The organism is Ruminococcus flavefaciens (assembly GCF_900143025.1).
GTDB classification, from domain to species: domain Bacteria; phylum Bacillota; class Clostridia; order Oscillospirales; family Ruminococcaceae; genus Ruminococcus; species Ruminococcus flavefaciens_I.
The window spans coordinates 173,015-288,357 of sequence record NZ_FRCT01000003.1 but is presented as its reverse complement, the minus strand read 5'-3'; the positions used below and the strand labels follow the sequence as shown (position 1 = coordinate 288,357).

At 44.2% G+C, this 115,343-nt stretch carries 103 protein-coding genes and 2 tRNA genes (2 of these 105 running past the window's edge); 57 read left to right on the top strand and 48 right to left on the bottom strand.

Annotation, left to right across the window (positions count from 1 at the left end; genetic code table 11):
* From BUB28_RS05110 to BUB28_RS05095, 4 genes are all read left to right on the top strand, one after another.
* Positions 1-98, top strand: partial view of a hypothetical protein gene (locus tag BUB28_RS05110; protein ID WP_072949492.1) — the final stretch only. Its footprint begins 157 nt before the window's first position; the window shows 98 of its 255 coding nt (coding positions 158-255); its start codon lies beyond the left edge, outside the window; the stop codon is at positions 96-98.
* A gap of 3 nt (positions 99-101) precedes the next feature.
* Complete coding sequence (locus tag BUB28_RS05105; protein ID WP_072949490.1) at positions 102-884, top strand: hypothetical protein; 783 nt, start codon at positions 102-104, stop codon at positions 882-884.
* Between the two features lie 115 nt (positions 885-999).
* Entirely contained in the window at positions 1,000-1,929 is a 930-nt protein-coding gene (cysK, locus tag BUB28_RS05100; protein ID WP_072949488.1) for a cysteine synthase A, read from the top strand.
* Between the two features lie 41 nt (positions 1,930-1,970).
* A complete protein-coding gene (locus tag BUB28_RS05095) occupies positions 1,971-2,366 on the top strand; it encodes a pyridoxamine 5'-phosphate oxidase family protein (RefSeq protein WP_072949486.1) in 396 nt (131 codons plus the stop codon).
* A 94-nt stretch (positions 2,367-2,460) separates the two neighbouring features.
* Here BUB28_RS05095 and BUB28_RS05090 read toward each other — a convergent pair whose 3' ends face one another.
* The 4 genes from BUB28_RS05090 to rpmB form a co-directional block, all read right to left on the bottom strand.
* On the bottom strand, positions 2,461-3,807 hold the full coding sequence (locus BUB28_RS05090; protein WP_072949484.1) for an MATE family efflux transporter: 1,347 nt from the start codon (positions 3,805-3,807) through the stop codon (positions 2,461-2,463).
* A 225-nt stretch (positions 3,808-4,032) separates the two neighbouring features.
* Positions 4,033-4,794: an amino acid ABC transporter ATP-binding protein gene (locus BUB28_RS05085; RefSeq protein ID WP_072949483.1), complete on the bottom strand. Its 762-nt coding sequence runs from the start codon at positions 4,792-4,794 to the stop codon at positions 4,033-4,035.
* Positions 4,795-4,806: 12 nt separating this feature from the next.
* The gene (locus BUB28_RS05080) at positions 4,807-5,511 is read right to left on the bottom strand and encodes an amino acid ABC transporter permease (RefSeq protein ID WP_072949481.1); all 705 of its coding nucleotides are present in this window, start codon (positions 5,509-5,511) and stop codon (positions 4,807-4,809) included.
* Positions 5,512-5,597: 86 nt separating this feature from the next.
* The gene (gene rpmB / locus BUB28_RS05075; RefSeq protein WP_019678047.1) at positions 5,598-5,783 is read right to left on the bottom strand and encodes a 50S ribosomal protein L28; all 186 of its coding nucleotides are present in this window, start codon (positions 5,781-5,783) and stop codon (positions 5,598-5,600) included.
* Between the two features lie 196 nt (positions 5,784-5,979).
* Here rpmB and BUB28_RS05070 point away from each other — a divergent pair, with 196 nt between their 5' ends.
* The 11 genes from BUB28_RS05070 to BUB28_RS05020 all read left to right on the top strand — a co-directional run bounded on the left by BUB28_RS05070 (position 5,980) and on the right by BUB28_RS05020 (position 14,324).
* Positions 5,980-6,720, top strand: a complete 741-nt coding sequence (locus BUB28_RS05070; protein WP_139277510.1) for a site-2 protease family protein — start codon at positions 5,980-5,982, stop codon at positions 6,718-6,720.
* A 28-nt stretch (positions 6,721-6,748) separates the two neighbouring features.
* Positions 6,749-7,477 (top strand): zinc metalloprotease, encoded by a 729-nt coding sequence (locus BUB28_RS05065; protein ID WP_072949478.1) that lies wholly within the window; start codon positions 6,749-6,751, stop codon positions 7,475-7,477.
* Positions 7,478-7,492: 15 nt separating this feature from the next.
* Complete coding sequence (locus BUB28_RS05060; protein ID WP_072949476.1) at positions 7,493-8,248, top strand: segregation and condensation protein A; 756 nt, start codon at positions 7,493-7,495, stop codon at positions 8,246-8,248.
* Positions 8,218-8,805 (top strand): SMC-Scp complex subunit ScpB, encoded by a 588-nt coding sequence (gene scpB / locus BUB28_RS05055; protein WP_072949474.1) that lies wholly within the window; start codon positions 8,218-8,220, stop codon positions 8,803-8,805. Before BUB28_RS05060 ends, scpB begins: the two co-directional genes overlap by 31 nt.
* Before the next feature lie 17 nt (positions 8,806-8,822).
* Positions 8,823-9,773: a hypothetical protein gene (locus BUB28_RS05050; protein ID WP_072949473.1), complete on the top strand. Its 951-nt coding sequence runs from the start codon at positions 8,823-8,825 to the stop codon at positions 9,771-9,773.
* A 10-nt stretch (positions 9,774-9,783) separates the two neighbouring features.
* The gene (locus BUB28_RS05045) at positions 9,784-10,218 is read left to right on the top strand and encodes a GerW family sporulation protein (RefSeq protein WP_072949471.1); all 435 of its coding nucleotides are present in this window, start codon (positions 9,784-9,786) and stop codon (positions 10,216-10,218) included.
* 62 nt (positions 10,219-10,280) lie between these two features.
* Entirely contained in the window at positions 10,281-11,429 is a 1,149-nt protein-coding gene (locus tag BUB28_RS05040) for a D-alanyl-D-alanine carboxypeptidase family protein (RefSeq protein WP_072949470.1), read from the top strand.
* A 14-nt stretch (positions 11,430-11,443) separates the two neighbouring features.
* Positions 11,444-12,175, top strand: coding sequence for a pseudouridine synthase (locus BUB28_RS05035; RefSeq protein WP_072949468.1), 732 nt, complete (start codon positions 11,444-11,446; stop codon positions 12,173-12,175).
* A 1-nt stretch (position 12,176) separates the two neighbouring features.
* Entirely contained in the window at positions 12,177-12,557 is a 381-nt protein-coding gene (locus tag BUB28_RS05030) for a hypothetical protein (RefSeq protein WP_072949466.1), read from the top strand.
* Positions 12,558-12,578: 21 nt separating this feature from the next.
* Positions 12,579-13,526, top strand: a complete 948-nt coding sequence (metA, locus tag BUB28_RS05025) for a homoserine O-acetyltransferase MetA (RefSeq protein ID WP_072949464.1) — start codon at positions 12,579-12,581, stop codon at positions 13,524-13,526.
* Between the two features lie 15 nt (positions 13,527-13,541).
* The gene (locus BUB28_RS05020; RefSeq protein ID WP_072949462.1) at positions 13,542-14,324 is read left to right on the top strand and encodes a DUF4190 domain-containing protein; all 783 of its coding nucleotides are present in this window, start codon (positions 13,542-13,544) and stop codon (positions 14,322-14,324) included.
* Positions 14,325-14,338: 14 nt separating this feature from the next.
* On the opposite strand, the gene BUB28_RS05015 is transcribed toward BUB28_RS05020, so the two are convergent.
* A complete protein-coding gene (locus BUB28_RS05015) occupies positions 14,339-15,232 on the bottom strand; it encodes a polysaccharide deacetylase family protein (protein ID WP_072949460.1) in 894 nt (297 codons plus the stop codon).
* A 130-nt stretch (positions 15,233-15,362) separates the two neighbouring features.
* Here BUB28_RS05015 and spoIIP point away from each other — a divergent pair, with 130 nt between their 5' ends.
* On the top strand, positions 15,363-16,517 hold the full coding sequence (spoIIP, locus tag BUB28_RS05010; RefSeq protein ID WP_072949449.1) for a stage II sporulation protein P: 1,155 nt from the start codon (positions 15,363-15,365) through the stop codon (positions 16,515-16,517).
* A gap of 4 nt (positions 16,518-16,521) precedes the next feature.
* A complete protein-coding gene (locus BUB28_RS05005) occupies positions 16,522-16,827 on the top strand; it encodes a hypothetical protein (protein ID WP_072949447.1) in 306 nt (101 codons plus the stop codon).
* Here the strand turns inward: BUB28_RS05005 and BUB28_RS05000 are convergent.
* Positions 16,810-17,361, bottom strand: a complete 552-nt coding sequence (locus BUB28_RS05000; RefSeq protein WP_072949445.1) for a hypothetical protein — start codon at positions 17,359-17,361, stop codon at positions 16,810-16,812. The two genes, BUB28_RS05005 and BUB28_RS05000, sit on opposite strands and share 18 nt — an antisense overlap.
* A gap of 96 nt (positions 17,362-17,457) precedes the next feature.
* Between BUB28_RS05000 and BUB28_RS04995 the strand changes: the two genes are divergently transcribed.
* From BUB28_RS04995 to BUB28_RS04965, 7 genes are all read left to right on the top strand, one after another.
* Positions 17,458-17,529, top strand: a tRNA-Arg gene (locus BUB28_RS04995).
* Between the two features lie 294 nt (positions 17,530-17,823).
* Complete coding sequence (locus BUB28_RS04990) at positions 17,824-18,282, top strand: hypothetical protein (protein WP_072949443.1); 459 nt, start codon at positions 17,824-17,826, stop codon at positions 18,280-18,282.
* A 4-nt stretch (positions 18,283-18,286) separates the two neighbouring features.
* Positions 18,287-20,215, top strand: coding sequence for a M13 family metallopeptidase (locus tag BUB28_RS04985; RefSeq protein WP_072949441.1), 1,929 nt, complete (start codon positions 18,287-18,289; stop codon positions 20,213-20,215).
* 22 nt (positions 20,216-20,237) lie between these two features.
* Entirely contained in the window at positions 20,238-22,628 is a 2,391-nt protein-coding gene (locus BUB28_RS04980) for an ABC transporter permease (protein ID WP_207647076.1), read from the top strand.
* A gap of 8 nt (positions 22,629-22,636) precedes the next feature.
* Positions 22,637-23,311, top strand: a complete 675-nt coding sequence (locus tag BUB28_RS04975) for an ABC transporter ATP-binding protein (protein WP_072949436.1) — start codon at positions 22,637-22,639, stop codon at positions 23,309-23,311.
* Between the two features lie 42 nt (positions 23,312-23,353).
* Positions 23,354-24,064 (top strand): LytR/AlgR family response regulator transcription factor, encoded by a 711-nt coding sequence (locus BUB28_RS04970; RefSeq protein WP_072949433.1) that lies wholly within the window; start codon positions 23,354-23,356, stop codon positions 24,062-24,064.
* A 9-nt stretch (positions 24,065-24,073) separates the two neighbouring features.
* Positions 24,074-25,378, top strand: coding sequence for a sensor histidine kinase (locus BUB28_RS04965; RefSeq protein ID WP_072949431.1), 1,305 nt, complete (start codon positions 24,074-24,076; stop codon positions 25,376-25,378).
* A gap of 113 nt (positions 25,379-25,491) precedes the next feature.
* On the opposite strand, the gene BUB28_RS04960 is transcribed toward BUB28_RS04965, so the two are convergent.
* The 10 genes from BUB28_RS04960 to recJ form a co-directional block, all read right to left on the bottom strand.
* Positions 25,492-26,559 carry a diguanylate cyclase domain-containing protein gene (locus tag BUB28_RS04960; protein WP_072949429.1) on the bottom strand — a complete coding sequence of 356 codons (1,068 nt, stop codon included), beginning with the start codon at positions 26,557-26,559 and terminating at the stop codon, positions 25,492-25,494.
* A 132-nt stretch (positions 26,560-26,691) separates the two neighbouring features.
* On the bottom strand, positions 26,692-27,327 hold the full coding sequence (locus BUB28_RS04955) for a CpXC domain-containing protein (protein ID WP_207647075.1): 636 nt from the start codon (positions 27,325-27,327) through the stop codon (positions 26,692-26,694).
* A 220-nt stretch (positions 27,328-27,547) separates the two neighbouring features.
* Positions 27,548-28,309 (bottom strand): GNAT family N-acetyltransferase, encoded by a 762-nt coding sequence (locus tag BUB28_RS17350; protein WP_072949425.1) that lies wholly within the window; start codon positions 28,307-28,309, stop codon positions 27,548-27,550.
* 28 nt (positions 28,310-28,337) lie between these two features.
* On the bottom strand, positions 28,338-29,294 hold the full coding sequence (locus BUB28_RS04945) for a hypothetical protein (RefSeq protein ID WP_072949423.1): 957 nt from the start codon (positions 29,292-29,294) through the stop codon (positions 28,338-28,340).
* Position 29,295: 1 nt separating this feature from the next.
* Complete coding sequence (locus BUB28_RS04940; protein WP_072949419.1) at positions 29,296-30,441, bottom strand: acyltransferase family protein; 1,146 nt, start codon at positions 30,439-30,441, stop codon at positions 29,296-29,298.
* Between the two features lie 47 nt (positions 30,442-30,488).
* Positions 30,489-31,844 carry a 23S rRNA (uracil(1939)-C(5))-methyltransferase RlmD gene (gene rlmD / locus BUB28_RS04935; RefSeq protein WP_072949417.1) on the bottom strand — a complete coding sequence of 452 codons (1,356 nt, stop codon included), beginning with the start codon at positions 31,842-31,844 and terminating at the stop codon, positions 30,489-30,491.
* Positions 31,808-33,265 carry a coproporphyrinogen dehydrogenase HemZ gene (gene hemZ / locus BUB28_RS04930; RefSeq protein WP_072949541.1) on the bottom strand — a complete coding sequence of 486 codons (1,458 nt, stop codon included), beginning with the start codon at positions 33,263-33,265 and terminating at the stop codon, positions 31,808-31,810. The genes rlmD and hemZ overlap by 37 nt, the downstream gene beginning before the upstream one ends.
* Positions 33,266-33,287: 22 nt before the next feature.
* The gene (locus BUB28_RS04925; protein ID WP_072949415.1) at positions 33,288-33,917 is read right to left on the bottom strand and encodes an MBL fold metallo-hydrolase; all 630 of its coding nucleotides are present in this window, start codon (positions 33,915-33,917) and stop codon (positions 33,288-33,290) included.
* An 11-nt stretch (positions 33,918-33,928) separates the two neighbouring features.
* On the bottom strand, positions 33,929-36,226 hold the full coding sequence (locus BUB28_RS04920) for a RelA/SpoT family protein (protein WP_139277508.1): 2,298 nt from the start codon (positions 36,224-36,226) through the stop codon (positions 33,929-33,931).
* 15 nt (positions 36,227-36,241) lie between these two features.
* Positions 36,242-38,275: a single-stranded-DNA-specific exonuclease RecJ gene (recJ, locus tag BUB28_RS04915; RefSeq protein WP_072949413.1), complete on the bottom strand. Its 2,034-nt coding sequence runs from the start codon at positions 38,273-38,275 to the stop codon at positions 36,242-36,244.
* 275 nt (positions 38,276-38,550) lie between these two features.
* Between recJ and BUB28_RS04910 the strand changes: the two genes are divergently transcribed.
* A complete protein-coding gene (locus BUB28_RS04910; RefSeq protein WP_072949411.1) occupies positions 38,551-40,275 on the top strand; it encodes a DEAD/DEAH box helicase in 1,725 nt (574 codons plus the stop codon).
* A gap of 222 nt (positions 40,276-40,497) precedes the next feature.
* Here the strand turns inward: BUB28_RS04910 and BUB28_RS04905 are convergent.
* Both BUB28_RS04905 and BUB28_RS04900 read right to left on the bottom strand, forming a co-directional pair.
* Positions 40,498-40,569, bottom strand: a tRNA-Gln gene (locus tag BUB28_RS04905).
* A gap of 85 nt (positions 40,570-40,654) precedes the next feature.
* On the bottom strand, positions 40,655-42,184 hold the full coding sequence (locus BUB28_RS04900) for an MATE family efflux transporter (RefSeq protein WP_081373379.1): 1,530 nt from the start codon (positions 42,182-42,184) through the stop codon (positions 40,655-40,657).
* 212 nt (positions 42,185-42,396) lie between these two features.
* On the opposite strand from BUB28_RS04900, the gene BUB28_RS04895 reads away from it, so the two are divergent.
* The 8 genes from BUB28_RS04895 (at position 42,397) to BUB28_RS04855 (ending at position 47,770) form a co-directional block, all read left to right on the top strand.
* A complete protein-coding gene (locus BUB28_RS04895) occupies positions 42,397-42,738 on the top strand; it encodes a dockerin type I domain-containing protein (RefSeq protein WP_081373378.1) in 342 nt (113 codons plus the stop codon).
* A gap of 362 nt (positions 42,739-43,100) precedes the next feature.
* Entirely contained in the window at positions 43,101-43,337 is a 237-nt protein-coding gene (locus BUB28_RS04890; RefSeq protein WP_072949409.1) for a hypothetical protein, read from the top strand.
* A gap of 17 nt (positions 43,338-43,354) precedes the next feature.
* Entirely contained in the window at positions 43,355-43,756 is a 402-nt protein-coding gene (locus BUB28_RS04885; RefSeq protein ID WP_072949407.1) for a hypothetical protein, read from the top strand.
* 12 nt (positions 43,757-43,768) lie between these two features.
* The gene (locus BUB28_RS04880; protein ID WP_072949405.1) at positions 43,769-44,329 is read left to right on the top strand and encodes a Maf family protein; all 561 of its coding nucleotides are present in this window, start codon (positions 43,769-43,771) and stop codon (positions 44,327-44,329) included.
* 197 nt (positions 44,330-44,526) lie between these two features.
* Complete coding sequence (locus tag BUB28_RS04875) at positions 44,527-45,795, top strand: DUF1015 domain-containing protein (protein ID WP_072949402.1); 1,269 nt, start codon at positions 44,527-44,529, stop codon at positions 45,793-45,795.
* Positions 45,795-46,040 carry a DUF3781 domain-containing protein gene (locus tag BUB28_RS04870; RefSeq protein WP_072949400.1) on the top strand — a complete coding sequence of 82 codons (246 nt, stop codon included), beginning with the start codon at positions 45,795-45,797 and terminating at the stop codon, positions 46,038-46,040. Before BUB28_RS04875 ends, BUB28_RS04870 begins: the two co-directional genes overlap by 1 nt.
* A gap of 1 nt (position 46,041) precedes the next feature.
* Entirely contained in the window at positions 46,042-47,007 is a 966-nt protein-coding gene (locus BUB28_RS17345; protein ID WP_242939934.1) for a GNAT family N-acetyltransferase, read from the top strand.
* A 13-nt stretch (positions 47,008-47,020) separates the two neighbouring features.
* Positions 47,021-47,770, top strand: coding sequence for a tRNA threonylcarbamoyladenosine dehydratase (locus BUB28_RS04855; RefSeq protein ID WP_072949397.1), 750 nt, complete (start codon positions 47,021-47,023; stop codon positions 47,768-47,770).
* A 138-nt stretch (positions 47,771-47,908) separates the two neighbouring features.
* Here BUB28_RS04855 and BUB28_RS04850 read toward each other — a convergent pair whose 3' ends face one another.
* Together BUB28_RS04850 and nudC are read right to left on the bottom strand one after the other, a co-directional pair.
* On the bottom strand, positions 47,909-49,192 hold the full coding sequence (locus BUB28_RS04850) for an O-acetylhomoserine aminocarboxypropyltransferase/cysteine synthase family protein (protein ID WP_072949395.1): 1,284 nt from the start codon (positions 49,190-49,192) through the stop codon (positions 47,909-47,911).
* A gap of 436 nt (positions 49,193-49,628) precedes the next feature.
* The gene (gene nudC / locus BUB28_RS04845; RefSeq protein WP_072949393.1) at positions 49,629-50,447 is read right to left on the bottom strand and encodes an NAD(+) diphosphatase; all 819 of its coding nucleotides are present in this window, start codon (positions 50,445-50,447) and stop codon (positions 49,629-49,631) included.
* Positions 50,448-50,592: 145 nt separating this feature from the next.
* Between nudC and BUB28_RS04840 the strand changes: the two genes are divergently transcribed.
* The gene (locus tag BUB28_RS04840) at positions 50,593-51,405 is read left to right on the top strand and encodes a sigma-E processing peptidase SpoIIGA (protein ID WP_072949391.1); all 813 of its coding nucleotides are present in this window, start codon (positions 50,593-50,595) and stop codon (positions 51,403-51,405) included.
* A gap of 16 nt (positions 51,406-51,421) precedes the next feature.
* Entirely contained in the window at positions 51,422-52,120 is a 699-nt protein-coding gene (sigE, locus tag BUB28_RS04835; RefSeq protein ID WP_072949388.1) for an RNA polymerase sporulation sigma factor SigE, read from the top strand.
* A gap of 131 nt (positions 52,121-52,251) precedes the next feature.
* On the opposite strand, the gene BUB28_RS16945 is transcribed toward sigE, so the two are convergent.
* The 4 genes from BUB28_RS16945 to BUB28_RS04815 form a co-directional block, all read right to left on the bottom strand.
* Positions 52,252-52,989, bottom strand: a complete 738-nt coding sequence (locus BUB28_RS16945; protein ID WP_072949385.1) for a ComEA family DNA-binding protein — start codon at positions 52,987-52,989, stop codon at positions 52,252-52,254.
* Positions 52,990-53,102: 113 nt separating this feature from the next.
* Entirely contained in the window at positions 53,103-54,734 is a 1,632-nt protein-coding gene (locus BUB28_RS04825; protein ID WP_072949383.1) for a glycoside hydrolase family 36 protein, read from the bottom strand.
* On the bottom strand, positions 54,727-56,115 hold the full coding sequence (locus BUB28_RS04820; RefSeq protein WP_072949381.1) for an MFS transporter: 1,389 nt from the start codon (positions 56,113-56,115) through the stop codon (positions 54,727-54,729). The genes BUB28_RS04825 and BUB28_RS04820 overlap by 8 nt, the downstream gene beginning before the upstream one ends.
* A gap of 6 nt (positions 56,116-56,121) precedes the next feature.
* On the bottom strand, positions 56,122-56,769 hold the full coding sequence (locus tag BUB28_RS04815) for a TetR/AcrR family transcriptional regulator (RefSeq protein ID WP_072949379.1): 648 nt from the start codon (positions 56,767-56,769) through the stop codon (positions 56,122-56,124).
* A 115-nt stretch (positions 56,770-56,884) separates the two neighbouring features.
* On the opposite strand from BUB28_RS04815, the gene BUB28_RS04810 reads away from it, so the two are divergent.
* From BUB28_RS04810 to BUB28_RS04790, 5 genes are all read left to right on the top strand, one after another.
* Positions 56,885-58,339 carry a DUF6937 domain-containing protein gene (locus BUB28_RS04810; protein ID WP_072949377.1) on the top strand — a complete coding sequence of 485 codons (1,455 nt, stop codon included), beginning with the start codon at positions 56,885-56,887 and terminating at the stop codon, positions 58,337-58,339.
* A gap of 371 nt (positions 58,340-58,710) precedes the next feature.
* Positions 58,711-61,827 carry a carbohydrate binding domain-containing protein gene (locus BUB28_RS04805; RefSeq protein ID WP_072949375.1) on the top strand — a complete coding sequence of 1,039 codons (3,117 nt, stop codon included), beginning with the start codon at positions 58,711-58,713 and terminating at the stop codon, positions 61,825-61,827.
* A 484-nt stretch (positions 61,828-62,311) separates the two neighbouring features.
* Positions 62,312-62,626, top strand: coding sequence for a TfoX/Sxy family protein (locus tag BUB28_RS04800; protein WP_072949373.1), 315 nt, complete (start codon positions 62,312-62,314; stop codon positions 62,624-62,626).
* A gap of 32 nt (positions 62,627-62,658) precedes the next feature.
* Positions 62,659-63,330, top strand: coding sequence for a methyltransferase family protein (locus tag BUB28_RS04795; protein WP_072949371.1), 672 nt, complete (start codon positions 62,659-62,661; stop codon positions 63,328-63,330).
* Positions 63,331-63,367: 37 nt separating this feature from the next.
* Entirely contained in the window at positions 63,368-66,259 is a 2,892-nt protein-coding gene (locus BUB28_RS04790) for a family 43 glycosylhydrolase (protein ID WP_072949369.1), read from the top strand.
* 201 nt (positions 66,260-66,460) lie between these two features.
* On the opposite strand, the gene BUB28_RS04785 is transcribed toward BUB28_RS04790, so the two are convergent.
* Positions 66,461-68,530 carry an Eco57I restriction-modification methylase domain-containing protein gene (locus BUB28_RS04785; protein ID WP_072949367.1) on the bottom strand — a complete coding sequence of 690 codons (2,070 nt, stop codon included), beginning with the start codon at positions 68,528-68,530 and terminating at the stop codon, positions 66,461-66,463.
* A 298-nt stretch (positions 68,531-68,828) separates the two neighbouring features.
* Here BUB28_RS04785 and BUB28_RS04780 point away from each other — a divergent pair, with 298 nt between their 5' ends.
* The gene (locus BUB28_RS04780; RefSeq protein ID WP_072949365.1) at positions 68,829-70,793 is read left to right on the top strand and encodes a GGDEF domain-containing phosphodiesterase; all 1,965 of its coding nucleotides are present in this window, start codon (positions 68,829-68,831) and stop codon (positions 70,791-70,793) included.
* A 228-nt stretch (positions 70,794-71,021) separates the two neighbouring features.
* A complete protein-coding gene (locus BUB28_RS04775; protein ID WP_072949363.1) occupies positions 71,022-72,641 on the top strand; it encodes a cellulase family glycosylhydrolase in 1,620 nt (539 codons plus the stop codon).
* A gap of 61 nt (positions 72,642-72,702) precedes the next feature.
* On the opposite strand, the gene BUB28_RS04770 is transcribed toward BUB28_RS04775, so the two are convergent.
* Together BUB28_RS04770 and BUB28_RS16940 are read right to left on the bottom strand one after the other, a co-directional pair.
* Positions 72,703-73,569 (bottom strand): aromatic acid exporter family protein, encoded by an 867-nt coding sequence (locus BUB28_RS04770; protein WP_139277507.1) that lies wholly within the window; start codon positions 73,567-73,569, stop codon positions 72,703-72,705.
* Positions 73,570-73,776: 207 nt separating this feature from the next.
* Entirely contained in the window at positions 73,777-75,345 is a 1,569-nt protein-coding gene (locus BUB28_RS16940; protein WP_081373376.1) for a dockerin type I repeat-containing protein, read from the bottom strand.
* Positions 75,346-75,674: 329 nt separating this feature from the next.
* Between BUB28_RS16940 and BUB28_RS04755 the strand changes: the two genes are divergently transcribed.
* Positions 75,675-76,946 (top strand): aspartate aminotransferase type Ic, encoded by a 1,272-nt coding sequence (locus BUB28_RS04755; protein ID WP_072949359.1) that lies wholly within the window; start codon positions 75,675-75,677, stop codon positions 76,944-76,946.
* A 335-nt stretch (positions 76,947-77,281) separates the two neighbouring features.
* Here the strand turns inward: BUB28_RS04755 and BUB28_RS04750 are convergent, their stop codons facing one another.
* From BUB28_RS04750 to BUB28_RS04655, 20 genes are all read right to left on the bottom strand, one after another.
* Positions 77,282-78,706: an LCP family protein gene (locus BUB28_RS04750; RefSeq protein ID WP_072949357.1), complete on the bottom strand. Its 1,425-nt coding sequence runs from the start codon at positions 78,704-78,706 to the stop codon at positions 77,282-77,284.
* Positions 78,707-78,764: 58 nt separating this feature from the next.
* Positions 78,765-81,296, bottom strand: coding sequence for a hypothetical protein (locus tag BUB28_RS04745; protein ID WP_072949354.1), 2,532 nt, complete (start codon positions 81,294-81,296; stop codon positions 78,765-78,767).
* Between the two features lie 10 nt (positions 81,297-81,306).
* A complete protein-coding gene (rlmB, locus tag BUB28_RS04740) occupies positions 81,307-82,068 on the bottom strand; it encodes a 23S rRNA (guanosine(2251)-2'-O)-methyltransferase RlmB (protein ID WP_072949351.1) in 762 nt (253 codons plus the stop codon).
* Positions 82,069-82,212: 144 nt separating this feature from the next.
* Positions 82,213-83,076, bottom strand: coding sequence for a metallophosphoesterase (locus BUB28_RS04735; protein ID WP_081373375.1), 864 nt, complete (start codon positions 83,074-83,076; stop codon positions 82,213-82,215).
* The gene (locus BUB28_RS04730; RefSeq protein ID WP_072949349.1) at positions 83,076-83,318 is read right to left on the bottom strand and encodes an acyl carrier protein; all 243 of its coding nucleotides are present in this window, start codon (positions 83,316-83,318) and stop codon (positions 83,076-83,078) included. The genes BUB28_RS04735 and BUB28_RS04730 overlap by 1 nt, the downstream gene beginning before the upstream one ends.
* The gene (locus tag BUB28_RS04725) at positions 83,315-85,111 is read right to left on the bottom strand and encodes an HAD-IIIC family phosphatase (RefSeq protein WP_072949347.1); all 1,797 of its coding nucleotides are present in this window, start codon (positions 85,109-85,111) and stop codon (positions 83,315-83,317) included. The genes BUB28_RS04730 and BUB28_RS04725 overlap by 4 nt, the downstream gene beginning before the upstream one ends.
* A 9-nt stretch (positions 85,112-85,120) precedes the next feature.
* Positions 85,121-86,602, bottom strand: a complete 1,482-nt coding sequence (locus tag BUB28_RS04720; protein WP_081373374.1) for a DHHW family protein — start codon at positions 86,600-86,602, stop codon at positions 85,121-85,123.
* Positions 86,603-86,617: 15 nt separating this feature from the next.
* Entirely contained in the window at positions 86,618-88,018 is a 1,401-nt protein-coding gene (locus tag BUB28_RS04715) for an MBOAT family O-acyltransferase (protein WP_072949345.1), read from the bottom strand.
* Positions 88,019-88,349: 331 nt separating this feature from the next.
* Positions 88,350-89,543 (bottom strand): hypothetical protein, encoded by a 1,194-nt coding sequence (locus BUB28_RS04710; RefSeq protein WP_072949343.1) that lies wholly within the window; start codon positions 89,541-89,543, stop codon positions 88,350-88,352.
* Between the two features lie 163 nt (positions 89,544-89,706).
* On the bottom strand, positions 89,707-90,711 hold the full coding sequence (locus tag BUB28_RS04705; protein ID WP_072949340.1) for an SPFH domain-containing protein: 1,005 nt from the start codon (positions 90,709-90,711) through the stop codon (positions 89,707-89,709).
* Between the two features lie 39 nt (positions 90,712-90,750).
* A complete protein-coding gene (locus tag BUB28_RS04700; RefSeq protein ID WP_072949337.1) occupies positions 90,751-91,188 on the bottom strand; it encodes an NfeD family protein in 438 nt (145 codons plus the stop codon).
* Positions 91,189-91,318: 130 nt separating this feature from the next.
* Positions 91,319-92,434, bottom strand: a complete 1,116-nt coding sequence (locus BUB28_RS04695) for a glycoside hydrolase family 88/105 protein (protein ID WP_072949335.1) — start codon at positions 92,432-92,434, stop codon at positions 91,319-91,321.
* Complete coding sequence (locus tag BUB28_RS04690; RefSeq protein ID WP_072949333.1) at positions 92,431-93,258, bottom strand: carbohydrate ABC transporter permease; 828 nt, start codon at positions 93,256-93,258, stop codon at positions 92,431-92,433. Before BUB28_RS04690 ends, BUB28_RS04695 begins: the two co-directional genes overlap by 4 nt.
* A gap of 2 nt (positions 93,259-93,260) precedes the next feature.
* Positions 93,261-94,133 carry a carbohydrate ABC transporter permease gene (locus tag BUB28_RS04685; RefSeq protein ID WP_072949331.1) on the bottom strand — a complete coding sequence of 291 codons (873 nt, stop codon included), beginning with the start codon at positions 94,131-94,133 and terminating at the stop codon, positions 93,261-93,263.
* A complete protein-coding gene (locus tag BUB28_RS04680) occupies positions 94,130-95,440 on the bottom strand; it encodes an ABC transporter substrate-binding protein (RefSeq protein WP_072949328.1) in 1,311 nt (436 codons plus the stop codon). The genes BUB28_RS04685 and BUB28_RS04680 overlap by 4 nt, the downstream gene beginning before the upstream one ends.
* Before the next feature lie 129 nt (positions 95,441-95,569).
* The gene (locus tag BUB28_RS04675) at positions 95,570-96,343 is read right to left on the bottom strand and encodes a SigB/SigF/SigG family RNA polymerase sigma factor (RefSeq protein ID WP_072949326.1); all 774 of its coding nucleotides are present in this window, start codon (positions 96,341-96,343) and stop codon (positions 95,570-95,572) included.
* A gap of 215 nt (positions 96,344-96,558) precedes the next feature.
* On the bottom strand, positions 96,559-96,954 hold the full coding sequence (locus BUB28_RS04670; RefSeq protein ID WP_072949324.1) for a hypothetical protein: 396 nt from the start codon (positions 96,952-96,954) through the stop codon (positions 96,559-96,561).
* A 2-nt stretch (positions 96,955-96,956) separates the two neighbouring features.
* The gene (locus tag BUB28_RS04665; RefSeq protein WP_081373373.1) at positions 96,957-97,796 is read right to left on the bottom strand and encodes a pyridoxamine kinase; all 840 of its coding nucleotides are present in this window, start codon (positions 97,794-97,796) and stop codon (positions 96,957-96,959) included.
* Positions 97,797-97,909: 113 nt separating this feature from the next.
* Complete coding sequence (locus tag BUB28_RS04660; protein ID WP_072949320.1) at positions 97,910-99,580, bottom strand: hypothetical protein; 1,671 nt, start codon at positions 99,578-99,580, stop codon at positions 97,910-97,912.
* 13 nt (positions 99,581-99,593) lie between these two features.
* Complete coding sequence (locus tag BUB28_RS04655) at positions 99,594-100,154, bottom strand: RNA polymerase sigma factor (RefSeq protein ID WP_072949317.1); 561 nt, start codon at positions 100,152-100,154, stop codon at positions 99,594-99,596.
* 233 nt (positions 100,155-100,387) lie between these two features.
* On the opposite strand from BUB28_RS04655, the gene BUB28_RS04650 reads away from it, so the two are divergent.
* Entirely contained in the window at positions 100,388-101,248 is an 861-nt protein-coding gene (locus BUB28_RS04650; RefSeq protein ID WP_072949315.1) for a DUF3737 family protein, read from the top strand.
* A gap of 143 nt (positions 101,249-101,391) precedes the next feature.
* Here BUB28_RS04650 and BUB28_RS04645 read toward each other — a convergent pair whose 3' ends face one another.
* Positions 101,392-102,591: an acetate/propionate family kinase gene (locus BUB28_RS04645; protein WP_072949313.1), complete on the bottom strand. Its 1,200-nt coding sequence runs from the start codon at positions 102,589-102,591 to the stop codon at positions 101,392-101,394.
* 230 nt (positions 102,592-102,821) lie between these two features.
* Here BUB28_RS04645 and BUB28_RS04640 point away from each other — a divergent pair, with 230 nt between their 5' ends.
* The 13 genes from BUB28_RS04640 to BUB28_RS04580 form a co-directional block, all read left to right on the top strand.
* The gene (locus BUB28_RS04640; RefSeq protein ID WP_072949311.1) at positions 102,822-104,015 is read left to right on the top strand and encodes a nucleotidyltransferase; all 1,194 of its coding nucleotides are present in this window, start codon (positions 102,822-102,824) and stop codon (positions 104,013-104,015) included.
* A 4-nt stretch (positions 104,016-104,019) separates the two neighbouring features.
* Positions 104,020-105,081: a C39 family peptidase gene (locus BUB28_RS04635; protein ID WP_072949308.1), complete on the top strand. Its 1,062-nt coding sequence runs from the start codon at positions 104,020-104,022 to the stop codon at positions 105,079-105,081.
* A gap of 1 nt (position 105,082) precedes the next feature.
* On the top strand, positions 105,083-105,730 hold the full coding sequence (locus BUB28_RS04630) for an HAD family hydrolase (RefSeq protein ID WP_242939933.1): 648 nt from the start codon (positions 105,083-105,085) through the stop codon (positions 105,728-105,730).
* A 38-nt stretch (positions 105,731-105,768) separates the two neighbouring features.
* Positions 105,769-106,851: a tRNA 2-thiouridine(34) synthase MnmA gene (gene mnmA, locus BUB28_RS04625; protein WP_207647077.1), complete on the top strand. Its 1,083-nt coding sequence runs from the start codon at positions 105,769-105,771 to the stop codon at positions 106,849-106,851.
* Entirely contained in the window at positions 106,848-107,405 is a 558-nt protein-coding gene (locus tag BUB28_RS04620) for a cysteine hydrolase family protein (RefSeq protein ID WP_072949302.1), read from the top strand. The genes mnmA and BUB28_RS04620 overlap by 4 nt, the downstream gene beginning before the upstream one ends.
* Positions 107,386-107,862 carry a GNAT family N-acetyltransferase gene (locus tag BUB28_RS04615; protein ID WP_072949531.1) on the top strand — a complete coding sequence of 159 codons (477 nt, stop codon included), beginning with the start codon at positions 107,386-107,388 and terminating at the stop codon, positions 107,860-107,862. The genes BUB28_RS04620 and BUB28_RS04615 overlap by 20 nt, the downstream gene beginning before the upstream one ends.
* Positions 107,863-107,888: 26 nt before the next feature.
* Entirely contained in the window at positions 107,889-108,611 is a 723-nt protein-coding gene (locus BUB28_RS04610; protein WP_072949300.1) for a tRNA1(Val) (adenine(37)-N6)-methyltransferase, read from the top strand.
* On the top strand, positions 108,608-109,429 hold the full coding sequence (gene rsmI / locus BUB28_RS04605; RefSeq protein ID WP_072949298.1) for a 16S rRNA (cytidine(1402)-2'-O)-methyltransferase: 822 nt from the start codon (positions 108,608-108,610) through the stop codon (positions 109,427-109,429). The genes BUB28_RS04610 and rsmI overlap by 4 nt, the downstream gene beginning before the upstream one ends.
* 208 nt (positions 109,430-109,637) lie before the next feature.
* On the top strand, positions 109,638-110,474 hold the full coding sequence (locus tag BUB28_RS04600; protein WP_072949296.1) for a PHP domain-containing protein: 837 nt from the start codon (positions 109,638-109,640) through the stop codon (positions 110,472-110,474).
* Between the two features lie 25 nt (positions 110,475-110,499).
* A complete protein-coding gene (locus BUB28_RS04595) occupies positions 110,500-111,261 on the top strand; it encodes a YdcF family protein (protein WP_072949294.1) in 762 nt (253 codons plus the stop codon).
* A 14-nt stretch (positions 111,262-111,275) separates the two neighbouring features.
* Positions 111,276-111,473 carry a hypothetical protein gene (locus BUB28_RS04590; protein ID WP_072949292.1) on the top strand — a complete coding sequence of 66 codons (198 nt, stop codon included), beginning with the start codon at positions 111,276-111,278 and terminating at the stop codon, positions 111,471-111,473.
* A 32-nt stretch (positions 111,474-111,505) separates the two neighbouring features.
* Entirely contained in the window at positions 111,506-114,034 is a 2,529-nt protein-coding gene (locus BUB28_RS04585; protein WP_072949290.1) for an AMP-binding protein, read from the top strand.
* Between the two features lie 104 nt (positions 114,035-114,138).
* Positions 114,139-115,343, top strand: the 5' portion of a protein-coding gene (locus BUB28_RS04580; RefSeq protein ID WP_072949288.1) for a lectin like domain-containing protein. The gene runs 2,050 nt beyond the window's last position; the window shows 1,205 of its 3,255 coding nt (coding positions 1-1,205); it begins with the start codon at positions 114,139-114,141; the stop codon falls past the right edge of the window.

Here is a 115,343-nt window from a genome sequence, read left to right as displayed (position 1 = left end):
CGGAGAATACATATGAAAAAACTTCCGTTTTCTGGTATCCCGATAATTTCAAGTCCTATGAGGAATTGTGGGATAAGGAAAAAGAGGGTGGCTTATAATATATGAACAGACGAGAAAGAGACCGACACAGAAAAGAAGCTGCCGAACGTGCAGCAAAAAAGGCGAGAAAAGACAAAATATCTACGTGTATGGCGATCGCTGCTTTTCTTGTTTCGATACTTCATCGTATTTTTTTCAAGCCCGATGTTATGACAGGTGAGGAAGGGCTGAGGGCAGTCTTTGTTTTTTCGCTTCTTCGCGTTATATTCGGATTTGCAGCTGATGTGGCTTTGGGTATCATTGTCTGGAAAGTAATGCGTATCTTTTTCAATGATGAACACGAAAAAGGTGCGTACAAGGATTGCCACAAGAATGAAACAGTCAAAAATGATGTGAAAAAACACAGTAAAGCAGGCAGGTATGCGGCTTTTGTTGTGACCTATGTGCTGGCATTGCTTATTTATCTGTCAATGGGTGTACGTGCATCGGCTTTCCATACACAGAGAGAGATAAACCGTCTTTCTTCGATCGATAATATATCCTATATCGGCTTTGTTGGCGATACATTCATGGATATGAAACAGGGTGAGACCATTACGGTACGTGTGAAAGGCTGTAGGATAGATACTGATATATTGTCGTACAGACGCGTAAAAAGAGGCTGGCGGAGAAGTAAAGGTATAGTCTATAGGTTCAGTGTGCTTGAGGACAGCAGTTTCAGATATATTGCTCAGGTATCCGACATCGAAGGTGAAGAACTGAAATATCGTCTTGATCCCGAAAAAGAATATATCATTAAGCTCTATAAGAATTCAAGGCTTATCGCTTCAATAGATCAGGCGTAGTATTTCCGTGTGCAAATTTGTTGCTGTAGAATAACTTGAAAAAAGCCCTTGCCTTTTACTCGGAATTATAGTATAATTATATTGCTATGTAAATTTGACGTAAGGAGATCATGAGATGATTTATAATAATGTTCTGGAAGCTATCGGACACACTCCGATGATAAAGCTTAACCGAATGAACAAAAAAGGAAGCGCAGATGTTCTTGTAAAGTTCGAGGGACTTAATGTAGGAGGTTCTATAAAGACCCGTACAGCATACAATATGGTTCGCCATGCCGAAAGAGAAGGCAAGATACATGAGGGAACGATAATAGTTGAGCCTACCAGCGGAAATCAGGGAATAGGTCTCGCTCTTGTGGGAGCAGTAAAGGGCTACAAAACAATTATTATCATGCCCGACTCTGTAAGTGAGGAGCGCAGAAAGCTTGTTAATCACTACGGTGCAGAGGTAATTCTTATTCACGATGACGGAGATATCGGAAAATGCATACAGACCTGTCTTGATACTGCACTGAAAATGGCAGAGGAGGACGAGAATGTGTTCGTTCCTCAGCAGTTCTGCAATGTTAATAATATCGGAGCTCATAAGTATCATACAGCTTTGGAGATACTGGAGCAGACCGCAGTTAAAATAGACGGCTTCTGTTCGGGAATTGGTACAGGCGGTACTATCACAGGTATCGGTGAGGCTCTGAAAGCTCAGTACCCGGATATGGTCATATGGGCTGTGGAGCCTGAGAATGCAGCTATCCTTGCGGGCGGTAACATCGGAACTCATCTGCAAATGGGCATAGGCGACGGCATTATCCCTGATATACTCAACCAGAAGATCTATGATGACATATATATAGTTACTGACGAGGAGGCTATACAGACAGCAAAGGACTTAGCCGCAAAGGAAGGCATAATGTGCGGCATTTCAAGCGGAACCAATGTTGCGGCAGCTCTGAAGCTTGCCGAAAAGCTGGGTGAGGGAAAGACCGTAGTTACTATTCTCCCCGACACAGCCGAGAGATACTTCTCAACTCCGCTTTTTGAGGACTGATAATAACGTCTCAGGGCGTAATATAAGGAGGTTTATTTAACATGAGCAAGCTTTACGATTTTTTAACAGAAGCAGGAATGTTCTTTATTGCTACAACTGACGGAGCACAGCCAAAGCTGAGACCTTTCGGTTCACATATCGAAATGGACGGCAAGGTAATGTTCGCAGTAGGTGACTTCAAGGCAGTTTACAGACAGATGCTGGCAAATCCTCTCTGCGAGATAGTTGCCTGCAAGCCTGACGGTGTATGGCTTAGATATACCGGCAAGATAGTTTTCGATGACGATCCTAAGTACACAGAGGCAATGTACGCAACAAGTCCGCTCCTGAAGCAGATATACAACGAGCAGACAGGCTTCAAGATGAAGATATTCCACCTTGAGGACGCAACTGCTTTCATTATGCCTCCTGTTGGCGAACCTGAGCAGATACTTTGATCCATAATTGAAAACGGGCGCACACTGTGCGCCCTGTATTTTTGCATAAAGAAATCCCGAAAGAAGCCGTTTGCCGACCTCCTTCGGGAGCTTTTTATATCTTGTTGTATGCGAGCCACAGCTTTTCTATGCGCTTTTTTCTTCTTCTAAGGTGGAATATTCCAACTGCTGTGACCATTGTGAGCATTTCCGATATAGGCACAGCAAGCCATACAAGCCCTATACTCTGCATGAAATAGGCGATGAAAGCCGCAGGTATCACAAGAAATGTACCTCGCAGAAGGGATATTATCTGTGCGCTGTGAGGCTTTTCGTCGGACATAAAGTACACCGACATAATAGTGTTTGCACCCATGAACGGCATGAACAGGAAGTATATCTTGAGACCGTTTTCGGCTATTGACTGCATTTTGCTGTCGTTGCTGCTGTTGAACAGGCTTACGATGTTCGAGGTCTGAGTATATATCAGCAGATAGGAAACAGCTGCAAGGACAAGAGCTGTTCTTATTGAAAGACACAGGATATAGTTTATTGCTTTTTCATCATTTTTGCCGTGGTATCGGCACATAAGCGGCTGTGCACCGCTGGAAAGTCCCACAAATACAGCTGTAAAGACTATACCGATATTGGCTATGACGCCGTAGGCTGCAATACCTGTGTTGCCCATAAGGCGATGTATCACGAAATTGAATACCATGAGCACTAAGCCGCCTGATATTTCCGTGAAAAAAGAATGAAGTCCCAGAGACATTATCTCCTTAATAACGCTCCATGAGGGACGCATTATCCTAAGACTGAAAGCATTCCAGCCTGTGATTATGTGGATACTCATTATGCTCATGCTTACAAACGGCGATATACACGTTGCAAGTGCAGCACCTCTCATGCCCATTCCGAGCTTGAAGATGAAAACATAATCGAGTATTATATTGGCAAGGCTACCACTCAGCATTCCCAGCATAGCAAGCTTTGGCGCACTATCGTTGCGCATGAAGCAAGCCATGATATTATTCATCAGGAAAGCAGGAGAGAATAGTAATATGGTTTTTAAATAATCGTGTGAAAGTCTGAAAACGTTTGTGTCTGCTCCGAGTAAATGTGTAAACTGTTTGGAAAAGAAGATGCCGATTATCTCAAAAACTGCGCTGACAGCAAGCATGGATATAAACGCATTTGTAAATATCCTGTCTGTCTCGATGCGTTCAGTTCTGCAATAAAGCATAGAGAACTTGCTTCCGCCGCCCATACCGAGCATAAGTCCGAAGCCGTTAAGAAAGTTAAAGACCGGCAAAGCAAGATTAAGTGCGGCAAGTCCTTGTGCCCCCATCCCCTTGGAAATAAAAAACGTATCAATAAGAATATATATTGATACACCGATAGAGCTGATAACATTAGCCAATATGTACATGAAAAAATCATTACGTATTGGTTTTATGTTCATTAAAATTGTTTACCCCCCATGTAAACCTATATTCAATAGCGTATGTATTACATCACGCTTTTTTTATTATATCACAAAATGTATGAAAATAATAGCCTTTTGCGTGAATTTTGTATAAATAATGAATTTAATATGCACCTATATGCTTCTCATATTATAATTTCACCAATTTGATGAACGGTAAAACGTATGGGCGAACAAAGTTCGCCCATTTGTAAGGATATTTCAGGTGTTAAATCTCTGTAAAAACTGCTTTACTCTTTCGGAAGCATTTTCGCCGAATAGCTGCTCGGGAGCACCCATTTCAACGATATAGCCGTTTTCCATGAATATGACCTTGTCCGCAACATCTCGTGCAAAAGCCATTTCGTGGGTTACGATTACCATTGTCATGCCGTCCTTTGCAAGCTCCTTGATTACCTTGAGTATCTCGCCTGTAAGTTCGGGGTCGAGTGCAGAGGTAGGCTCGTCAAAGAACAGGATATCGGGATTGAGTGCAAGGGCACGGGCAATGGATACACGCTGCTGCTGACCGCCCGAAAGCTCACATGGATAAGCCTTATCCTTGCTTTCAAGTCCCATTTTCTTCAGCAGAGCCATTGCCTTTTCACGAGCCTTGGCTTTGTCCTCTTTAAGCACGCAAACGGGAGCTTCCGTAATATTGCGCAGAACTGTCATATGCGGAAAAAGATTGAAATTCTGGAACACAAGCCCGGTTTTGAGTCTTATATCGCGGAGAGTCTTTGTATCGGCATAGACAGTCTTTCCTTTGGCGTTCTTTACGAGCATATCGGTTCCGCATACGTTTATGATGCCGCCGTCAGCACGTTCCAGCTGATTGATGCAGCGCAGAAGAGTGGATTTTCCGCTTCCCGAAGGACCTATTATTGCTACGACCTCGCCCTTTTCAACATTGAAGGAGATGTCCTTCAGCACTTCAAGGCTGCCGAAGCTTTTTGAAAGATTTTTTACATCAAGCATAGCCATTGTGGTATCTCCTTATTTATAGTAGTTGAGCTTCTTCTCGATATATCCGAAAATAAGCGTCAGAACGGTTGCGAATACAAAATAGAAGAGTCCTGCCATGAACAGAGGCATAAGTGAAGCATAGGTAGGTACCTGCTTCTTTGCGATGTACATTATCTCCATGTAGGGTATTGCAGACGCAAGAGATGTGTCCTTTACAAGAGTTATTATCTCGTTGGAGCTTGCAGGTACTACGCGCTTTATGACCTGTGGGAGAATGATGCGGAAGAATGTCTGTGAGCGGCTGAAACCGAGAGCGCCTGCTGCTTCGTACTGTCCCTTTGGGATAGCCTCTATGCCGCCGCGGAATATTTCAGCGAAGTATGCGGCATAATTAAGGGCGAATGCAAGGAGTATCATATTGAAAGTATAGCTTGAGCTTCTTATATCTATGCCGTCGAGAAGGTTATGGAGAAAGGCAGGACAGCTTTTCCACTGCAAAATATACGGCACAGAGTAGTGTGCTACGAAAAGCTGCAAGAGCAGGGGAGTTCCTCGCATAATGAGTATGTAAATGTTTGTCAGCCATGATATTGGCTTGAATTTGCACATTTTGAGCAGTGCAACTATCATTCCTAATGGGATAGCCCACAGTAAAGTAAAGCCGAATATCTTCAGCGTGGGAGGGATATAATCAAGCATGAGCTTGAAAAGAGTGCCGATCTGTTCCTTTGTCATATAAAAACCACCTTTTTTAGCCTTTAGCCTGTTTAACGAAAAAAGAGCGTCCCGAACCGGAACGCCCTTTATTTACTTTTTCATGATCAAGCTCTCTCGACCTTACCAGAACGTAAGCATCTTGAGCAAGCGTAGATATGACAAGGAGTACCCTTGACGATAGCCTTAACACGCTTTACGTTAGGCTTCCATGTTCTGTTTGAACGTCTGTGTGAGTGGGATACCTTGATACCAAAGGTTACGCCCTTTCCGCAGATATCACATTTTGCCATTAGGTTGCACCTCCTTAACTAACCTGTAAAAATACAACATGATTATTCTATCACATTATGAGAAAAAAAGCAAGTGTTTTTTGAAAAAAAAACAAAAAAATTTTTTAGAACCTGTAAAATCTCTTTTTTTACTTGAAAAATATGCCGTTATGTTGTATAATATATATTGTATAACTATTGGCGGAGCATTTCTGCTTTGCAAAAGAAAGGATTAATAATGTTCTCAGGTGGATTATCCGGCGATAAAATGGTTATTTACGCCATAAGACTATTAGTTTTTCTTCTTATAATACCAATACACGAATCTGCACACGGTCTTATGGCTAAGTGGCTCGGAGATGATACGGCAAAGAAAGAGGGAAGGATTTCACTTAATCCGTTCGTTCATCTTGATTTGGCAGGATTGGTGCTGATGCTTCTGATGGGCTTCGGCTGGGCTAAGCCTGTGCCTGTCAATATCTCGAATATAAAGCATCGCCGTGCAGGTTACGCCCTTGTATCCGCAGCAGGTCCGCTTTCAAACATTCTTGCGGCTTTTGTGGGGGCGGCGATTTTCAACACACTTTATTACACAAAGACAGGTCAGATGGCAGTTCTTGACAGCATTTCAGGTGCTATGAATACAGAGCATAATATATTAAGTGCTGTGCTGATGCTGCTTTTGATGTTCGTGAATATAAATGTGACCCTTGCACTGTTCAATCTGATACCTCTGCCGCCTCTGGACGGCTTTAATCTTGTAAGAGCGTTTCTGCCTGTAGAGGCTGACCGCTGGATATATGCGCATCAGCGTCAGATAAGTACCGCATTTATACTGCTTCTGCTTCTTGCGGCAAATATACCCGAGGTGAGTGAGCCGTTAATAGTGCTCATAGAAAAGGTAGAGGGGCTTATCTGGAGCTCTGTTGAATGGATAATACCGCTGGTAAGGAAATAATAGCATTACATTGGAGATATAGCGATATATGGAAAAATTTTACAGATTTATTCTTATACTTATAAGCAGAGGTATACTTCTTACTGCGCTGATGCCTGCGGCTTGTTTTGCAAAAGCATGGGTAGCGAAGATGTTGGGAGATAATATGCCTGAAAGTGACGGCAGACTGAGTCTTGATTTCAGAAGACATACCGACAGAGCCGGCATGATGTCAACTATAATCCTTGGCTTTGGCTTTGGTATGGAAATGAAGCATGATATTTCAAATCTGAAGCATATGAAGCGTGATATAACACTTATTTCCCTTGCAGCTCCTGTGGCATACTTCATTATGTATATACTTCTGAAAAATCTTGCAGTGCTTATTTACAGTATTTCGTTTTCATCTTTTTTGCTGGCAAGTATATATTTTATATTGTCAGAGGCGGCTTATGCCTGCCTTTGCTTTGGAGTAATAGCACTTCTGCCATTGCCTCCTCTTGACGGCTTCCAGATATTCTATCAGTTCTCATGGCCAAAGTTCAGACGTTGGTATTTCAGTCACTATCAGAAGATAATGTACTGGTCAAGGATAATACTTTACGGTATATTCCTCCTTGCTATCATTACCGACGGTGAGCTTTCACTCATAGGCTTCCTTGCAGACCTTTGGGCAAAGCTGTTATTAGATAAGCTAATCTTCTTCCATGTGGATTTTTCAAAGGTTACTTTGAAGATATTGAAGTATATTTTCAGGTATGACCATATAATTGATTAATGTTGCGGAGAGAATATGGAAAGTATTTCATTCAAGCTTGAGGTATTTGAAGGACCTCTTGACCTGCTTCTCAGCCTTATCGCAAAGCATAAGCTCAATATCTGCGATATCGAGATATCAAAGCTTTTGGAGCAGTATCTTATATATATAGATCAGGCACATGAGCAGAATTTAGAGCTTGCAGGCGAATTCCTTGAAATGGCTGCAAGGCTGATATATATAAAGACTGCTTCACTTCTCCCTCAGCCGGAGGAGGCTGAGCAGATGAAGCGTGAGCTGGAGGGTGCTCTTATAGAGTATTCGCTTTGCAAGATAGCCGCACAGAAGCTTGCAGAGGCGTATGTGGGCGGAGATATCTTTGTCCGTACACCTATGAAGATAAAGGCGGACATGACCTATACGCTTGTACATGAGCCTGAGAGACTTGCGATCGCATACAGCGCCATATCGCTGAAAAATATAAAGTCCGAGCACGCTAAGCTACACGTTGAGAACAAGATCAATTCCGTGGTAAAGCGCCGCATCGTTTCGGTAATGACCAAGGTAGTACATATCCTGAGACAGCTCTATGAATCGGGAGAGGTCTATATGGACAGTCTGTATGTTGGAGTTACCGACCGCTCGGCGAGAGTTGCTACCTTCCTTGCTGTCCTCGAACTCACAAGACACGGACGCATTACTATAAGCGACGACAATATGAAAATATTCTTCAAAGAAAAACAGAACGGAGTGAGAAAAACTTGGAGATCAAGGAAAAGCTCGGAGCAATAGAAGCTATCCTGTTCGCAAGCGGCGAACCAATCGAAATATACCGCCTTTCCGAGGCAAGCGGCGTTGACGCAGGTACACTCCCGTCCATGATAAGGCTTCTCAATGAGAGATATGAGGATTACGGCAGCGGTATCTGTATAAAGAAATTCGACAGCAGCTACCAGATGTGTACCCGTGAGGATTTTTCCGAGCAGGTACGTGCCGCCCTTGAAACAAAAAGATCTGCACCGCTTTCAAATGCCGCTATGGAGGCACTTACAATAATCGCATACAACCAGCCTGTTTCAAAGGGCTTCGTGGAAAATGTCCGCGGAATCGACAGTTCATCCGTTATCAACAATCTTGTTGAAAAAGGGCTTGTTGAGGAAGCAGGAAGACTTGACGTTCCCGGAAAGCCTATTGTCTACAGGACTACTTCTGTTTTCCTGAGAAGCTTCGGACTTAGCTCCACTGCCGATCTTCCGCCTTTACCGGGTCAGAGCGACCTTGTACTGGAAACGGAGGACGAATTCATCGCAAGAGAAACAGCTGAGACACAGCAAAATACTGAAAACTGACGAAAGGAGCGGCAGGAATGATCGTACTAAAAATTCTGCTGTATATACTTCTTGCCGTTTTGGGCATTATCCTCATAGTTCTTATTACTCCCGCAGGAGGAGAGTTCAGCTATATCGACGGAAAGTTCACCTATAAAGTAAAGCTTTGGATATTCGATATAATGAATTCCGAGGGCGGCGGTCTTTTGGGCTGGTGGAAAAAGCGCAAAGCAAAGAAAAAGGACAAACCTAAGAAGCCGAAAAAGCCCAAGCCTGTAAAAGCTAAAAAGCCCAAAAAGAAAAAGGAACGGGAAAAGTACGAATGGGAAAAGGAACTTGAAAATATCCCAGTAAATGATCCCGAGGCTGAAAGTATTGCAGAGGGGCTCGTTTCCTCCGAGACTGTAAGCGAAAGCACTGTCTCCGATGTGGCAGATGTTTCGGAGTCTGTTTCGGAAGCAGCGGGCAAAGATGAAAAAAAGAAGAAAAAGAAGCCGAAGCACAAAAAGGACGATGACCTTGATGATGATATATTCGGCGATGATGATGAAGATGATAAGGCTGAGGACGAGGAAAAGAAGTCTCTCAGCGATAAGATAGAAAAGCTCATAAGCATATGGGAAAGCGCACAGCGTCCTATGCTGAAGATATTCAAGGGCTTCAAGCTCCGCGATCTTTATATCGACTTTGAGATAGCCGACGAGGACGCCTGCGATTGTGCCCTTAAATACGGAAAGTTTTCGGCTCTTATCTACAATGGCATAGCATTTTTCAGCCAGCTATTCACGGTAAGACTCAAAACCGTAGATGTCAGACCTGCTTTCGGTGTCTCCAAGGGACGCTGGGACGCAGCAGGAAAGCTTTATTTCCGACTTGGAACAGCGGTTATTGCAGGAGCATGGTTCCTGATAACATATATTTTCAGAACAGTATTACCTGAAAAACTCAGAAAACGTAAAATGAAAAAATCCGCCGCAAGGCAGAAGTGAGGTATAAAACATGAGTGCAAACAAAACACCGGTAAGTGATCTTTTAGGTATTTCAATTGAGAAAATAAAGGAAATGGCAGATGTTAATGCCATTATCGGCGAGCCTATAAAGCTTCCAGACGGAACTACCATAATCCCAGTATCAAAGGTAAGCTACGGATTCGCTTCAGGCGGTTCGGATCTTCCTTCCAAGTATGATAAGGATCTGTTCGGCGGCGGAGCAGGTGCAGGCGTTTCCATAAAGCCTGAGGGATTTCTCGTTATCTCTCCTGACGGCGCAGCTAAAATGGTAAATATGGAAGGTTCTAATGACCTGATAAGCAATGCCATCGAGAAAGCTCCTATGGTAATTGAAAAGATCAGCGGTTTTATCAACAAGAAGAAAAACGGCGGCAATGAAGTTAAAGCAGACGGTATAACAGACGAGTCTGTAGAGCTCAACTGAGAATAATCACAGATATTCAGGCATATCCTTTAGCATGAAGTATATTATGCGGAGGTATGCCTATGAAAAGGATATTTGCTGTATTAGCGGCATTTATCATAACAGATGTAAGTGTAAGATGCCATACTGTCTGTGCAGTCGCACAGCCTGAGGTATCTGCTAAGGCAGCAGTACTCATCTCAGCCGATACAGGCGAGGTGGTATATGCAAAAAACTGCAATGAAAAGCTGCCTATGGCAAGTACTACAAAGATAATGACCACTCTCCTTTGCCTTGAAAGCGGCGGACTTTACGACAAATTCGTTGTTGACAGCGAAGCAATAAAGGTCGAAGGCTCGTCAATGGGCTTGCAGGAGGGAGATATCGTCACAAAATATGATTTGTGCTGCGGTATGCTGCTGCCCTCAGGCAATGACGCTGCCAATGCAGCGGCTGTAAGGATATCAGGCAACATAGGGAAATTTGCTGAGCTGATGAACGATCGTGCCCGAAAGCTGGGGCTTTCTAAGACCTATTTTGTTACACCCTCGGGACTTGAGGGGGAAGGACACGGCTCGTCAGCATATGATATGGCAATGCTTGCCCGTGAAGCTCTCAGGAACGAGCTTTTCCGCAGTATCTGCTCTCAGGACAGTATAAAGCTTGAATTCGGTGATCCGCCATATGTAAGGTGGCTGAAAAATACAAATAAGCTTCTTAATATGTATGACGGAGTTTACGGTGTAAAAACAGGTTTTACCGATGAAGCGGGAAGATGTCTTGTTTCTGCCTGTGAAAGGGACGGAAAAGACCTTATCTGCGTTACCCTTAATGATCGCAGCGACTGGAACGATCATATCGCTATGTATGATTACGGCTTTGATACTGTACGCGTAATTGATGCGGCTATTCCTGCCGGTATGACTGTGAATACTGTGGGCGGCGAAGTTGATAAGCTCAGGCTCGTGCCAAAGGAAAGTTCTGTAAGGGTATGTACAATGGCAGGAAATGAGGAGGATATACAGTTTACTCTGCTCACTGCACCGTTTGTATATGCGCCCATAAATTACGGCAATGAGGCTGCAATGCTGCGTATAAGCTTTATGGGGCGTGAGGTGGAAACAGTTCCGCTTTATGCTGCGGAAAGCATAACAGCTGCGGCTGAGCGCCCTGAGAAAAAGGGAATATTTACGAAATTCAAAGAAATGCTCGGGAGCTTTTTCTCCCGCTAAGGATAGGATAAAAAGTGGAAAAAATAAGAATTCAGAAAATGATAGCCGATTGCGGCGTGTGCTCCCGCAGAAAAGCAGAGGAGCTTATAACACAGGGCAGAGTCAAGCTCAACGGTCACCCCGTAAAGCTTGGGGATAAGTGCGGCTTCAAGGATATCATCACCGTTGACGGCGAGCGTATCTATATGCCGAAAAAGCGCAGCTTCACATACCTTATGATGAACAAGCCGAGAGGATACGTAACTACCGTTTCCGATGAGCTCGACAGACGCTGTGTTATGGACCTCCTTGAAGATGTTGAGGAGCGTGTATATCCAGTAGGTCGTCTTGACCGTAATTCCGAGGGACTTCTCCTCTTTACAAATGACGGCGAATTTGCAAACAGTATCATGCACCCAAGCCGCCATATCTCAAAGACATACCGTGTTACCGTGCGTCCTGATATAACAGATGAACAGCTTGTTCAGCTTTCCGAGGGCGTTGAGATAGACGGTAAAAAGACCCTTCCTGCTTCCGTAGTCGTAAAGACAAAGGAAGAGGGCAGAGTCGTTCTGCTTATGACCATAAAAGAGGGCAGAAACCGTCAGATACGTAAAATGTGCGAGGCTGTTGGACTTGAGGTCGCAAGACTTCGCCGTATAAGCATAGGTCCGCTGAAGCTTGGTATGCTGAAGCCCGGCGGATACAGAGAGCTTACTCCCGATGAGCTTCGTGCAATAAGAAACGCTATCGGCAAGGAGAAGTAAAATGCTGGAGATACAGGAAAGATTTGACGCAGAAGGCTATGATGAGCTTAAAAGAGCGGCAGGAAATGCTGAGCTCCATATCACAGAGGCTCTCGACAAGGGCAGTGTCATTGGTTTTATAGCCTATTCCTACGGCACGGACAAAACCGTGGTCTATGATTATGACGACGGCGGAGATATGATGCTCTGTGACGGTCTTGTGCGCTCGGTAATGCTCAAAAGTGTGCTGAAGGGGATAAATCATATGCTCTTTGAGCTTCCTGACAGCAGTAAATTTGATGTATTAAAAAAGCTCCGTTTTGTGGTCGGAGACAGCAGACAGTGTACAGACCTTGAGCATTTTATGAACGGCTGTGAACACTGCAAGGGTAAGAAAGAATAAATATGAAAGGAGCGATTTGGATTGCCAATCAGGATATCTTCAGAGCTTCCGGCATTCAAAACGCTTGGAGAAGAAAATATCTTCATCATGTCGAAGGAAAGGGCAGAGCATCAGGATATCAGACCCCTTAAAGTAGTTATCCTCAATATCATGCCCAAAAAGATAGAGACAGAGTGTCAGCTTCTGAGGCTTCTCAGTAATACTCCGCTTCAGGTGGATATTGACCTGCTTCAGATGTCATCTCATGTTTCAAAGAATACATCCAAACATCATCTTGAGTCTTTCTACAAGACCTTTGATGAGATACGTGACGACCGCTATGACGGTATGATAATTACAGGTGCGCCTGTAGAGCTTCTTGATTATGAGCAGGTGGACTACTGGGACGAGATATGCAGTATAATGGAATGGTCAAAGACCCACATCTTTTCCACTCTTTATATTTGCTGGGCAGCTCAGGCAGGTCTTTACTACCACTATGGCATACCTAAGTATAACCTTGACCATAAAATGTTCGGTATCTTTCCGCACAGGGCTGAGGTCAGCAATTGTCAGCTGCTCAGAGGCTTCGATGATGTATTCTATGTTCCTCATTCGAGAAATACTGAGGTGCGCCGTGAGGATATCGAGCGTATCCCTCAGCTTGAGATACTTACTGTCTCGGATATAGCGGGAGTGCATATAGTTGCCAATAAGAATGGCAGACAGTATTTCATTACAGGACATTCGGAGTATGACAGAGATACATTAGCCAACGAGTACAGGCGTGATGTATCAAAGGGAATTGATATACAGCTCCCTTATAATTATTTCCCGGGGGACAACCCTGATAATGTTCCTGTTTTTTCATGGAGATGTACAGCTAATCTCATGTTTTCAAACTGGCTCAACTACTGTGTTTACCAGAAAACACCGTATAACCTCGACGAACTTGAGGTGCGGAATTGGAACTGGCAGACAAGTCTATAAAAGGAGAATTTAAAAATGGACGATCTGAATAATTACAATAACAGCGACAATAATAGTCAGTCTGATAACAGTACTGATAATAATGGCTATAATAATGGCTATGGAAATCCAAATCCGTTCAATAACGGTAATCAGTATAACGGTCAGAATAACGGTTATATCAACGGAAATCAGTACAATAATCAGAATAACGGCTATAATAACGGAAATCCCTACAATAACGGATATAACGGAAATAATCCTTTCACAGGAAATTATAACGGATATCCACAAAATATGTATAACAACAATGACGGTATGCCCGAGCAGAAGGGCGCAGGCTTTGCAATAGCATCATTTGTTATTTCACTTGTGAATTTTGTTTTATGCTGTACTGTCCTCAGTGTAGTAACTGTCCCGATTTGTCTTATCTTCTCGATAGTTTCACTTGTCGGAAAGAGAAAGGGCAAGGGCTTTGCTATTGCAGGTATCATTATTTCTGTTATTTCGGGTATTTTCTTTGCTTACTACGGATATATCTTCTATAAGGTAGGTCCTGATTTTATTTACTTCTCAGAAAACAGTACACAGATAATCGAAGAATACGATAGGGACGGCACTATCCCTGAAAGATTTGAGAAATACAGAGATCCTAAGTACGATAAGTATTGGGATAGAATGGGTTATGACAGCTTCGATGAGTTCTTTGACAGGTTTATCAAAGATCAGAAGAGAAAGAATGAATCAGGCGTAACATATGATTATGAACGAAAAAACGGCACACTTTATGTAAGTGAAGGCTTGTTGACTACAGCTTAAACAGACTCCCCGAATTATTGCGATTCGGGGAGTTCTTTTGTAAGCTCGCTCATATATTCCTCGGTGGATACGAGACCGCTTCGGTTGTTTCTGAAAATACCGTAGAGACAGTCGGGAGAACGAGTGATATAATTCATGCCCTCGCGGCAGGTCAGGGAGATTTTTATGCCATTGTCACGGAGAACAGGCAGACTTTCGCGGCAAAGTGCGCCGAATGGATAGGCAAATACTACAGGTGATATGCCGCAGCTGTCATGGAGCTCTGTATTCAGAAGTCCGATATCCATATTCAGCGTATAAGAGTATTGCTCAGGTGTTTCATCAGGATTTATGGCACAGCCCTGTCTGCGGCTGTCACGGGAATGCATATCATAGGTGTGGCTGCCTATTTCTATGCGATTCGAAGCAATAAGCTGAGAGATATCCTCCCATGTGAGATATGAATATGCGTCGGCATGAGGGTCGGCAGGTGCATAATCGTCGGTGTATCTGCCCACAATAGATACAATGGCACACATATCATATTTCTCCAGCAGGGGCAGTGCAATTGAAAGATTGTTGTAAAAGCCGTCATCAAAGGTTATGAGAACAGGCTTTTGCGGCAGCTCGCCGTTTTTGTTTGTGTAGTCTATGAGCTGTTGTGCGCTTACACTTGTGTAGCCGTGATCTTTCAGCCATATAAGGTCGTTTTCAAGCTGTAAAGGAGAAACTATATAGTCAGCAGGAGCTTTTTCGCATACGCTGTGATACATTATTACAGGCAGCGGAACAGGTCTTTCCGCAGAAGCTTCAGCAGCAGATGAAATTCCGTAGCGAAGGGGGAAAAGCGCTCCGCAGCATATTGCTGCCAGAAGAATGAGAACAGCAGCTCTGCTGAAAATCCTCTTTAGTCCGAAACATTTGTACATCGTCATCACCTCTCAATATCTTATGACAGAAAATGCCGAAAAATGACGGTGGATAAGCTTCAGCGGATATCATATACCTGATGTTGTGAGAATATACTTATTTCAGAGGAATTACTTGTGAGGTGAGTATATGACACGCCATAAACGCAGAAAAATAAAAGGACTGGCTAAGTGTATCACAGCAGTTATGCTGCCTGCTGCCATAGCTTCGGGAGTTAGCGGAGTCAGGGCAGCTCTTTCCGATACAAGAGCATACACTCTTGATACTACAGGAAATGCGGCTGCAAAGCACATCGAACTGACTTCCGAAAGCATAAGCAAAATAAAAAAGCAGGACGAACTGCTTTCAGGCAGCATGATACTCTCGGAGGGCTACGGCATAGATGATGAAAGCGAAAATGATACGGAGCTTGTAAGACTGCCGGATCCGCTTGATATGAAGCCAGAAAGTGCAGGTGAAAAGCCGTATCCGAAAGAATGGCATACTGACGGAGAAATAGTCAGACTTTCTTATGACAGCTACAGCGGTAATTCATTCTTTGACCTTGAAAAAGGGGGACAGGTAAATAACAAGACCGATATACCCAATGAAGTCCTTATGAAGGAGAGCAGCTATCTGCCTAATTTTACTGTTTCTGATACAGACGAGCCCCTTGTGCTCATCTATCATACCCACACTACAGAAAGTTTTGAGCCCTATGTCCGTGAGCGGTATGACAGCTCATTCAACTATCGTACTACGGATAATACGAAAAACGTTGTCATGGTAGGCGACGCAATACAGGCAGAGCTTGAAGCGCAGGGGATAGGAGTTATCCACGCCACAACTGTACATGACTATCCCTCGTATAACGGCTCTTACGGGCGCAGCCGTGAGACTATCCTGCCTATTCTTGAAAAATATCCAAGCATAAAGGTAGTCCTTGACATACACAGGGACGCTATATCTGCCGATGGAGTCGCATATCAGCCTTTTGTTGACATAAACGGCAGAGAGGCTTCGCAGATAATGATAATCTCGGGCTGTGATGACGGAACGCTTGGTATGCCGAATTATATGGAAAATTTCCACTTTGCCTGCACACTTCAGCAGAAGCTTGAATCTGATTATAATGGCTTGACCCGTCCGATATTATTTGATTACAGGCACTATAATCAGGACCTTACTAACGGCAGCCTGCTTATAGAAGTGGGCTCACACGGAAATACGCTTCAGCAGTCGCAGTATGCAGGACAATTGTTCGGTCATTCACTGGGACAGCTTCTCAATTCAATGAAAAGGTGATACAATGCGAAAATGCAAAAAAAAGACCGCCTTAACAGCAGCATTTCTTTACCTGCTGTTAAGCGGCGGTTCGTGGATGTTTATTAATTCTTATGCCAATTCCCATAATCAGATGAGCGAGGAAAAGATGATACCTGTTGGAGTGACAGTAGGCAGTGATACAGCTTCAGTGGAGATACTGGATCATTGCAGTAAATTCAGCCTTTCGGGAATAGCTCCCGACAGCAGGAACTACTGTGCGGCATATCTTGTCTCTCCGGACGAGATACGGTTCACGGCATATATCATTTCATTATGTATAAAGATTTGACTGCATAGTCTCATAGAAGGTGTTGAGTTCACCTGTATAGATAAGGTCAGCACCTGGAAAAGACCTGAAATCATCGGGTGTATACAGACAGAAGGCTTTTTCAAGCGGAATGCCTATCTTATCCATAGTGTAAGCGACGAACTGTGAACAGACGAAGCTTCTTTCACGTTTCCATTCAATATTGAAGTAAACAGCCAGAAGTCCCAGCAGATTATAGGAGTATACCTTCCTATGCTCCTCAAAGTGATTTATTATAATATTGAAGGCTTCTTTTTGTTCGTGAGAAACCTTTATACGGTATATTTCGCATGGAATATTATGATACTGACCAAGTGTACCCTGTCCGACTATTTCCTTGTTGAATGTAGCAGGAAGCGGAAATGGACGGTAAGTACGGCAGAAGCTGTACATTTCGGTAAGGTCAACATCACCTGACAGAGAAACGTGATTGTAAGGTTTTTTTGTGAAAAATTTGAAGAACCGTGCGGGTCGTGTACCTGTTTGCGCAACTATAAGATAAATATAGTCCCCCAAAACGTTCCCTCCTAATTTATTTTTTATAATTATAGCATAAAAGCTTGCAAATTTCAAGAGTTTTTGATATAATAATAAAAGTGTACTGTTATATGTGCGCCTGTAGCTCAGTGGATAGAGCATTGGCCTCCGACGCCATGTGCGCTGGTTCGATCCCAGTCAGGCGTATACTGAAATGGCGAAGTACAGCCATAAAACTGAAAAGAGCAGGTATCCGATATGCATTTGCTGCTGTCGGATATCTGCTCTTTTTTTTTATGTGTAATAAATATGCAATAAAATTTTGTGGATTTTGACGTTGTTTTTTTATGATGTATAAAAATCGGAGTGGATTATTGGTGAAAAGGTAAAAAGTCATAGCTATGAGCATTTCACCACAAAAAAAGCATATTTCACCACATATCAGACCATTCGTACTTTTTACGTGTTATAATCAAGAAAAACGCGAAAGGACTGGTATCCATGAAAAAATTGCTGATCGCATTGATAGTGCTCGTAGTAGGCGGAGGTGCAGCCTGGTTTGTTCTGCTTCGTCCAGAGGCAGTTTCGCAAGAAAAACTTACACAGGATTTTGAAACACACCGTCAGGCGTATGAAGATATTGCGCTTTATCTGAAAAGTCATAAAATATCCACAGAGATCACCGATATACCGTTGGCAGGCAAAAGCTATGACGGCGTTGTATACGAGGATTCTGCGGAGTACACAGCCTTCATGGATGGTATATATGAAATAATGAAAGAAGATCATGATGCGATTATTTCGGACGGAAAAACGGTAGAGTTCATATATCACAGTACCGGCGGCAAGCTGCGTAAGCTTTATGGCTCGGTGATATACAACGGCGAGAAAAAGGTCGATGGGAAAGTTACCGTTCCGCTGACAACAGACGGCTGGCATTTATATATTGCACAGGGGTGATATCATGCGCCGAAATATTGCTATATTTCTTGCAGCATTCATGTTTACGGGGTGTGGGGCAAAGATTGTTCAGAATGAGCCAAAGCCTGTTGACGACACTGTTTATACCCGTGAAAGCGCGGGTATCCGTCTGGAAGATGATTTTTACGGCTATTTGAATTTTGATTTTCTTTACGGCACAGATATTCCTGCGGATATGATGGAAATGGGAACGCTGCGGGGCGCACAGAAAAATATTGACGATATCATTTCACGGGAGATAATAAAACTCGGAAACTGCGATAAGACATATCCGAAGGGCAGCAGTGAACAGCTTATACGTGACATTTACGAGCAGTGTCTTGATACGGATACAAGAGATAAGATAGGGCTTGCTCCTCTTGAAAAAGGCTTGAATTCGTTAAAAGGCGCACGGACGGCAAAGGAACTTGTTAATGTATGCGGTATGCTTTACACGGAGTATGGTGTTTCGGTTCTGCCTGCGGTCGGTGTTATTCAGGACTTTTGCGACAGCAGCAGAAATATGCCGTATGTCGGGCAGATGCAGCTTTACTATTCTGCCGATGAGCTTCTTAACGGCAAGGACACTGCCGAAAACTTGCAGCAGCAGTTGACCGAACTATTGAACGCGTTCGGTCACGAAGATGCCGACAGCCTTGCTTATGCTATTGTTACCATGCTTCTTGATATAGCCGAATGCACCGCCGATTTGGATAAAATGTCGGTGGAAGATATGTACAATATCCGCAAACCTGAGGAGTTCGCCCCGCTTTTGGCGGAGTATTTTGAAATGATCGGAATGGGCGGCAGAGATATTATGGTTATTGATACCGTACAGCTCGAAAAGATATGCTCTCTGCTGACAGATGAAAATACAGAAATATGGAAAAACCTTGCCGAGTGTATGCTTATTTACGCGTATAAAGACTATCTTCCGTCAGACTATGCTAAGGCTTTTGAGCAGAATGAGCATAAGACTGCCGAGGAGAGAGCGGTTCAGACCGCAGAAAGTCTGCTCATGGGCGATGTAGAGAATATATATGTTCAAAAATACCGCGATGATAAGACCTTTGCGGCTGTTCGTGAAATGACCGTGGATATCATCTCGGCGTACAGAAAATGTATAAAGGGCTCGGAGTCTCTTACCGAAAACGACCGTAAAGAATGTCTTGCGAAGATCGACAACATCACTGTAAATATAGGCTGTTCGGATAAAGAGATGCAGAGGGAAATTCAAATATCGGACAATTTGCTTGAAAGTGCCGTAAGTATAAAAAGAGGAGCTGTTCAGGAGATGCTGACCTCTGTGGATAAAGCTCCGAAAGTTGATGAATGGAATATGCCTGCGTATGCGGTCAATGCATACTACGACTCGCAGAAAAACAGTATCACCGTTCCTATGGGTACGTTCATCGTTCCGATTTTTGATGTTAAGGCTGACTATTATACGAATTTGGGCGGACTTGGTTCGATCATCGCCCATGAGATAGGTCACGCTTTTGATGCTGACGGTATCCTTTATGACGAAAAGGGCAATTACCGCCCCGACAGGATAAGTACAGAGCGCACAGAATTACTTTGCGGTAAAGTTGCAGAGTACTTCGGCAGTATGCAGATCATGGGGACATTCTATATAAACGGCGAAAACACAAAAGGCGAGAATGCGGCAGACCTCGGCGGTATGCAGGTGATATCTTCCATGACAGATGATAAGGACGAACTTAGGCGCATATTCGAGAGCTATACAAAGCTGTGGGCAACGCTTTCATATGATACGAATGTGTCTGGGCAGATAACTGATGATGTACACAGTCCCTCAGAGATAAGGGTGAATGGTGTGCTTTCGAGCTTGGATCAATTCTACAGGGCATATGATATTTCGGAGAACGACGGTATGTATGTGCCTTATGACAAAAGAGTAAGGGTGTGGTAAGATGCGGATCTTTATAAAATTAATGCTTCGCAATATCACGATAAAGCCGTTTCGTACTATGGTTATCGTTCTGTGTCTTTCGGCGGTTTCGCTGACTTTTTCTCTATGTCTGACGATAAGCACTGCATCTGAGACAGCAGTGGAAGATATGATAAGAAGCTCAATGGGAAAAACAGACATAGTAATGCAGTCTGCAAAAGGTATAAGCGAGCTTCCGAAACTGCCTGCCGATACCGAGAGCCTGCCTGTTATCCTTGCTCATTCGTATTTTCAGATGCATGATATCAGTAATTTCAAATATGTGCAGAAGAAAAACATTTATATTCTCGGTGTTGATACAGAACGGGCAGCAGTATTCGGATTTCTTCCCAAGTGTACAGCACCGAATAACGACGAAGCTGTTATCAGCTATGGGGTTGCACGGCGTTTCGGATATGAAGTCGGGGATAAGATGATGCTCCCATGTGCAGACGGTTCAGAGATCACGCTGACGGTAAGCGAAATAGTTCTGAATAAAAACGATCTTTCTGTCATGCCATTGACAGTTATCGTCACCTTTGAAAATGCGAAAAAAGTTCTTTCATCACCTGATATATCCGCAACGACAATATACATTGACGCTCCCGACGGAAAGGAATACGAAACAGCAGAAAAACTTAGAGAAAAATATCCCGAGCTTGATATCAGTCAGGTCACAGGCACACAGGAGATCGAGGACAGCGTCCGCAGTCTGACGAGAACTTTTTTCGTTATTTTTGCAGTAACACTGTTGATGATACTGTTTATCATATCGGCATTTTCAAAGAATATCGCTGCCGAAAGGCTTGCTGTCGTCGGTACGCTTCGCAGTATCGGAGCGGAAAAAAGAAGGGCTTCTCTGACACTTTTGATCGAATGTACATTGTACGGACTGATAGGCGGTATTATCGGGACAGCACTTTTCTATGCGCTGAAGGATATGCTCCTCGGGAATATGATACCCGGTATTGACGGAGCGGGCGGAAGTGTTGATGTGCCGTTTTATGTGCCTGTTATCGGACTGGTGATTTCTGCGTTGATGAGCTGTGCTGTTTCACTGATGTCTGTCATATGCACATCTGAAATGTCCATAAGGGATATAATTTTCGGCGGCAGGGACAGTGTTTATCGACCATCTGTTTTTGCAACAGCAGTGGGAATTATTTGTGTTTTCAGTGCGTTTGTTCTGTTTTTCGGCAGTTTTGCTTTTATTTTCTCGCTTATGGGACTTGCAGGTTTTGTGATCGGCATATGCCTTATCCTGCCAAAGATATTATCCGCAAATTCCGCATTTACGGCAAGGCATACCAACGGCAGCGCACTTCCTGTTGTAAGGCTCGCTCTGATACAGTCAGGAACCAAAAAGACCGCAGTCACGGGAACGGTCATATGTACGGCTGTTGTTATTATGACTGCTTCGCTGTATGTACTTTCACGCTCGGCAGAAAAGCTGTATTCGGTCAGAAATTATAACTGTGACGCTGTTATAACAGGTCTTTCGGAACGTTCGGAGTATTATGGCATAATTAGTGCTGACAGCAAAGAATTTATCTACAATACTTCCGAAACTACAGAGCTAAACGGTAAGCGGACAAATATAAACATATTTGGCTATGACAGCTTTGAGATGTTCGGCGGACTGCAAGATCTGCCCGAAAAACTCAGTGATGATGAGATAGCCCTTGACAGGCAGATGATGAAAAGGCTCGGTATAAATAACGGTGACAGAGTGACGATAACGCTGAAAAATAATACTGTCCGTCCCGTAAAACTGGCATTTACAGCGGTCTCGGGTATAGACAGCGTATACTTCGACCAGAAGTGCAATGCAGCGGTCATAAGTCTGGATACATACAAAAGCGTGTACCATGATTATCCGTCAATGCTGCTTGTAAACGGGGATACCAAGCTAATGCAGCGACAGCTCATCGACAAAAGTGCTGAATTTGAGACAACAGGGGAATATTATGCACGTATGGACGAGGAATCTCATAGCATAACAGGTCTGCTTGACGCTCTTGCCGTTATAGGAGTCCTGCTTGCCGTCATCTCAGTATCGGGGCAGCAGACTATTGGCTTTGAACAGCGCAGACACGAGCTTGCTGTGCTTCGTTCACAGGGAATGAGTATAAGTCAGATCTCAAAAATGCTGATTTGCGAAACTATGCTGACGGCTTTCTTACCTGTTATTATATACTTGTGTATCGGGCATTTCGTGATAATGATGATAGTGCGGATCCTCTCTGAGCTTGACATGAAAATTCCCATCAGCTTTGATTATTTCGGAATAGCTGTATTTTTAGCGGTAATGTTCTCCTCAGTGATAATGACAGTGCTGATACCAATATTATCGTTGAAACGAATGAATACAGCAGAACAGCTCAAATGCGAATAGGAGGCATTATGGACAATATCATCGAGATAAAAGCTCTCTGCAAAAGCTTCGGAGTTAAAGGCAATCGCACACAGGTGCTGGATAATGTGTCACTTGCTGTTGGAAAGGGCGAATTCATATCACTTATGGGAGCTTCGGGAAGCGGCAAGTCAACACTTTTGTATCTTCTTGGCGGACTTGATACGCCTGACAGCGGTGAGATATTCATAAACGGTCAGGATATCTCAAGAATGCGTGATAAGGAGCTTTCAAAGCTGCGGCGTGAGGGAATGGGATTTGTGTTCCAGTTTTTCAATCTTGTTCAGAATCTGACTGTTGAGGATAACATTCTTCTGCCCCTTGTCATGGACGGGAAAAAATTAAAGGATAATAGTGAAAGGCTGAATGATATACTTGATAAAGTCGGACTTTCAGACAAGCGAAAATGCTATCCCAACCAGCTTTCAGGCGGTCAGCAGCAGAGATGTGCTATAGCAAGAGCAGTCATTTATGAGCCGCAGATACTCCTTGCAGATGAACCAACGGGAAACCTTGACAGCAAGAGCGGCACTGAGATCATGGAGCTTTTCAAGCGTATCAACGACGAAAAAGGCATTACGATACTTATGGTCACTCATTCGGGAGAGTGTGCGGCTTATTCTGACAAAGTGATTACGCTATGTGACGGCAGGATACTGTCTTGAAAAAGGAAAGATAATGTGATATACTGAAACAGGGTGATAATTATGAGGATAGCTGTCTGTGATGATGAAAAATACTTCCGTAATGCGATATGCGAAGCGATAACCTCTTTTTACAAGAGCCTCGATGTTATATGCACCGCCTTTGAGAGCGGTCGGGCACTGATTTCCGCATTTGAAAAGGGAAAGCGTTTTGACGCGGTATTTCTTGATATTGAGATGCCTGAGCCTGACGGTATGGAAACGGCAAAGAGGCTTCATGAGTTTTCTGCCGATCTGCCTGTGATCTTCCTGACAAGCCATACCGAGCTTGCCATGGACGGTTATGAGGTAGGGGCTTTCAGATTCCTGCAAAAGCCTGTTATAACCGCAAAGCTGACACAGGCACTTAAAGACATTAGACAGCTGACTGCTGATAATAAGAACCTCTGCATAAGATCAGACGGCGAGGAATATTATATCTCACCCGACAGCATTATTTATGCCGAAGCCGATAACAATACCGTTCGTTTCATAACATCGGAAAAAGAATATAAAATGCGTCTGAAGATGACTGAAGCGATGACCATGCTCGAAGGTGTTTCCGACCATTTTTGCAGGGTACATCGTTCGGTGATAGTAAATCTTTCACATATCGTCAGCCGCAATGAAAAAGAGGTAAAGCTTGACAGCGGCGTCATACTCCCTGTCAGCAAAAGCTATGTTGATGAAATGAAAAAACGGCTGGTTGAATATATTCGCCTTAACGCAAGGTAGGTGAGGCTTATGATAAAACTATATCAGCTAACACCGTTTCTGATACAGCTCATGTACGGTACGGCTTTCAGTCTGTGTACGTTTATCACGATGAATGATCTGTTCTATAAGAAAATAAGATCCATACCGCTGTTTTACGTATTATCGGGCGTGATATTCGGTATCATATCATTTATACAAAACCGGTACTTTGGCGGTATCGATTCAACACAGTTGTATATTCTGCATACGTTTGCTATGTTTTTTATTCTGACCAATAAAAGCATAAATCATCTGCTTTCGCTGATATTTGCGGAGATGTTTTCCGTTAGTCTTATTAGCAGTGTGCAGACAGCGGTATTTTCCGTATCAAATAGAACGGAAAGAAGCTTTACAGCTGAGACGTTGCTTTATTTTGCAGCATATATCATTTCGGCAGGAGCAGTTTTTCTGCTGAAACAGCTGGTTTGCAGCGATGACAGAGAACCGCTTGGCAGGCTGCAAATGCTATTGCTGACGAGTATCACTTTTTCGGGAACTGCTATTATTGACAGGAGCTTTTCGATGTCGAATTATATCCCAGATGTTTCGCCCGAAGCAGCTATACCTTCGGTACTCATGCTGATGTCGGTAACGGTGCTGCTTTTGCTTTCGGTAAAACAGCAGCAGGCAAAACGCTTCCGTGAGATGAATGAACTGAGTGAAAAATACATGACGGCTCAGGCAAAGCATTTCGAGCAGGCAAGAACTGCCGATACCGCAATGCGGATGCTCAGACACGATATGAAGAATCATATCGCGGTGATGAACGGACTTTACGAAACGGGTAAAACAACAGAGCTGGGAAAATACCTGAAAGGACTTTCGGAAAGCTTTGCAGACACGCAGGCTGTCAATATTACTGGCAATGAGATCGCTGATGCTATCATAACCGAAAAAAGAGCCGCTGCCGAAAAAGAGGGTACAGAGCTTGTATGTGAAGGTATTCTGAAAGGACTTGACATAAATGCTGTGACACTTTGCACGGTGCTTTCCAATCTTCTTGACAATGCGATCGAAGCCGCTAAACAGGTTGAACCAGACCGAATCATTACTCTGACTGCTAAAAGAACAGGGAGCTTTTATTACATCAGCATCAGCAATCCGTGTGCAGAATATGTTGATGTGTCGCCGAATATGGTATCGAGCAAATCCGACAGAGAGTATCACGGACTTGGTTTGAAAAGTGTCCGCAGTGCATTGGAGAAATGCGGAGGAACTATAGAGCTTTCCTGTAAAGAAGCAGGAAACAGATATATTTTTACTGCTGAAGTCATACTGCCGGCAGGTCAGTAACTGATTTTACCTGTTCTGCTATGACAGAGCTGGGAATGATATTTCACATTTACAATAGAGTATAAAAAGAGCGAGCTGCCGCATTTCCGACAACTCGCTTTTTTAATTATCCATCAAAGTCCCTGAAGGGCTTTCATTCTTGCCTTATCCTCATACATCATAGCATCGATCTCCTTGATAAGCTCGTCAAGATCCATGCCTTTTTTATATTCGCCGCAGCCCATAGCTATACTGTAGCCTCTGCTGTGAACAGCTTCTTTTATTTTCTGCATCATTATCTCGGTATCCGAACGTGAAGCAGAAGGGAAGAGTATCTCAAATTCATCTCCGCCCATTCTGTAAAATCTGCATCTTGAGGGAATAATTTCAAAAGTGCTCTCTGATACAGCAAGAATAGCTTTATCGCCTTCATCATGACCGAGATTGTCGTTTATCTGTTTAAGACCGTTAAGATCCATAGATATAATGAACATCTGGTGCTTTTTCATTGTAAGAACATCTCTGTAGAAGCAGTGTCTGTTAAGTGCATTTGTCATAGCGTCGCGCGTAAGTGTCTGAGTAGTAAAGAAAAGGTAATAGAACACACAGCTCAGAACAGCCATTCCACTTATAAGATACTTGAAATGGAGGAATGTATTGAGGAAAGTTGCTGAAAAAATAGCGATACTGAGAACCATAAGGAATATACTTTCCAATCTCAGTCCAAGTCTGAACTTTATAAATGACGCCGATATCAGCACACAAAGGTACATTAAGCTGAAAATGAAAGGTATAGCGGCAAATGTTTTCAATGATTGGTTGCCCATTTCATCAAAGCTGAAAACGCAGCCGTTGAAAATACTTATAATACAAACAATGCAGTTTATCAAAGCAAGCACCTGTAAGGTAGCTTTTATTTTTTTTGCTATAACACCGGAAATAAAAATAAACGGAAGGATAACAGGACCGCTGATAGAATAGCTCACAGCATTGTTTACTTTAAGAAGCAGGATGTTAGTACCCGTTCCCTGATAGGTATACGAAATAATATTGCATATCAGCATAATCAGAGAAATAGCAGTACCTGCCATAAAGCAGTGTTTTATTTTATTGCTTACAGTCGAATTGAATAATAGGAACAGAAAGAGAGTTATATTTGCAACAATAATAAGGTAACTCATCTGTATAACCTCTCTGATCATACGACTTCTCCCCCCTGTTGAATAGATGTTATAATTATTATAACATATCTTTTAAATAAAATCAAGAGCTTTCACAAAAATGTCGGAATGATATTGCGAAAAATGTGCAAATTTACCAAAGAGAAAAAGGGCTTATATTTCTTTTTCTATTACTGATATAGCCCATTCTGTATCAATGATAAACTCATTATTGATAGAAAGAGGTATTTTGAATGACTCGGCAACATGATCGTAGGACTTTTTGTCAATATTTGTTCTGCCCCATTCATTGTTGTCGAACTTTACAGCAAAGCAGTGTGAGCCGTCATCTTCCTTGTTGAAATAAATCTCCATAACGTTAAGGTCAGGGAAGCTCTTCTGCAATTCAGCTATTGCGAACACCTTCAGTATCTCAAGGACACGGTCATCAAGTCCTTCATCGAGTATGAGAAGCTTTTCGCGGAGCTGGTTGATATCGGAAACAACACGCTTGGTATAGCTGTCATCAAAATTATAGCCGCTGTCATTGTTCTCATTGATCGTATCCATAAGCTCAACAGCAGATGAGGGATTACCTGGGACATAGCAGAGCAGATACTTGTCGCTTACCTGATGATAGAGAGTAGGATAGAAAATAAGGGACTTGTTATCGCAGTGCGGACAGTGCCATGCAAAAGCCTCACCGTTTCTGATCATAGCTTTTATCTGAGGGTCGGTTTTAGTGTCCATAGTTTCCCAGACCATCATTTCTGACTCATGATTGCACTTAGGGCATTTTATTTTTTCCATATGATTTTTGGACATAAGTAATTCCTCTTTTCTTTTATCGTTATAAAAACAATACTTTTTAATTATACCATAAAAGCAAAGCATTATGGCAATTGCCCGATGGCGTATCTGCATGGGCATCAGATCATGTATAATGAATGTTTCGCATACATTATACCATATCAGAGATATGATTTCAAGGGTTGAGCCTCAAATGTTTGGCATTATACTAAGCAGATGCCTATATATCGTACTCTTCCAGCAGATTATAGATACCGTCCTCAGACAGAACTCCACGTTTCAGTTCCTTCGGGAAAAGACCTGCTTCGTCGGAGGTGAAGTCACGTTTCCACGCATCGCTTACGTAGTAAGCCCGCAGCTCTATAAGCAGCTTGCGGAGTTCGGGAGATCCTTCGTTCAGTTTCAGAGCTGTCTGCATGATATCCTCGTAGTGAGTGACGCGCTTTATCTGTTCCTGTAAAGCTTCGTGAGAAACAGGCAGCCTTTTTTCAAAGCGGAACATATCAGAGTGTTTGCCGTCTTCTTCGTTCGGGAAGCTGTGCTGTTCGCAGAAGTATTCAACAATGTGGAAACCGCAGCGGTTTACGTAGAAGTGGATATTTCGTGTCTCAAAGTATGGCGTAATTGTCTCCCACACAGCTACTTCGGGGTGCATATCCTCGATCTCGCACCATGCAGCGTAGCCGATACCGTTGTTGTGTACGGAAGGGGAAACAAAAAGCAGTTCGAGCTCACCGTGGTCGTATTCGGTCTTTATAACTGCACCGCCGACCTTTTTGCCGTCCTGAAATATACGGAAAGCAGAGCCCTCGTTAATAGACTCCTCTATAGTCCTGCGTGAGATTATCTCACCGTCCTCCTCAAAATTGTCGTCACGCAGTCCGAATTCTTCGAGAGCACCGTAATTAAATGCTTCCTGATTATCTTTAATGAATTGCTCCCTGTCGGACTCTTCAAGGGGGAGAAGCTTTATTTCTGTCATATTATCGCTCCTTTATGATGATAAGATCTTATTCCAGTATCTTTATAACGTCGTTAGCCTCCAGCCAGTTCAGGAACTCAAAGCGAGCCTTATCCTTACATTCGGGTTTTATCATGTAATACATATAGTGTTCCAGCAGATTAAGTGTTTCAAAGGTACGTCCTTCTATCTTGAACTGCTCAAAGCCCATAGGGATATATTTTTCCCATATCTCATCGGGAGAGATATGATTTTTCAGCTTTACAACATCGAAAAGTGAACGCTGTGAGCAGGGACATTCTGCAAACTTCTGTATCTCGGGGTGTTCTGCCACAAGCTTTTTTGTATCGAATGGGACATTCGGGTACTTTCTAACATGATTAGAGTAGGCTATCTGCTGTAAGCCTATAGCCCTGTAATGCTCAGAACGGGAAGGACAGTTCGGGTTGCAGCAGGCATTTACCAGCAGCTCACATTTTTTCTTGTCGGGGATTTTTTTCAGAGTTTCAAAGTCATGGTTCAGGTCATAGTCGATAACAACGATGTGGTAGTCCTTTTCCACCTCGCTGCATAGCTTTTCTGCGTCTGTAATACGCTTGCAGGTGGAACTGGTTATCTTGTAATTCGGGTATTCCCTGCGGATATACTCCTCCAGAATAGGAGACATTACGATGACCTCATTGAGACCGTTATCGGCAAGGTGCATGACCATGTTGCAGAAATCGTCGTTGAGGTGCTTTTTTTCAAGCATTGGATTTGTAAAGGTAAAGCGGAGCGGTATTCCTCTGTTATTGAATGTGTTGATAACTGCCTTTATAAAGTTTTTTTCGCAGACACCGCCCTGTGTACGTCCGCCGTTCCAGATAGAAGGGGGGAACACACCGTAAACGGAAGCGATCTCAACGCCCTCACGGAAATATTCGGGGCGTTTTTCGAGGAGCTCCGCGAATACAACATTGAATTTGAAATGCCCTGCAAAATCGGGCAGATGAAAACGTGCTTTCATATCAGGTCTTATCCTTTCCTGTTTTTGCCTTATTGCCTTTTATAAGTTTTAATGCGGGCTTTTTTATGAAGCGGTCGTACAGCATAATAAGTCCCACAGGACCCAGTACTCCGAATAAGAAGTAAAGATAGCGGAACTGCTGAACGTATTCCCAGCGGTACCAGTTTGACTCCTGAAATGTTTCTATATCGAAATACGGGAGAGCCTTGAATTTGTTTATAGTAAAGAGTATGCAGTTAAGGATATTGAAGAAAACAATGTGCAAGCTCATAATATAGAAGGTATTTTCGGAAATAGCGTTAACTACCTTGCTGTTATAGAAAGGCTTGCCTATGAGGTCAACGACCTCTATCCAGAAGAGCATACCCACAATTGCGGAGATAAGGGGAGTTACGGCATATGGACTTGTAAAGCCTGTAAGTGTTCCCAGACTGTCGAATGCAACATCATACTCATTAGGCATTATCATAATTCTTATCATATTTATCATAAGAAGTATGGACAGCAGTAAAAGGTGATTTGCCTTTTTGAGCTTTTCCTCCAGTACATCGCGGTAAAGGATACCCATTTCAATGAAAACAAGGAAGAACAGAACTTTCAGCGGCAGAAGCAGCTTTTCATTGAGATCATGTCCCTTTGCGTACCATACGACCCAGATGTGGCAGGCGGCAAAAAGAACAATGATTATTTTGCTGTTCCATATCTTGTACAGGAATTTTTTCATTATTGCGTAGACTACCTGAACTGCAAACAGCATGGGTGCGAACCACATTGGCAGAGCAATAGTGGTTATCTCGCCGCTGGTGAAAGTGTTAAGAAAGGCTTTTGCCCTGTAATCGAACAAAAACGGCTGTATAGCCTCTGTTTTATAGCACAGCATGAGCCATTCCAGGAGAATAGCCAGAGCCGAAACTACCCAGTAGGGAATCAGCAGAGTTTTTACTTTTTTTAATGTGTATTTCCAGAGATTCGTTTTGTTGTCTACTCTGTTGAAGTAGCCTGAGATCAAAACAAACATGGGCATAAAGAACGAGTTGAAGGGAAAGAAATTGGCGAATAAATTAAATGTGCCCCATGTGTGAGAGTCAACGACCATGATAATGCCGATAGCCGACAGTATCATAAACTTTTTATTTTCCTTTGCCAAATATATCACTCCTATTTATAAAGGATATGCCTGATAAAGGCATGAAATTATTTAACGCGTGACATTAAAACCACGCACTCAACGTGCCCTGTTCTCGGGAATAGGTCAACACCGCAGACCTTCTCCACGCTATAGCCTTTTTCACTGAGGAGCTTTGCATCTCTTGCGGCAGTTGCCGGATTGCAGGATATCATAACTATCTTTTGGGGAGCAGCATCAGCGATAACGTCGATAGTCTCGGCAGAACAGCCCTTCCGCGGCGGGTCGACAACTATTATATCGGGAGCACAGCCCCTTTTTCGGAGCTTACCGAATACCTCACCTGCATCGCCGCAGTAGAATTCCGCAGTATCAATACTGTTGCGCTGAGCATTTTTCTTTGCATTTTCAACAGCCTGAGGGATTATCTCCACACCAACAATCTTCTTAGCCTGTTTAGCCATAGAAAGACCTATAGTACCCGCACCGCAGTAAAGGTCTGCAATTACCTCACTGCCATTTGGTGAAGCATATTCCAGAGCCTTTGCATAGAGTCTTTCAGCCTGTACAGTATTGACCTGATAGAAGGAAAGGGGAGATATCTCAATATTATTTCCGCACATTACGTCAGATATAGTGTCATTTCCCCACAGAGTCACACATTTATCACCGAGAATAACATTGGTCTTTCTGTCGTTTATGTTCATTATAATGCTCTTGATATCCTCGAATTTCTCGCTTAGTTTGCGGCAGAGCGCGGAAAGCTGACGCGAAATATCCTTGCGCACCACTATGCATACCATAATCTCGCCTGAATGAGCTCCGCGGCGGATATAGATATGTCTTACTATACCCGTATTTGAAGTTTCATCGTAGGCAGAGAGCTTCTTCTCGTTTATGTAATCCATTATAGTATCAAGGATATGGCGGAATATCTGCGGCTGTAAAGCGCAGTCCGTAACGGGGACGAGCCTGTGGCTTCGCGGCGCGAAAAATCCGCACACAGCCTTGCCGTCTATATTTGCAACAGGGTACTGAGCCTTATTGCGGTAATGTTCTGTTTCAAGAGCGCCGAGGAAGGCGTCGAATTCGGGTGAAAGACCGCCTATACGCTCGAAGGCATCACGGACTATGTTATTCTTTGTGTGACATTCAGCCTCATATGTGATATGCCTCAGCAGACAGCCTCCGCACTTCTTATATACAGGACAGTCGTTTTCGATACGGTCAGCCGAAGGAGTTACTATCTTTTCAACGATACCGTATGCGTAGCTTTTCAGCACCTTTACTATCTTTATCTCGCACAGGTCGCCCACAGCGGTCTCAGGCACGAATACAGCCATTCCGTCAACGCGGCAAACACCGCTGCCCTCGGAGGTAAGTGCAGTTATTTCGGCTGTACAGACTTGATTTTTCTCAGGCATTCCGTAACCTCCTCCTTTTTATCCATGAGCCTGTCGAAGCTTCTGATGTACTCATAAGGGAATTTATAATTATGGATACGCTCTATCTTGCCGTCAGGGTAGACAAGCTTTGTGGAAGCCGCACAGCCTGCACCGAGAATGGTCTGAGTTTCGTCCATAATGAAGATATTGTAATAGCTTTCAAAGCCTTTTTTAGCATAACCAACGTTTTCGAGGTTGTCCACCGTGTTCTTCTGACGGTACATATAGTAGGGCAGATAGCCCTGTGACATTAGGGCAGGGATACTGTAGTCTACCATTTCAGCGGCAGGATTTTTAATATTTTCGCTGCCCTTCTCGAAGAGATTAGCCGAACGCTTTATAGTAAGTGTATGTACGGTTATACTTTCGGGATCAAGTTCTATCATACGGTCAAGGGTATTGCGGAAGCTCTCTGCGGACTCTGTGGGCAGACCTGCGATAAGGTCGGTATTGATATTGGTGAAGCCGACTTTTCTTGCAAGCTCAAAGGCTTTTATAGCGTCCTTTCCCGAGTGCTGTCTGCCGATGACTTTCAGCACATCATCGTTGAGAGTCTGAGGATTTACCGAGATGCGTCCTGCACCAAGCTCCTTTATAACGCGGAGCTTCTCCTCGGTAATGGTATCGGGTCTGCCTGCTTCAACGCTGTATTCGCGGACTTTGTCAAGGTCGAAGTTCTTCTCCACAGTCCCCATGATAGTGCGCAGCTCCTGAGCTGAAACAGAAGTGGGAGTACCGCCGCCGAAGTAGATAGTGTCTATCTTTGTGTCGGTATCCTTTACTATCCTGCCGATTATTTCAAGTTCGCGGCATAGTGCGGAGATATACTCGGGCATGAGCTTTATGGCTGAGTCCATAGAGTGAGACACAAACGAGCAGTAGCTGCACCTTGTAGGACAGAAGGGGATAGAAACGTACAGGCTTACAGCCGAGCTGTCTATCCTGTCAAGTATGGGCATCTGATTTACAGCCGTATCATAGGCAAGTCTGAGTTTTTTATCCGAGACCTCGTATTTATCCCTGAGTCTTGTAAAGATCTCCTCCTCGGGTAGCTGCTGACGCATGAGCTCGATGACCTTCTTTACGGGACGGATACCCGTCATAAGTCCCCACGGCGGAGTTATTCCCGTCTTTTCGGAGAGTATGTGATAGATAAGGCGGCATATCTCATGCTCCTTGTCCTCGGAGTCGGAGACAGTCAGTTCTCTCCTTACGGCAGTCTCGCCTTTGAGCTTTACCACCGCGGAAAGGGTATTGCCATTTACTTCGGCGATAACATAAGCATCGCCCGAAGCCTCTGCGCGTTCACTTCCAAAGGAGTAACGTGCGGTATTGAAGAACAGCTTCAATGTGGCTTCAATTTCATATTTAAAAGAATTGCCGATTAATATAATCGGCATTTTTGAATTATCAGTCGTCATTTTATCCTCTGAATTGACCCATATACGGGTTTGACTCACGTTCATAGTCAAGGGTGGTAGATTCGTTATGACCCGGGTATACCTTATAATCGCCTTCAAGGTGATACAGCTTGTTCAGCGAATAGGTCATAGCAGAAGCACTGCTGCCAGGGAAGTCAGTTCTTCCGACAGAGCAGCAGAAAAGAGTATCTCCCGAGAAAATAGCGTCCTTGCAGATATAGCATACGCTTCCCTGAGAGTGTCCCGGAGTATGGAGTACGCGGAATTCACATTCTCCGTCGTTTATATAGCAGTCGCCGTAAACGCAGGTCCAGTCGGTAACTGGCGTGAATGTCATAAATGACATATTTGTTGCCAGCGAATGAGCAGCACTTTCCAGCATATGTGCATCGAGCTCGTGGATATATACCTCAGCTCCCGTAGCCTTGCGTACCTCCTCAACTCCGCCGATGTGGTCGAAGTGACCGTGTGTAAGGAGTATCTTTGTAAGGCGGAGCTTTCTCATTTTGAGAAATTCCAGGAACAGTCTGCTGTCGCCGCCGATATCAACAGCCACGCAGCGACCCGGTGAGGTCTCGACTATATAGCAGTTAGCACGGAGAGGACCGAGCTGTAAATGATGTATCTTCATTTTATTTCTCCTTAAATAGCAGCTCTTTCAACGGATATAACGCCCTTTATTTTTCTGAGCTTCTCGAAAAGGTTTTTGAGCTGTTCTGTGCTTGAAATTACGATAGTGCCCTCGAATAGAGCATTGCCGTTTTTCAGGACTCTTGATGCTGAGTGTACGATAGGTACTCTTGCTTCGAGAAGAACTGCGGAAATATCGTATACAAGTCCTACTCTGTCGGTAGCTGTTACCTCAAAGCTTGTCTGGAGCTGAGTATCGCTGCTGTCAGTCCACTGTATATCCACCCAGCGGTCAAGCTCCTCGGGATTGTTTCTTGCAAGGGCAGCCTTATAGTTGGTACAGCTTGTTGTATGAACTGAAACGCCGTATCCTCGTGTGATAAAGCCGATGATATCATCTCCGGGGAGAGGATTGCAGCACTGTGCGAACTTTATGAGCATATCGTCTATCTGGTCAAGGACTATGCTGCTGCGTCCGTTGGGCTTTGGTTTGATAAGCGGCACTACAGACGTTTCTCCGTCCTTTTCGTATAGCTTTTCGTACTTATCTTTAAGTCGTGGGATTATCTTTGAAAGCAGTATACCGCCGTAGCCTATGGAAGCATAGAAATCCTCAAGAGTATCGCAGTTATGGCGTTTGAAGTCGTCCTGCAAAAACTCGGTATACTGTTCCTCTTTAAGGTTTATCCTGTGACGCTTGAATTCGCGTTCAAGCTGAGTTTTACCCTCGACAATATTTTCCTCACGGCGTTCCTTTTTGAACCATGAGCGTATCTTCGAGCGAGCTTCATTAGTCTGAACTATATTGAGCCATGCACGGTTAGGACCTTTATCGGGATCCTTGCTGGTGATTATTTCGCATATCTGACCTGTCTGGAGCTTATAATCCAGCGGAACTATTCTTCCGTCCACCTTTGCACCTGTGGTCTTGTGACCAATTTCGGTATGGATACGGTAAGCGAAGTCGATAACAGTAGAGTTTACGGGCAGACTTACTGACATACCCTTAGGAGTCATAACGACTATATCCTCTGGGTCAAGGTCTGTCTTGATGATGCGGACTATTTCCTCAACATCGTCTGAGGTCTGCTGAGCCTCTATGACCTGACGTACCCATGCAAGACGCTGCTCCATTTTGTCCTTGCCCTGTATGCCTTCCTTGTACTTCCAGTGAGCGGCGATACCGTATTCAGCGGTCTCGTGCATATCCCATGTACGTATCTGCACCTCAAAGGGGATACACTCCTTGCCGAGAACGGTGGTGTGCAGAGACTGGTACATATTGTTCTTAGGCGTGGAGATATAGTCCTTGAAGCGGTTTGGCAGGGGCTTGAACATATCGTGTATAAGTCCCAGAACGTTATAGCACTCCGCAATAGTGGTAACTATGATGCGGACAGCGTACTTATCGTATATCTCGTCGATGTTCTTGTGGTTTATGAATATTTTTCGGTAAATGCTGTATATGCTTTTTACTCGTCCGTCTATCTGCGGTGGCTGAGAAAAATCCTCAGTCTTGAAACGCTGAGCTATACGGCTCTTGATTATCTCGATGAAGGCTTCGCGCTCTTCCTTTTTGTTTTCGAGGATATTTTCTATCTCGGAGTATGCATAGGGGTCAAGGAAGTGGAAAGCTAAGTCCTGAAGCTCCTCCTTTATAGCTCTGATACCGAGACGGTGAGCGATAGGAGCGTAGATGTTCATAGTCTCAAGGGCAGTATTACGCTGTTTTTCAAGCGGACGGTATTTTAGTGTGCGCATATTGTGCAGACGGTCGCTGAGCTTGATTATCATAACTCTGATATCCTGTGACATTGCAAGGAGGATCTTTCGGATATTTTCTGCTTGTTGTTCCTCTTTTGTTGAGGTAGGTATTTTGCTCAGTTTTGTTACACCGTCAACGAGAAGTGCAACGTCCTGACCAAATCGTTTTTTCAGGTCATCAAGGGTTGCGTCAGTATCCTCGACAACATCGTGCAGAAGGGCTGCACAAATGGTATCTGTATCCATACCCAGTTCAAGCAGGGTGTAAGCGACGGCAAGCGGGTGAGTTATATAGGGCTGCCCCGATGAACGTTTCTGTCCCTCATGAGCCTTTGCAGCGAATTCGTATGCCGAGATTATCTTGCTCAGGTCATACTGTTTGTCATCGGTAAGTATCTTCTGGATTATTTTTTCGATAGTGAAATCGTCCTTGAAATCAGGTATATCCTTGAGAAAATCCTCAGGATTGCTTGGAACAGCCGATTCGGGTATTGGAACCTCCAGTTCGTGATGTATGAGATTTGATACATTCATGTCTTCTGTCATATCTATTCTCCTTTATCAGTAACTTTTTGCCAGCTTGTTCCTCAGTGAGACAAGCACAGCTGCGGAGTCCAGATCGGCTTTCTGCGAGACCCTGACTCTTTTTATTTTATTATCCGTGCATGAGATCGTGACAAGTCCCAGCTGCCGCAGTGCTTCTGTTGAAATGCAGAACTTGCAGTAATTGATATTCCTGTCATTGAGCTTTATGTACAGCGTATCCGAGCATATGCCCTCATCGGGTATAGCCTTGTATATTTTTACAACGTCATCTCGTGACGGATTCATGCTTGGGTAATAGTTTCCGGGAAGCTCCTCGCCGCGGAGGAAGGCTTCAAAGGCTGAGCTTGCCGCGAAGTATTTGCTCTGCTCGAACATATGGGGACGTATATCGTTTACCACAATGCTAACAGAGGTCTTTCCGCGGAACTCGTTTATTCCGAGATTGACGATCATATCGCAGATATCGCCTTTTGAGAAACCAAGCTCCCGAGGTGATCTTCTGAACACAAGTGCATCAGCCTGAGCTGTTCCAAGCTTTATATGCAGCTTAGTGTGAGCGCCGTCGGAAAGAGGCGTTATATCAAGAATCTGCGCATTTTCTATATAGAATAGGGGTTTTTCATTGTCAGTGCCGAAGGGTTCGAGAACGTCAAGTCCCTTTACATTTTCAACAGTAAGCTCGGTTGGAGTCAGCGGTATATCCGCTTTGAGCTCTGCCACGGGCATGACCTTATGGTTTTCGAGAGCGTATTTTTCAATGAGCTGACCGAAAAGCTCAGCTTTTCCGTTTTTTATGGTGAAGCCGCCGGCACCGAGATGACCGCCGAACTTTTCAAGCACATCGGAGCAGGCTGTGAGTGCGTCAAATACGGAGAATTCACCGAAGGAACGTGCCGAACCACGTATCTCTCCGTCAGTGTCGGAAGCGATGAAGCAGGGCTTGCCGAATTTTTCAACAACTCTTGAAGCAACGATGCCGATAACACCATGATGCCAGTTCTTACCGCAGAGGAAGATAACTCTTCCGCGGAGGAGCTGAGGATCCTTGTCTATCATAGACTCTATATCGGAAACAATGGCGTTTTCAGCGTCTTTTCGCAGATTATTGAGTCTGTCCAGCTCTCGTGCCGAGGCAAGGGCTTCATCGTAGTCCTCACACAGGAAAAGCTCCGCGGCTGTTTTAGGAGAGCCGAAGCGCCCTGCGGCGTTTATTCTTGGCGCAAGTCCGAAGCCGATAGACTGGGAGTTTATTGGCTTGTCCGCAAGTCCGCAGACTTCCTTCAGAGCCATTATCGAAGGACGGTCGGAGTTGCTTATAAGCTCCATGCCGTAGGATACAAGGAAGCGGTTTTCACCTGTAAGGCTGACTATATCGGCAACTGTAGCAATTGCGGCAAGGTCGCCGAACTGTTCAAGAGCCATAGTGTAGTCACCGCCGTCGAGGGCAGCTACAAGCTTTAGCGCAATACCTGCACCGCACATATATTTGAAAGGCGAGAAGCAGTCGTGCCTGTGAGGGTCAACAACAGCCTCCGCTCGCGGCAGCTGCTCACCCTGCTGATGGTGGTCGGTGACCACAAGCTTCATGCCCAGCGAGTAGATGTATTCAGCCTCGGAAATCGCGGAAATACCGTTATCCACAGTTACGATGAGTTTAACGTCATCGGCGGCGATACTATCTATAGCCTTCATATTGAGTCCGTAACCCTCGGAGCGTTCGGGAATATAGTATATAACGTCGGCACCTGCTTCATTAAGGTAAGAATAGAGTATGACCGCAGACATAACGCCGTCGCAGTCATAATCGCCGTATATGCATATTCTTTCGCCATTATCAATGGCAGTATTAATGATATCAGCGGCTTTCTGCATATCCTTTATGAGAAAAGGGTCTGAAAGCTCAGATACATTGAGGGATTCCGCCACTGACTCAGGCGAGGAATATCCCTTTGCAGCAAGTGCGGCAGCAGCGAGCGAGGTCACGCCGCAGTTAAGCATAAGAGAAGATACTGTTTTTCTGTCGGGCATACCGACTGTCCATTTTTTCATACAACTACTCCCGAAAACCTATAATATACACATAGATTTATTATACCATGTTTTTAGCAGAAAAGCAACTGCTGCGGCAATAAAATTTGTAACTGAGCCATCGGTGTTCCGTATATATTACAGCAGATATTTTGCAGATACGGAGCCATACAGACCGTTATATTGGTAACGTGATCTGCTCAAAAGCAGCTAAAGGCTTAAAACCCTTGACCTTTTCGGTTTTTTGTGCTATTATAAAGAGTATTGGAATTAAATGGAGACAAGAAAGGATACATATGCATTTTAATGAACTGAATTTATCACAGGAGCTTCTTCGTGCTGTAGATGAGCTGGGATATACGGAGATGACGGAAATACAGCAGGAAAGTATCCCCCTGCTGCTTGAGGGAAGGGACGTTGTGGGACGTTCAAACACAGGTACGGGAAAGACCGCAGCCTTTGGTATCCCTGCTGTTGAAAGCATCACCGAAGCTGACAGGAAGTCTGCGGTTGTTCTTATACTGTGCCCGACCCGTGAGCTTGCTATGCAGGCTAATGAGGAGATACGAAAATTCGCCAAGTACAAGGAAGGCGTGAAGTCATCAGCTGTTTACGGCGGAGCAAGCATGGAGAAACAGATACATGAGCTGAAACGCGGAGCTAATATTATAATAGGTACTCCGGGTCGTGTTATGGATCATATCCGCAGAAGGACTCTCAAGCTTGACAATATCCGCACAGTCATTCTCGATGAAGCCGACGAAATGCTGAATATGGGCTTCCGTGAGGACATAGAGACTATCCTTGCAGATATGCCCGAGGACAGACAGACCGTTCTTTTCTCTGCAACTATGCCCAAGGAGATAATGGCTATAACGGAAAAATACCAGACTGATCCCGTTCATATCAAAATAAAGTCTGCCCAGAAAACAGTTGAGCTTATCGAGCAGTTCTATTTTGAAGTGGCTATGGGCAGAAAGACTGACGCTTTAAGACTTCTGCTTGCAGCCTATAAGCCTTCATCGGCTATGGTTTTCTGCAATACAAAGGCTATGGTGGATCAGCTCACTGAGGAACTTGTAAAGAACGGTTTCCGCGCAGCAGGTCTCCACGGTGATATGAAGCAGATTCAGCGTACTCAGGTGATGAACAGCTTTAAAAACAAGTCCACTGAGATACTTGTGGCTACAGATGTTGCTGCAAGAGGAATAGATGTAAGCGGAGTTGACGCTGTTTTCAACTATGATCTGCCGCAGGACAACGAGTACTATATCCACCGTATCGGCAGAACGGGCAGAGCAGGCAGAACAGGTACTGCATATACTCTCATAAGCGGCAGAAGGCAGCTTTTTGACCTTCGTGCAATTGAAAAATATACCCACGCCGAAATACGTGAAATGCCGCTTCCCGACAAATACGATATAATCGCCATGAAGAAAGAGTCGGTGATAAAGGATATATCAGAAGCCGCAGCAGGTCACGACGCATACGATATACTTGACAGACTTGCGGCTATGGGTATCGACTATCGTGAGGCAGCCGCAAGGGTAATAGCTCAGCAGCTGCGTGCAGAGACAGATGCACTCCCTGATTTTGAGAAGTCGAAGCCTCTGAAAAAAGGCAGGAACAGCGGTGCAAAGACAGTAAAGATAGTTATGAATATCGGGCGCAATCGAAGAATAGCTCCGAATTTCATACTTGGCGCACTTGTTGACGCTACAGGCATGACGGGCAAGGACTTTGGAAAGATAGACATTTTCAACGAGCATACTACTGTTGAAGTTCCCGAAGCTGAGTCCGAATACATAATCGAATGTACGGATTCTATCAGGATAAACGGCAATAAAGTTGAGGTCAAGCTCTACAAGGGCGACGGCGATCATGTTCGCAGAAGCGGCAGACGTCCCGATGACAAGCCTCATTTTGACCGCAAAAAGGCTGCTTACGGCGGCAAGAAAAAGTCCGATATATACTCGGATTACATACCAAATCGCAAAAAACGCATGAAGAAAAGACACTGAGAGGTGATATGAATGAGCACTAAACATACTCCCGAAAAGAAAACATGGATGCGTATCGTAGTCCTTGCTCTTGCAGGACTTATGATACTTGCAGCAATAATTCTCCCGTTCATTTAATATGCGGCAGGGCTGCGGACTCCTTTGGATTCCGCAGCTTTTTTGCAGAATGTCATAGAAACAAAAAAACTCCCGACAGCCTGACTGTCGGGAGTTTTTTAGGGATTGGGGCAGCGGGATTTGAACCCACGAATGCAGGAGTCAAAGTCCTGTGCCTTACCGCTTGGCTATACCCCAAAAAATCACTATAATATTATAACAAAAATCCTGCAATAAATCAATACCGCAGGATTTTTATTTTTATTTTAACAATATTATCTTATCAATACCATTCACGTTCGTGCATATCCTTGAACTCATACCTTGCCATGATTATTGCAACGATAGCGGCAAGACCGTCAGCTATAGGACCTGTATACAGTATTCCGTTTATCTTGAAGAACAGCGGAAGTACCAGCATAAGCGGTATGAAGAACAGTATCTGTCTTGTAAGCGAAAGGAAAACGCCCTTTATAGATTTTCCTATTGAAGTAAAGAACGTAGAGGTTATAGGCTGAAGACAGTTTATCCATGTGAAGAAGAAGGATATCCTGAAGAACTTCGCACCAAACTCGTAATAGCCTTCGCTTGCTTCCTTGTTTGCAAATGCGCTGAGTATCTGTCTTGGGAAGAGCTGGAAGATAACAAATGCTACCAATGAGATAGCGGCTCCTGCTTTCACAGCCATCCAGAAGGCACTCTTTACTCTGTCGTAATTCTTTGCGCCGTAGTTGAAGCTTTCGATAGGCTGTGTACCCTGAGCAAGTCCTATGACTATGGAGAATACTATCATATTGACCTTCATTACGATGCCTGCAACTGCGATAGGGTCATCTGCACCGTACTTTGAAAGCGCACCGTAGTGTCTCAGAGAATTGTTGAGCACTATCTGAACTATGGCAATAGCCACCTGATTAAAGCAGGAAGCCATACCTATTGAGCAGACTCTGCCGATAATATTACCTTTAGGGAGAAGATGTTTTCCGAAAAGATATACGGTTTTGAAGTTGAAGCAGTAGAAGATAACGAGCACAGCAGAAACGACCTGTCCGATGACTGTTGCAATGGCTGCTCCTTTCATACCCCAGTCGAGACCGAGGACGAATACCGCGTCAAGGGCGGTATTTACGATAGCTCCTGTTATGTTGCATATCATGGTCATTTTAGGACTTCCGTCCGCACGTATGATATGTCCGCCGCCTGCTGTAAGGATAAGGAACGGGAAGCCGAAAGCCGTATATCTCACGTAATCCTTTGCATAGGGTAATACAGCGTCCGTAGCTCCGAAACGTTTCAGCAGGGGAGTAAGGAAAGTCAATGTGATAACAGACATTACAATACCGCTTATCACCAGCATTGAAAGCGCATTACCCGCAAAATAAGGGGCTCGCTTCTTGTCGCCCATGCCAAGGGTAAGATTAAAGCACGAAGCACCGCCTATACCGAAGAGGAGTGCGAGTGCCATACAGCCTGTAGTAAACGGGAAAGCGATAGAAGTTGCTGTATTTCCGAGAGTACCAACTGCTTTTCCGATAAACAGCTGGTCTACCATGTTATAAAGGGCACTTACCAGCATACCGACGATACTCGGGATAGCAAACTTCATCATCAGTGAGCGTACAGGCGCAAATCCGAGAGGATTGCCGCCCATTCCTTTTGGCGGACCTCCCATGCCCGGCGGTGGACCACCAACACCCGGCGGAGGACCTCCGGTTCCTGCAGGCGGTTTTCCAGCACCATTTGGAGGCCCGCCAATCCCCGAAGGTGGTCCTCCTGCGCTCATGGAATTTTCTCCAATTTCATTTTCTCTCATGTTTTTTAACCTTCTTTTCTAATTTCCAAATACTTTCTAATTATACAACTTTTATAGTGAAAAAACAATAGCGTTATTAAAATTTAATATTGAAAAAATAATCAATACGAAAGGTTAATTATAATGCAATTTCAACAAAGAGGAATATATTTTGTCTTGACAGTGACTCTTTTGTGTGATAAAATTATTAATAGTATTAATAGGGGGATAATATGAGGTTCAAAGGAATTTTTTCATTTGCAGCAACCTGCGCGATTATAACAGGAACATATGCTACTGCAAATCTATGCTCTGCGGAAAGTAAAAAGCTTCTCCTGGGAGATGTTGACGGAAACAGTCAAGTAAATTCCGTTGACGCTTCGGCTGTACCGGCTGACTATGCTGCTGTTTCGGGCGGCAAGACGTCTAAATTTACAAACAAACAGAAAATTGCCGCAGATGTAAACAAGGACAGAAAGATCGACTCTGTTGATGCTTCACGTATACTCGCATATTATGCCTACCTTTCAACGGGCGGCAAACTAAGCTTTGAGGAGTATCTTGACAGCCTGTAAACACCAACAGAAGTGGATTACAGTTTTGAAAATATCGCGCATGACTCTGAAGTTTTTGCACATTATTCACGAGAACTGAGTATATAATTATATCTGAATAATTATGTAAATAAAGCATCAGGAAATACATCAGTATTGATACCAGTAACAGAAAATGAATCAAAATTATTATTAGCTTTATTAAATTACGGACAAATAAATGAAAGCGTATTACAAAACATATTAGGAAGTTATTCGGCTGAGGAACTGAAACAATATAAATATTTCTTATATAATATCGCCCAAATGAAAAAAGACTATGGTGCAAATTTAGACTTTACGAAATATACATTAAATAAAAAGTCGGAAAATATATTAACTCATTGTCAGAAGCGGCTGATAACGGAAAAATTCCCGGAATAATCAAAGATTTCGTTAAAAACAAGAGTATTCCAAGTGAAGTAGCTGATAATCCCGCAGTATATATCGCTTTGGCAAGCTATGACAGAAGTTACGGAACAAATGAAATGTTCACATTAAATGACGCCAACGAGTATATTGTTGATGAAAAAATAGCGGAATTAATAGAAATAGTCAGGGGCAAAAAAGCCTCACAATAACCAAAGGTAGTGAACACATGAAGATAATAAGATACCCCTCTGAGGAAGCTGTAAGCAGGGCTATGGCAGCAGACGAGCCTATGCTGGTTCTCATATCCTTTGACGGCGAGACCGTTATCATGAGTCAGATAGACGATGCTGCCGAGCACCATATCCTGCTTATGAATACAGGCTATAAGGACACCGATATCGAAAAATTTTTTCGCATAGTCCTTGACCGCAGCGGTGCTGACTGGACATTCGGGTGTCCGCCTGACTACAAGGATATCCCTTTCAAGGACAAACGCATAGAAGCATTCTACAAGGACGGATTTGTAGTTATCTCAAACTTCCTGCACTCCATAGGCTATCTTGTAGGCATAAATATCCCCAAGCGATACAGACGTCATCTTGATGTTCTCAGCAACGGCACATATTAAGGAGTTGTATAAATGAAGATAATACTTGCATCTGCTTCGCCGAGAAGGCGCGAGCTGATGAGATACATAACCGAGGATTTCGAGGCGGTCTCAACGGACTGCGACGAAACTCTCCCCGAAGATATCGACCCTATGGCAGCTTCCGAGTACCTTGCGGTGCTTAAAGCAAAGGCTGCTGCGGAGAAATACTCCGACTGCACCGTTATTGGCTGTGATACCACGGTCATCTGCGGCGGCGAGATACTGGGCAAGCCAAAGGACAAAGCTCAGTGTATAGCGGATATTTCAAAGCTTTCGGGGCGTACACATCAGGTCGTCACAGGCTGCTGCATAATAAGCGGCGGCAAGGTCAATTCCTTTTCGGAAGTTACCGATGTGACCTTTAAAAAGCTTACGGCTGCCGAAATAGAGGCTTATTCCGACACCGATGAGCCCTACGACAAGGCAGGCGGCTACGGTATACAGGGGCTTGGTTCCACGCTTATCTCCCACATAGACGGAGACTTTTTCAACGTTGTGGGACTGCCCGTAGGAAGGCTTTTCAACGAGTTGAAAAGAGCTGTTAGCCGTTAGCCATTAGCCTGTAGCGACGCTCTTTTGGCGTCCGCAGGTCACGATAAAATATCACGAACGACAGAACGCCGAGGACGGCGTTGTCTATGTATTATTTACTGCAAATTACGGGCGGCGGAACGCCGCTCCTACAATCTTAGCTCTTAGCTCTTAGTTCTTAGATCTAAGTTCTAAATAATAATAAAGGAGTATTTACCATGAACTCAACTGCATTTCATTCTGCTGACATTCTTATCCCAAAGGACTGCGATATGCACAAGTGGTCCGTTATCGCCTGCGACCAGTACACCAGCGAGCCTGAATACTGGGACGAGGTGAGCAAGACAGTCGGAGACGCTCCGTCTACTCTCAATCTCATTCTCCCCGAGCTTTATCTCGAACAGGACGGAGTTGCACAGCGTATCGACAATATCCACAAGGCTATGGACAAGTACCTTGCCGACGGTATTTTTACCGAGTACAAGGACGCTATGGTATATGTTGAGCGTATGCAAAGCAATGGCATACTCCGTCAGGGCATAGTTGGTGCTATTGACCTTGAAAAGTACGATTTCTCAAAGGGAAGCAGCTCTGAGGTAAGAGCTACAGAGGCTACAGTCATCGAGCGTATCCCTCCTCGTATCAAGGTAAGACAGGGCGCGCCACTTGAACTCCCTCATATTATGATACTCATTGACGATCCTGATAATACAGTTATCGAGCCCCTTGCAAAGACAGTTTCCGACGACTGCAAGCTCTATGATTTCGAGATGATGCAGAACGGAGGCAGCATAAAGGGCTGGCTGGTTGACAAGACTGCACAGGAGAATATAGACAAGGCTCTCTGCGCCCTTGCCGATCCCGATACATTCTGCAAGAAATACGGTCTCAGCAATACTCCCGTACTCCTTTACGCTATGGGTGACGGAAACCATTCACTTGCTACTGCTAAGGAGTTCTACGAGCAGCTCAAAAAGGCAAATCCGGGCAAGGAGCTTTCAAATCACCCTGCTCGCTATGCTCTGGCTGAGATAGTAAATCTTCACAGCGACGCACTTAAATTTGAGGCTATCCACCGCCTGGTATACGATGTAGACTGCGATAAGCTCATAAACGAGCTTACAGCTGCACTTGAGCTTTCAGAGTCGAAGGAGTCAGACCAGTATGTTATCTGCTCCTGCAATGGCGTTGAAAAGAAGCTCTATATCAATAAAAAATCGTCAAATCTGTCAGTCGGTTCTCTCCAGAACTTCCTTGACGGCTATATAAAGGCAAACGGCGGTAAGATCGACTATATCCACGGTGCTGATACCGTTAAGTCACTCGCCGAGAAGCACAGCGGTATTGCGTTTATTCTCCCTGATATGGACAAATCCCAGCTCTTCCCAACAGTTATAAAGGACGGAGCACTCCCTAGAAAGACCTTCTCTATGGGTCATGCCGAGGACAAGAGATTTTACATCGAAGCCCGCAAGATCACAGAATAATGGAATTACTTGAAAACCTCGCCAAGCTTCACACAACGGAGCTTGGCGCAGTTCGTATAAGGCGGAATGTCGGACTTGACTGTGATGATACGATAGCATGGTGCAGGGAAATGATATGCTCTCCTGAGGCTGTTATCGAGAGAAAAGGCAAGAACTGGTATATCACCGTTGACGGCTGTATCATTACCGTAAATGCTTACAGCTATACCGTAATAACTGCCCATAAACTCAGAAAGGAGAAATAAAATGAACATAAGAAGATTTGAAACTTCGGACGCAGAAGCTGTTTCTGCTCTTGTTATAAAAACTATAAGAATATCCAATACAAAGGACTATCCTCACGATCTTATGGAAGAGTTGGTGAAGTCACAGCAGCCGCAGAATATTCTTGAACGTGCAAGCTGGACACACTTCTATGTAGTCGAGGATAACGGACAGATAATAGGTTGCGGTTCAATAGGTCCATTCTGGGGCAGGGAAGACGAGAGTGGTCTGTTCACTATCTTCGTTCTGCCGGAATATCAGGGCAGGGGAGTCGGAAGGCTTATAATCGAAACTCTCGAAAAGGACGAATATTTCCTGAGAGCAAAGCGTATAGAGATACCTTCTTCCATTACAGGCTGTCAGTTCTACAGAAAGTTCGGCTACGACTACAAAGACGGAAAAGCCGAGCTTGACGAGGAACGGCTTTATCGTCTGGAAAAGTTCAGAGTACCCACGATACTTATGATAAAAGCTATAGAAAGAAATGATATCCCCGAATGTGTAAGGGTAATAAAGACAAGTTTCATGACCGTTGCAGACGAGTTCGGTTTTACAGCAGAAAACGCTCCAAGATTTGTGGCATTTGCAACTACCTATGAAAAGCTGTTTACGCAGTACGATGAAGAGCATCGTCCGATGTTTGGCTATTTTTCAGAGAAAGGCAGCATTATCGGCTATTATTCCCTGCTTCTGCTTGAAAATAATGAATGTGAGCTGAATAATCTATGCGTTCTTCCCGAATACAGGCATAATAATATCGGCGGAAAGCTCTTTGCCGATGCCTGTGCAAAAGCAAAGGATATGGGCTGCGAAAAGCTGGTGTTCAGTATAGTCGAGGAAAACGTGAAGCTCCGCAAGTGGTACGAAAAACACGGAGCTGTACACACTGACACAAAAAAGTTTGATTTCTTCCCGTTTACCTGCGGCTATATGGAAAAAGTTCTGTGATAAGGAGTTAAAAATGTCCGATATTTTTTCAAGAACCGAGCTTCTCCTCGGCGAGGAGGCTATGGATATACTGGCTAAAAGCCGTGTTGCAGTTTTCGGCGTAGGCGGTGTAGGCGGCTTTACCGTTGAAGCTCTCGCAAGGTCGGGAGTTGGCGCACTTGACCTGATAGACGATGACAAGGTTTGTATCACCAATATAAACCGTCAGATAATCGCCCTCGGCAGCACCGTAGGTATGTACAAGGTGGATGCAGCTGCTCAGCGCATACATGACATCAATCCCGATTGCAAGGTCACTTGCCATAAGATGTTCTATATGCCCGAAACTGCTGATAAGCTGGATTTTTCTCAGTACGACTACATAGTTGACGCTATCGACACCGTAACGGGCAAGATAGAGATAATAATGCAGGCGCAGAAGGCAGGAGTTCCCGTAATAAGCTCAATGGGGGCAGGAAACAAGCTTGACCCCACTGCGTTTGAGGTCACGGATATCTACAAGACCTCTGTTTGTCCCCTTGCAAGAGCAATGCGCTATCAGTTAAAACGCCGCGGCGTTAAGAAGTTAAAGGTGGTATACTCAAAGGAACAGCCCATAGTGCCGCAGGGAGAAGCAGCCGATGACGGCTCCGGAAATACGGATATGAGAACAGGAACAGCAAGACGTTCAACTCCTGGTTCTACGGCTTTTGTACCCTCGGTTGCAGGACTTATAATCGGCGGCGAGGTCATAAAAGATCTTGTAAAGCTGAAAAAATCATAAGATCATTGCATTTTATGGACTGATGACCGTATCAGCCCGTTAAATATTCAAAAAGTCAATATCAAGAAAAAGGACCTTTCATACGAAAGGTCCTTTCTCTTAAATGGCATATATCTTTATGTGTGAAACTAATTTGCTTTACTTAACAGCGTCGAAACCGTGCTGGAGGTCAGCGATGATATCGTCGATGTGCTCTGTACCGATAGAGAGTCTTACTGTAGTTGGCTTGATTCCTGCGGAAAGAAGCTCTTCCTCGCTCATCTGTGAGTGAGTTGTTGATGCAGGGTGTATTACAAGTGACTTAACATCGGCAACATTTGCAAGGAGTGAGAAGAGTTCAAGGCTTTCTGTGAACTTCTTAGCGTCCTCGGCTGTACCCTTTATCTCAAATGTAAAGATAGAAGCTGCACCGTTAGGGAAGTAGCTGTCGTAGATCTCCTTTGCTCTGCCTGTGCGGAGTGAAGGGTGGTTTACCTTAGCAACCTGTGGGTGGTTGTTAAGGAATTCAACAACCTTCAGAGCATTCTCGGTATGACGCTCAAGACGGAGGGAAAGTGTTTCAAGACCCTGTAAGAGCAGGAATGAGTTGAAAGGCGAAATAGTTGCGCCCTGATCTCTCATGAGAGTTGTACGGAGCTTGATAATGTATGCAAGATTTCCGCAAGCCTGTGTGAATACAACACCGTGATATGAGGGATTTGGCTTTGAAAGACCCGGGAACTTGTCATTCTGTGCCCAGTCGAACTTGCCTGAGTCGATAACGACACCGCCCATTACTGTTCCGTGACCGCCGATGAACTTTGTTGCGGAATGAACTACAATGTCAGCACCGTGCTCGATAGGTCTGAGGAGGTAAGGTGTAGCAAAGGTATTGTCCACGACAAGAGGTATACCGTGCTTATGTGCGATAGCTGAGATAGCCTCGATATCAATTACATCAGAATTCGGATTTCCGAGAGTCTCAGCGTAGAGAAGCTTTGTATTTGGCTTTATAGCCTTCTCGAAGTTTGCAGGGTCGGAAGGATCAACGAAAGTAGTTGTAAGACCCTGCTCGCGGAGAGTATTGTTAAGGAGATTGTATGAGCCGCCGTAGAGGTCTATGGAAGCTACGATGTGATCGCCTGCTGTTGCGATATTCTGGATAGCATAGCTGATAGCTGCCGAGCCCGATGCTGTTGCAAGTGCGCCTGCACCGCCTTCAAGAGCTGCTATTCTCTGCTCGAACACATCAGAAGTCGGGTTCATAAGTCTTGTATAGATGTTGCCGCCTTCTGTGAGTCCGAAACGTCCTGCTGCCTGTGCAGAGTCCTTGAAAACATATGAAGTAGTTGCATATATCGGTACTGCTCTCGCATCTGTTGCAGGATCCGGCTTCTCCTGACCTGCGTGGATCTGTATTGTTTCAAATTTATAATTGCTCATTATTGAACACCCTTTCAAAAAATTTATTATTGTTTAATTCTTATTCGTTATTATCCTTCAAATTCTATCCCGACACATTCGCTCGGAATTTATAAACTCGCGTATATCTTTCATTTTAAGCACCTCTGTGTTTTTTATTACTCATATCATACCACGACAATAGGCATTTGTCCAATACATATGAATTATACTCAGCTATAGGTAAAACCTATAACAGTAAATTAAATAATTCCCGAAGAATTATCCTCGGGAATTTAATATAGTTGATTATTCTTTATTTCAGGACATTTTCTACAGCGCGTTGTTTTCATCTTTCCATACGGTTGATTGGAACTCGACCTGCGTTGTAATTATTTCGGGCTGATGTGGGCATCAGCCCCCTACAACGGCGGGCTGATATTATCCGCCTCTACAACTTGCTAAGCACTAATAACTGCTATATTTTTCCTTCCTTGAATATTTTCATCATTTCGTTTGTAAGGCTGTGGCTGTAAGGCTGTAATTCAATATCCTCACGCTTTACCCATTCAGCGTATTTAAGTTCGTTTTCGTCCATATGTATACCGCCGTCACCGTCTGCATCGCAGTAAAATCCCACAAGAATATCCTGAGCCATGCCCCAGGGCTGAGACTTATAGTACCTGATATTCTTGACCTTAACGCCTGTTTCTTCCATTACCTCACGTCTCACGGTCTCCTCCAGAGTCTCGCCTATCTCCGTAAAGCCTGCAACAAGCGCATTGTGGGCAAAGCCGCGGCGGTATCTTGTTATAAGGATAGAGTCGTCCTTTATTACTCCGACTATTACAGCGGGATTAATTCTCGGATAGACAGTATTTCCGCATTTTTCACATTTCATGGCACGTTCTGACTCATGTAAGCCAAGCTCTGCACCGCACTTTCCGCAGAAACGGTTGTCGCTGTACCATTTCCACAGGTGATAGGCTGTAAAAGCCGCAAAAAGTTCTTTGCCGCTGAATTTATCCCTGAGCTGACGGATAGTAAGGTACTCATATGACGGATCTGTGCTTGAAGTCTCCCCAAGTGCAATGAAATAGCGTTTGTCGTCTACCGAGAAGGCATAAACCTTTTTATTGACTGCATTATTATCATTTTTGGGAAATACTATTTTTCCGCTATGTGTATCAACAAGTATCCTGCCTTCGCTGTCAAAGCAGAGAAGATCATCATTTTCGCATATATCGCATTTCCTGAAGCTGTTGTCCAGCCTGCTTGGAAAAATGTCCTGAATCATTTTATCGCTCCTTTGTTTGCTGCACGTTTATACTTATTATATGTCATTTACCTGTATTTGTCAATGTTGACCGCCAATTCTGACATATTTCTTGGACGCGCTGCATTATAATATTAGTACAGGGAAGCAAGTCAGGAGGTGTCCGATGGAGACGATCTACGTTGATGTACTTCTTGTACTCAATATATATGTAAATTACTTCCTGCTGCGGATTACGGCGGGACTTACTCATTCGCCGCTGAGAACAGGCAGATGCATTGCAGCGTCATTGTACGGGAGCATCTTTTCACTTACTATTTTGCTGCCCGATCTTGGGAGTATTGCTGCTTTACTTATAAAGACAGCTGCGGCGGTAAGTATAGTTGCACTTTCATTCGGACTGCATGGCAGGAAACGTCTGGTCATCAATACCCTTGCATTTTTTGCTGCAAATTTCGTGCTTGCAGGCACAGTTTACGGAGTTTATTCAGTTTTTGAGCCTCGGTTCATGCATTTTTGCAACGGCTGTTTCTATATAGACTTCTCACTGCTCATTCTTATCCTGACAACTGCTGCACTATATGTAGCAGTGCGTTTTTTGAGGATATGGCTGGACAGGACTCCCGATGGAAGCTATCGAGTGCTTATACGTGAGGGCGGCAAGGTCATAGCAGTGAATGGTCTTGCTGACACGGGAAACGGACTGGTAGATTTTTTCAGCGGTACGCCTGTTATAATATGTGCGGCTGAGTATTTCACTGAGCTGACAGGCAGAGAACTTAATATAGACAGGCTGCCGCGAGGCTTTAGGCTGCTGCCCTGTACGGCTGTATCAGGGAACGGGCTTATACCTGTTTTTCGTCCCGACGAGGTCATCATAAGCTGTACAGACGGCGAGAGAAAGCCCGTAGACGCTGTTATCGGCTTCGGAGAATGCGGCGGAAAAGCTGTATTCAATCCTAAGCTGCTGAAAATATAGGAAAGAAGGAGAAAATATGAACATCATCGAAAAAGTCAGGATATTCCTGAAAAAGCATTTCAGAGGCGAGATATTTTACGTAAATGGCTCGGATACACTTCCGCCGCCTCTGACAAGGCAGGAGGAGGAAGAGGTATTCTCAAAGCTTATGCTGCACGATACCGAGGCAAGGAACTGCCTTATCGTCCACAACCTGAGACTTGTGGTGTACATTGCCAAGAAGTTCGAGTCAACGGGAATAGGCATAGAGGATCTTGTTTCTATCGGTACTATCGGGCTTATAAAGGCTGTAAATACATTCTGTCCCACAAAGAACATAAAGCTTGCTACCTATGCTTCAAGGTGCATCGAAAATGAGATACTCATGTTTCTGAGGAAGTCCTCACAGTACCGCAATGATCTTTCTATTGACGAGCCGCTGAATATCGACTATGACGGCAACGAACTGCTGCTGTCGGATATTCTTGGTACAGATGATGATATCGTTAATAAGGGTATCGAGACCGAAGCTGAACGGGAAATGCTCCGAAATGCCGTATCGGAGCTTGGCAAGCGTGAGCGTGAGATAATGGAAATGCGTTTCGGACTCATCGACGGCAAGGAAAAGACACAGAAGGAGGTCGCCGACTGTATCGGCATCTCACAGTCATACATATCACGGCTCGAAAAGAAAATAATCAAAAAGCTCCGCGTAAAGATAGAAAGTCTTTCCTGAGAGACGGGATTGATTAGTAATTATGGGCATAAAAACAAATTGTAAGGGGCGATTTTAACATCGCCCCTTAGATTTGATATAACAATAGATCACCCATGCACGGACTGCTCTGCGAATAATACAGATAACGGTCATGTTACGATATACGGAAGGATATCAGCCGCATCGTTTTGCGAGAGCCCGTCAATAAGGATAAGCTCATAACCGCTGCTGAACCTTGTATGCTCACGGAAGTCGATTATCCTGAGTGCGATATCTTCATCAACATGAGGCAGCAGCATAAGTTTTTCCATACCTGCTGTGTTGATATTGATAGGAGCAGCTTCTTCAAGCGTCGGGACATACTCTGTTGGTTCATACTCGTCATTAGTGAAGGGAGCCTCGGGCTCTTGATTTTCCTCATCGTAAACAGGGGAGATAACATAGATATAGTCGCGGATATCGGCAAATATCCCTTCACCGATGCCGTTTACATTCATTATCTCCTCAATATTTCGGAAACCGCCGTTATTTTCGCGGTAGTTTATTATCTCTTTTGCAAGTACCTCTCCTATGCCTTTAAGTTCGGCAAGTTCATCTGCGTTTGCTGAATTGATGTCGATATACAGCATTTCAGTAACGGCTTCGGTGACAGATTCAGGAATAGTTTTTGCTGTGGTCGTTTTACTTTTTGCAGTTGCAGAAGTTTTTATACTTGTAACAGCCTTGCTGGTTTGCGAAGTCTGTTTGTCTGTATTACTGTTAAAAATAATAGTCGAGGTGTTTTTATTTGTATCGGAAGTATTGAAATAAAATGCTGATGCTGCTGTTATCACAGCTGCGCAGAGCAGAAAGAGAAGGTACGTTTTGAAAGCTTTGACACCTTTCAAGAACATCACCTCTTCAAACAAATGATATCACAAATTACGACAAAAAGCAACAAAAAACGACATAATATTTTTTGAAGAAGGCTGACTTCCGTTTGAAAGTCAGCCTTTAGGGTTTATATGCTGTAGGTTTTTATATATTTTCTATCGCCGATCCTGAATCTCAGCGTAAGCTCACCGTCGTTCAGGTCGGCTGCTATGATTTCCGCGTCGCGTATCTTCATTATTTTTGAAAGCTCTTTCAGCTCCGCCTCACCGTAATCGAAGAAATTATCCGATGTAAAGAGCACACTTCCCATTAGAGCGTTAATTTCCGCGAGACATTTTCTTTTCTCCTCCGACATGGAAATATTGCAGGGACGGAGCAGGAATACATCAGGGTCGCTGAGAAAAGCTCTTTTATCAAGCTGGCGGCGGAAAACGGAATTCAGTATAGATTTTTTCGTGCTGACGCGCTCACGATGCATAAGACGCATATGGGGCTTGTCATTCCAGTCAAGGCTTACATCACAGCCTATACGGCAGTAATCCACTATACCGAATGCGGAAGCAAGAGGAACACCGCAGCCCAGTATAAGGGCGTCTCCTGCGCACTTGCGAAGAAAGTCCATAGCCTCAGCCATTACCTGACCGCGTGTCTTGTCTTTTCTATGAATAAGACAGGCAGCGTAAAGAAAATCAAGCTTTAAAAGTCCATAGCCCCAGTCGTTTATGACAGTGCTGAGGACATTTTTGATATAAGCCCTTACCTCGTAATTATAGATATCGAGGGCATAAAAGCCGCTCCAGTTTGAGCCGCCCTTTACGTAATCACCCTTTTCGTCAACCAGCAGCCAGCTCTTGTTATTTCTGAATATTTCGGAATTTTCCTCACAGACGAAGGGAGCCAGCCATATTCCGGCGGTCATGCCTGCTTTTTTGATATCGTCGGCAGCTTTTTTCATACCGTCGGGGAATTTTTCGCTGTCTACAGAAAGCCAGTCGCCAACGGCAGTCTGCCAGCCGTCATCTATCTGAAAAACGTCAGCCTTTGCAGTCAGGGAGTCAAGGCTTGAAAGGTCGTCGAGAATAGTTTTTTCGTTGATATCCTGATAGTGGTTATACCAGCTCGTATAGCCGAAAACAGGCTTTGCGCACTTACGTGGAGCAACTCCGAGAAGGTCGAAGTAAACATCGAAGACCTCTTTTTCCGCCCCCTCTTCAATGTACAGCTTCAACGCACACCATTCTCCGTTGATATCAACGCCTGAGCAGTCCTTGCGGAAAGCAATGATATTCTTGTCGGTCTGAGTGATTATCTGCGTGAAGCCGCTTTCCTCGCACAGCGAACCCATAAAGCTGTAATTATCGCCATTCCGTATATAGCCGTAGGTCCAGCCGTGCATATATTCGCCGTAATCCGCAAAATTATAGTCGCCGTACTGTGAAAAAGCGTACTTTTCCCGTATAGCACAGGGGATATGGCTTATACCGCGCATCTTATCACCGATATTATGCTCGACAGAGTCCGTCCACGACTGATATCCGTTGAGGAATATCTTTTCGTCATCGCTGTAGAAGTATTCAAATTCAGCGTACATTTTCTGGATAGTGATAGTTTCGTTTGTTTTTACGGTAACGGAGAAAACATTGTCCTGAGTATTTATTTCAAGCACCATTCTGTCATTGCGCAGAGAGCTTGATGTAATAGCCATGAAGTCGTGTTCACCGTCTTTGTACAAGAATTGCAGCGATTTGAATTTAAGCATCTTTCTGACCCTCCCCGATTCGCTTGAGGACTTTCTTTTCGTTATATTTCAGGAATACCAGACCGCCCAGCAGGCATAAGACAGCTGCAACTACAGCGGTAAGTCTATAGCCGAGACCGTAGCCCGACTGTCCTTTTTTTACATCAGAGTTTACAAGTGCGATACTTGTGAAAAGCAGCATTGCAAGGGACTGTCCCATTTTGAAGGCAAATGTTCTTGCAGCGTAGAACATACCCTGACGGCTCTCGCCTGTTTCAAGCTTGTCCTCTTCCGAGATATCGGCAACTACAGCCTGCGGAAGAATACCGAGTATAGCCATAGGCAGAGCTGCAAGAACGGCGATGATAACTCCGTAAGCCATAGCAGGGATATCGAATAAACCTGCGCCTGCTGTTACTATAAAAGCTACCGAGAAGAAAAGGAAAGCGAAGGAGATGAGCTTCTTCTTGCCCAGCTTCTTTGAAAAGATATTTACGGCAGGGTAGAAGGCAAGGGATGATACAGTCATTATTATAAAGAGAGTGGATGTCTTTTGCGTATCAAGACCAAGGAGGACTGTAACATAGAATGACAGACCTGTCTGGAAAAGGGTCAGTCCTATCCAGTAGAGTATATCCGAACACACGAAGATACGGAAATCCTTGTTCCTGAATGTGGAGAGGAGAGAACTGAAAGCCGAGCTTTTGCTTGGAGTAGTGTCCACATAAACATTCTCGTCAATGAGAAATGCAGGAATGAGCATACATATTATTGCAATAGCAGCGAGAATAGCTATACTTACGCGGTAGCTGTTTGCGTAACCAAGACTGTCCGTGAAAATCCCTGCGACACTTGGCAGGAAGAAAGCTATTCCCGTACCGAAGAAATAAGTAACGGAAATATATGTGGAAAGGTTTATTCGCGCGTTCTGAGTGCTGCCGAGCTCGGGGATAAGAGCATTATATGGAGTACAATAGCAGGTCATGCAGAAATAGAAGAGCATAGCGAATATGAAAAGACAAGCCACATTGCCCTTGCTGCCTGCTTCAAATGGAGAAATGAACATCAGAACCGTAACGATACCGAAGGGGATAGCGGCAAAACGCATAAAAGGTATACGTCTGCCCAATCTGTGTTTGAGTGAGTCGGACTTGCCTGCTATGAATGGGTCTGTAACTGCATCGAAGATACGTCCCACAGCAGTGATAACGCCGATTACGGTGAGACCGATAAATGTGCCCTGAGGTATCAGCGCAGTCTGACCCTTTGCAAGTTCTTCCTGACTTGGCTGATAGAAAAAAACAAGCCAGTTAGAAATAATTCCTGCAAGTATTGACCAGCCGAGCTGACCGACAGCGAAGATCCATAGTATCTTATTGGAAGCGGTTTTCTTGTTCTCCATAAAACGTCACTCCTTCCTCAGAAAGTATACGGCGGTGTCGATTATGGTGCCCAGCTCCTGTTCAGCATGAGAGAAGTCATCACCGGGCAGAAGCTCTCCCTGAATGAGCTTTTTGCTGAGCTCCATGAGCGTATGTGCATATGACAGATAAAAAAGTCTGACATCGGGTATCTCGCGGACTGTGCCGTCGGATATCCCTGCCATATATGACCTCTCAAATACGGGATAAAAATTGATTATGGACTTTTCGTATTCCTTCAGATCCTTTTTTGGGATATCACCGGACGAGAGCAGGAGGTCGAATTCGGCAAGGAGCCGCATAAATCCGGGGTGCGCCTGATAGAGGACAGCGAACATTCTCATAAGATCGTTGATCTGTTTGATACCTGACTGTTCAAGAAAGACCTTTGACTCGAAAATACCGCTGAACATCTTGTTGAGCTCGTTCCACATATAGGTCATAGCTGCGATAGTTATGCCGTTTTTAGTGCCGAAATATCTGTAGAGCGTTGCAACACCGATGCCGCATTCATCAGCAATATCGGTCATTTTAACAGCCTCGATGCCATTTTTCAGAAACAGCTGAGCACTGACCTCGACAGCCTTCTCAAAGCGTTTATTTTTTAAAGTTTCCTGAGAAAATTCATTTACCACTTGACAAACCTCCTTTTTTGTGATAGACTATATATCAGATGATAGACTGTCTATCATTCCTTAGAAATATTTTAACATATTTTAACGCCTTTGTCAATACCTCGGAGGGATTTTTATGGACAGATCAAAATATATTTTTGGAAATGAAATTTCCCGCAAAGCCTATAAAAAGGCAGTAAAGACCAAGGGAAAATATATGAGCAAATACGGTGACGATACCCAGACAGAATATCACCTTTCAGCAGTGCCTGCACCTGCTATTGCAGAGCCGTTAGGTGTGAAGCAGATAGTGCTGAGCAAGGAGAGCGGCTGCAAATTCGATGATAAGAGCATTATAATCGGCAATATCAGAATGGGCTTCGGACACTACAGGATATCAATGGCAATAGCCTCGGCAGCCCATGCAATGGGCTATGAGCCATATTGGTTCGACCTTCACTCATTCAAGCAGGCTTCCTGCGGAAAGATAATCGCCGAGCAGAATGAACTGTATTCTCTTGGTTCGAGACTGTCACAGAAATTCAGTCTGTTCAATAAGCTTGTATGGGAGCCGCTGAACAGCGAGGGCTTCCGAAAGCTTACCTATAACAGTGCCGACCAGAAGACAACAGAGCTGATGACGGCGGTATTCCGTGACCTGCCAAAGGATATACCATATGTAGCTACTCATGTGTGGCCGTCACAGGCGGCGATACACGCAGGACTTACCCACGTTGTGAACGCTATTCCCGATAACTGGCCTATGGGACTTCATCTTTCCGAGGGCGCGATACATACAGTTCAGACACCTTCCTCATATCTTGGCTACAGGGCTCTGAGAGGAATGGACAAAAAGCGTCAGCTGAAGCCTATGCCGAAGGAGGCGATAGTATACACAGGTCATTATATCGACCATGAGCTTGTAAGCAATATTGAGAAGGACTGTGAAAAGCGCATCAAGCGTGTGCATGACGGCAAAGCCAAACGCTGGCTGATGTCGGTAGGCGGAGCAGGTGCGCAAAAGGAGATATTCATTGCAGTTATCAGGAAGCTGCTGCCTGCAATAAAGGCTGGCAAGGCGACACTGTTCATAAATGTTGGCGACCATGATAAGGTATGGCACGAGCTCATTACAACAGTTCCTCAGATGAAGCCTTTCCTGCATGAGCACTTCGATGACTTCAATGAGACCTCAAGGTTTTGCAAAGCGGCATATGACGGCGATGTAAAGGGCATACACGCATTTTGTCACAAGGACATATTTGCGGCAGTGTATTCCACAAATCTGCTTATGAGATGCAGCGATGTTCTCATAACAAAACCAAGCGAGCTTGCGTTTTATCCTATCCCAAAGCTTATGATAAAGCGTGTAGGCGGACACGAGGCATGGGGAGCTATCCGTGCTGCGGAAATAGGCGACGGTACATATGAATGTGCCACACCTGCCGAAACTGCGGCAATGATCGACATGATACAGCATGGCGGAGATATTATCGAAAAGATGTGCGGATATATCCTCACAGCAAAAAAAGCAGGCGTATACGATGGAGCGTACCGCGCCGTAGAACTGGCTTTCAGGGGCAGAAAGTAAATTGTATTCAGTGCCAAAGGCTGCACATTTGGAGTGTAGAGCTCATTATTGGCACATGGTTTATGTTTGTTTGTAATTATTGAAATTCGGAACGTATAGTAGGTATAGAAGAAGCATTTTCTGATAATGGTATTGATTCACGGCATTTTGCAATTTCGGCAAAAGCCGTGAATTTTTTACATTACTATATCAATTCGTTTTTGAATGTGATACCTGCACAATTAATTTATTGATATGATGTACAAAACGCTGAAAATTACGCTCAGCCATCAAAAAATCCACCTTAATATGTGAAAAATAGGTTGTTTAAAAACATAGGGTAAAGTATAATTAAATAGGTAAAAATTGTTTTTTATAAAAGGAGTGATAGCATGAAACATTCAACCATTATGGGGAAGGTCCTGTCTGTTGTAACAGCTTCGGCATTACTGTTCGCAGGCGTGACGATCCTCCCCGAAAACTCTGCTATTGAAGCCTCTGCGGCTGGTGCGGCGGTCATCGACACCACCGATGTCTACCAGACTATAAAGGGCTTCGGCGGTATCAATCTTCCCGAGTGGATATCACAGGGAGATATGACGGATTCGCAGGTGCAGAAGGCTTTCGGCAACGGTGCTGACGAGCTTGGATTTACTATCCTGCGTATTTACGTAAGTGACGATAACAACGCATGGAGCAGAGCAGTACCTACAGCAAAGCGTGCTCAGGCACTGGGCGCGACCGTATTCGCTACACCATGGAATCCTCCTGCTGATATCCGCAACACAGTCAACGGTGGACTTCAGGGCGGTAAGTATCAGCTGAAGAAGGACAAGTGGGCAGAGTATGCACAGCACCTTAACAGTTATTGTAAATACATGGAGGGACAGGGCATAGATCTTTATTCTATCTCTATCCAGAATGAGCCTGACTATGCTTCCGAGTGGACATACTGGAGCGCAAGCGACCTTGCATCTTTTACAGCTCAGTACGGAAAGGCTGTAAAGGAAGGCACAAACGTTAAGCTCATGTCACCTGAGAGCTTCCAGTACAAGAAGGATATCTACAATGCTATCCTCGGCAATCAGCAGGCAATGGCAAATACCGACCTTTTCGGTACTCATTTTTACGGAACACAGCGCAGCCAGATGGATTTCCCTGCTCTTGAAAACTGTGGCAAGGATATCTGGATGACAGAGGTATATGTACCAAACAGTGAAGCAGATTCAAATGACCGCTGGCCTGAGGGACTTCAGGTAGCTGAGAATATCCACAACGGTCTCGTTGTAGGCAACCTCAATGCCTATGTATGGTGGTACATCAGAAGAAACTACGGTCCTTTGAAGGAAAACGGCACTATCAGTAAGCGCGGTTACGCAATGGCTCAGTACTCAAAATGGGTACGTCCCGGTGCAAAGCGTATCGGCGTTACCGAGCAGCCTAACACCAATGTTCTTGTATCCGCATATAAGAATACAGACGGTAATGTAGCAGTAGTTGCTATCAATAAGAACAATGCTGCTGTAAATCAGGAATTTACAATGGGCAGTGGTGAGACTGTCCAGTATGTTGACAGCTATACAACATCATCAACTGCAAATATCTCAAAGAAGGAACTCACAGCCAACGGAACAAGCTTCTCAGCTTCACTTCCTGCACAGAGCGTTACTACTTTCGTTCTCACAACAGAGGGCGAGGGAGTTGATCCTTCAAAGAACGTAGATGAAAACGGTTACTTCTTCCATGATACATATGACAGCGGTACAAACAGCTGGTCGGGAAGAGGAGCTGCATCTGTAGAGTCCACAACCTCCGAGAAGCTCAGCGGAAACGGCAGTCTTGCAGTTTCGGGAAGAACAGCTTCATGGAACGGCGCAGTAAAGTCACTCAGCGCAAGGACATTTGTACCGGGAAATGCTTACAGCTTTGCTGCAAATGTTAAGTATAACAGCGGACCTGCCGAGCAGACATTCCAGCTTTCTCTCCAGTATTCGGACGGTACTACTACATTGTACGATCATATCGCATCTGTAACTGTACCAAAGGGCGAATGGGTACAGCTTGCAAACAAGAGCTATACAATACCGGCAGGTGCAACAGATCTCCAGCTTTATGTTGAGACTGATGATACCGATACAGACTATATAAGCTTTTTCATCGACGAGGCTATAGGTGCTCCCGAGGGAACTGATATAGCAGGTGCAGAGCCGCCGAAGCCCTTTATTCTCGGCGATGTCAACTCCGATGAGATTATCGACTCACTTGATATGATAGCTGCAAGAAAGGCTATCCTTGCAGGCAATTATGTTAAGGCAGCCGATGTTGACAAGAGCGGCAAGTTCGAGGTAAATGACCTTGTTGTACTTCAGGCATTTATTCTTGGCAAGATCACAGCTTGGCCTGAGCCTGAGACTCCTCCCGCACCACAGGTAGACACCTCAAAGTGGGACAACTATCAGGAGACAGCTACTGCTCAGTATATCGACTTCTATGAGAGTTCTATCAAGCACATGGGCAACACATACAGACTTGCTCAGAAGCTTACAGCAGCCGAGAACGGCGAGTCTCTTACAGTAGCTTACCTCGGCGGTTCTATCACAGAGGGCAAGAATTACACGACTCCATTCTCAAATTACCTCAAGAATACCTTCGCTAAGGGCAGCTTCAAGGAAGTAAATGCAGGTTTGTCAGGTACTTCATCTGTTGTAGGACTTGTCCGCAGCGAGAAGGATATCGTTTCACAGAAGCCTGATATCATATTCCTCGAATTCTCTGTAAATGACCATGAGGATATCATGTACAAGAAGTGCTTTGAGAGCTGTATCAAGAAGTTCCTTGATATGCCGAACGAGCCTGCTGTATGCGTACTTATAACACGCGCAAGAGGAGGCTTCTCAAGTCAGGCACAGATGTACCCGATCGGTAAGAACTTCGATATCCCTGTAATAAGCATGGACGATGCTCTTACAAAGGCATTCAACAGCAAGTTCCTCCAGACAAGCGACTACTACACAGACGATTATCACCCGCATCAGAAGGGCGGTCAGCTCGTAGCTGATTGCATGGCATACTATGTACGTCAGGCATTAAAGTCAAAGAATCAGTCAACAGGCTATACACAGCCAACAAGCTATGTTTACGGCGCAGAGTATGCAAACTGTGTGAATGTAAATCCAAAGGACCTCGATAACTTCAATGCAGGTTCATGGACAGCAGGAACAGGCTATAATTCACTTCCTTACTCTTATACACTCAACGGCAGCAATCCGATGAAGTTCAAGACAGAGGGCAAGGGACTCATCATCGTATTCAAGGCTAACAGCTCAGGTATGGGCAGCATCAATGTAACTGTAAACGGCAAGACCACAAAGGTCAACGGCAACAAGCAGTATACATGGGGCGGTCCTGATGCAGAGCTTGGTTACTATCAGGATACAACAGGAGAACTCGATGTTTCAATAAGCGGAAGCGGAAGCTTCACTATCTGGGGCATCGGTCTTGTAAAGTAAAGCATATCATTAAAAGCTCCGACTTTTTGTCGGAGCTTTTTTGTGTCAAAAGATATAAAAAAACACAAAATCCTATTGATTTTTCGCTGAAAATAGTATAAAATGGACTTATAGCATATAAACAAACTAATAAATACTCAGAGATGATCAAATATGGATTATTTTCCAATTTTTCAGGAACTTTTTTAATCATACACAGTATATTTTTTATTAATTGGCTTAGTAGTAGCTTTTTGGATCGGTTTGATAAAAATGAAAGCCAAAACAAGGAGAAAGTTGTTATTTATCAGCATCGGGATATATGTTCTGAGTGAAGTTGTATTGAATCTGCATCCAAGTTATATGCCTGGATTTGCTTTTCTATTTCTCGGAACATTTTCAATAGGTGCTTTTATTGGTATTGCATTAACTATGTTAATAAACAAATTTTGAAAAAAGGCTAATTATACAATCGATTTAAATTAATAAACGGAGACATACAGGAATGGCTTCATCAAAGGATTATCTTGAATTTGTACTGGAACAGCTCTCGGAGCTTTCCGACATAACGTACCGCGCAATGATGGGAGAGTTTATCATTTACTATCAGGGCAGAGTTATCGGCGGCATATACGATGACAGATTTCTTATAAAGAATACAAAGACTGCAAGAGCGCTTATGCCTGATGTTTCTCTTGAAATCCCATACGAAGGAGCAAAGGAGATGCTTCTGGTGGAGGATATCGAGAATAAATCTTTCCTCAGGGAATTGTTTGAGTCAATGGTCGGTGAACTTCCGCTGCCGAAAAAGAAGAAGTAACACTATTATGGGGGAAATAGAGGGGAACGGGAATGAAAAAGGAACTTATCATAAACGGATTTATAAAGCTGATCTCGGGATTCATCATATTAATGCTGCTGATATTTTTGTCTGCGGGTACGTTGAGATTTTTAAACGGCTGGCTGTTTATCGGTCTTCTGTTTATACCAATGCTGATAATGGGGATTGTATTGCTTATAAAAAATCCTGCACTGCTCGAAAAAAGACTCAACGGAAAGGAAAAAGAGTCCAAGCAGAAGGGCGTAGTTGCACTTAGCGGCATAATGTTCCTTGCAGGTTTTGTGGTCGCAGGACTTAATTACCGCTTTGACTGGTGGACTTTGCCTGATTGGTGCGTAATTGCGGCTTCTGTGGTATTTTTGCTGTCATATGTCATGTATGCAGAGGTACTGCGTGAGAATACATATCTTTCGAGGACAATAGAGGTGCAGGAAAAACAGAAGGTCATAGATACGGGACTTTACGGCATAGTGCGCCACCCAATGTACTCAGAGACTATACTTATGTTTCTTGCCATACCGCTGATTTTGGGGTCACTTATAGCGCTTTTCATTTTCCTCGCTTATCCGCTTGCTATTGCGCTTCGTATAAGTAACGAAGAGGAAGTTCTGGAAAAGGGACTTGCAGGGTATTCCGAGTATAAGAAAAAAGTAAAGTACAGGATAATACCGTTTATATGGTGATATAAATGAAAATCTAAGTTGAAAAGAGGTCATGAGCATGAACAGACTGAAAAAGCTGTTTGCCGCAGCAGGAGCGGCTGTATTTGCTTTGTCGGCTTGTCCTGTAAGCGCAAATGCGCTTGTAACGGCTGACTTTGCAGACGAATACGGCGAGGTCATAAGCGGAGCTGATTACACTATCATGGTGAGGCTAAGCGGCAAGTACATAACAGCGGCAAATGACGGAAATGTCCACCAGTGGGAGAAATTGGGCGATGACTCGCAGGTATGGCATATCGAGAGTGCAGGGGACGGAAAATGCTGCATACTCTCGGGTAAGGACAGAAGTCTTGCACTGACAGTTGAGAACGGCGACTCTACAAACGGCAACAATATCTATCTTTCCGAGTATAAGGATACAGCAGCTCAGCACTTCATACTCCACCGCACCGATGATGCATACTATATCACAGCGGAGTGCTCGGGCAATGCAGCTCTTGATGTGTACGATATCAGCCATGAAAACGGTGCAAATGTAGATCAATGGGACTACTGGGCAGGAGAGGGACAGAAGTTCTATATCCGACCTGTGGGCGGCGATTTCAAATTTCTACGCGGTGATCTTAACTTTGACGGCAATGTTGACATCTTCGACCGTATTGTCATGCAGAGAGGTGTAATAGGCGGCTTTGACGATACAATGTCAGCGGTTGTGGATATGGACGGGAACGGAACTGTGAATACTGCCGACCTTGTATTGCTGACAAGCTATATTGCGGGAAAAGACGTTTCTATTGAGACCTACAGCACCATATCCAACGAAAAGCCTGATGTAGCCTATCTCTTTGCCTACTTCCTGGGAAATGCTCCCGAGCAGGAGCGGCTTTCCTATGCTGTAAGTACGGATGGCTACAACTTCAAGGCACTTAATGGCGGCGGAGCTGTGTGGAAATCCAGCGTAGGTACGGAGTGCCTCCGTGACCCGTATATATTCAAGGGTGAGGACGGACTGTACTATATGCTTGCTACGGATATGAAATCATCTCTCGGCTGGAACAGCAACCGTAATCTCCTCAGTGCAAAGTCTACCGACCTTGTTCACTGGTTTGATGAGACAAGTATAGAGATAGCAAATAAATATCCCCTTATGCAGGGAGCAGACCGTGCTTGGGCTCCGCAGGCTATATATGATCCCGAAAAGCAGTCCTACATGATATACTTTGCGGCAAGAGTACCGGGGCGCGACAACAGGACAATAATGTATTATGCCTACAGCAAAGACATGAAGAAGCTTGATACAGAGCCTCAGCTCCTATTTGCACCTAAAAACGGCAATGACGCTATAGACTCGGATATAATCCATGTTAATGATAAGTACTATATGTACTATAAGAACGAGACAAACAAGCGAATTTACCTTGCAACTGCCGATCACGCAAGCGGTCCATACAATGAGATAAAGCAGGTATCCGAGGGCAATATCGGCGTTGAGGGTCCTAACATATATAAGCTCATCGGTCAGGATAAATGGCTGATGATGTCTGATGCATATGGCGACGGTTATTACGTTATGCAGGAGACAAGAGACCTTGAAAACTTTACAACAGTCAGCCGAAACAACTACAGCTTTAACTTCACTCCTCGCCACGGCTATGTTATCCCCATAAATGCAGACCAGTACACTGCACTTATAAATGCTTATCCTTCCGCAGGACTTGCTCCTATAAATACGGGAGTAAAGCGGGTCTCTGTCAGTAGTGGCATCGGACAGCCGCTGAATATGCCAAAGACTGTTACTGCTGAGTATACAGGCGGCGGAAAGGGCGAACTGAGCGTAGATTGGAGCAGCTCGGATATTGCAAAGGTGGATACTTCAAAGGCAGGTACTTACACTGTAAGCGGAAGTATAAAGTCAAGCTCGGAGCTTTATGCAAACCCTTTTATCAAGGAGAGAGCCGATCCGTACGTGGTTGACGGAGAGAACGGTTACTACTATTTTACAGCTTCTTATCCTGCTTACGGCAGTGTTGACAAGGGCTATGACCGCATAATCCTCAGACGAAGCAATACCGTTGGCGGACTTGCTACCGCGGAGGAAAAGACCATATGGAAGGCTCATTCAAGCGGTATACTTGCAAAGCATATATGGGCTCCTGAAATGCATAAGATAGGTGATACATGGTACATTTTCTTTGCAGCAGGCGCAAGCGGTAATATATGGGCTATACGTCCATATGTGCTGAAATGCGACGGTGAGCCATTTACGGGAAACTGGACTGAGTGCGGACAGATGCAGGCAAGTGCAGGAGACAGCGAGTCCTTTGCAAACTTTTCCCTTGATATGACCTATTTTGAGAATAACGGCAAGCATTATGTCATCTGGGCGGAGATAAAGGGCGACTCCTCGTTGTTTATGGCTGAAATTGACCCGTCACAGCCCTGGAAACTGATAAACAAGCCCATAATGCTCACAAAACCTGAATACAACTGGGAAAAGGTCAATAATAAGGTAAACGAGGGTGCTGCGGTATTGAAAACGGACAAGAAGATATATGTTTTCTTCTCCGCATCGGGAACGGGCTCGGAATACTGTGTAGGCAGGCTTGAGGCTGATATCAATTCAGACTTAATGAATGTAAACAGCTGGAAGAAGCTGAGCAGCCCTGTACTCCAGACCTCGGACCTGAAAGACCAGTCAGGTCCCGGACATAACAGCTTTGTTACCGATGAAAAGGGAAATCTTCTTATAGTTTATCACGCCCGTCCTGCAAGTCATGCATCACAGGGCTGCGGTACATACAATAAAGACCCTCTGTATGACCCATGCAGACATACACGCATAAAGCGTGTTTGCTTTGACGGAAACGGTTCGCCTGTCATAAATCTCAGCGATGATGCGGAGATATCACAGGCAAACAGGACTGTAACGGCTACGGTCACAATTGGCTGATTTAGCCCTTAGCCTTTAGTTCTTAGATCTTAGCTCTTAGGTCTTAATTCTTTTATCACGTCCTTTCATAAGGGGGCACAAAAACGGCTTTTTTCAACGGAAAACCATTGATTATTGAAAAAGAAAATTTTATATTCTGCGATATAAACAAAAACAACTTATCGGAATTGTATGATGTTACTAATTCTGATAAGTTGTTTTTTATATAAGCGGGTGACGCTTGAAATCGCGGCTGGTCTCAAAGCTGTCATACTCGGCTTTGGAAATTTCCGTACATTCCTGTGCAAGCTTATCCACGGTTACGGAGCTTTTATAAATAAACGGGAATTTTGCCACTTCTCCCGACTGAAAATTCAGCGTTGGATTGAGCTGACCGAAGATATAGGCGAAAACCTTTGAATTGAGCAGGGCACAGATGTAGTTCTTTTTGTCGCCAAGCTCGAAGATACAGCAGCCGCCGTTGTCGAAAATATAGCCTTCTCCGAACTGTCTGATACTGAATTTGCCGCTTGTGAGAGTGGACCATGTAAGCCCCGGCATTGTGAAGTATTTGTAGTTGGCAATGACTGCGGTGGGTATATTTCTCATTTCTGCTGCATCGTCATACCAGTCTATGAGGTAGTCGTTGAAGCCGTACCATTTTCGGTAGCCGCCGCCCTTATTATATGGGAACCAGCGCTTTGTCAGAGTTTCGGCTCTGTCTATCCTGCGGCAGTTGAGGTTAATTTTGTTTTTATCCACCTCGTACCATAGGCGCAGAAAGCGGTCGTTATCCGATGTGGAATTGCCCTTTCGCGGCGCGGCTATGCTTCCTAACGGTGGGTATTTGCCGTATAGCTCCGATATTTTCGGGCTTAACCAGTAGGCGGCAGGGCATGAGGGGATATTCTGAAAGCTTTTTGAGTCGGCAGTGTAGATATATCCGCATTTTCGGTCTGTAAGGGCATTTCTGAACATTTCGCGCTGTACTTCAAGTCCTCCTCTGAAATCCGTGAGTCGGAAGAATGTACTCTTTTCATCTGATGGTGAGTTGTTCAAGGTGAACGCACAAAGGGGGACAGTCGCATCGTAAAATGCGGAGTACTCGAACTGTATGAGGTCATTTATGTGCTTGTGTGTGAACAGCAGCTTTCTCAGCTCCTCGTAGCTTTTGATAAAAAGCCATACATAAGGCGTCAGCAAGCCTATACAGCCGTTTTTATCCGCAAGCTCGGTGCAGCGGACAATGAATGAAGAAAACAGGTCTGAGGAGTATTCTGTATAGTTTTGTTTTATGAACGATAGAAGGCTGCTGTTCATGTTTCTTGTGCTCATGTAGGGAGGATTTGTTACAACGACGGTGTATTTCCCTGTAAGAAGGTCATACAGCTTTGCAGCCCTTTTATCAGCTTTATTCGGCGGTACAGTCGGACGGATAAGGCTGCCGAAAAGACTGCTTCCGTAGAACTGGTCGGCGATATCTGCTGTCATATCTTCCATATCGCAGAGCTGAGGCTCTATGCCGAAGTTCAGAACGTCAGGGCAATACTCCGAAGCCTTCATAAACAGGGCGAAATGTGCTATCCTGCGAGCACGGCTGTCGATATCTATGCCGTAAATGTTTTTCGTGAGTATAAGCCTGCAAGCCTGTGCTTTGGCATATCCCATTGAAAGGTACTGCTTCATAAAAAGCTCGAAGGCGTATAAAAGGATATTTCCGCTGCCCATGCAGGGGTCAAGGAAGGTTATATCCTCGGGAGAAATATCAATTCTGCGCTTTATGCTTTCGGGAACGAGATATTCAAGTTCGGAAGCATCATATCCGCAGCCTTCTGCCAATATCCTGCCAAGTGTATTTTCGGTCATATAGCGGACTATCCAGTCGGGAGTGAATATCTGAGTAGCCGCAGGCAGGTCGTCGGAGTTTATTTTTTTGTTCTTTTTTAGCTCGCTGAATATCCTGTCTTTTCGTTCACTGTTGAAGTACTGGTACAGCTGACCGACTATCTGCGCGTTATTCAGCCATTTCTCATGGGGTATCGCTGAAAGCATATTGAAGATACGACCGGAAAGCTGTAATGTAAATCCGCTGTTCTGCGGCTCAAATATGTCGGGCATAAGGTCGCAAAGCTCAGAGGGAGTAGTCTCAAAGCCGTTTTCGTACATATAACGTGCGGAAACGGCGCAGAAAAACACTTCAAAGGAGAGTTTTTCGGTATTATCACAAATTATTTCCTTATCAAGATAAGCTCGTATAGCTGCTGCTGTATTTTTTAATAAGGTCTTTTTCAAGTATATCCCTCCCTTCAAAGAAATCTGCCTTTTTTCAGTATATCACTGCTTTATTATACTATAAAATAAAAGATAAAGCAATATCACATGAAATATCACGGTAAGTTTATTTTGTATTATAATATACTTTGAGGAAGTGATTTTTAACTCAAAAACAGGCTTAATTATCGCTTTTAAGCTGATTATATGTATAAAAACACTAAATTTATGTGACTTCTATTGACAACTTACAGACATTATGTTATAATGAGCTTGAATTTAAAATTTATTTTTATGAATTACTAAGGGGGGTTAATTCATGAAAGTACTGCTTCAGGGTCTTGGCTTTGAAAAAGAATGCAAGTATGTCCGTGACTATTTTTACAGGACTAATATGCGAGCCAGCATATATATGTCCATAGTGGTGGTCGTACTTGAGATCTGGATGATAATACGAATGACAAGAACCATATTTGAGCATAATCTTCAGAGCAGGTTCGCGTATTATTTTGAAAAATATTATCTGAATTATATTGTTCTTCTTGCATCGGGCGCTCTTATGCTCGTATGCGCTGTGAGGTACATTAAGGGGGAAAAGAAGAGCAGCAGAGCAGTCGGGCTTTTGGTGAAATGGATATTTACATTAGTATGTATTTATTTCGGCATAAAGGTTTCCCTGAATGACTACTCAAAGGGCGAGCAGATCCTTACGTTCCTGACTATGGAGCTGTTTTCACTTTGTCTGCTTACGTGGAAACCTTATATTGCTTTCCTGATCTCAGCTTCTTCGTATCTGTATTTCTTCCACAGGATAGATCAGATGACAGCGGTGAATACAGGTCTTATAGGTACTACAGATGCTACGAAGGTCAATTTCTTCATAATGTGGCTATCTACCATGATGGTTTGTATTGCCAACTATAACAATACAAGGGCTCAGGCTCTTAAAGACCAGAATCTGGAGGAGGTCAATACATACCTTTCAAAGATATCTGTTGAGGACGAGCTTACGGGGATACATAATATGGTTTATTTCCGTTCGGAGGCTGAGAAGCTCCTCAACTATGTGACCACTGACAGAGAAAGTATTATCTTCCTTTTCTTTGATATAGAAAATTTCAAGTCATATAACGAAAAATACGGCTTCCATGCAGGAAATGACCTGTTGAAGAGGATCGCTCATATGATAGATGCGGCTTTTAATGGCTCACTTGTTTCAAGATTTTCCGATGACCATTTCGTCGTGCTCACACGGTTGGACGGAGTGCAGAATGTTATCGGTGAGCTTTCCGGCGAGGTAAAGAGACTACAGAAGGAAGTACACCTTGAATTGAAATGCGGAGCCTACAAGCCTGTTGGCGATGAGGCTGATGTAAGCCTTGCCTGCGATCGCGCACGTTTTGCCTGCAACAGTATCAAGAAGCATTATGACAGGACTCTCAGACTTTACGATAAGTCGCTGGAGGATAAATTCCACCTCAAGCAGTATATCGTAAACAATATTGATACAGCTATTCAGAACGGATATATCAAAGTTTATTATCAGCCCATTGTTTCGACAAAAACAGGCTGTATATGCGGTCTTGAAGCTCTTGCAAGGTGGCAGGACCCGAAATACGGACTTCTTTCTCCCGGGTCATTTATAGAGATACTTGAAGAGTATCGCCAGATATATAAGCTGGATAAGTACATCATTGAGGCTGTATGCAGGGATTATCGTGACTCTGTGGACAATAAAAAGCCATTTGCGCCTGTTTCCCTCAACTTCTCAAGACTGGATTTCGAGCTTTGCGATATAGTTGGCTATCTTTGCGAAATGGTGGAAAAATACGATGTGCCAAAGGAATTTATGGACGTGGAGATAACGGAAAGCGCCCTGACGGTACAGCAGGACTTCCTGCCTGACGCTATAAAGAAGCTGAGAGAATTCGGATATAAGGTATGGCTCGATGATTTCGGAAGCGGCTATTCGTCACTTAACGTTCTGAAGGATTATCACTTTGATGTTTTGAAGATAGATATGAAGTTCCTTTCGGGCTTTAAGAATAATGAAAAGACACGACCTATTCTTGAAAACATCGTTGATCTTACAAAGCAGCTCAAAATGGTTTCCCTTACCGAGGGTGTGGAGACAAAGGAGCAGTTCGATTTTCTTGGAAATATCGGCTGCGAACGTGCTCAGGGCTATCTGTTCAGCAAGCCTGTGCCCTTGGAGGAGCTAAGAGAGCGGATCGCTGCAGGCGAGTTGAAAGTGTGCAGGGATATAAGTATCAAATCAGCATGATCGTTCATTATGGTAATTCATATGTTATTTAAAGCGGTACAGTTTCGGCTGTATCGCTTTTTTATTAATTTGGGTGGACAAAATGAAGATTAGGTGTAAATAATAACAATATTATTACGTAAAATACTAAAAAATATCAAAATAATGTTGCGAAACGGAAAAAAAGGTGTTATAATACTTTTGGGTAACAGATCCAATCGGGGAATTAATTTTTAGGAGGAATTAAACATGGGAACAAAAAAGTGCAGTTTAGTACTTGCAGCTGTGGTACTGGCTTCTACGTTCGGAAGTTTTCCGCAGTCAAACGGGACAGTGTATGCTGCCGACAAAGGTATGCGCGATATGACGACTATGGAAATAGTCAAGGAAATGGGAATAGGCATCAATCTTGGTAATACTATGGAAGCCTGCGGCGACTGGATCGCTGATGTTGACAAGCAGTGGGGCGACGGTGTCCTCACCGTGCAGGATTATGAGACTGCATGGGGAAGTCCTGTTGTAACAAAGGCAATGATACAGGGCATGGCTGACGAAGGCTTCGGAGTAGTCCGCGTTCCTGTTGCTTGGTCTAACCTTATGGGCGAAAATTATAATATCAATGACGACCTTGACGCAAGAGTACATGAGATCGTTGACTGGGTAATCGACGCTGATATGTACTGTATAATAAATATCCACTGGGACAACGGTTGGGTAAATACATTCCCCGATAACAAGGACGAGTGTATGAAGCGTTATAAGGTAATGTGGGAGCAGATCGCAGACAGCTTCAAGGAGTACGGTGACAAGCTAATGTTTGAGTCACAGAACGAGGAGCTCGGCTGGGAGAAGATCTGGAATCCGTGGGGAAGCACAGACGGAAAGGCTGAGTCATATGGACTTGTGAACGAGATAAATCAGAAATTTGTTGATACTGTCCGCAGTTCCGGCGGAAATAATCCTAAGCGTCATTTGCTGATATCAGGATATAATACAGGCTTTGACCGTACCTGTGATCCGCTTTTCAAGATGCCTGACGATCCTGCTAACCATATGGCAGTTTCCGTACATTACTATACTCCCGCCGGTTTTGCTATCCTTGAAGATAAGGACGAAACATGGGCAAAGGCTCGTTCTACATGGGGAACAGACGCGGACTACAAGGAACTCAACGACAATATGGAAATGATGAAAAAGGGATACGTAGATAAGGGTATACCTGTAATTGTCGGTGAATACGGCTGTCCTACAAAGGGAAAAAATCCTGATTCGGTAAGACTTTTCCTCAGCTCTGTCTGCAAATCAGCATACGAACACGGACTTTGTCCTGTACTCTGGTCAACTCCGGATTCCACAACAGATGACGGTACTGTAATCAAGGGTCACTATGACAGATCTGCCTGCAAGCTCGTAGATCAGGAATTGAAGAAGCTATTCAATGAGATATCGGGATTTGTGCCTAAGACTCATGAGACTACTACGACTACAACTTCAACAACTACTACATCGACAACAACTTCTTCTTCAGCAACTACAACATCGACTACTACAGTTACAACAACATCTGCTGTTGAAACAACGACTTCAACAGTTACGACCACATCTGTGCCTGATATCAAGGTAACGATATGGGGCGATGTGAACTGTGACGGTGATGTGGATATGTCTGATATAGTCCTCATTATGCAGAGTCTTGCAAATCCGAACAAGTACGGTCTCGGCGGAACAGATGAAAATGCAATAACCGAACAGGGACAGGCAAACGGTGACGTTGATACTTCGAGCAAGGGTATCACTTCAAACGATGCTGTACGTATTCAGGAATTTCTTCTCAAGAAGATAGCATCACTTGCTCCTGTAACTCAATAACAACTCCTATCAAAATATAAAGAAAAGCTCCTGTATGTATCATACACACAGGAGCTTTTTCTTATATACTTCGTTCGATGTCGACTGTTTTTCTGCGCCAGTCGTTAGATGCCGCGTCATAGGCTTTATTGAAAAAAGCGTCTGCTTCTTCTGCCTTGCCCATTCTTTTAAGACACCTTGCTTTATCAAGGAATACGCCGAAGGAAAGCTGTTCGTCATTTGCATACTTGTCCAGAAGCTTCAAGGCGTTGTTGTACTGATCGTGTATCATAAGCGACTCAAAATATGCTGTATCTATAAAATAGTCGGTGATCTCGTTCATACCGCGGTATTTTGAGAAATATCGTTCGCCGTTCCTGAGCTGATCCTCAACCATTTTTTTGTCGTTCCGACCTGCATACAGCTGCACCCACAGTACACACAGCATTACGATATTATGCTGAGCAGGCAGCGATTCGGGATTTTTAGCCTGTATCTGCATGAAGTCGATATCAGCTATCTCAAGCTTTTCCTCAGACTTGTCAAACTGTTTCAGTGAAAGGTAAGCCTCTGCGAGGAACATAGCGTACTGATTTGTATACGCAGTATACTTTCTTGGTTCAGCCCTGCAAAAGGTGAGCTGCTCCTCCATTTTGGCTATAACCTCGTCGGAGTATCCATGTTCCGCAATTTTTTGCAGTATCCTGCGGAAAACACTGTACTGCTTATTGAGCCGCGGAAGTATGAAAAGCCTTGCAACGAGGTTGGCTATCACCGAGCCGACTGCTGCAAATAACACGCGAAAGCCTATTGTATTTGCTTTTTGTCCGCTGATAATGTCGATAAGAGATGTCAGCGAAAAGATGATAATAAACATCATCGCCCAACGCATGAATAGGGCAGTGAAAATAAGTATAAGCTTATTTGTCTTTGGAGTTGGTTCTTTCATATTTTATCATACTTCATAAATATGAAGCCCTTTCTTTTAGAATATGGTTTGGGTCTGCATTTTTCGGGGAGATGGTTCGGCTGCAAGCTTTTTAGGTTTGCAGCCTATGTAATCATAACACAAAACATCATATTTGTAAAGCGTCATTAACGTACAGAGGCTCCGATAAAAGCTCGGAGCCTCTGACGTTTTGAAATGGAAGAACAATTAATGATTAATGAGCAGTTTTCTTAAAAAGACAAGGTCAAAAACATCAGCAACGCCGTCTTTATTACAGTCGCAGCCTGAACGAAGTCTTACTTTGCCAAGGAGAGAGTTTTGCAGGTAAACAAGGTCTGCAATATTAACTTCTCCGTCACGGTTGATATCGCCTACAGGTCTTTCAGGGAACACGAAAAATGTAGTTGTAGTGGTGGTTGTCTGCGAGGTGGTTGATGTAGTAGTTTCTGTGGAAGTAGTTGTTGATGTGGTGTAAGTAGTAGTAGTTGACGTTGTAGTAGGTTTTGACGTAGTTGTTGTCGTTGTTGTGGTAGTTGTCGGCTCTGATGTAGTAGTTGTTTCAGATGTGGTTGAAGTAGTAGGTGTAGTTGTAGTGGTGGTGCTGGTAGTAGTTGTTGTGGTTGTGGTTGTAGTTGTAGTTGTAGTTGTAGTAGTTTCTGTTGATGTCGTGGTCACAGGCGGAGCCGTGAAGACGTAATCATTTACCGATATTTCGGGATATTCCATTGGAGTAATGGTGTAAATGCTTTCGGGAGTATGATTTGTGAAGAAGCGCTTTGAACCTTTCAGGAAGTAATCATACTTGATCTCACGGCCGTTTTTTCCGTCAAGATCGTCCCATGTAACGTCCATAGCATACCAATTGCCGTCCTCCATCTGAACGTAATTCCACATATGAGCGGAATTTTCTTCATCATTCAGATTGCCGAAAACACATACGCAAGGGATATCGAGCCTGTCGCAAATAAGCTTGAAGGCTTCGGAATAACCCTCACATACAACACCTGGTTCAACAAGAGCTCCAAGAGCTGAACTGCTGAATTTTGCTTCGGTGTCATAATAGGTGAAGAGGGCAATTTGATCATGGATCTTTTTCAGTTTTTCATATCTTGTTTCGCCTGATACATCGACTTTTTCAATAGCCTCCTCAAGCATATCACCGTACTCGATAGCTTCCTCTACGGAACTGAAGCAGCTAAGATAAGCAGGATATATGGTTATATTGTATATTGTAGCAATATAACCTGAACGCGGCCAGTTTGATGTGAAGCCCGTATCCTTTCCGATAGCAATAGCCCAGTTTGAAGGGTCTACCCAGTATAGCTCAGGCATATCGAAGAACGCGCAGTCCAGTCCGGGTTTGCAGTTTTCGATAAATGCAGTCTGAAGAGCTTCAGCATCTTCGTCCTTGAAGCCGTTTCTTGAATACGGTGAGGACGAAAGGCTTACAGTGACAGGCTTTGGCAGCTTTACTGTGAACGCCTGATCGGTAGGTTTAGTGAGAGTTTTTACGGTATTGTATACTGCAAGATTGTTTTCATCAAGCATATCGCCGTAATTGTAAGAATTGCTGCTGTAATTAGATCTGACCTTTGGATTGTCAGAAAGCTGATATCTGCCAAAGATATCAATATCCCCGAGATACGTTTCATTCTCAATAAAGTCTGCATTTCCTGATGTCATATCGCTTTCTGCGAATGCCGTGCTAAAGCAGCCGCCGGTAAGCATAACCACAGATGTCAGAACAGAGATCGTCGATGAGATTAATTTTTTCATAAAGATACCTCCTATAGAAGCAATTAATTCCCATCCCCTATGTACTTTTTCTATATACTTATATTATATACAAAATCGCTATAAAAGTCAATGGCTTTATCTTAATTTTCATCAAACATTTACATTTGTACTTATAACCATCACAGCTATTCCAAATGAGAATATCGCTATATATCGGCGTAATTGCGAAAATAACAAAAAAACGGAAATTCCTGCATTATAATTTGTTATATTGTCACTTGAAAATGTCCGAACGCTGTGATATACTTTTATTTGGAGATTTTGTGCTGTTATGCACCTATAAATATTTGAAAGGTGAGATCCCTATAATGAATTTATCCCAGATGACAAAAGATGAGATCGCTTCGTTCAAGAATGAGAACGAGAAGCTCTATAACGACTTTAAGGGTCAGGGGCTTTGTCTCAATATGGCAAGAGGTAATCCGTGTAAGGAGCAGCTTGAGCTCAGCGTGGATATGCTCAAGACTTTTGATGACGGAAACTTTATGAGCGAATGTGGAAACGATGTCCGCAATTACGGAATACTTGACGGTATCCCGGAGGCAAAGAAGTTCTTTTCAAAAATGCTTGGCGTTGATCCTGAGGAAGTCATCATTTACGGTAATTCAAGTCTTAATGCTATGTTCTTTGCAGTGCAGTGCGCCTTCAACAAGGGCATACTGGGCAGCAAGCCGTGGTCACAGTGCGGAAAGATAAAGTTCCTTTGTCCTGTTCCGGGCTATGACAGACACTTCAAGGTAACTGAGTTCTTTGGCGTTGAGATGATAAATGTTCCTATGACTCCTACAGGTCCCGATATGGACATGGTCGAGGAACTCGTAAAGGACGAGGCAGTAAAGGGCATATGGTGTGTACCGCAGTATTCAAATCCTGACGGTATCTCATACAGCGATGAGACAGTAAAGCGTTTTGCTTCTCTGAAGCCTGCTGCAAAGGATTTCCGTATTTTCTGGGATAACGCTTATTGTATACATCATCTCACAGATAAGCCTAAGTATATTCTTAACATACTTGATGAAGCTAAGAAGGCAGGCAATGAGAACATTGTCTATATGTTCGGTTCAACCTCAAAGGTAACATTCCCGGGCGCAGGCGTTGCTGTAATGGGTGCAAGCAAGGAGAATATTGAGGAGCTCAAGAAGTATCTCGGCATCAGCATCATAGGCTACGATAAAATGAACCAGATGCGTCATGTCAGGTATTTTGGTACATACGAAAATATGGTCGAGCATATGAAGAAGCACATGGCTATCATTGCTCCTAAGTTCAGACTGGTATGCGAGAGGCTCCAGAGCGAGATCGCTCCTCTCGGAATTGGTTCATGGACTACACCTGAGGGCGGTTACTTTATCTCATTCAATGCACCTGACGGCTGTGCAAAGAGAATAGTTCAGCTCTGTAAGGATGCAGGCGTAACACTTACAGGTGCAGGCGCAACCTTCCCATACGGCGTTGATCCTGACGACAAGAACATCAGACTTGCTCCTACATATCCTCCTATAGAGGATCTTGCAAAGGCTATGGATCTGTTTGTTATCTGTGTAAAGATAGCGGCTGCTGAAAAGCTTCTTGCTGAATAAGAAATATTTACGGGCGAACAGTGTTCGCCCGTTTTTGCTGCATTATTGTTTTAAAAACGAAACCTCCCGAGTTAACCGTGGTACTAATATAGAAGCTTATACTATTTATCGGGGGAAACCTTTCTGAAGAAAGGCTTTCCCTTTTTGTTTTGGATAGGGCACACCGAAAATAAAAAATCCCCGCAAGTAATGCGGGGTGTGCCCTATCTGAGAAAAAATAAAACTGAAAGTTTTAGGGAGAGAGTTTGAGAGAAGCACCTTTTTCAAAAGGGGTTCTCTCAATAATTAGTGTAAAATTTCTATATGGGTATCGAGGTTATCGGGAGGTTTTTAAGTTATTTAGCAAATACTTCGTTCTGGATAACGTCCATATTCTGATCGAAATCAACACGAAGAACATTTCCTACGTCAACATCTTCACCGTAGAATGTATTCTCAGCAGGTATCTGTATCTGCTTCATCTTGTATCTTGCTGCGAAAGGAAGTCTCAGCGAGAGCAGATAAGCGTTAAAAGTTGACATATTTGTGGAAACATCGGGGATAACATCGGAAGCAAGGTTCTTAAACATTGTAGGTCTGAAGGATTTCATCTTTGCTATGATAAGAGACATTACTCGACGCTGACGCGATGTACGCTCAAAGTCGCTGTTGCCCACCTTACGTATACGTGAGTAGGACAGTGCCTGTTTGCCGTTAAGGTGTAGCTTTCCGCCGTGTTCGAGAAGGTCTGACATTCTGTCATCGCCCATCAGCTCATTAACCTCAGATATAAGGATAACGTTTATTTCTTCGGCTTCTTCATCGCTTACTTCGATATCAATGCCACCTACAGATTCAACAACCGATACAAAGGAAGCAAAGTCGATAGTAACATAGTCGTCTATGCGGACATCAAAATTATACTCGATAGTATCCATGAGAAGCTCAGGACCGCCGAAGGCATATGCCGCATTGAGCTTGTTCCAGCCGTTATCCGGTATCTCAACATAGCAGTCACGCATGAAAGATGTCATAATGAGCTCGTTTGTCTTGCTGTTGAGTGATACAAGTATCATAGAGTCTGAACGTCCGCGGTCATCGTTGGTTCTGCCGTCAGTACCGATGACAAGAACGCTGCGGACATGACCTCTGCCTACGTTATCAGCATAATGTGTGCGGTTTCCTGTTTCAACATGGTTCATTTTGCTTATAAGGCTTAAAGAAGTACATGAGTAAATACCGAACAAAACAAGGAATATAGCCAAAAGCGACTTTATTATCCTGCCGATTATTTTTCTGACAAGGGATTTGTGCTTGCGCTTTTTCTTTTTTGGCTTATATTCAGGCTCAGGAGTCGGGGCTGGTTTTTTCTGAGCAGCAGGTCTCTGCGGCGGTGGGGGAGCTGTTGGAGCAGCAGGCGGCGGAGTCTGTGTATATCCGCTGTTATTATAGCCGCTGTAGTTCTGTGGTGGCTGCTGATTATAGTCGTAGTACTGTCCCTGCTGCTGATGCATAGGCGGCGGTGGGGGAGCAGAACTGTGAGGAAACTGAGGCGGCGGTCCTGACTGCGGGAACTGTGGAGCATTTGATGTATACACTCTTTCGCCGTTTTTCTGCTGTGGACGAGGAGGAGTGTTTACCTTTTTCCTAAGCGGAGGAAGCTCCTGACGGCGCTGCTGATATTCCCTGTAATCGTTCAGATCGTCAGGGAGGAGCATTGTATCCTCATCGTCGGTATTTCTTATTTCGTCATGGTCTTTGCCATTATATCTGTTTGGCATGGTTGTGTCCTTTCTATGCTTTAAGAACCTGCATCGGAGACACAGGTTCTTTGTATGTTTATGTTTTTTTGATGCTAACGGCTATATATGTTACTGCTGCCCAGACCAGATTATACACAGTCAGCGCGGTAGCAGACATATAAACATAATTGGAGCGGAATGCCTTTGAAAGTATCAGAAGCATACACAGTCCGAAGCCGAGAAGAATAGATGCTGTCTGTAGGATAAGTCCTATGATAGCAGATGAATGAACTACCTTTGTACCGATAAGAAGCTCGGCAAGAGATGAGAATTTACCTGTGGTAGCCATTGATGAGCTAAGGCGTACAGCCTTTTTGGTCTCCTCATAGAAGTCCTCGTGGAGTTTCTTGGGGAGTATCCTTGCCATATCCTCGGGTATGCCGAAAAGTCTGTTTAATTTCTTTACTGTGATGCAGGGGTCAATGCTCTTTACGAATAAGCATATCTTATTCTTGCACAGCTTCCTTGACCACTTCTTCACATATCGGTCTGCAACTATATCAACTACGAACATAGCAGCAAGATTGCCCGATATCGAAAGGTACATAGCGTCCTTATTGCCGTCAACCATTTCAGCTTCCTGAGTTTTGGTAGGAACGCCTTCGATGTTATGGCTTGTCATAAGCTCGCGGTTACCGAAAAGGACTCTTTTGTTGTTTATCCAGCCGCACATACCCATACCCTCCTCATAGGAGTAGTTTTCGATTGGGTAGAGCACTCCATTTCGACCTGCGATAACGTCCGTGAACAGCTGAGACATTATGCTTCCTGCTGTAGCGGTAAGGCTTGCAGCTTCAAGAAGTGCTTCATCAAGCTTTGTATTCGAGAATACCTTTATACCGTCAAGTCTTACGGTACCTTCAGGGAAAAGTGAGCTTGCGTCAACTAAGACAGAATTGGTATCGTAGAAGTCGTCTACGCTCTGATAGCCAAGCATTATGCCCTTGTTTCTGATAGCGCTGTTTGACACGTTTTCCAACGGGATATTGACTACGAAAGGCATAGCGATACAGGAAGTAGCGCATATGAGCATACTGAATATGGAAAATCCGAATGCTGCCGAGTCAAGGTTGAAAAACGTACCCTTACAGAAGAAGGTAAGGAAGAACGATACTATAATTGAAGCTATAAAGCATATGGGAGTAGCCTTGCGGCAGAATTCATCTGTCATATCCGATGAATAGGTATATCTCAGAAAATCCGTAAGGAAATCCGTTTTTCTCATGGAAACGAGGATAGGGAAGTCTCCGAGGGTTCCGCGTGTGATACGTTCTGCGCGTTCCTCGTCAGTGACATAGGTAACGCCGTGACGGTCGAAATTCTTGGAAACGAATTTGAAGTTTCTTGCCGCACGCCTTATTATAAGGAGCTTGCCCACCGCATTGATGAACAGGGCAAGAATACCCACAGGCATATAGATATGTATATTTTCAGTTGTTACGAGATCAGGTCTGAGAAAAGCGGGTATAAGAGCTGCCAGACAGGAAAGTGCAGTAACAGCGGTCATAGAGTCACTGTCCGCTTTCAGACTGAAAAGTTTTTTCACACCCTTTGTTATGACAGCCATTGAAGAAAGTATGGATATAACGCCCAACAGCAGGTGTGTGGTGAGATATGTCCTTATATGAGACATACTCAGGAAGTCCAGCAGCGGCAGCTGGAACTGATTTGATATAGTGATGAACAAGCTGAGAAAAGCCGTCATAGCAAGAATTACAACTCTTACGGAAATAGTGCTTTTCAGCTCATAGATATCTCGTCCTACGTCCTCAACATCGCCGTAGTAATTGAAGTCAACGATTCGCTTTGTCCTTTTTCGCTTTGAATGGACTGACATATACTCGTCAGCTTCCTGAGTTATGTGGACATCGAGCTGTCCTGCGTCTATCTGAGCTTTTTCACTGAGATTTATGCTGGTGAGCTCAGCTCTCGGTGCAGGCTCGACAGGCTTTGCAGCTTCAACAGCAGCAGGTGACGGAACGATATCGGTTATCTGCTTTCGTCCTTCAGGACTTTCCGCAGCCTGTATTATCTGTATCCTGCTTCGTTTTTTCTTTTTGAACTCAGGAGGCGTATACATATACTCTCCGTCGGGAGTTTCCTTAGCATATGTATAATCGTTTTCCTTTTTGCCCCTGTGTTTCTTTTTATACTTTTTACCGTCAGCCTCCTTGGCGCGTGTTGATTCACTCATACGCCTTATTTTCGGAGCTTCATCGGGATTCATCTGTACAGGAGTGACTATACCCGAGGGAATGACCTTTCGCTGAGGATTTGTGCGTATCTCGCTCATAGCGTCTGAGCTTACAACGGCTATCTTATGCCGTGAAAGGTCAGCAGGTTTTACAGCGTCAGCAGGCTGATCGCTGCGCAGCGCATTATCAAAGAGCGCGGATTTCTCGTGGGAAACGGGAGGCCTTGATTTTGCTTTCTGAACGATGTCGGGTGAGTCTACAGTTGAATTTATGATCTTCTGGGCATCTACTCTGCCCACTTTAGTCTTAGGTTCGTTGTTATCGGGAGAGTACTCGTCAAGAATAGCCTCCAGCGATGGTTTCTGTTCCGACATAATTATCTCCTTAGTTTTTGCCTCTGCGCTGGCGGAGCACTTCGTACATGAAGATACCTGCCGCTACGGAAGCATTAAGTGAATTGATCTTTCCCAGCATAGGGAGTTTTATCATAAAATCGCATTTTTTCTGGATAAGCTTGCTCATGCCGAAGCCCTCTGAGCCGATGATAAGCGCAACACCGCCTGTGAAGTCGGTCTCGCAGTAATCGGTTCCCGAGGCATCGGTGCCGTATATCCACACACCATTTTCCTTTAGTGTGTCTATACAGCTAGCAAGGTTAGATACTCTCGCAACAGGCACATAATTTGCAGCACCTGCCGAGGTCTTGAATACTGTAGCGTTAAGCGAAGCGCTTCTGCGCTTAGGTATGATAACGCCGTCAGCTCCCGAGGTCTCGGCAGTACGGATAATAGCACCGAGATTATGAGGGTCTTCTATCTCATCGCAGATTATAATGAAAGGTTTAGTACCTTTTTTCTGCGAAACAGCGAGTATATCCTCCACGGAAACATATTCGCCGCAGGCACCTTCGGCAACGACTCCCTGATGGGAAGCACCGCCCGAAAGACGTGAGAGCTTTTTATCGTCGGCATCTTTTACTACGATGCCGCTGTCTTTGGCAAGTCGGCGGATAACGCTTAAACTTCCGCCGTTACCGTTGATATATATAGTATCAAGGTTAGCACCTGATTTTAGTGCTTCGATAACAGGATTGCGTCCGCATATAATATTTTCTGACGCTTCTGTAATGTTTTTCTCTTTTTCCATATCTTACATCGGGCACAAATATCTGCCCATGCTCCTTTTGTTCTGTGTTTATGATATCTGCCAAAACGAAATATCATTCCTATTATATCATTATTCGTCTGAAATTACAAGTGTTTTTTATTTTTTGCGGAAATACAGCCGTTTTTATCTGTTGATATCTATTACTGAAAGCTCGGGACGATTGAAAATTCTCGGTATGAATATCATTCTCAGCGGTCTTGCGAGACCTGTACTTATTATGTGGACAGTCTTGCCGTATTTATACATACCTGTGGTATACAAAGGGAACAAGCCCTGCTGAGGGGCATAAAGTCCCTGATCGAGAAGCTTGGGGATCCTCCACTGACCGCCGTGAGCGTGTCCGGAAAGGATAAGGTCGAAATCCATATCGTGGGTATCAACGGAATTGCCGAGATAGAAGTCGATATCTTCGGGCTGATGAGCAACGAGGATATTGTAGTGTTCTTCATCGAGAGCATCGAAGCACTCCTGAAGCTGAGTCGAATACTTGTAGCAGACATTGGCGTTTATCGCACCGAAAAGGCGTATATCCTGACCGTTTATGGTCATATCGGCGTGATCCTCACCAATGAGAACAGGGCACATCTGTCTGACCTTGTTATAAAAGTCTTCAACATCGCTTCTCATCTCCTCGTGATTGCCGGGAGAATAGCAGCAGGGATATTCACTGCTGAGAGCCTTTATAAGAGTTAGAGCGTGCTTGGTTCCGCCCCACATATCAATAACATCTCCGCCGAATACAACTAAATCGGGAGCGGCATCATGGACTGCGTCAATGATACCTGACTGATCCGGACCGCCGTAGAAGCAGTTATGCAGGTCCGATATGAATACTATCCTAAGTCCTTTGTCAAGCTTGTCTGTCTTGACTTTGTATCTTACGGTCTTCATCATAAAGCCCCATGCAGTTAGTGCAATGAGAACAGCCAGTATGATAAGCCAGAATCGTAGTCTTTTTTTGGCTTTCGGGGATAATTTCTTACCCATTATTTTCCTCTTTCTGCGATAATGTTTATCATTTCTCCCACATTCTTCATGCCTGAGACTTCACGCATTTTGAAGCGCATACCAAATTCGGCTTCTACCGCACCGATAAGGTTGATGTGCTCGATGCTGTCCCAGTCATCAATATCGTCTGCTGTGGTGGAAGCTGTTACTGAAATTGATGAGTCTCCGAAAACATCGCGGAAAACCTCATTAAGTCTTGGGATTATTTCGTTAGTGTTCATTTTACAAGCTCCTTTTCTTTTGTTTTTATGACTTTATTTTTCTTTTTATAGTCGGCTATGTCCAGATGCCAGACGGAGTCGCCGTTTTCATTCTTTTCATCAAAAATAAAGCCGAAGCTGCCGTAAAGCTCCGAAACCATATTGTTTTTTGCGGTTTTATAGTAATATCCGTTTATTCTGTTTATATTCCTGTGCTTAGCCTGTGAAACAAGTTCGTCCAGCATAGCGAGTTCCATATCACGCTTCAGTACGCGGCAGCTCATGAGCCAAAGTTCTATATCCAGTGCAGAACCGTTTATTTTGCCGATAACCACTGAAACTATACCGTTATCGCCGAATTTATCGCTGAGCTGTCCGCAGAGGCATATGTGGTCATTACTGATGCTTAGCTGCTGTATCTCGTTTTCGGTATATCGCCTTGTTGTAAGATTGAATTGATTGCTCTTGTTGGTAAGCTGGGTCACACGCTGAATGTATACCGGTTCAAAGCCGCTTATGACAGCAGTCATGTCAAGACTGAGCAGGTAGTCCTCGTAGCTTTCAAACTTCTTCTGCTGAGCAGCTCTTTTGGCATTGGCAGCATACATTTCCGAACGGTGCATATCATCGTCGGAAAGAGATGTTATCTCGAAATATCCGCTTCTTGAAAGCCTGTACATAGCATCGTGTACACTTGTCACGGGAACGGTCTGCACAGACGGCAGCTGCGCTTCTACTATGGCACATTCCGCAGGATTATCGTCAACAAATACGAAAGAATCAACTCCGAGTGACAATTCATTTGCTGACTGGGCGATATTCTGATCTTTTGGTTCCCAGTTAGCTTTTATGGAAACAAAATCCTCGGGAGCAAGTATGCTGCTTGGGTGTCGGAGTCCGAGAAGTGCATTTTCCTCCTCGTTTTTAGAACATACAGCCAGAAGCACACCATAGTCCTTGTAGCCCTTTAAAAATGACTGGAATTCGCTGTAAGCCTGTCCGTTTGCTGTTTCGGGACCTATTTCTATGCCTTCCTGTCCGTCATCACCGATGACACCGCCCCAAAGTGTATTATCAAGATCAAGGTCGATGACCTTTTTGTTTTTACCGAAAACAGACTTGATTATGCAGGCGATACTGTAAGCAAGTTCGGGAATGACTTCCGTGCTCATGGCATGCTTATAGAGATACCAGTCCTCGGCGTTATGCCATTTTTCCAGTCCGCACACAGCCGACAGATAGTTTATATCATTCACAAAAAAGCCCTTGTGACTTCGCGCCCAGTCGGATACGAAAATGTTCATGCGCTGTATAAAGGCTGCATGACCGCAGGTGCTCCAGCCGTCGAAGTTACCCGAGCGCCTGAACAGGGAAAGCTCGAAATTATTCTGTATAACAGGGCAGGAGAAACGCTTTGAAAGACTCTCCCAGACCTGTCTGAAAATATCTTCCTGCTCGCTGAGCCTTGACTGCACATTTTCGGCAGTTTCGGAAGGACTCTCGGGCATAAGAGTGAGATTTCTTGATGTTGTATGTATATAGATTATATCGGGTGAGAAGCTGTCAAGCTCGGAATTGCCGAAAACAGCGTCCTCATAGAACTTATTGTACTCGGACTGATAGAATACAGGCTCAATGCCGAAATTCAGCAGAAAAAGCTCCAGCGCCGAAACGATATGATCTGTAGTGGAGCCGCCGAGAACAGCGATCTTCTTTTTTATGCGTACACTGCCGTCAGCAAGAAGCTCCTTGCGCAGACCACGCTTTTTTCTCATTATATATGCGTTATCAAAAGGAAAATCAAGCTCTTTCATTGTGTCTCCTTATCGGATAAGATTGTTGTATATGCTGTTTCTGTTTACGCCTACAGCCGAGAACGAACACATTGAGAACAGCAGGTCTGTAGCACCTACCTGTTTTGCGAAATCCACAGCATTAAGGTCGAAATAGCGGATATCGCAGAGGTATATATTCTCGAATGAGCTTGTCAGCATAGGCAGGAGAGCGTTACCGTAGCTGTCCTTGAATATTACAAGAGTTCTTCCGTTATTGCACTCAGTATTTACATGGACTATCCTTTCATCAGAGCCGAATACCATGTAATAGCCTGAATTCGGCATACCTGACGGTTCAAGGAGAAGATTTGCCGCAACGGGGTTCTGGAAACGTGTATCGTATTGTGTCACAGTCACAGGAGTCTTTGGCTTATAGTACACAAAGTCTTCGGGATTATTGAGGAGAGTAGCACTTTGAGTATACATATAGAGCGTGCCCACATATCCCGGCAGAGTAACGGTCTCATACTCTGAAAGGTCGGCAAATGGCACACCTGCTGTAAGAGCAAATTTTTCGGCAGCATAATAAGCGCCGAGAGGCTGCCAGTGATGATCTGTGCGGGAGTATATAGCTTCGTCCTTGTGAGCGGCAAGAGAAGAGTAAGCATCAACAGACATGACATTGTGCAATGCACCGTCGATATTATCGAAATCTTCCTTTTCGCTGTGAGCAAGATCCTTGTAATTATCAGGAAGATAGAAGGAGCTTGAAGTTGGGAGCACCATAGAATAAACGTTGACATTTTCAAGCTTTTCCTTGTATCCGTTCACATATGAAGCATATTCAAGCTCAGTGCCCCAGCCGCCGCCGTAAAGGGTGATACCGCGCTTGTTGACTATAAGGATATTGTTTGTGAGCTCACCCTCAGCAGGAGCCGGTTCTTCCGTAGGCGGCTCTGTAGTCTCCTGCACAGCAGTTACTTCGGTAGTAACGGCAGGTTCAGCAGGCTTTGCAGTTGTAGTTGCTGTTACAGACTTTTTCTTCTTGGCACCGCTGCCGTAAAGCTCTGCGCCGTCCTCGTCATCACCGTATTTCCTGCCTTTCAGTGGCATAAGGTTATCGGCGATGAACTCCTTGATATTAGCTCGGTTGTGGACAGTATCGTCGAAATAATCTGCAATTCCTTCGGTGAACTGACCGTTTGCATAGGTCTTTGCAGTGAATTTCGGGAACTTGGTGAGCATACGGTTCTCATCGTCGGCTCTTGTCTCATGCGGGAGCATGGTTATATAGGCAAATCCGCCTGCAAGAACAGCTCCCATAAGGATAATATTAGATATTGCGATGATATTAAGGGTTCTTTTTCTGCGTTCACGGCGCAGTTTCTTAGCTTTTATAGGGATATCGATTGCCGTTTGAGAACGGTCTGAGCCCTCGATAGAGATAACAGGCTCGGGACGGGATGTATTTTTTTCAGCGTCCTTGTTTATATCTTTTTCGGACTCTGTTTTCTTTTTATTTTCACTCATTTGTTGTATGCCTCTTTAAAATCTGAAATAAAGGAAAGGATTTGTAGTTGCATCTACAAGCAGTACACTTGTAACAATAAGGATAAGAGCAGAAGCTATTGCAGCAGCCGATGAAACAGTTGCCTTTGTAACGAAATGCTTGTCCGATATTTTTTTGATGCTGCTGAGGATAGGGAAGCAGCATATAACAGCCACGATCATAAGGTACATATTGTTCATAAGGGATATCTTGTCCTGTACACCTATGAAGCCGCTGCTGCCGAAGCCGAAGGCAGTTTTGAAGAATGTACCAAGCTTGCCAAGGCTTTCAAAATAGAAGATGCCGAAGCCTATGAAAATAACGAATTTGCTGTAGATATGGCGAATGACTACAGGTATCTTCTTCATATTCTTTTTGCCGATCTTCATTTCTATGAAAACGAAGATACCATAATAGAGTCCCCAGATTATGAAATTCCAGCTTGCGCCGTGCCATATACCTGTGCAGAGCCATACGAGGAAAAGTCCGCCGTACTTTCTGCGCTTGCCGAAAATAGGTATATAAAGCACATAATCGCGGAAAAATGTACTGAGGGAGATGTGCCAACGCTGCCAAAATTCGGTTATGTCCTTGCATATGAATGGGTGGTTGAAGTTTTCGTCAAAATGGAAACCGAATACTCGTCCGAGACCGATAGCGATATCGGAATAGCCTGAGAAGTCAAAGTATATCTGCAATCCGTAGGCGATAACGCCATACCATGCGCCAAGCATAGTTGAACTGCCGATATTTCCGAGAAAGCTGTCTGCTATGATGCTGAGCTGATTTGCGAGGAGCACCTTTTTACCGAGACCGAGAGCAACTCTGTTGAGACCGTAGGAAACATCGCTGAATTCAATCTTACGGTCAGCGATCTCCTTTTCGATAGTACTGTATCTTACGATAGGACCAGCTACAAGCTGTGGGAACAGGGTGAGGAACAGCAGGAAGTTCTTAAAGCTTTTCTGCGGTTTGACCTTTTCCCAGTGACAGTCGATGATATAAGATATAGTCTGAAATGTGTAAAAGCTTATACCGATTGGGAGCCTTATGTCCGGTACGGGGATCGAGCATGAAAAAAGGGCGTTGATATTTTCTGCGATAAAGCCGCTGTACTTGAATACTCCGAGCATGAGGAGGTCATAGACAACAGCAAACACCGTTGCCGCAGTATCGCCCTTTTGTCCCTGATACTTTCCTATAAGCAGACCTGCCGTGTAGTTCACAACAGCAGTTATGAGCATAAGGAAGATGTATACAGGTTCTCCCCAAGCATAGAAAACAAGTGAGAAAATGATCAACACCGTATTTTTAGCCTTTGTACCTCTTGCCGCTGAATAGCACAGCAGACACAGAGGCAGAAAAATATATATAAAGAATAATCTCGAAAAAACCATTGTTCTACCGCCTTGTTGCATAAAATCTATTTATCTATCTGTAAGTATACCGCGTAAAAGCAGGCGGAGCAATGTAAATGAGATCAGTATATCCAAAGTTTAAAACTTGCACAGACCATTGCAAGCCTGCACAGATTATTATACAACAAAATGTGTCGAAATGCAAGAGAAAATGACAGCTATTTAAAAAATTAGGCAGCTTTTTATAAAAATCGTATCAAACTACAAAAAAGGAGAAAAAACAGCTTGGTTTTTTGGAATGTGAAAATGTCCGAAAAAAATACTGAGGAACGATATGTTCCTCAGTATAATGACATTCGGATATCATTTATTATGGTTTTGCTGTATCATCGAAAAAGACAAATATGTTTTTCCATTTTCTGCGGTAATCACCGAACCGTTCATCGTATTCGTACTGTACATAGGTTATGGTAGCGTTTTCTTTATAAAAGCATATGTAACAGTTTTCGTTGAAATAATATATTATGTTTCCGATATCATCGTGTAAAATCTTATATCCGTCTTTATATTGATCATAGTCAGCTGCATCAGTGTATCCGTCGATATAAGTGTATGAACCGTCGTCATTTATTCGGTATATCTCGTATATACAGCTGTCGTCCATAAAATGATCTTCATTGACAGTTATCATGATACCATTTTTTCCGTCCTCTGAATAATACTTGTGTGCATCATAATCGGGAACAAACAATTCAAAATCCAACACACCGCATAAGCCGCCTGATACAGCTTTGTATTGTTTCGGTACGTTCGTATGGAACAGTATGACCTGTTTTTTCTCGGGATATACCATAGGGTGAGATATGTATTTCTTACTTGTTATAAGACAGAAAAAATTTAAGTTTTCGATCATTTCAGGAGTAAGTTCTACGCCGAAATATTCGGCAAAAGCTTCTTGTTGGGTAATATAAAGAAGATCTCCGAAGAGGAAAGTACTTTCGGGATACTTGAAGTGTATACCGTTACCGTACTCCTGCATCAGGGTACAGAAGACAAGATCGTTGTCCCTGAAAAAATCCTCATCGTACATATCAACATATTTTTGTATTTCCTCGGCATCAGTACCAAGTAATGAAAGATAAGTGCTTATCTCATCGGGAAAACTGATAAAAGCACCTTTAGTATCCGATTTTTCAGCCGATGCAAGAATATCCACATTGTTTATCTGTTTGAAGGCTGTTTCGGGAGAGATGACCAGCTTTCTCATTTCCACAAGATCGAATACATCAGTTTCAAGGTCAAAATTCAGGTCTGTATAGCCTAATTCGTCACGATAATACATGATGTCATCATCATATCCCTTTCTGAGAAGGACATTGGACATTGTTACAAGATCGCTGATAGTGATTTCTCCGTCATTATTAAGATCGCCAACGATACGAGTATGGCTTTCGTGCATTATATTATCGTCGGATAGATCAGGAGCAGATTCCGCAGATGTTATTAACGAGGTCGCTGAAAATGCTGTTAATGCTGCTGTAATAAGTGAGATTAGTTTTTTCATGTGTATTCCCCCTTTTTAAAAGACAGAAGGCAGATAAACTTTTCCTTATACCATTATATCATAAGTTAAGAAGCTAAATCTATGATATTATATAGTTTTTCTGTAAAGTTTCGGGAAATATGGTAAAAAAACGCTCCCCGAAAGGGGAGCGTATGTGTTGTTATCAGTTTGCGTTATAGCTCTGCTTGTTTGCGGGAGCAGAAGCAGGATCCTTTTCAACGATAGCCTTTAAGCCTGTTGCAAGACCTGCAAGACCCTGTATCTCACTTGGGATAATGATCTTTGTAGCCTTGCCGTCAGCAGCCTTGGCAAACGACTCTAAGGACTTGAGCTGTATAACTCTCTCATTAGGATTAGCCTCATTGAGCTTTACAATACTCTCTGCAAGAGCCTGCTGAACCATTTCGATAGCCTTTGATTCACCGGTTGCTTCAAGTATCTTCTGCTCTCTTACGGCGTCAGCCTTGAGTATCATAGCCTGTTTCTGAGCCTCTGCTTCGAGGATCTGAGCTTCCTTCTTAGCCTGAGCACGAAGGATCTGAGATTCCTTTTCACCTTCTGCAACAAGTATCTGAGACTTTTTGTCACCCTCTGCCTGAAGGATCTTTTCACGACGTTCACGCTCAGCCTTCATCTGCTTTTCCATGGCGTCCTGAATTTCACGAGGAGGAAGGATGTTCTTGAGCTCGACACGGTTTACCTTGATACCCCAGCGGTCTGTAGCCATATCGAGGATAGCTGTGATCTTTGAGTTGATCACATCTCTTGAAGTAAGAGTAGCATCGAGTTCCATTTCACCGATGATGTTACGGAGAGTTGTAGCAGAAAGGTTCTCGATAGCTGCGAGAGGTCTTTCAACACCGTAGATATACTGCTTAGCGTCGGTTACCTGATAGAACACGACGGTATCTATCTGCATGGTAACGTTATCTTTTGTGATAACAGGCTGCGGCTTGAAGTCTACGACTTTTTCCTTGAGTGAAACCTTGCCTGCGATCCTGTCGATGAAAGGAACGAGAATGTGAAGACCTGTATCCCATTCAGCATGGAATGAACCAAGACGCTCGATTACGAAAACGTGTGCCTGTGGTACTATCCTGAATGATCTTACGATAACGAATAACAGGAAAACAATTACCAATAATACTATGATCTTGAATGGTTCCATTTTTAAATACCTCCAAAAATAAATGGTGAATATTGATTTTTACTTTTCTGGTGCGACGAGTAATCTTGCGCCCATTACCTTTTTTACGATAACGACCGTACCCTCGGGTATGATATCGTCCTCGTTTTCAGGAACGGCACTCCAATTAACCCCATTTAAAGTGACTCGTCCTGTACCTTTATCGCTGTTTATAACTTCAATAACGGTTGCGTGCCTGCCTATATCCAGTTCGGCATTAGTAGCGACAAAGTCGTTTTTACGTCTGCGGTTTCTGATGAATGGTATGCTGCAAAGCAGGAATATGGACGAGGATATTATGAAAATACCCAACTGCTCAATAGCGGTAAGCTTATAGAAATAGCTGAACAGCATTGTGACCATAGCTCCGGCTGCAAACCATATCGACACCAGCTGAACGGTGACGACCTCGGCAACAACGAAAGCTACAACAGCGCAAGCCCAAAACAGTACACCCATAAACGAGACCCCCTTTCACAAAAAATATTTGTAGTAATCCCTACAGGAAATATTATATCACAAAAGTGTGAACTTTTCAAGTACAGAGTGGGCTGTATGAACAAATATTTTTGTTCGGAAAGTATAATTTTTACATTTTTTTAGTTTCTGTAAATGCCATTATATAGGGAGCTATGCCCTTTGCGTCGTTTTGAGTTATCTTTTCGCTGAGGTAATATCCTGCCGAACCGTCACGTTCGTTTTCTCCGCCGAGTCCGCCCACAAGGCAGATATTTCCCAGCACAGGTATTTCGGCATCTGTGTTTATGAATTTATCCGTGACAGTTTTGAAGGCTTTTAGTCCTGCCTGACGTATATCCTCGCCGCATATGCCCAGTCTTGCAGCTTTCATAGCGGAATAAGCCACAAGGAGAGTACCGCTTGTTTCAGGGTAATTGCCTTCAAGTTCAGGCTTAGCGGGGAGCTGATAAAGCATACCGTCATCACGGCAGTATTTTATGATATCTCCCAGTATCTCGGCAAGCATTTTTCCTATCCGCTGATCTTCCAGTATCTCGAATACATCAGCCATTGCAGCACATATCCAGCCGTTTGAGCGCAGCCAGAACTCGGGAGAAAGACCGGTTATAGGGTCAGCCCATATCATATTTTTTGTGTCGTCATAGCCGTGATAGAAAAGTCCTGTTTTGGGGTCACGGGTTATCTTTCTCATATCAAAGAGCTGCCTTTCAACATCGTCCATGACACCGCGTAGATCGTGGAGCTTACCGTATTCAGCCATAAAAGGCATAGCCATGTAAGTACCGTCAAGCCATATCTGATCGGGGTAAATGGCTTTGTGCCAGAAATTGCCGCAGCTCAGTCTTGGCTGACGAAGCACCTGTTCTTTCCAAAGTTTTTCAAAGCCAAGGCGGTAATGCTCCGAGTTTGTGTGCTTCCACAGGCTTATGAGATTTCTTCCGCCGCAGAGGTTATCAAGGTTATAGTCGGCGCAGTTCATTGTAGGGATAGTACCGTCATCGTTTACATAGGTATCCATGTATTTAACAGAATAATCGAGAAGCCTTTCGTCGCTCTCAGTCTCATAGAGCATCAGGACAGCGGTTATCATACAGTTGTCTATATAGTTCCATTTGGGAGCCTTTCCGCAGACCATGCTCTCAACATTCCATAATGGATCCAGCGGATCCGAACTGAGTATCAGCTTTTCGATATAATCATTTACTATAGATTGTTGTCTTGTCATTCTGAGAGTCCTCCTGCGGTGATACCGCTTATAAATTTTTTCTGTGCAAGAGCAAATACTGCAACAGAAGGTATAAGACCTATAACGGACATAGCGATTATCTTACGCTGTTCGTAACCCTGTCCCGTGCTGTCCACAGATAGCCTGAGCGCAAGGGATAGGGGGTATTTTTCAACAGATTGTATCATTATGAGAGGTGAAAGAAAATCGTTCATTGTCCAGAGGAAGGTAAAGACTGCGATGGAAATAACAGCAGGTCTTATACACGGTATGAGTACAAGGAACAGAGTCCTTAAAGTTCCGCAGCCGTCCATTCGGGCAGCTTCATCGAATTCCTTCGGCACTCTTTTCAGAAATTGTATGAGAATGAATACAAACATACCCTCGCAGGCGAAAAGAGAGGGGAGAGTCAAGGGGATATATGTATCAAGCAGTCCCAGACAGCTCCACATACGGTACAGCGGCAATACAGTAACAATGGACGGCATCAGCATACCGCATATAAGGAGTGCGGAAAAGAATTTTTTCAGCGGAAAATCAAACCGTGCAAAGCCGTAAGCCACAATTACCGAAGAAAGTACGGCAAAAACAGTTTTCGGGATAATTATAAGAAAGGTATTTATGAAATAGTGTCCCATAGTGTAGGGAGTAACGGTATCCCATGCGTTTTTGTATACATGGGTATCGAAGCTCTTGGGCATGAACCATATGGTCGTGAATATCTCGTCATTTGATTTAAAGGACGCGCCAACAAGCCAAAGCATAGGGTAAAGCATTACTATTCCAACCGCGCCGAGTACAAAATAAAGAAGGAGCTTTCTCATAGTCAGTCCCTCCTTAGCTTTTCCGTGAACTTATACAGAAGCATTACAATAAGGCCTATGATAACGAAAAGCAGCCATGAAACAGCATTTGCAGTTCCCTCATCACCGTATCTGAACATCTCCTCATAAATATACATACCTATAGTCCTTGTGTTTCCCAGAGGACCGCCGCCTGTTATCATGTAAGGTGCGTTGAATTCCTGCATAGCAGCAATGGTTTGCAGAATAAGATTAATGAAAATAATTCTTTTCAGCTGTGGGAGAGTGATACTGAAAAAGGTCCTTATATTTCCGCAGCCGTCTACCTTTGCAGCATCGTACAGCTCTTTTGGCATATCGCGGAGAGCTGCAAGGAATATGACCATAGTTGATCCGAATTCCCATAATCTCAGTAGGACGATGATAAAAAGCGCTGCGTCAGGATCGCCGTACCAGCCGACGGGAGCAATTCCCATAGTACTGAGGAGTTGATTTACAAGGCCGTCAGACGTAAAAAGGTACTGCCACATTATGATAACAGCTAAATTAGAGCCCAGTATAGAGGGTATGTAGAAGGCGGTACGGAATATGCCTATGCCCTTCAGTTCACAGTTGAGAAGCAGAGCAACAAGCAGTGAAACAGCTAACTTCAGCGGAACGAGTATCAAGGTATATTTGAGGGTTACGCCAAATGCCTGACGCGAACTGCTGTCAGACAGGATATTCCTGTAGTTTTCAAAGCTCATACCGCCGTTATTGTCGGTAAGTCCGACTGTAAAGGAATATACGAAAGGATATATTATGAACAGTACTGCGCCGATGATAAACGGCAGTATCAGTACAAGTCCTGTGAATTTGCTTACACCCACAGGATTTCTGTAAATTCGTGATCTCATTTTCTTATCTTCTCCAGATAATTATTGATCGAGTCGAACATCTGCCTTGCTGCGGTGTCAGCATCGGCAGTTCCGTAGGATACGGATTCTATTGCGGTATTATAGAATTCTTTCATTCGAGGCAGCTCCATATATGGACTTATAGTCATTGTATCAGCACTGCTCAGGATATCATCGCTTTCCTTTGCAAGACCTTTCAGAGCACCACTTTTTTGCAAAGCAGTTTCCGCAGCCTTTGAAGCTGGTATGCCTCTTGTAGTTCCCAGTATTTCTGCACATTCTTCATCATTCAGCATGAAATTGATGAAAGCGGCAGCTTCATCGGGGTATTTAGTATGCTTTGAGACAGCGTACAGCAGTGAGGGCTTTATAAGCCAGCCGTCGGAACAGCCTTTTTCGTCGGTAAGGAGAGGACCTGCTTCAAGTACTCCCTCAGGAAGGACGGACTCGTATTTTCCGACCGCGCTGCCCCATTCAAGAACGCCTGCAACCCTTCCGCCTATGAATTCGGGGGATTGGTACAGAGCAGCGTTTCCGTCCTCATCGGTGCGAGTTCTTACGGTGCGTATAACGTGGCTTTCCTCAAGCTGCCTGTAGAAGCTGAGGGCTGCCTTTATGTCCTCGACAGTAAAGCCGAGCCTGCCGTCAACAGATATGAACTGTCTGCCTGTCTGCTGCTGAACGTAGACCACTGCCAGATACCATGCAGTTCCTCCCGACTGTATATCAAGGTCAAGAGGGTAAAGTCCGTCTGCACCGAAGCTGTTGCCGAGAGCAATAAGATCTTCCCATGTCTCGGGATATTCAGCCCCCATTTTGCTGAAAACCTGAGAGTTATAGAAAAGACTTCTTCCGCTTACCGATACCGTAACAGCATTGAGCTTGCCGCCGACCTTTCCGAATGAAAGGACCTCATTATCAAACTGTGAAAGATCAAGCTGTGAGCTAAGCTCATCAAGGTCGTAAAAGCCGCCGCCGTCTGGCGACAGGGATATGAGCCAGTCGTAGTTTATCTGCATTATATCGGGCTCAGTGCCGCTTTTTACCTGTGAGTTCACCTTTTCCGACCAGCCGTCCCAGCCGCCGTATTCGGGTGTAATGGTGATATCGGGATGTTTTTTGTTCCAAAGGTCAATGGCTTTCAGAGTAGCTTCGTGTCTGTCGTCACCGCCCCACCAAGAAAAGCGCAGGCTGCACTTATCAAGTGTCCCATCGGGCTTTGTGACAGGTCGTTCTTTTTTTGCTGAACAGGCAGAGAGTGATAAAGCACAGCACAGAGCTGTGATAAATAAAAATATTTTTTTCATACTCTCAGATCCCAAATAAATGATATTACTGTAATTATACAACATTTTAGACTGAAAATCAATATAAAAATAGCAATTTGTAACAAAAGGATCCTTGATGATTACCTGAAGTGCAAAAAATGAATCGTTTCAGATGCTGTCTTTTATTCTGTTTATAGCATTTTTTTCAAGACGGGACACCTGTGCCTGAGATATGCCTATTTCGTTTGCGACTTCGACCTGTGTTTTGCCGCGGAAGAACCTGAGATAAAGGATATTCCTTTCGCGTTCGCCAAGGTCTTTTATGGCGTCACGGATAGTAAGCTCGTCCATGCAGCTTTCAACGTCGTTGATATCGCTTATCTGATCCATGATATAGAGATTGTCCTCGGAGTCGGAGTAAACAGGCTCATAAAGTGATACAGGATCGCTTATGCTTTCGAGAGCGATAACTGCTTCCGAACGTTTAACGCCTATCTCCTTGGCTATCTCGTCCATAGTCGGTTCGCGCTGAAGGGCTGTGGTAAGCCTGTCCTTGGCTTGTATAGCCTTATAGGCAAGATCTCTGAGTGAACGGCTTACCTTGACATGGCTGCTGTCTCTGAGATAACGCCGCAGCTCGCCGCTTATCATGGGAACACAGTAGGTTGAGAAACGAACCTCCTTGGTGAGATCGAAATTATTTATAGCTTTTATCAGTCCGATAACTCCTATCTGAAAAAGGTCGTCGATGTCCTCGCCGCGTCCTGTGAAGTGCTGGATAACGCTGAGTACAAGGCGCAGATTACCTTTTATGAGCTTATCCTTGGCAGCTTTGCTGCCCGTGGCGCGTATTTCCTTCAGAAGTGCTATTTTCTCATCTTCCTTGAGCACGGTAAGCTCTGAGGTATTTATTCCTGCGATAACGACTTTGTTGTATGCCATTGAGATATCCTCCGTAAATGTGGTTACGAGGATATTATTGCCTTATTGGTTTATTGTAATCACAGGAAAAAAATGGGGATTATGCCATTAGCCTGAGGAGCAGTATTTTCAATGGAAAACCATTGATTATTGAAAAATAAAGCTTAGCAGGACAAAATAAATATCGTGCTTGCGGGTTATTAAAATAAAAAAGAGCAGCCTGAGCTGCTCTTTTATCATACCAATTCCGGTAAACGGAATGGATATTTTCGATTGAATGGACGTATGTACGTACAATTGTAATCGAAAACAAAATTTCTGTCGCTTATATACTCCTTATTCGGCAGAGCCATGAGAAGCTCCGCAAGATCATAAGCGATGTAATAATGCTGCGCAACAAGTATATCTCTCATTAGCTGTACCGATTTGACAACAAAAGCGGTCGCGCCGTTTGATACGTTGTCATTTATGGATACATTTTTCATAAGGATCGAGGATATGGCAGATACTGCGGCTTCTTTTGACATAGTGTGGTTGATTATGCCGAATAATGCCTCTGCACAGCAAAGACTGTCGGGAGATTTAGGGTTTTCTCTGATGAATTTAGCGGTTTCTTTGATTAGTGAGATCATAGTTACTCCTTTACATAGTCGATAAGCTTGCCGAGACAGAGCTCAAAGCAGCTTCCGTACCATGTTTCCTCCATGTGGGGAATAGTAGCTTCGATGCAGTCAAGAGTGAACTTTACAGCGATATCAAGGCATTGCTGAATGTCCTTGCCGAGAGCGCAGGCTCCCGAAAATACGCTTGAAAAGATATCACCTGTACCGTGGAAGCGCGAGTTTATATTCTTGCCGAATGAGAAGTAGAATTTATCGTTTTCAGAGTCGTAGGCAGCTGCGCCCTGTAGCTTATCATCGAAGTGTACACCCGTAATGATAGGCGTTTTGCAGCCGAGCTCCGACAGTTTAACAAGGACTTTTTTCACGTAATCCTCGTCGTAGTCCTCGGTATAAGGGATATCGAGGAGAAAAGCCACCTCAGTCATATTTGGGAGAATGAAATCAGCCTTTGAGCAAAGCCTGCGCATTTCCGCAACGAAAGAAGGGGTAAAGCCTGCATAGAGCTTTCCTGCATCGCCGAGAACTGGGTCTACGATGATGTAGTTGTCAGCAGTGGAGAAGTCGTCAAAGAAGCGTGAAACTATCTCTACCTGTTCCTGGGAGCCGAGATATCCTGTATACAGCGCATCGAACTTTAAGTCCATGCTTTTCCAGTGAGCAGCTATTGCAGGGATATCGCTTGTAAGGTCGCGGAAGGTATAGTTCTTGAAGCCTTCGCCTGTATGAGTTGACAGCACAGCTGTGGGGATAACGGCAGTTTCGATACCCATAGCCGAGATAATAGGCAGAGCCACTGTCAGGGAACATTTTCCGAAGCAGGAAATGTCCTGTATAGAAACGATCTTTTTCATTTTCATCATTCTTTCAGTATGTATTCATCAATTTTTGATTATACCACAAACGGACAGCTTTGTCAATATGCGAAAAGGAAAAAGCTGCTGTAAAACAGCAGCTTTTTCATGTTTTACTCTAAGAACCACGGCTTTTCACAGTCGAGAGCCATTACAAGGTCAAATTCGGTCTTATAATCGCCGTTTGGATCTATAGTATTAAGTATATCCGTAGTAAGAGACATATTGGCATTATGCAGGATAGCGGTTATAAGCGGTCTGCCGTAGCCCGGTATCAGAGTCAGATATACGACATTTTCTTTTGATACCTTGTAGTTATCACCGTTTATGACTCTGAATTTCATAATATCGCTGTTATCTGAGATAAATGTCCTGTAGAGATACGGACTGAAATCCGCAGGGTCAAGATACTCTCCCTTTTCATTATGCAGACGTACAACATCATCAAGGGTTATGGTGCCTGCCGTATGAGCAGCCATAATTCCCTCACTAAGTGACCAGTCGTTTATTGACTTCAGAACGTCATTATAGTTAGTCCTGATGATATCAATGCTGTGATTACCTGTATTGTCTGCAACATTGCATATTGCAAGAATATCGGAGTTTCCAGATTTTTCTGCTACCAGATACCACTCATCACGGTCTGTTATAATGAAGCGCATATTGCCGGAAGTCTTGAAGCTGTCGGCAGAATAGCAGAATTCACGGAAATCGGTTATTCTAAGGTCTTGTCCTTTTTTAGCAAGCTTTAAGACATCATTTACAGTCAACTCGCCTGCGTACTTTGACTTTACAGGATTATCAGGGATTTTAGTTACCTGCTTTTCGGAGTAGAGCTCATAGTACCTGGCGGTATCTCCGTAGATATCACCATCGGAGCAGGTGATGTGTTTTATGTTCATGCTCTCAGGGCAAACCATAACTATATCATTTCTGCTGCCGCCAACCCAGTATTCAATGAGGTTAACGCCGCTGCCGCCGTTTACATCATAGTATGGCTGAACGGTTCTTATCTTCCTGTATATCTCATCGAAATTTGAGCTTTCAGCAATGAACTGTTTCACCTGAGCAAGTGTGACACGGGGCGAATCTGCACTTATTTTGCCTTCAAGTATAGCTCTTTCGCGTGTCATCACGCAAGCCCAGTGTTTACTTTCCCATTCCTCTATCTCTGCAAGAGTCATGCTTTTATAAGCCGTAGTTCCGCTGGTTTTGGATGCTGTTGCAGGCTTTGCTGTCGTAGTTTTTGCGGTAGTTTTGGTTGTACGCATGCCTGTGGCGGCTTTGGTTGTATTTGTATTCGCGGGAACTGTAGTTTTGACATTATCAGACTGCTTTGCAGTTGCCCTTGTGGTTGCGGTATCAACCTTTCTTGTGCCTGTATCATCTGTTTTTTCAGCGTTTACGGCTGTAGTTTCTGTAGTATCGGCATTTTCTGCGGTAACTGTTTCGGTATTTGTTACCGTAGTAGCTGTAGCTACGATAACAGGCTCGTCAACAAAGGGCTTGGGTGAGGGAGCTTTCATTTTCAGAAGTCCGAATACAGCACCGCAGATAACGAATATACAAGCCGCAACTATAAGTGCAGGACGCCAAACAGGTGAGTGTTTTACCTGCTCGGCAGTGAAAACTTCACTGTCATCTGCCGATATATTCATCTTTTCAAGACTTTTCGAGTAAATGCGCTGAGCAGTCTTTTTATCGGCGGCAGTATAGCTATCTGCGATCTTTTCTATTGTCTTATCGCCCGAACTGCGGAGTATATCAGAGATATTCTTTTTCATGTCCTTACCTCCTTTACATTTCAATATCCAGGTCCGCAAGAAGAGTTTTCAGCTTTTTCAGAGCACGTCTTAGCCTGCTTCTTACGGTTATGGGATTCATTCCGAGTATCTTTGCGGTCTCGGAGGAATTATGTTCATAGAAAAACTTATGTATTATAATGGAAGCATCGGGTTCACCGAGGGAGCTTATCCGCGCGAGGAGTATCTCGGAAAGCTCGGCGTTTTCCGTATCAGCTTCTACATTGTCGGCGGAGGGGAGAGATGAACTTATATCGTCTTCAAGCGGGATATTTTTCGAGGTATGAGAACTGATGGAGCGTTTTACGTCGATAGCCCGCCTTTTGGCAGATGTCCCGATGTATGCTTTCAGCGAGCCCTCATGCATGGAGTTATAATTCATAGCCGTATCGCAGAGCACATCGGAGGTGCAGTCCTCGATATCGCTCTGAGAGCCACATCCTCGGAGAACATTGAAAACTATGGTATAGCAGTAGCTCCAGTATTCGTTGAACAGTGCCTTGAAGCCCTCCTCGGCAGAGTGCTGAAGTTTCGCTTTAATTTCGTTGTCGTTCATATATCCCACCTCCTTGCATGAAAGCCTATGGCGTATACGTTTGCTTTCATTATACACATACGGAGGAAATATGTAAAGTGTTGCATTTAAGATGATTTTTATAAAATATGTTTATAAGCGGAAGTTTCGGGGAAATACAGAATATTGATAATTTGGTAAAATTTTACTTTTAATGTTGCTTTATTAATAAATTTGTGTTATAATTGTAGAAAAAACAAATAAGGAGTGAGATTATGAAAGAAATACTCAACGAGACCCTGACGGGGGAAAGGGCTCTGTTTCAGGACAATGAACTCAGAATAGGCGGAACGGTCTTTGATGACGGTGAAGCCCCGCTCAAACACACCAGATACATCGAGCTTTCCGACTGTACATTCAAGTCTAAGTACTTCCTCTGGTACAGTAATATGATAAAGCTGAAGGACTGCAGGGTATTCGAATGCTCAAGTGATGGAATGTGGTATGCTTCTGACGTAAACATTGCCGATACTGTCATAGACGCGCACAAGTCCTTACGCCGTTCCAAGGGTATAAGTCTCCGCAATGTGCAGTTCACGAACAGCAATGAGACATTGTGGAAATGCAATAATATCCGTATGTACAATGTCAAGGTCAAGGGAGATTATTTTGCAATGGACTGTGACGGCATGGAAGTTTCGGGACTTGAACTTGAGGGCGATTGCTGCTTTGAAGGTGCAAGAAACATAACCGTGCGCAATTCTGTTCTCAATACGAAGGACGCATTCTGGAACACCGAGAACGTTATAATTTACGATTCCACCATAAAGGGCGATTGTTTTGGCTGGAATTCAAGGAATATCGTCCTTGTAAACTGTATCGTAGAGAGTCACCAGGGAATGTGTTATATCGAAAACCTGAGTATGAGAAACTGCAAGCTGCCGAATACTGACCTTGCATTCGAGTATTCAACAGTTAATGCAGATATCAGAGGACACATCGACAGCATAAAAAATCCTACCTGCGGTATAATTCAGGCTGATTCCATAGGCGAGATGATACTTGAAAGGGACAAGGTCGATGTAACGAGAACAAAGATAGTCTGCGCTGAAAATGATAAGGCTGTCAGTATCTGAGCTGTAAGGCTGTTGTCTCTAAACTACAGTGAATGTCTCCCGACATCCCTTTCCGCATCATAAAGGTAATATAAAAAGCCTCGGCACGATAGATGTGCCGAGGCTGTGTTGTATATTGATTTACAGGTAATTATGTGTTATAATTACTTTGAAATAAGAGCAAGTGTATCTCTTGCGATAAGGAGCTCCTCATTTGTAGGAACGATCCATACTTCGATCTTTGAGTCAGGTGTAGAGATCTTTGTGAGCTTGCCGCGGATAGTGCGGTTGAGAGCCTCGTCGATCTTGATGCCGAAGTAATCCATGTTCTGGCATACCTGCTCTCTTACTTCCCATGAGTTCTCACCGATACCGCCTGTGAAGAGAACAGCGTCGAGACCGTTCATAGCAGCAGCGTAAGCACCGATGTACTTCTGGATCTCGTATGCGAGCATATCGGAAACCAGCTGTGCCTTCTGGTTGCCGTTGTTAGCAGCTTCCTGGATATCACGGTTGTCAGAGCCAACGCCTGAAACGCCGAGGAAGCCTGACTTCTTGTTCATATATTCGCTCATCTGTGAAGGAGTAAAGCCGTGCTTGTCAGCAACGAATGTAACAGCAGATGGGTCTACAGAACCTGTTCTTGTACCCATAACAACACCGTCAAGAGGTGTGAAGCCCATAGATGTATCAACAGACTTGCCTGCGTCAACAGCTGTAATGGAAGAACCGTTGCCGAGGTGGCATGAAACGATCTTGAGATCCTTTACGTCCTTGCCCATAGCGTCAGCAAGAGCCTTTGATACGAAACGGTGTGATGTGCCGTGGAAGCCGTACTTTCTTACGTGGAGCTTCTCATAATCATCATAGGGGAGACCGAACATATAAGCCTTTGGAGGCATTGTCTGGTGGAATGCTGTATCGAATACAACTACCTGAGGAACGTTTGCAGGGATTACGCTCTTGCAAGCTCTGAGAGCGAGAGCGTGTGCATGGTTGTGAACAGGAGCAAGCTCGCGGAGCTCGTCGATCTTGTCGATGACCTCATCTGTAACGAGAACAGACTTGTCGAAAACATCAGCACCCTGTACTATTCTGTGACCTACAGCAGAGATAGCGTCCATGCTGTCGATAACCTTTGCATCGCCCTTTGTAAGGCAGTCAACAAGCTTCATGAAAGCTTCTGTATGTGTTGGGAATGCACAGTCCTCATCGAGAACTCTGCCGTCAGCAGTCTTGTGATTGATATGTCCGTCAATTCCGATACGGTCGCAGTTACCCTTTGCGATAACGCTCTCATCGCTCATGTCGATGAGCTGATACTTCAGGGAAGAGCTTCCTGCATTAACAACTAAGATGATCATATTATGTAATTTCCTTTCAAAATATATTTTGCATATATTATTATATACTATTTTTTGAAAATTGCAAGTCCTTTTTTCAAATTTACCATTGTAATAAGGACGAAATGCTTGCAAAAGCGCGTTATTTGGTACTGCAAAATGCCGAAAACCGCAAATAAATGGATAAATATTCTGTAAAGTTGATTGAAAATTGATGAAAAACATTGAAATTTATGAAAAGAGGTAGTAAAATGAAAGTCAGCGGTATAATATGCGAGTATAATCCGTTCCATAACGGACATCTCTATCACATAAAGAAAACGCGTGAAAACGGTGCTACGCACATTGCGGCTGTTATGAGCGGCAATTTCGTACAGCGCGGTGATACAGCTGTTATAGACAAGCTTGAAAGAGCGCGTATGGCAGTACGGTGCGGTGCAGACCTTGTGATAGAGCTGCCTGTGCAGTACAGCTTAGCCTCGGCGGAAGGCTTCGCAGCAGGGGCTGTTTATCTCCTTGACGCGCTTGGCGCAGTCGATGAACTTTCCTTCGGCAGTGAATGCGGAGATGTATCAAAGCTACAAAAGGCGATGGATACCGTTAATACAATAGCTGTATCACGCTCCGACGAGATACGCAGCATAATGGAAAAGGGCTATACCTACCCCCGTGCTCTCAGCTCTGTGGTAAATGGTATCGACAGTGAAGCGGCTTCTATAATCGCTGAGCCAAATAATCTGCTTGCGATAGAGTATCTCAGAGCCCTCAAAAAGCTTGACAGAAATATGGAGCCGTTTACGGTAAAGCGCATAAACGCCGCGCATGACGGCGATAATACGGAAAACGGCTTTGCAAGTGCATCTTATCTGCGTGAAAGGATACAGAAAAGAGCTGATATCTCGGAGTATACTACCTCCGAATGGGCATCAGCTATCAAGACTGCGCTTTCAAAGGGCGAGACAGCTTCAATGAGCAGGCTTGAAAGAGTGATACTGTATAAGCTTCGCAGCAGTACAACTGACGAGATAGCGCAGGTACCTGATGTGGGACAGGGGCTCGAACACCGCATTTATGGTGCAAGAATGGCAGGCTCGCTCGATGAGCTGCTGTTTACTGTAAAGACAAAAAGGTACACAATGGCAAGGATAAGGAGAATAATCCTTTCACTGCTTATAGGGATAACCAAAGATGATATGAGAAAGCTTCCGCCATACGGCAGGATACTTGCTTTCAACGAACGGGGCAGGGAGATACTTGCCCGTGCAAATGGAGCGACAAAGATACCCTTTGCCTCGTCGATAGCAAAGTTATCGCAGCTTGGGGATACTGCCGAAAGGTTTGCGGAACTTGAGATCAGGGCATCTGACATATACGGCCTTGCTCTTGAGACTGTAACTTCTGCACAGAAGGACTACAGGGCGAAAATTATGATAGATATGGAGTAAGGATATGAACGGTGGCTTTCCGGGCTTGGCTGCTGTGTTGGCAGCAGTTTCACTTACACTTACATCATGCGGCGAAATGACACAGCTTGCACAGGACAATTCTGTGGATTATTCAAACGGAGCAGTGAAACTCCATGAAAAAGAGGAGTCTGTCAGCTATGAGAGCGATCAGGTCTTCACGCTTGATATAAGTATAAAGGAAGGCGAGGCTTTCCCGAATAAATATGAGATAGCTGATTATAAGGCTCTGCTGCAAAATCCCGAGCTGCCTACGGGCTGCGAGGTGACTGCACTGTGCGGACTTCTGAATTATCTCGGATTTGATATAGACAAGGTGACTCTTGCAGACGAGTTCCTGCCATTGGATATCGAAGGTGCGACCACTATGAGGGAGGCGTATATCGGCGACCCTAAGCTTGAAAACGGCTTTGGCTGCTATGCTCCCGTTATAGTGCAGACCGCAGATGATTATTTTGAGTCGCTGCAATCGCCGTGTTATGCTGTTGATATGACGGGAAGGTCCCTGAAAGAGCTGTGCTATCAGGTGGCGCAGGGCAGACCTGTTATAGTCTGGAGCACTATCGACCTTATAGAAACATCTGCAAATTACGTTTGGGAATCCTACGAGGGCGAGGAAATGTGGTTCAATGATTTCCAGCACTGTATGGTTATTTACGGATACGATTTCGAGGCGAATACGGTTTCCGCAGCTGACCCGCTGGCAGGAAACATGAAATACGATATGAACAGGTTCAACGAGACATATGAACTTATGGGCGATCAGGCTGTGCTCATATGCGGCAACTCCGAAACAAAAGGAAAATTTGTTAAGCGTGAGGACAAACCCGAGTCGCCGAGACTCAGCCGCAATAAGGCTGAGAGAAAGGCGAAGGAAGAAGCGGAAGCAAGGATAAAAGCGGAAGAGGAGGACAGACGCAGAGCTGAGGAAGAAGCAAGGCGTGCTGCCGAGGTACAGCCTGCGCCTGATGAAGCTCCGCCCGTGCCGGATCAGGCAGAAGAGCCGCCTGCCGATGCGGAAATAGCTGCCGAGGAGGAACAGGAGTAATTTGATAAAAGGCGTAATATTTGACCTTGACGGTACACTGCTTGACTCCATGGCGGTTTGGAGCAGTATCGACAGGGAATTTCTTGAAGAAAGCGGCGTGAAGGATATTCCGCCCGATATATCCGATATAGTAAAGAAAATGACGGTAGACGCGTCGTCGCAGTATTTCATAGACCGATTCGGCCTTAGCTGCACTAAGGACTATGTCATACATCGCATAGAGGAAATGGTGCGTGAAAGGTATGAAAAGAAGATACCACTCAAACCATATGCGGCAGAACTAATGGATTTCCTTGACAGCCGCGGTATACCCTACGGTGTGGCTACGGCTACATATAAGGGACTTGCAGAGGCTGCACTCAGACGCTGCGGAGTATACGAACGTATACGCTTCCTGCTTACTGACAGCGATTATCCGCAGGGTAAGAATTTGCCTGATATTTTCCTCGGAGCAGCGCAGCTTCTTGGTACACAGCCACGGGATACCCTTGTTATTGAGGATTCTTTACACTGCATAGAGACTGCAAGAGCCGCAGGTTTTATGACCGCAGGAGTATACGACCCTGTTTCGGATGCGGACTTTGAGGAGATAGTAAAAATATCCGATTATAATGTAAAAACGCTTAAAGAGATCATAAATATTTTTTAGGGGCGAACTGCGTTCGCCCATGCTGTTTTAAAAGGAGCATACAGATGAAGAAAGTAATGGTTGGCATGAGCGGCGGAGTTGACAGCTCTGTAGCCGCAATGCTGCTCAGGGATAAGGGATATGAGGTCATGGGAGTGACCCTGAAACTTTTCTCGGACGAGGATATCTCCGAGGCTAAGAAGGAGGGCAAGACCTGCTGCGCACTGTCAGATGTTGAGGACGCAAAAAGCGTGGCAAGAAGGCTTGGTTTTGAGCACCTCGTTTTCAATTTCAGAGAGGTATTCCGCGAGCACGTTATGCAGCAGTTTGCCGACAGCTATCTCAGCGGAAGGACTCCCAATCCATGTATAGAGTGCAACCGTCATGTAAAGTTCGACAAGATGCTCCGCAGAGCTATGGAGCTTGAATATGACTACATAGCCACAGGACATTATGCAGTTAATGAATATGACGAGAGCCGCGGACGCTGGCTGCTGAAACGTCCGAAGGACAGGAGCAAGGATCAGACCTATGTGCTGTACGCTCTTACACAGGAGCAGCTTTCGCATACGCTTTTCCCTCTTGGCGGACTTGAAAAGTCTCAGGTAAGAGAGATAGCTGAGTCAGCAGGACTTGTGAACTCGAATAAGCCTGACAGTCAGGATATATGCTTTGTTCCCGACGGTGACTACGCATCGTTCATACAGCGGTTTACAGGCTGCGATATGCCCTGCGGCAGCTTTGTCGATATGGACGGAAAGGTATTGGGCGAACACAAGGGCATCATAAACTATACTATCGGACAGCGCAAGGGACTTGGCATCGCGCTCGGACACCCTGCATACGTAGTACGCAAGGATATGGATGCAAATACGGTCACTCTCGGTTTGGAGAGCGACCTTTATACAAAGAGCCTTATTGCCGATGACTTCAACCTTATCTCTGTGGAGAAGCTTGACGAGCCTATGCGTGTTACTGCGAAAACGCGCTATAGTCAGAGAGAGCAGCCTGCAACGGTCACATATCTCGGAAACGGCGAATACATGGTAGAATTTGACGAACCACAGAGAGCGGTCACAAGCGGACAGGCAGTCGTGCTTTATGACGGCGATATAGTAGTAGGAGGAGGAACAATTAAATGAAGGATACAGCACTTATGGTAGTAGATGTTCAGAAACTAATAACAATTGATGCATTATATAATTTCAATGCTTTCAGAGAAAGTCTTGCAAAGCTGATAGCTGAGGCGAGGAGTAGTGGTACTGAGGTGATATATGTTCGCCATGACGGAGGCAAGGGCTCACCTCTCACCAAAGGAAACGAAGGTCATAATGTTGCAGACTTTGCTGCGCCGAAGGCTGATGAGAAAATTTTCGACAAGACTGTAAACAGTCCCTTCCGTGACAGCGGATTGCTTGAATACCTTCGCTCAAAGGGCATAAAGAAACTCATAGTAACAGGTTTGCAGACCGATTACTGCATAGACGCTACTGTGAAATGCGGCTTTGAGCACGGTTTTGAGATAATAGTGCCCGAAAACTGCAATACTACCTTCACTAACAACTATATGACAGGTGAGCAGACCTATCATTATTACAATGATTTCATGTGGAAAAACAGATACGCCAAATGCGCTACTATGGCGGAAACCCTTGAAATGCTACAGAATGACAAATATGAGCCGAAAAAGTATTAAGACTAAAAAGACTTATATCATCAGAAGTGCGACAGAAGAAGACATTTCGAGAATTGCGGAGATACTTGTTTTTGCAAAACGAATGAAGTATCGTTCAATATTTAAGGACGATGTGTACGCATTTGGTGAACTTCAGGTGCTTTCTGTGGCTGAAAAGTACATTGAAAACGGATTTCTTAACAAAATGTTCCTGTATGATGACGGAATAATAAAAGGACTTATCCGCATTGATAAAGATGAGATCCTTGAATTATATGTCGATCATTTCTTCCAGGGGCAGGGAATAGGCTCGGAATTAATAGAATATGCCAAAGAAAACTTTCAGGTCAGGTTTCTTTGGACGATCGAAAAGAACACTGATGCTATACGTTTCTATGAAGCACATGGTTTTCATCTTACAGACAACAGGAAGCTGGAAGAAGGAACTACAGAATATATTGTAATGATGAGAAAATGATCGTTTATTTATGAAAAAGGAACACTATGGAATACAAATACGAAAAACTTACGGATAAGATATACGTCTGTGCCAGCAGCGATCATCGTTTCGGTACGGACGCCTTTCTGCTGGCGGACTTCTCACAGTACCGCGCTAAAGACAAGGCTTGCGACCTGGGTACGGGCTGCGGCATAATACCGCTCATCATGCAGAAGAAAATGCCGCCGCAGGTCACATATGCGGTGGACATACAGGAGGGCGCAATAGAGCAGCTCCGCCTCGGGCTTGAAAAGAGCGAGACTACGGGTATAGTGCCGATATGTGCCGACTTGAAAAAGCTATGGGATGACGCACCGCTGGGGCAGCTTGACCTTGTTACCTGCAATCCGCCCTACAAGGTGAATAGCGCAGGTTTTCAGAGCGTCATCACTGCGCAGAAGATAGCACGCCATGAGATACTTTGCACCATTGACGACGTATGCACGGCAGCTCAGAAGCTTCTGAAATTCGGCGGCAGACTATGTGTCTGCAACCGTCCCGAAAGGCTCAGCGATGTGATATATGCAATGAAGTGTCACGATATAGAGCCGAAAAGGCTTCGTTTCGTATCCAAGAATGCAGAAGAAGCTCCGTGGCTTTTCCTTATAGAGGGCAAGAAGGGCTCGAAGCCTTTTATGAAGGTCGAACCTCAGCTCTACATACGAAGCGAGAACGGCTTCTCGGACGAGCTGCAAAAAATATATGACACAGGAAAGGAGCAGGCATGAGCGGAACATTTTACGTAATAGGTACCCCGATAGGAAATCTTGAGGATATAACTTTAAGGCAGCTTGATACACTTGAAAAGGTTGATTTTCTCTGCGCCGAGGATACAAGAGTTACTTTGAAACTCCTTAATCGTTTCGAGATAAAGAAGCAGCTCGTAAGCTTTCATGAGCACAGCTCAAAGGCTGACGCACAGCATATTATCGACCGACTCCTTGCAGGGGAGAGCTGCGGTATCGTTACCGACGCAGGAATGCCCTGTATCTCTGACCCCGGAGAGGTGCTTGTAAAGATGTGTGCAGAAAGCGGCATCGACATAAAGGTTGTACCGGGACCGAGTGCGGTTGTATCAGCGGTAGCCGTGTCGGGACTCAGCACAAGGAGGTTCACATTTGAAGGCTTTCTACCCGTTCCGAAGAAGGAGAGAGCAGAGCGCCTTGAAAAGCTTCGCGGCGAGACTGCTGTCATGGTATTCTACGAAGCTCCCCATAAGCTGAAAACTACTCTTGCCGATCTTGCCGGATTTTTCGGCGGCGAGCGCAGGATATCGCTGTGCAGAGAGCTTACAAAGATACATGAGGAGGTACTTCGCCTGACCCTTTCGGAGGCAGTTTCTTATTATAATGAGAATGAGCCCCGCGGAGAATATGTGCTTGTACTTGAAGGGGCGAAAGAGGACTGCGGCGGCGAGCTTACCATAGAGGAAGCAATGGAGCAGGTGAAAAAGCTGATAGATATGGGCGAAAAGCCTACTGATGCCTGCAAGGCAGTAGCTAAGGAGACAAACTTCCGAAAGAGCGAGCTTTACGCACTGCTTTAGTAGGAATACTTTATTCTGATAGTGCAGAAAAGTGATAAGAATGTGAAAATTAGGCTAAAATACTTGAAATTTGCATAGTATTGTGATATAATTATTAGCGTTATTATTACTGTTAGAGTTTTTTGTAACCATGTTATAAAAAAGAGCCTTATCAATACAAATTTAAAAATTAATTCTGCCGCAGAAATACGGCGAAAGAAGGTTATGTATGATTTGCGATCTGCACTGTCACACCACCCTTTCCGACGGTTCGCTTGGCATTGAAGATGTAATTGCGCAGGCGAAACGCATGAATATCGATTGGCTTTCGATAACCGATCACGATACTATGGCTTCTTTTTCAAGAGCAGATGTATTGGGCGAGCGCGCAGGAGTAAAGATACTCCATGGCGTAGAGCTATCGGCATGGGATAAGGAAAGAAACAGCAAGGTACATATTTTGTGCTATGCACCCTCAAAGCCCAACAGACTTGAAGGGCTTTGCATGAAATCCTGTGAGATCAGAAAGGAATGTTCACGCGAAATGATCGAGAAGGTCATGGCGAAATTCCCTATAACGCAGGAAAGTATTCTTAAACGTACCACAGCTTCAAAGAGCATATTCAAGCAGCATATAATGCGTGCCCTCATTGATTACGGCTATGCACTGGAATTCTACGGAGATCTTGACAGAGAGCTGTTTAATCCCGAGGTTGGATCATGCTATGTTGAGCGTGAGTATCCTGACGTTAATTTTGTAATAGACCTGATACATACAGCAAAGGGCGTTGCTGTAATGGCTCACCCTGCTCAGTATGACAATATCGAGCTTCTTGAAGAGCTTGCAAAGAAGGGCAAGATAGACGGAGTAGAGGTCGGACACTTCTCCGCTGACAAAAAGACTCGCAAGAAGCTTACAGCGATAGCTGAAAAGTACGATCTGATCGTAACAGGCGGTTCTGACTTCCACGGACTATATAATAAAGTACCGACACATCTTGGAAGTGAGACTACAACAAAGGAAAATCTTGACAGGATCCTCAAGCTTGCTGCAAGCATGAAATAAGCTGCGGCTTACATGAGGTAATACAATGGACATAAAAATTATCCCAGCGCTCCTTTGTCTCGGACTTTTTCTGATATTTGCCATGCCTTTATCGGTGGGGATAGTCAATCTTGGGAACTGTGCAGGCATGGGAGTATGCGGGATGCTGACGCTGATATTTATATTCTGGGGCAGATTTGCTTCCTTCATTGAAAAAAGCTGGGAAAAGCCTCTTGGAAAGGTACTGATCTCACTGGTAGGAGCTTTTACGGTCGTTAGCGTTGTTCTTGCGGTCGTCATAAGCGTATTTATGGTGAAGGCTTCAGATGATCCTCCGAGGGACGAGAATACAACGATAGTTGTTCTCGGGTGCAAGGTGAAAAACGGCGCACCAAGCCGTATGCTTGCCCGCAGGCTCGAAGCTGCATATGATTATCTTTCAGAGCATGAAAGCGTATGTGCAGTTGTTTCGGGCGGCAAGGGCGATGACGAAGCCATTAGCGAGGCTCAGTGCATGAAGGAATGGCTCGTAAATAAGGGTATTGCTCCCGAAAGGATATATATGGAGGACAGATCTGTTAACACAGAGGAAAATCTGAGATTCTCCAAGGAAATAATATCGGCAAATGGACTTCCCGAAAAAATAACACTTGTTACTGACAGCTATCACCAGCTCCGTGCTGAGATGATAGCTGAAAAGCAGGACATAAAGGCGTATAACATCTCAGGTTATACATCATGGTATCTCGTTCCTACATACTGGGTAAGAGAATGGTTTGGCGTTGTTTATTATAAAATATTCGGATAGGAGACAATAACGCTGTGAAATGGGTAATAAGGCATATTACTGACGATATGTATGCGGTATCACCGAGATTTTTCGTATACCATGCGGAATTTGCACGGCGTTTCACAACGAGAAAGCTTGCAGTAGCCTATATTGTCTCTTCGGGTTTTGATAAAAAGAAATTCAAAGCCGAAGTTTTGGAAGTAAACAGCCCCTCAACTGATAAGGCATAATATAATTTTTATATTGAAAAGGAATGGTTATTTTGAAGATCGGATTTTCAACTCTGGCTTGTCCCGAGTGGTCATGGACAGACATCTATTCAATGGCAAAGGATTTCAAATTTGACGGAATTGAGATCAGAGGTCTTGGCAATGAGATCTTTTCTGTAAAAGCACAGCCTTTCACAGAGGCACAGCTTCCTGCTACAATTTCAAAGCTAAAGTCTCTCGGACTTGAGATCCCATGTCTATCATCAGGTGCCTGCCTTAAATTCAAGGATAAGTATCAGGCTGCTGAGGACGAGATAAGAGCATATGCACAGCTTGCGCAGAAGCTCAATGCGTCTTACATCAGAATTCTTGCCGATCTTAATCCGGATCCGGTCGATGAGGTTGACGATGATTATATCGTTGAGGCACTTCAGAAGCTGGTTCCTATCGCAGAAGAGTATAATGTAACTCTCCTTGTAGAGACAAACGGCGTATATTCCGATACCGCAAGACTTGCAAAGGTGCTTGACAGAGTAAAGAGCCGCAAGGTAGCTGCACTCTGGGATATGCACCACCCATATCGCTATCACAATGAGTCACCTGAGACTACAGTTGCAAATCTCGGCGAGTACATCAAGTACATACAGGTAAAGGACAGTGTTATGCGCGAAGACGGTACAGTTGAGTACCGTATCATGGGCACAGGCGATATTCCTGTTAAGGCTATGATCGAAGCTCTTGACACTATCAACTATAACGGCTATATCTCACTTGAGTGGGTAAAGCGCTGGGCAAGAGACCTCAGCGATGCAGGTATCGTTATACCTCAGTTTGCTGAGTATATGGCTCCATACAAGAAGAAGCACAAGCACCCTCTCCAGACAAGCATGAGAGGTGACGGTCAGTATCCATGGCCAAAGGAGCGTATCCTCAACTATACATTCCCTGACATACTCGACCGTATCTGTGAGCAGTTCCCTAATCAGTATGCATTCCGCTATACTGAGCTCGACTATACAAGAACATACCCCGAATTCCGTGACGATGTTGATACCTTTGCACGCGCACTCATTTCAATGGGCGTAAAGAAGGGCGATCACGTTGCTATCTGGGCAACAAACGTACCTCAGTGGTATATCACCTTCTGGGCTACTACAAAGATAGGCGCTGTACTCGTTACAATGAATACAGAGTACCGTATCCATGAGGCTGAGTATCTGCTGAGACAGTCAGATACAATGACTCTTGTAATGATAGACGGTATCAAGAACATTGATTATGTAAGCATCATCAAGGAACTCTGTCCCGAGCTTGACAGCTGTGAGCCTGGTCAGCTCCATTCTGCAAGACTTCCTTACCTCAAGAATGTTATAACAATAGACTCTGAGAATAAGGGCTGCTTCACATGGGAGGAAGCTGTTGCACAGTCAAAGAACGTGCCATACAGCGAAGTTGAGCGCGTAAGAAAGACAATAGATATCCACGATGTTGCAAATATGCAGTACACATCAGGAACAACAGGTTTCCCCAAGGGTGTAATGCTTACACATTATAATGTAGTAAACAACGGTAAAGCTATCGGTGACTGCATGGATCTTTCCACAGCTGACAGAATGATGATACAGGTACCTATGTTCCACTGCTTCGGCATGGTTCTTGCCATGACAGCTTCTGTGACTCATGGTACAACAATGTCACCTATAACCCGTTTCTCGCCGAGAAAGGGACTTGCCTGCATAAATCAGGAAAAGATCACCTGTTTCCACGGCGTACCTACAATGTTCATTGCTATGCTCGGACATAAGGATTTTGAAAATACTGACTTCTCTTACATGAGAACAGGTATCATGGCAGGCTCGCCTTGTCCTATCAAGACAATGGAAGAGGTAATCGAGAAGATGCACATGAGCGAGATTTGTATTACCTACGGTCAGACAGAGGCTTCGCCTGCAACTACAATGAGCAAGACAACAGACTCTATCGAGCAGCGTGTAAACACAGTCGGCGGACCTATCTTCGGCGTTGAGTGTAAGATAGTTGATCCTGAGACAAATCAGGAAGTCCCCGATGATGTTGACGGCGAGTTCGTAGCAAGAGGATACAATATAATGAAGGGCTACTATAAAATGCCCGAAGCTACCGCAGCAGCTATCGACTCAGAGGGCTGGCTCCATACGGGAGACCTTGCAAGAAGACGTTCTTCCGACGGATATTTCAAGATAACAGGACGTATCAAGGACATGATAATTCGCGGCGGCGAGAACATCTATCCTAAGGAGATCGAGGACTTCCTCTACACATATCCCAAGGTAAAGGACGTACAGGTAATAGGCGTTCCCGATGAGGACTACGGTGAAGAGATAATGGCCTGCATCGTTCTTCAGGACGGCGAAACCGCTACAGAAAAGGAAATAAAGGATTTCTGTCTTGCACGTATGGCAAAGCACAAGTGTCCTAAGTACGTTGACTTTGTAGAAGGCTTTCCAATGAACGCAGCAGGAAAGATACTTAAGTACAAGATGAGAGAACAGGCAGTTGAAAAGCTCAAGCTCCACAAGGCTGACAGCATCGTAACTGCATAAATATGATATAAGGACCATGTTTTTGCAAGCATGGTCTTTTTCTTTACAAGCAGCCTGTGATATGTTATAATCATTATATAATACCGAAAGGGGCGCGGCAAAGTATGAAGAGGATATTAAAAAGAATGACAGCTGTATTTTTGGCAGCTATGGTAACGGCAGTTTCAGTTCCTTCCCATGTATATGCAGAAGAAAGAAAACTGATTAACATCAACGACAGCCGACAGAAGGCGGTATCATCATTACATTCGGGATCGTTTTCGCTTCCTAAGCTTCAGAGAGTAAATTATGCGGGTAGTATGAGCATTGTGCCTGTGACTGCGTCTTCAAAAGTAGGAGATACAGTGTCGGGGATAGTGGGCGCAGAACTTCCCGAAGCCTTTGACATGAGAAATGTCTACAGCATGACATCAATAAAGGATCAGCAGAGCTTCGGTACCTGCTGGGCTCATGCTGCAATAGTGAGCGCCGAGACAAGTATGCTTGCTTCCGACCCGTATATCGACCTGTCCGAGCTTCACACCTCCTACTATACCTATTACGGCGATGACCAGATGATAATAGGTGCGCATACAACAGAGGGAATACTGTCTGAGGGCGGAAGTGCGCGTATGGTCACAAATCTATGGGCGCAGCGGATAGGTCCCGTAAATGAGAGCAGAATGGCTTATTCCGATACAGATGTTTTCGATGATGCTTCAAAAACGGTATTTATGAAGTATCAATCCGATTATCATTTAAAAAACGCATACACTTTTGATTTTGACAGTAAGCGCAGTAATTTTGATGAGCTGAACACACTTGTAAAGGACTTTGTATACAAGGGACACGCAGTTGATATATCCTATATGTCCGATAAATCCACAAACTGGAATAGTGAATACAGCACCTCAAATTCCCAAAGAAAGCCAAGATTTGCAAATCACGGCGTAGCAATAGTAGGTTGGGACGACAGTTTTTCGGCGGATAAGTTCAAGATCACTCCCGAGGGCGACGGCGCATGGCTCTGCAAGAACAGCTGGGGCACAAAGGAAGGCGATGACGGTTATTTCTGGATATCTTACTATGACAGGACTCTCAGCGATTTTGCAGTGTATGAGCTTGAATCTGCCGATGAACATGAGATAATGTATCAGCATGACACATATATCCCGATACAGGCATATTCCGCATATGACACTCCCGAGGAAAAAGGTCCCTCATATTTTGCAGATATCTTTGAAAGTATAGGTCCGTCGCAGATAAGCGCGATAGGAACATATATCCTTAATCCCGAGACTGAATATGAGATAACGGTATATACCGACCT

What these genes read in the sequence shown, in the direction of transcription:
- BUB28_RS04960 (WP_072949429.1), bottom strand. Translation starts at nt 26,559, where the DNA reads ATGATCAGAGAGGTTATACAGATGAGTTACCTTATTATTGTTGCAAAT.
- sigE (WP_072949388.1), top strand. Translation starts at nt 51,422, where the DNA reads ATGAACATCATCGAAAAAGTCAGGATATTCCTGAAAAAGCATTTCAGA.
- rlmB (WP_072949351.1), bottom strand. Translation starts at nt 82,068, where the DNA reads ATGGAAAAAGAGAAAAACATTACAGAAGCGTCAGAAAATATTATATGC.
- BUB28_RS04635 (WP_072949308.1), top strand. Translation starts at nt 104,020, where the DNA reads ATGAACGGTGGCTTTCCGGGCTTGGCTGCTGTGTTGGCAGCAGTTTCA.
- BUB28_RS05015 (WP_072949460.1), bottom strand. Translation starts at nt 15,232, where the DNA reads ATGTACAAATGTTTCGGACTAAAGAGGATTTTCAGCAGAGCTGCTGTT.
- BUB28_RS04820 (WP_072949381.1), bottom strand. Translation starts at nt 56,115, where the DNA reads ATGGAGAACAAGAAAACCGCTTCCAATAAGATACTATGGATCTTCGCT.
- recJ (WP_072949413.1), bottom strand. Translation starts at nt 38,275, where the DNA reads ATGAAAAAATGGACAGTCGGTATGCCCGACAGAAAAACAGTATCTTCT.
- BUB28_RS04965 (WP_072949431.1), top strand. Translation starts at nt 24,074, where the DNA reads ATGATAAAACTATATCAGCTAACACCGTTTCTGATACAGCTCATGTAC.
- rlmD (WP_072949417.1), bottom strand. Translation starts at nt 31,844, where the DNA reads ATGCCTGAGAAAAATCAAGTCTGTACAGCCGAAATAACTGCACTTACC.
- rsmI (WP_072949298.1), top strand. Translation starts at nt 108,608, where the DNA reads ATGAGCGGAACATTTTACGTAATAGGTACCCCGATAGGAAATCTTGAG.
- BUB28_RS04620 (WP_072949302.1), top strand. Translation starts at nt 106,848, where the DNA reads ATGAAGGATACAGCACTTATGGTAGTAGATGTTCAGAAACTAATAACA.
- BUB28_RS04805 (WP_072949375.1), top strand. Translation starts at nt 58,711, where the DNA reads ATGAAACATTCAACCATTATGGGGAAGGTCCTGTCTGTTGTAACAGCT.
- BUB28_RS04690 (WP_072949333.1), bottom strand. Translation starts at nt 93,258, where the DNA reads ATGAGAAAGCTCCTTCTTTATTTTGTACTCGGCGCGGTTGGAATAGTA.
- BUB28_RS05040 (WP_072949470.1), top strand. Translation starts at nt 10,281, where the DNA reads ATGAAAAGGATATTTGCTGTATTAGCGGCATTTATCATAACAGATGTA.
- BUB28_RS04855 (WP_072949397.1), top strand. Translation starts at nt 47,021, where the DNA reads ATGTCCGATATTTTTTCAAGAACCGAGCTTCTCCTCGGCGAGGAGGCT.
- BUB28_RS04645 (WP_072949313.1), bottom strand. Translation starts at nt 102,591, where the DNA reads ATGATCATCTTAGTTGTTAATGCAGGAAGCTCTTCCCTGAAGTATCAG.
- BUB28_RS04670 (WP_072949324.1), bottom strand. Translation starts at nt 96,954, where the DNA reads ATGATCTCACTAATCAAAGAAACCGCTAAATTCATCAGAGAAAACCCT.
- BUB28_RS05045 (WP_072949471.1), top strand. Translation starts at nt 9,784, where the DNA reads ATGAGTGCAAACAAAACACCGGTAAGTGATCTTTTAGGTATTTCAATT.
- BUB28_RS04695 (WP_072949335.1), bottom strand. Translation starts at nt 92,434, where the DNA reads ATGACAAGACAACAATCTATAGTAAATGATTATATCGAAAAGCTGATA.
- BUB28_RS04970 (WP_072949433.1), top strand. Translation starts at nt 23,354, where the DNA reads ATGAGGATAGCTGTCTGTGATGATGAAAAATACTTCCGTAATGCGATA.
- BUB28_RS05020 (WP_072949462.1), top strand. Translation starts at nt 13,542, where the DNA reads ATGGACGATCTGAATAATTACAATAACAGCGACAATAATAGTCAGTCT.
- BUB28_RS04665 (WP_081373373.1), bottom strand. Translation starts at nt 97,796, where the DNA reads ATGAAAAAGATCGTTTCTATACAGGACATTTCCTGCTTCGGAAAATGT.
- BUB28_RS16940 (WP_081373376.1), bottom strand. Translation starts at nt 75,345, where the DNA reads ATGAAAAAATTAATCTCATCGACGATCTCTGTTCTGACATCTGTGGTT.
- BUB28_RS05050 (WP_072949473.1), top strand. Translation starts at nt 8,823, where the DNA reads ATGATCGTACTAAAAATTCTGCTGTATATACTTCTTGCCGTTTTGGGC.
- BUB28_RS04660 (WP_072949320.1), bottom strand. Translation starts at nt 99,580, where the DNA reads ATGAAAAAGAATATCTCTGATATACTCCGCAGTTCGGGCGATAAGACA.
- BUB28_RS04755 (WP_072949359.1), top strand. Translation starts at nt 75,675, where the DNA reads ATGAATTTATCCCAGATGACAAAAGATGAGATCGCTTCGTTCAAGAAT.
- BUB28_RS04640 (WP_072949311.1), top strand. Translation starts at nt 102,822, where the DNA reads ATGAAAGTCAGCGGTATAATATGCGAGTATAATCCGTTCCATAACGGA.
- BUB28_RS04875 (WP_072949402.1), top strand. Translation starts at nt 44,527, where the DNA reads ATGAACTCAACTGCATTTCATTCTGCTGACATTCTTATCCCAAAGGAC.
- BUB28_RS04700 (WP_072949337.1), bottom strand. Translation starts at nt 91,188, where the DNA reads ATGGGTGTACTGTTTTGGGCTTGCGCTGTTGTAGCTTTCGTTGTTGCC.
- BUB28_RS04685 (WP_072949331.1), bottom strand. Translation starts at nt 94,133, where the DNA reads ATGAGATCACGAATTTACAGAAATCCTGTGGGTGTAAGCAAATTCACA.
- BUB28_RS04975 (WP_072949436.1), top strand. Translation starts at nt 22,637, where the DNA reads ATGGACAATATCATCGAGATAAAAGCTCTCTGCAAAAGCTTCGGAGTT.
- BUB28_RS04650 (WP_072949315.1), top strand. Translation starts at nt 100,388, where the DNA reads ATGAAAGAAATACTCAACGAGACCCTGACGGGGGAAAGGGCTCTGTTT.
- BUB28_RS04870 (WP_072949400.1), top strand. Translation starts at nt 45,795, where the DNA reads ATGGAATTACTTGAAAACCTCGCCAAGCTTCACACAACGGAGCTTGGC.
- cysK (WP_072949488.1), top strand. Translation starts at nt 1,000, where the DNA reads ATGATTTATAATAATGTTCTGGAAGCTATCGGACACACTCCGATGATA.
- BUB28_RS04730 (WP_072949349.1), bottom strand. Translation starts at nt 83,318, where the DNA reads ATGAACACTAACGAAATAATCCCAAGACTTAATGAGGTTTTCCGCGAT.
- BUB28_RS04990 (WP_072949443.1), top strand. Translation starts at nt 17,824, where the DNA reads ATGAAAAAATTGCTGATCGCATTGATAGTGCTCGTAGTAGGCGGAGGT.
- BUB28_RS17350 (WP_072949425.1), bottom strand. Translation starts at nt 28,309, where the DNA reads ATGACAGAAATAAAGCTTCTCCCCCTTGAAGAGTCCGACAGGGAGCAA.
- BUB28_RS17345 (WP_242939934.1), top strand. Translation starts at nt 46,042, where the DNA reads ATGAACATAAGAAGATTTGAAACTTCGGACGCAGAAGCTGTTTCTGCT.
- spoIIP (WP_072949449.1), top strand. Translation starts at nt 15,363, where the DNA reads ATGACACGCCATAAACGCAGAAAAATAAAAGGACTGGCTAAGTGTATC.
- BUB28_RS04945 (WP_072949423.1), bottom strand. Translation starts at nt 29,294, where the DNA reads ATGAAAGCACGTTTTCATCTGCCCGATTTTGCAGGGCATTTCAAATTC.
- BUB28_RS04880 (WP_072949405.1), top strand. Translation starts at nt 43,769, where the DNA reads ATGAAGATAATACTTGCATCTGCTTCGCCGAGAAGGCGCGAGCTGATG.
- BUB28_RS04800 (WP_072949373.1), top strand. Translation starts at nt 62,312, where the DNA reads ATGGCTTCATCAAAGGATTATCTTGAATTTGTACTGGAACAGCTCTCG.
- BUB28_RS04655 (WP_072949317.1), bottom strand. Translation starts at nt 100,154, where the DNA reads ATGAACGACAACGAAATTAAAGCGAAACTTCAGCACTCTGCCGAGGAG.
- BUB28_RS04680 (WP_072949328.1), bottom strand. Translation starts at nt 95,440, where the DNA reads ATGAAAAAAATATTTTTATTTATCACAGCTCTGTGCTGTGCTTTATCA.
- BUB28_RS04750 (WP_072949357.1), bottom strand. Translation starts at nt 78,706, where the DNA reads ATGCCAAACAGATATAATGGCAAAGACCATGACGAAATAAGAAATACC.
- BUB28_RS04885 (WP_072949407.1), top strand. Translation starts at nt 43,355, where the DNA reads ATGAAGATAATAAGATACCCCTCTGAGGAAGCTGTAAGCAGGGCTATG.
- BUB28_RS04980 (WP_207647076.1), top strand. Translation starts at nt 20,238, where the DNA reads ATGCTTCGCAATATCACGATAAAGCCGTTTCGTACTATGGTTATCGTT.
- BUB28_RS04615 (WP_072949531.1), top strand. Translation starts at nt 107,386, where the DNA reads ATGAGCCGAAAAAGTATTAAGACTAAAAAGACTTATATCATCAGAAGT.
- BUB28_RS04600 (WP_072949296.1), top strand. Translation starts at nt 109,638, where the DNA reads ATGATTTGCGATCTGCACTGTCACACCACCCTTTCCGACGGTTCGCTT.
- BUB28_RS05090 (WP_072949484.1), bottom strand. Translation starts at nt 3,807, where the DNA reads ATGAACATAAAACCAATACGTAATGATTTTTTCATGTACATATTGGCT.
- BUB28_RS04710 (WP_072949343.1), bottom strand. Translation starts at nt 89,543, where the DNA reads ATGAAAAAACTAATCTCACTTATTACAGCAGCATTAACAGCATTTTCA.
- BUB28_RS04955 (WP_207647075.1), bottom strand. Translation starts at nt 27,327, where the DNA reads ATGGAAAAAATAAAATGCCCTAAGTGCAATCATGAGTCAGAAATGATG.
- BUB28_RS04795 (WP_072949371.1), top strand. Translation starts at nt 62,659, where the DNA reads ATGAAAAAGGAACTTATCATAAACGGATTTATAAAGCTGATCTCGGGA.
- BUB28_RS04735 (WP_081373375.1), bottom strand. Translation starts at nt 83,076, where the DNA reads ATGGGTAAGAAATTATCCCCGAAAGCCAAAAAAAGACTACGATTCTGG.
- BUB28_RS05060 (WP_072949476.1), top strand. Translation starts at nt 7,493, where the DNA reads ATGGAAAGTATTTCATTCAAGCTTGAGGTATTTGAAGGACCTCTTGAC.
- BUB28_RS04725 (WP_072949347.1), bottom strand. Translation starts at nt 85,111, where the DNA reads ATGAAAGAGCTTGATTTTCCTTTTGATAACGCATATATAATGAGAAAA.
- BUB28_RS05030 (WP_072949466.1), top strand. Translation starts at nt 12,177, where the DNA reads ATGCTGGAGATACAGGAAAGATTTGACGCAGAAGGCTATGATGAGCTT.
- BUB28_RS05095 (WP_072949486.1), top strand. Translation starts at nt 1,971, where the DNA reads ATGAGCAAGCTTTACGATTTTTTAACAGAAGCAGGAATGTTCTTTATT.
- BUB28_RS04720 (WP_081373374.1), bottom strand. Translation starts at nt 86,602, where the DNA reads ATGAGTGAAAATAAAAAGAAAACAGAGTCCGAAAAAGATATAAACAAG.
- nudC (WP_072949393.1), bottom strand. Translation starts at nt 50,447, where the DNA reads ATGATTCAGGACATTTTTCCAAGCAGGCTGGACAACAGCTTCAGGAAA.
- BUB28_RS04825 (WP_072949383.1), bottom strand. Translation starts at nt 54,734, where the DNA reads ATGCTTAAATTCAAATCGCTGCAATTCTTGTACAAAGACGGTGAACAC.
- BUB28_RS04985 (WP_072949441.1), top strand. Translation starts at nt 18,287, where the DNA reads ATGCGCCGAAATATTGCTATATTTCTTGCAGCATTCATGTTTACGGGG.
- BUB28_RS04745 (WP_072949354.1), bottom strand. Translation starts at nt 81,296, where the DNA reads ATGTCGGAACAGAAACCATCGCTGGAGGCTATTCTTGACGAGTACTCT.
- BUB28_RS04705 (WP_072949340.1), bottom strand. Translation starts at nt 90,711, where the DNA reads ATGGAACCATTCAAGATCATAGTATTATTGGTAATTGTTTTCCTGTTA.
- BUB28_RS05080 (WP_072949481.1), bottom strand. Translation starts at nt 5,511, where the DNA reads ATGACAAAGGAACAGATCGGCACTCTTTTCAAGCTCATGCTTGATTAT.
- BUB28_RS04715 (WP_072949345.1), bottom strand. Translation starts at nt 88,018, where the DNA reads ATGGTTTTTTCGAGATTATTCTTTATATATATTTTTCTGCCTCTGTGT.
- BUB28_RS05005 (WP_072949447.1), top strand. Translation starts at nt 16,522, where the DNA reads ATGCGAAAATGCAAAAAAAAGACCGCCTTAACAGCAGCATTTCTTTAC.
- BUB28_RS04850 (WP_072949395.1), bottom strand. Translation starts at nt 49,192, where the DNA reads ATGAGCAATTATAAATTTGAAACAATACAGATCCACGCAGGTCAGGAG.
- BUB28_RS05065 (WP_072949478.1), top strand. Translation starts at nt 6,749, where the DNA reads ATGGAAAAATTTTACAGATTTATTCTTATACTTATAAGCAGAGGTATA.
- BUB28_RS04770 (WP_139277507.1), bottom strand. Translation starts at nt 73,569, where the DNA reads ATGAAAGAACCAACTCCAAAGACAAATAAGCTTATACTTATTTTCACT.
- BUB28_RS04775 (WP_072949363.1), top strand. Translation starts at nt 71,022, where the DNA reads ATGGGAACAAAAAAGTGCAGTTTAGTACTTGCAGCTGTGGTACTGGCT.
- BUB28_RS04920 (WP_139277508.1), bottom strand. Translation starts at nt 36,226, where the DNA reads ATGACAGAAGACATGAATGTATCAAATCTCATACATCACGAACTGGAG.
- BUB28_RS04840 (WP_072949391.1), top strand. Translation starts at nt 50,593, where the DNA reads ATGGAGACGATCTACGTTGATGTACTTCTTGTACTCAATATATATGTA.
- BUB28_RS04780 (WP_072949365.1), top strand. Translation starts at nt 68,829, where the DNA reads ATGAAAGTACTGCTTCAGGGTCTTGGCTTTGAAAAAGAATGCAAGTAT.
- BUB28_RS04675 (WP_072949326.1), bottom strand. Translation starts at nt 96,343, where the DNA reads ATGGCATACAACAAAGTCGTTATCGCAGGAATAAATACCTCAGAGCTT.
- rpmB (WP_019678047.1), bottom strand. Translation starts at nt 5,783, where the DNA reads ATGGCAAAATGTGATATCTGCGGAAAGGGCGTAACCTTTGGTATCAAG.
- BUB28_RS04610 (WP_072949300.1), top strand. Translation starts at nt 107,889, where the DNA reads ATGGAATACAAATACGAAAAACTTACGGATAAGATATACGTCTGTGCC.
- BUB28_RS04810 (WP_072949377.1), top strand. Translation starts at nt 56,885, where the DNA reads ATGGACAGATCAAAATATATTTTTGGAAATGAAATTTCCCGCAAAGCC.
- hemZ (WP_072949541.1), bottom strand. Translation starts at nt 33,265, where the DNA reads ATGCCGATTATATTAATCGGCAATTCTTTTAAATATGAAATTGAAGCC.
- BUB28_RS04900 (WP_081373379.1), bottom strand. Translation starts at nt 42,184, where the DNA reads ATGAGAGAAAATGAAATTGGAGAAAATTCCATGAGCGCAGGAGGACCA.
- BUB28_RS05105 (WP_072949490.1), top strand. Translation starts at nt 102, where the DNA reads ATGAACAGACGAGAAAGAGACCGACACAGAAAAGAAGCTGCCGAACGT.
- BUB28_RS04910 (WP_072949411.1), top strand. Translation starts at nt 38,551, where the DNA reads ATGCATTTTAATGAACTGAATTTATCACAGGAGCTTCTTCGTGCTGTA.
- BUB28_RS04595 (WP_072949294.1), top strand. Translation starts at nt 110,500, where the DNA reads ATGGACATAAAAATTATCCCAGCGCTCCTTTGTCTCGGACTTTTTCTG.
- BUB28_RS04895 (WP_081373378.1), top strand. Translation starts at nt 42,397, where the DNA reads ATGAGGTTCAAAGGAATTTTTTCATTTGCAGCAACCTGCGCGATTATA.
- BUB28_RS05085 (WP_072949483.1), bottom strand. Translation starts at nt 4,794, where the DNA reads ATGGCTATGCTTGATGTAAAAAATCTTTCAAAAAGCTTCGGCAGCCTT.
- BUB28_RS04925 (WP_072949415.1), bottom strand. Translation starts at nt 33,917, where the DNA reads ATGAAGATACATCATTTACAGCTCGGTCCTCTCCGTGCTAACTGCTAT.
- BUB28_RS04790 (WP_072949369.1), top strand. Translation starts at nt 63,368, where the DNA reads ATGAACAGACTGAAAAAGCTGTTTGCCGCAGCAGGAGCGGCTGTATTT.